General features: G+C 72.8%; 88 protein-coding genes (1 of these 88 cut by a window edge). 63 read left to right on the top strand and 25 right to left on the bottom strand.

All coding sequences use genetic code 11. The features are described 5' to 3' along the window. Positions 1 to 703: 703 nt before the first annotated feature. The 5 genes from ACIPM1_RS20525 to ACIPM1_RS20505 all read left to right on the top strand — a co-directional run bounded on the left by ACIPM1_RS20525 (position 704) and on the right by ACIPM1_RS20505 (position 4,673). Positions 704 to 2,011: an alpha/beta fold hydrolase gene (locus ACIPM1_RS20525; RefSeq protein ID WP_402436657.1), complete on the top strand. Its 1,308-nt coding sequence runs from the start codon at positions 704 to 706 to the stop codon at positions 2,009 to 2,011. A 140-nt stretch (positions 2,012 to 2,151) separates the two neighbouring features. Then, positions 2,152 to 2,787 carry an MBL fold metallo-hydrolase gene (locus ACIPM1_RS20520; RefSeq protein WP_402436655.1) on the top strand — a complete coding sequence of 212 codons (636 nt, stop codon included), beginning with the start codon at positions 2,152 to 2,154 and terminating at the stop codon, positions 2,785 to 2,787. Positions 2,788 to 2,872: 85 nt separating this feature from the next. Further along, positions 2,873 to 3,652 (top strand): exodeoxyribonuclease III, encoded by a 780-nt coding sequence (locus ACIPM1_RS20515; RefSeq protein WP_356183914.1) that lies wholly within the window; start codon positions 2,873 to 2,875, stop codon positions 3,650 to 3,652. 23 nt (positions 3,653 to 3,675) lie between these two features. Beyond that, complete coding sequence (locus ACIPM1_RS20510; RefSeq protein WP_402436651.1) at positions 3,676 to 4,152, top strand: GtrA family protein; 477 nt, start codon at positions 3,676 to 3,678, stop codon at positions 4,150 to 4,152. Positions 4,153 to 4,211: 59 nt separating this feature from the next. Next, on the top strand, positions 4,212 to 4,673 hold the full coding sequence (locus ACIPM1_RS20505; protein ID WP_402436648.1) for a DUF6278 family protein: 462 nt from the start codon (positions 4,212 to 4,214) through the stop codon (positions 4,671 to 4,673). Between the two features lie 488 nt (positions 4,674 to 5,161). Here ACIPM1_RS20505 and ACIPM1_RS20500 read toward each other — a convergent pair whose 3' ends face one another. Then, positions 5,162 to 6,730: a CocE/NonD family hydrolase gene (locus ACIPM1_RS20500; protein WP_402436645.1), complete on the bottom strand. Its 1,569-nt coding sequence runs from the start codon at positions 6,728 to 6,730 to the stop codon at positions 5,162 to 5,164. A 140-nt stretch (positions 6,731 to 6,870) separates the two neighbouring features. Then, on the bottom strand, positions 6,871 to 7,632 hold the full coding sequence (locus tag ACIPM1_RS20495; protein WP_402436642.1) for a hypothetical protein: 762 nt from the start codon (positions 7,630 to 7,632) through the stop codon (positions 6,871 to 6,873). 104 nt (positions 7,633 to 7,736) lie between these two features. Between ACIPM1_RS20495 and ggt the strand changes: the two genes are divergently transcribed. Further along, positions 7,737 to 9,536, top strand: a complete 1,800-nt coding sequence (gene ggt / locus ACIPM1_RS20490; protein WP_402436639.1) for a gamma-glutamyltransferase — start codon at positions 7,737 to 7,739, stop codon at positions 9,534 to 9,536. Between the two features lie 97 nt (positions 9,537 to 9,633). Here ggt and ACIPM1_RS20485 read toward each other — a convergent pair whose 3' ends face one another. After that, on the bottom strand, positions 9,634 to 12,192 hold the full coding sequence (locus tag ACIPM1_RS20485; RefSeq protein ID WP_402436636.1) for an ATP-dependent Clp protease ATP-binding subunit: 2,559 nt from the start codon (positions 12,190 to 12,192) through the stop codon (positions 9,634 to 9,636). A 332-nt stretch (positions 12,193 to 12,524) separates the two neighbouring features. Between ACIPM1_RS20485 and ACIPM1_RS20480 the strand changes: the two genes are divergently transcribed. From ACIPM1_RS20480 to ACIPM1_RS20445, 8 genes are all read left to right on the top strand, one after another. Beyond that, on the top strand, positions 12,525 to 14,294 hold the full coding sequence (locus ACIPM1_RS20480) for a hypothetical protein (RefSeq protein WP_402436633.1): 1,770 nt from the start codon (positions 12,525 to 12,527) through the stop codon (positions 14,292 to 14,294). A 223-nt stretch (positions 14,295 to 14,517) separates the two neighbouring features. Continuing rightward, the gene (locus ACIPM1_RS20475; protein WP_356183890.1) at positions 14,518 to 15,360 is read left to right on the top strand and encodes a nitrilase-related carbon-nitrogen hydrolase; all 843 of its coding nucleotides are present in this window, start codon (positions 14,518 to 14,520) and stop codon (positions 15,358 to 15,360) included. Further along, a complete protein-coding gene (locus ACIPM1_RS20470; RefSeq protein ID WP_402436630.1) occupies positions 15,357 to 16,640 on the top strand; it encodes an aspartate aminotransferase family protein in 1,284 nt (427 codons plus the stop codon). The genes ACIPM1_RS20475 and ACIPM1_RS20470 overlap by 4 nt, the downstream gene beginning before the upstream one ends. A gap of 59 nt (positions 16,641 to 16,699) precedes the next feature. Beyond that, the gene (locus ACIPM1_RS20465; RefSeq protein ID WP_402436627.1) at positions 16,700 to 18,343 is read left to right on the top strand and encodes a PucR family transcriptional regulator; all 1,644 of its coding nucleotides are present in this window, start codon (positions 16,700 to 16,702) and stop codon (positions 18,341 to 18,343) included. A 177-nt stretch (positions 18,344 to 18,520) separates the two neighbouring features. Then, on the top strand, positions 18,521 to 19,363 hold the full coding sequence (locus ACIPM1_RS20460) for a nitrilase-related carbon-nitrogen hydrolase (protein WP_402436624.1): 843 nt from the start codon (positions 18,521 to 18,523) through the stop codon (positions 19,361 to 19,363). Positions 19,364 to 19,505: 142 nt separating this feature from the next. Then, positions 19,506 to 20,909 (top strand): dihydropyrimidinase, encoded by a 1,404-nt coding sequence (gene hydA, locus ACIPM1_RS20455; protein WP_402436621.1) that lies wholly within the window; start codon positions 19,506 to 19,508, stop codon positions 20,907 to 20,909. An 11-nt stretch (positions 20,910 to 20,920) separates the two neighbouring features. Next, positions 20,921 to 21,943 (top strand): TIGR03842 family LLM class F420-dependent oxidoreductase, encoded by a 1,023-nt coding sequence (locus ACIPM1_RS20450; RefSeq protein WP_402436618.1) that lies wholly within the window; start codon positions 20,921 to 20,923, stop codon positions 21,941 to 21,943. A gap of 28 nt (positions 21,944 to 21,971) precedes the next feature. Continuing rightward, on the top strand, positions 21,972 to 23,498 hold the full coding sequence (locus ACIPM1_RS20445; protein WP_356183871.1) for an NCS1 family nucleobase:cation symporter-1: 1,527 nt from the start codon (positions 21,972 to 21,974) through the stop codon (positions 23,496 to 23,498). Positions 23,499 to 23,525: 27 nt separating this feature from the next. Here the strand turns inward: ACIPM1_RS20445 and ACIPM1_RS20440 are convergent, their stop codons facing one another. Then, positions 23,526 to 24,206: a hypothetical protein gene (locus tag ACIPM1_RS20440; protein WP_402436615.1), complete on the bottom strand. Its 681-nt coding sequence runs from the start codon at positions 24,204 to 24,206 to the stop codon at positions 23,526 to 23,528. A 422-nt stretch (positions 24,207 to 24,628) separates the two neighbouring features. Here ACIPM1_RS20440 and ACIPM1_RS20435 point away from each other — a divergent pair, with 422 nt between their 5' ends. Then, the gene (locus ACIPM1_RS20435; protein WP_356183866.1) at positions 24,629 to 24,892 is read left to right on the top strand and encodes a hypothetical protein; all 264 of its coding nucleotides are present in this window, start codon (positions 24,629 to 24,631) and stop codon (positions 24,890 to 24,892) included. A gap of 106 nt (positions 24,893 to 24,998) precedes the next feature. On the opposite strand, the gene ACIPM1_RS20430 is transcribed toward ACIPM1_RS20435, so the two are convergent. Beyond that, entirely contained in the window at positions 24,999 to 25,430 is a 432-nt protein-coding gene (locus ACIPM1_RS20430; protein ID WP_402436611.1) for a hypothetical protein, read from the bottom strand. A gap of 1,054 nt (positions 25,431 to 26,484) precedes the next feature. Between ACIPM1_RS20430 and ACIPM1_RS20425 the strand changes: the two genes are divergently transcribed. The 6 genes from ACIPM1_RS20425 to ACIPM1_RS20400 all read left to right on the top strand — a co-directional run bounded on the left by ACIPM1_RS20425 (position 26,485) and on the right by ACIPM1_RS20400 (position 30,972). After that, entirely contained in the window at positions 26,485 to 26,697 is a 213-nt protein-coding gene (locus ACIPM1_RS20425) for a hypothetical protein (RefSeq protein ID WP_356183860.1), read from the top strand. A 334-nt stretch (positions 26,698 to 27,031) separates the two neighbouring features. Beyond that, positions 27,032 to 28,795 carry a hypothetical protein gene (locus tag ACIPM1_RS20420; RefSeq protein ID WP_402436608.1) on the top strand — a complete coding sequence of 588 codons (1,764 nt, stop codon included), beginning with the start codon at positions 27,032 to 27,034 and terminating at the stop codon, positions 28,793 to 28,795. A gap of 28 nt (positions 28,796 to 28,823) precedes the next feature. Continuing rightward, positions 28,824 to 29,498 (top strand): hypothetical protein, encoded by a 675-nt coding sequence (locus ACIPM1_RS20415; protein WP_356183854.1) that lies wholly within the window; start codon positions 28,824 to 28,826, stop codon positions 29,496 to 29,498. Positions 29,499 to 29,708: 210 nt separating this feature from the next. After that, complete coding sequence (locus ACIPM1_RS20410) at positions 29,709 to 29,966, top strand: transposase (protein WP_402436604.1); 258 nt, start codon at positions 29,709 to 29,711, stop codon at positions 29,964 to 29,966. Then, positions 29,963 to 30,799, top strand: coding sequence for an IS3 family transposase (locus ACIPM1_RS20405; protein WP_402436601.1), 837 nt, complete (start codon positions 29,963 to 29,965; stop codon positions 30,797 to 30,799). The genes ACIPM1_RS20410 and ACIPM1_RS20405 overlap by 4 nt, the downstream gene beginning before the upstream one ends. Positions 30,800 to 30,819: 20 nt before the next feature. After that, on the top strand, positions 30,820 to 30,972 hold the full coding sequence (locus ACIPM1_RS20400) for a hypothetical protein (protein WP_402436598.1): 153 nt from the start codon (positions 30,820 to 30,822) through the stop codon (positions 30,970 to 30,972). Between the two features lie 80 nt (positions 30,973 to 31,052). Here ACIPM1_RS20400 and ACIPM1_RS20395 read toward each other — a convergent pair whose 3' ends face one another. After that, positions 31,053 to 31,436 carry a helix-turn-helix domain-containing protein gene (locus ACIPM1_RS20395; RefSeq protein ID WP_402436595.1) on the bottom strand — a complete coding sequence of 128 codons (384 nt, stop codon included), beginning with the start codon at positions 31,434 to 31,436 and terminating at the stop codon, positions 31,053 to 31,055. Between the two features lie 250 nt (positions 31,437 to 31,686). Between ACIPM1_RS20395 and ACIPM1_RS20390 the strand changes: the two genes are divergently transcribed. The 5 genes from ACIPM1_RS20390 (at position 31,687) to ACIPM1_RS20370 (ending at position 36,714) form a co-directional block, all read left to right on the top strand. Beyond that, positions 31,687 to 32,526, top strand: coding sequence for an inositol monophosphatase family protein (locus ACIPM1_RS20390; protein WP_402436592.1), 840 nt, complete (start codon positions 31,687 to 31,689; stop codon positions 32,524 to 32,526). 143 nt (positions 32,527 to 32,669) lie between these two features. Beyond that, positions 32,670 to 34,079 (top strand): phytoene desaturase family protein, encoded by a 1,410-nt coding sequence (locus tag ACIPM1_RS20385; protein ID WP_402436589.1) that lies wholly within the window; start codon positions 32,670 to 32,672, stop codon positions 34,077 to 34,079. Continuing rightward, complete coding sequence (locus tag ACIPM1_RS20380) at positions 34,076 to 34,600, top strand: O-acetyl-ADP-ribose deacetylase (protein WP_356183832.1); 525 nt, start codon at positions 34,076 to 34,078, stop codon at positions 34,598 to 34,600. The genes ACIPM1_RS20385 and ACIPM1_RS20380 overlap by 4 nt, the downstream gene beginning before the upstream one ends. 80 nt (positions 34,601 to 34,680) lie before the next feature. Beyond that, the gene (locus ACIPM1_RS20375) at positions 34,681 to 36,219 is read left to right on the top strand and encodes an AlkA N-terminal domain-containing protein (protein WP_402436584.1); all 1,539 of its coding nucleotides are present in this window, start codon (positions 34,681 to 34,683) and stop codon (positions 36,217 to 36,219) included. A 9-nt stretch (positions 36,220 to 36,228) separates the two neighbouring features. Next, positions 36,229 to 36,714, top strand: coding sequence for a methylated-DNA--[protein]-cysteine S-methyltransferase (locus ACIPM1_RS20370; protein WP_402436580.1), 486 nt, complete (start codon positions 36,229 to 36,231; stop codon positions 36,712 to 36,714). A gap of 106 nt (positions 36,715 to 36,820) precedes the next feature. Here ACIPM1_RS20370 and ACIPM1_RS20365 read toward each other — a convergent pair whose 3' ends face one another. Both ACIPM1_RS20365 and ACIPM1_RS20360 read right to left on the bottom strand, forming a co-directional pair. Beyond that, positions 36,821 to 37,312 (bottom strand): NUDIX domain-containing protein, encoded by a 492-nt coding sequence (locus ACIPM1_RS20365; protein ID WP_402436577.1) that lies wholly within the window; start codon positions 37,310 to 37,312, stop codon positions 36,821 to 36,823. Beyond that, positions 37,309 to 38,475 carry an ADP-ribosylglycohydrolase family protein gene (locus ACIPM1_RS20360; RefSeq protein WP_402436574.1) on the bottom strand — a complete coding sequence of 389 codons (1,167 nt, stop codon included), beginning with the start codon at positions 38,473 to 38,475 and terminating at the stop codon, positions 37,309 to 37,311. Before ACIPM1_RS20360 ends, ACIPM1_RS20365 begins: the two co-directional genes overlap by 4 nt. 228 nt (positions 38,476 to 38,703) lie before the next feature. Here ACIPM1_RS20360 and ACIPM1_RS20355 point away from each other — a divergent pair, with 228 nt between their 5' ends. After that, positions 38,704 to 39,822 (top strand): glycerate kinase, encoded by a 1,119-nt coding sequence (locus ACIPM1_RS20355; protein WP_402436693.1) that lies wholly within the window; start codon positions 38,704 to 38,706, stop codon positions 39,820 to 39,822. 137 nt (positions 39,823 to 39,959) lie between these two features. Here ACIPM1_RS20355 and pssA read toward each other — a convergent pair whose 3' ends face one another. The 9 genes from pssA to ACIPM1_RS20310 all read right to left on the bottom strand — a co-directional run bounded on the left by pssA (position 39,960) and on the right by ACIPM1_RS20310 (position 50,880). Then, the gene (gene pssA / locus ACIPM1_RS20350) at positions 39,960 to 40,778 is read right to left on the bottom strand and encodes a CDP-diacylglycerol--serine O-phosphatidyltransferase (protein WP_356184103.1); all 819 of its coding nucleotides are present in this window, start codon (positions 40,776 to 40,778) and stop codon (positions 39,960 to 39,962) included. Positions 40,779 to 40,800: 22 nt separating this feature from the next. Continuing rightward, positions 40,801 to 41,457: a phosphatidylserine decarboxylase gene (locus ACIPM1_RS20345; protein ID WP_356183816.1), complete on the bottom strand. Its 657-nt coding sequence runs from the start codon at positions 41,455 to 41,457 to the stop codon at positions 40,801 to 40,803. Positions 41,458 to 41,627: 170 nt separating this feature from the next. Next, positions 41,628 to 42,833: an acyl-CoA dehydrogenase family protein gene (locus ACIPM1_RS20340; RefSeq protein WP_402436571.1), complete on the bottom strand. Its 1,206-nt coding sequence runs from the start codon at positions 42,831 to 42,833 to the stop codon at positions 41,628 to 41,630. A gap of 1 nt (position 42,834) precedes the next feature. Next, complete coding sequence (locus ACIPM1_RS20335; protein ID WP_402436568.1) at positions 42,835 to 43,347, bottom strand: MaoC family dehydratase; 513 nt, start codon at positions 43,345 to 43,347, stop codon at positions 42,835 to 42,837. A gap of 5 nt (positions 43,348 to 43,352) precedes the next feature. Then, the gene (locus ACIPM1_RS20330) at positions 43,353 to 44,318 is read right to left on the bottom strand and encodes an HpcH/HpaI aldolase/citrate lyase family protein (protein ID WP_402436565.1); all 966 of its coding nucleotides are present in this window, start codon (positions 44,316 to 44,318) and stop codon (positions 43,353 to 43,355) included. Then, positions 44,315 to 46,342, bottom strand: a complete 2,028-nt coding sequence (locus ACIPM1_RS20325; protein WP_356183804.1) for a protein meaA — start codon at positions 46,340 to 46,342, stop codon at positions 44,315 to 44,317. Before ACIPM1_RS20325 ends, ACIPM1_RS20330 begins: the two co-directional genes overlap by 4 nt. Positions 46,343 to 46,359: 17 nt before the next feature. Next, positions 46,360 to 47,697 (bottom strand): crotonyl-CoA carboxylase/reductase, encoded by a 1,338-nt coding sequence (ccrA, locus tag ACIPM1_RS20320; RefSeq protein WP_402436688.1) that lies wholly within the window; start codon positions 47,695 to 47,697, stop codon positions 46,360 to 46,362. Positions 47,698 to 48,125: 428 nt separating this feature from the next. Next, positions 48,126 to 48,944, bottom strand: a complete 819-nt coding sequence (locus ACIPM1_RS20315) for a TetR family transcriptional regulator (RefSeq protein ID WP_402436560.1) — start codon at positions 48,942 to 48,944, stop codon at positions 48,126 to 48,128. A gap of 130 nt (positions 48,945 to 49,074) precedes the next feature. Then, positions 49,075 to 50,880, bottom strand: coding sequence for a 3-hydroxyacyl-CoA dehydrogenase family protein (locus ACIPM1_RS20310; protein ID WP_402436557.1), 1,806 nt, complete (start codon positions 50,878 to 50,880; stop codon positions 49,075 to 49,077). 368 nt (positions 50,881 to 51,248) lie between these two features. On the opposite strand from ACIPM1_RS20310, the gene ACIPM1_RS20305 reads away from it, so the two are divergent. After that, positions 51,249 to 51,824 (top strand): adenylosuccinate lyase, encoded by a 576-nt coding sequence (locus ACIPM1_RS20305; protein WP_402436554.1) that lies wholly within the window; start codon positions 51,249 to 51,251, stop codon positions 51,822 to 51,824. Between the two features lie 83 nt (positions 51,825 to 51,907). On the opposite strand, the gene ACIPM1_RS20300 is transcribed toward ACIPM1_RS20305, so the two are convergent. From ACIPM1_RS20300 to ACIPM1_RS20290, 3 genes are all read right to left on the bottom strand, one after another. After that, positions 51,908 to 52,447: a GNAT family N-acetyltransferase gene (locus ACIPM1_RS20300; RefSeq protein ID WP_402436685.1), complete on the bottom strand. Its 540-nt coding sequence runs from the start codon at positions 52,445 to 52,447 to the stop codon at positions 51,908 to 51,910. A gap of 221 nt (positions 52,448 to 52,668) precedes the next feature. After that, the gene (locus tag ACIPM1_RS20295; RefSeq protein WP_402436551.1) at positions 52,669 to 54,282 is read right to left on the bottom strand and encodes an alpha/beta hydrolase; all 1,614 of its coding nucleotides are present in this window, start codon (positions 54,280 to 54,282) and stop codon (positions 52,669 to 52,671) included. A 135-nt stretch (positions 54,283 to 54,417) separates the two neighbouring features. Continuing rightward, on the bottom strand, positions 54,418 to 55,491 hold the full coding sequence (locus tag ACIPM1_RS20290) for an Rv2578c family radical SAM protein (protein ID WP_402436548.1): 1,074 nt from the start codon (positions 55,489 to 55,491) through the stop codon (positions 54,418 to 54,420). 181 nt (positions 55,492 to 55,672) lie between these two features. On the opposite strand from ACIPM1_RS20290, the gene ACIPM1_RS20285 reads away from it, so the two are divergent. The 30 genes from ACIPM1_RS20285 (at position 55,673) to ACIPM1_RS20140 (ending at position 90,893) form a co-directional block, all read left to right on the top strand. Next, a complete protein-coding gene (locus ACIPM1_RS20285) occupies positions 55,673 to 56,116 on the top strand; it encodes an SRPBCC family protein (RefSeq protein ID WP_356184093.1) in 444 nt (147 codons plus the stop codon). Positions 56,117 to 56,327: 211 nt separating this feature from the next. Then, positions 56,328 to 58,730: an MFS transporter gene (locus ACIPM1_RS20280; RefSeq protein WP_402436544.1), complete on the top strand. Its 2,403-nt coding sequence runs from the start codon at positions 56,328 to 56,330 to the stop codon at positions 58,728 to 58,730. Positions 58,731 to 58,879: 149 nt separating this feature from the next. Then, on the top strand, positions 58,880 to 61,429 hold the full coding sequence (locus tag ACIPM1_RS20275) for a SpoIIE family protein phosphatase (protein WP_402436541.1): 2,550 nt from the start codon (positions 58,880 to 58,882) through the stop codon (positions 61,427 to 61,429). 210 nt (positions 61,430 to 61,639) lie between these two features. After that, complete coding sequence (locus ACIPM1_RS20270; RefSeq protein ID WP_402436538.1) at positions 61,640 to 62,365, top strand: class I SAM-dependent methyltransferase; 726 nt, start codon at positions 61,640 to 61,642, stop codon at positions 62,363 to 62,365. Between the two features lie 610 nt (positions 62,366 to 62,975). Continuing rightward, entirely contained in the window at positions 62,976 to 64,880 is a 1,905-nt protein-coding gene (locus ACIPM1_RS20265; RefSeq protein ID WP_402436535.1) for a putative Ig domain-containing protein, read from the top strand. 367 nt (positions 64,881 to 65,247) lie between these two features. Continuing rightward, positions 65,248 to 65,523, top strand: a complete 276-nt coding sequence (locus tag ACIPM1_RS20260) for a hypothetical protein (protein WP_402436532.1) — start codon at positions 65,248 to 65,250, stop codon at positions 65,521 to 65,523. A 242-nt stretch (positions 65,524 to 65,765) separates the two neighbouring features. Beyond that, positions 65,766 to 68,642, top strand: a complete 2,877-nt coding sequence (locus ACIPM1_RS20255) for a CDP-glycerol glycerophosphotransferase family protein (RefSeq protein WP_402436529.1) — start codon at positions 65,766 to 65,768, stop codon at positions 68,640 to 68,642. After that, positions 68,639 to 69,772, top strand: coding sequence for a glycosyltransferase (locus ACIPM1_RS20250; protein ID WP_402436526.1), 1,134 nt, complete (start codon positions 68,639 to 68,641; stop codon positions 69,770 to 69,772). Before ACIPM1_RS20255 ends, ACIPM1_RS20250 begins: the two co-directional genes overlap by 4 nt. Before the next feature lie 117 nt (positions 69,773 to 69,889). Beyond that, positions 69,890 to 70,723 carry a M55 family metallopeptidase gene (locus ACIPM1_RS20245; RefSeq protein WP_356183768.1) on the top strand — a complete coding sequence of 278 codons (834 nt, stop codon included), beginning with the start codon at positions 69,890 to 69,892 and terminating at the stop codon, positions 70,721 to 70,723. After that, on the top strand, positions 70,716 to 72,020 hold the full coding sequence (locus ACIPM1_RS20240; RefSeq protein ID WP_402436523.1) for a M20/M25/M40 family metallo-hydrolase: 1,305 nt from the start codon (positions 70,716 to 70,718) through the stop codon (positions 72,018 to 72,020). Before ACIPM1_RS20245 ends, ACIPM1_RS20240 begins: the two co-directional genes overlap by 8 nt. 18 nt (positions 72,021 to 72,038) lie before the next feature. After that, positions 72,039 to 74,081, top strand: coding sequence for an LpqB family beta-propeller domain-containing protein (locus ACIPM1_RS20235; RefSeq protein WP_402436520.1), 2,043 nt, complete (start codon positions 72,039 to 72,041; stop codon positions 74,079 to 74,081). A 224-nt stretch (positions 74,082 to 74,305) separates the two neighbouring features. Further along, positions 74,306 to 75,229, top strand: coding sequence for an LD-carboxypeptidase (locus ACIPM1_RS20230; RefSeq protein WP_356183760.1), 924 nt, complete (start codon positions 74,306 to 74,308; stop codon positions 75,227 to 75,229). A gap of 163 nt (positions 75,230 to 75,392) precedes the next feature. After that, the gene (locus ACIPM1_RS20225) at positions 75,393 to 77,174 is read left to right on the top strand and encodes a CocE/NonD family hydrolase (RefSeq protein ID WP_402436515.1); all 1,782 of its coding nucleotides are present in this window, start codon (positions 75,393 to 75,395) and stop codon (positions 77,172 to 77,174) included. A 46-nt stretch (positions 77,175 to 77,220) separates the two neighbouring features. Next, complete coding sequence (locus tag ACIPM1_RS20220; protein ID WP_356183756.1) at positions 77,221 to 77,766, top strand: GNAT family protein; 546 nt, start codon at positions 77,221 to 77,223, stop codon at positions 77,764 to 77,766. Positions 77,767 to 77,835: 69 nt separating this feature from the next. Further along, positions 77,836 to 79,812 carry a DUF5107 domain-containing protein gene (locus tag ACIPM1_RS20215; RefSeq protein WP_402436510.1) on the top strand — a complete coding sequence of 659 codons (1,977 nt, stop codon included), beginning with the start codon at positions 77,836 to 77,838 and terminating at the stop codon, positions 79,810 to 79,812. A 140-nt stretch (positions 79,813 to 79,952) separates the two neighbouring features. Continuing rightward, a complete protein-coding gene (locus tag ACIPM1_RS20210; RefSeq protein WP_356183751.1) occupies positions 79,953 to 80,300 on the top strand; it encodes a VOC family protein in 348 nt (115 codons plus the stop codon). Between the two features lie 64 nt (positions 80,301 to 80,364). After that, entirely contained in the window at positions 80,365 to 80,889 is a 525-nt protein-coding gene (locus ACIPM1_RS20205) for a phage holin family protein (protein ID WP_402436507.1), read from the top strand. A 361-nt stretch (positions 80,890 to 81,250) separates the two neighbouring features. After that, the gene (locus ACIPM1_RS20200) at positions 81,251 to 82,651 is read left to right on the top strand and encodes an NAD(P)/FAD-dependent oxidoreductase (RefSeq protein WP_402436504.1); all 1,401 of its coding nucleotides are present in this window, start codon (positions 81,251 to 81,253) and stop codon (positions 82,649 to 82,651) included. Beyond that, positions 82,648 to 84,495 carry a transketolase gene (locus tag ACIPM1_RS20195; protein WP_402436501.1) on the top strand — a complete coding sequence of 616 codons (1,848 nt, stop codon included), beginning with the start codon at positions 82,648 to 82,650 and terminating at the stop codon, positions 84,493 to 84,495. The genes ACIPM1_RS20200 and ACIPM1_RS20195 overlap by 4 nt, the downstream gene beginning before the upstream one ends. After that, positions 84,492 to 85,475 (top strand): non-homologous end-joining DNA ligase, encoded by a 984-nt coding sequence (ligD, locus tag ACIPM1_RS20190; RefSeq protein WP_402436498.1) that lies wholly within the window; start codon positions 84,492 to 84,494, stop codon positions 85,473 to 85,475. The genes ACIPM1_RS20195 and ligD overlap by 4 nt, the downstream gene beginning before the upstream one ends. Positions 85,476 to 85,578: 103 nt before the next feature. Continuing rightward, positions 85,579 to 85,938 (top strand): gas vesicle protein, encoded by a 360-nt coding sequence (locus tag ACIPM1_RS20185; protein WP_402436495.1) that lies wholly within the window; start codon positions 85,579 to 85,581, stop codon positions 85,936 to 85,938. Positions 85,939 to 86,004: 66 nt separating this feature from the next. Continuing rightward, complete coding sequence (locus tag ACIPM1_RS20180) at positions 86,005 to 86,430, top strand: gas vesicle structural protein GvpA (protein WP_402436492.1); 426 nt, start codon at positions 86,005 to 86,007, stop codon at positions 86,428 to 86,430. After that, positions 86,427 to 87,203 (top strand): GvpL/GvpF family gas vesicle protein, encoded by a 777-nt coding sequence (locus ACIPM1_RS20175; protein WP_402436489.1) that lies wholly within the window; start codon positions 86,427 to 86,429, stop codon positions 87,201 to 87,203. The genes ACIPM1_RS20180 and ACIPM1_RS20175 overlap by 4 nt, the downstream gene beginning before the upstream one ends. 4 nt (positions 87,204 to 87,207) lie before the next feature. After that, on the top strand, positions 87,208 to 87,471 hold the full coding sequence (locus tag ACIPM1_RS20170) for a gas vesicle protein GvpG (protein ID WP_402436486.1): 264 nt from the start codon (positions 87,208 to 87,210) through the stop codon (positions 87,469 to 87,471). Then, positions 87,468 to 88,094, top strand: coding sequence for a DNA primase (locus ACIPM1_RS20165; RefSeq protein WP_402436483.1), 627 nt, complete (start codon positions 87,468 to 87,470; stop codon positions 88,092 to 88,094). The genes ACIPM1_RS20170 and ACIPM1_RS20165 overlap by 4 nt, the downstream gene beginning before the upstream one ends. Next, on the top strand, positions 88,091 to 89,281 hold the full coding sequence (locus ACIPM1_RS20160; protein ID WP_402436480.1) for an SRPBCC family protein: 1,191 nt from the start codon (positions 88,091 to 88,093) through the stop codon (positions 89,279 to 89,281). Before ACIPM1_RS20165 ends, ACIPM1_RS20160 begins: the two co-directional genes overlap by 4 nt. Then, positions 89,278 to 89,622: a gas vesicle protein gene (locus ACIPM1_RS20155; protein WP_356183722.1), complete on the top strand. Its 345-nt coding sequence runs from the start codon at positions 89,278 to 89,280 to the stop codon at positions 89,620 to 89,622. Before ACIPM1_RS20160 ends, ACIPM1_RS20155 begins: the two co-directional genes overlap by 4 nt. Then, positions 89,619 to 90,422 carry a GvpL/GvpF family gas vesicle protein gene (locus tag ACIPM1_RS20150; RefSeq protein ID WP_402436477.1) on the top strand — a complete coding sequence of 268 codons (804 nt, stop codon included), beginning with the start codon at positions 89,619 to 89,621 and terminating at the stop codon, positions 90,420 to 90,422. The genes ACIPM1_RS20155 and ACIPM1_RS20150 overlap by 4 nt, the downstream gene beginning before the upstream one ends. Further along, positions 90,419 to 90,601, top strand: coding sequence for a gas vesicle protein (locus ACIPM1_RS20145; RefSeq protein ID WP_356183716.1), 183 nt, complete (start codon positions 90,419 to 90,421; stop codon positions 90,599 to 90,601). Before ACIPM1_RS20150 ends, ACIPM1_RS20145 begins: the two co-directional genes overlap by 4 nt. Before the next feature lies 1 nt (position 90,602). Next, positions 90,603 to 90,893 (top strand): gas vesicle protein K, encoded by a 291-nt coding sequence (locus ACIPM1_RS20140; protein ID WP_356183713.1) that lies wholly within the window; start codon positions 90,603 to 90,605, stop codon positions 90,891 to 90,893. A gap of 120 nt (positions 90,894 to 91,013) precedes the next feature. Here ACIPM1_RS20140 and ACIPM1_RS20135 read toward each other — a convergent pair whose 3' ends face one another. Beyond that, positions 91,014 to 91,853, bottom strand: a complete 840-nt coding sequence (locus ACIPM1_RS20135; protein ID WP_402436472.1) for a class I SAM-dependent methyltransferase — start codon at positions 91,851 to 91,853, stop codon at positions 91,014 to 91,016. Positions 91,854 to 92,001: 148 nt separating this feature from the next. Further along, positions 92,002 to 93,492, bottom strand: a complete 1,491-nt coding sequence (locus tag ACIPM1_RS20130) for a bifunctional phosphatase PAP2/diacylglycerol kinase family protein (protein WP_402436469.1) — start codon at positions 93,490 to 93,492, stop codon at positions 92,002 to 92,004. 104 nt (positions 93,493 to 93,596) lie between these two features. Here ACIPM1_RS20130 and ACIPM1_RS20125 point away from each other — a divergent pair, with 104 nt between their 5' ends. Next, complete coding sequence (locus tag ACIPM1_RS20125) at positions 93,597 to 95,216, top strand: ABC-F family ATP-binding cassette domain-containing protein (protein WP_402436466.1); 1,620 nt, start codon at positions 93,597 to 93,599, stop codon at positions 95,214 to 95,216. A gap of 209 nt (positions 95,217 to 95,425) precedes the next feature. Here the strand turns inward: ACIPM1_RS20125 and ACIPM1_RS20120 are convergent, their stop codons facing one another. After that, the gene (locus ACIPM1_RS20120; RefSeq protein WP_402436463.1) at positions 95,426 to 96,544 is read right to left on the bottom strand and encodes a Vms1/Ankzf1 family peptidyl-tRNA hydrolase; all 1,119 of its coding nucleotides are present in this window, start codon (positions 96,542 to 96,544) and stop codon (positions 95,426 to 95,428) included. 54 nt (positions 96,545 to 96,598) lie between these two features. On the opposite strand from ACIPM1_RS20120, the gene ACIPM1_RS20115 reads away from it, so the two are divergent. Continuing rightward, positions 96,599 to 96,877, top strand: coding sequence for a DUF6158 family protein (locus ACIPM1_RS20115; RefSeq protein ID WP_356183698.1), 279 nt, complete (start codon positions 96,599 to 96,601; stop codon positions 96,875 to 96,877). Positions 96,878 to 96,979: 102 nt separating this feature from the next. Here the strand turns inward: ACIPM1_RS20115 and ACIPM1_RS20110 are convergent, their stop codons facing one another. Beyond that, positions 96,980 to 97,531, bottom strand: coding sequence for a type 1 glutamine amidotransferase domain-containing protein (locus tag ACIPM1_RS20110; protein ID WP_402436460.1), 552 nt, complete (start codon positions 97,529 to 97,531; stop codon positions 96,980 to 96,982). Between the two features lie 147 nt (positions 97,532 to 97,678). Next, positions 97,679 to 98,095, bottom strand: coding sequence for a DUF2795 domain-containing protein (locus ACIPM1_RS20105; RefSeq protein WP_402436457.1), 417 nt, complete (start codon positions 98,093 to 98,095; stop codon positions 97,679 to 97,681). Between the two features lie 336 nt (positions 98,096 to 98,431). Here ACIPM1_RS20105 and ACIPM1_RS20100 point away from each other — a divergent pair, with 336 nt between their 5' ends. The 3 genes from ACIPM1_RS20100 to ACIPM1_RS20090 form a co-directional block, all read left to right on the top strand. Continuing rightward, positions 98,432 to 99,226, top strand: coding sequence for an RNA polymerase sigma factor SigF (locus ACIPM1_RS20100; RefSeq protein WP_356183690.1), 795 nt, complete (start codon positions 98,432 to 98,434; stop codon positions 99,224 to 99,226). Between the two features lie 167 nt (positions 99,227 to 99,393). Then, complete coding sequence (locus ACIPM1_RS20095; RefSeq protein WP_402436453.1) at positions 99,394 to 100,341, top strand: hypothetical protein; 948 nt, start codon at positions 99,394 to 99,396, stop codon at positions 100,339 to 100,341. Between the two features lie 308 nt (positions 100,342 to 100,649). Further along, on the top strand, positions 100,650 to 101,013 hold the beginning of the coding sequence (locus tag ACIPM1_RS20090; RefSeq protein WP_402436451.1) for an aminotransferase class I/II-fold pyridoxal phosphate-dependent enzyme. It continues 884 nt past the right edge of the window; only the first 364 of its 1,248 coding nucleotides appear in the window; its start codon is at positions 100,650 to 100,652; the stop codon falls past the right edge of the window.

The raw sequence follows: 101,013 nt of genomic DNA, 5'->3' as shown, positions 1-101,013 counted from the left end.
AGGACCCTCGACAAGTCCCATCGTTGCAGGTCAGCAGCACTCTCCACTTATTTGATCAAGACCCGGACAGGGCCGCTCGCGAAAGCGCGAGGTTAGCAGAGTGACGCTCGGCCAGGGAGAGCGAGGCAAGGTCCGGGGACTTCGCCGGCCTGAAGGGAAGCGAAGTCGGCGCGGCCTGCTCGGGGGGTCGCTCGCACGGGAGTGCGGCGGAGAGGCAAGGGCGATTCTGGCGGTCTTCCAGGTGAGCGGCCTGCCAAGCTGTATGGTCCGCAAAATCGAGGTGGACCCGGAGTTCGACTGCTGACGGTGGACCAATCGGGAGGGCTCGTCCAGCTACCGCGCCGTCGCCTACCAGGGGAAGACGGAACTCGTTCACCGTGTGGTGTTTGAGTGGATGGTTGGGGAGATCCTGGAAGGCTTTCAGGTGGGTCACGCCCAGTCACGGGGATTCCACCACGCTCGATGCTGCAACTCGCATCACCGGAAGCCGTGACGCGTGAGGAAGCCTTTCGGCGCCGGGACTGGGGGATTTCACGCTCCCGGAGGACCCCGCTGTCGACACGGTCACGAGTACACGCCGGAGAACACATCCCTGGACCTCGAGGGTTCCGGCAGTGCCGGGCCTGTCGGAGTGAGAGGGGGAGGAGCCCTTAGGTTGGGACCGGCCATGTGAGATCTCGTGAGAGATGAGAGGGTCTGACGGGTGAGCGAGACACCACCGAACACCCTGCAATACCGCTTTGACGGGCCAGAAGACGCACCTGTCCTGATCTTGGGGCCCTCCCTGGGCACCACATGGCACATGTGGGACCGGCAGGTCCCGGAGCTGGCGAAGCAGTGGCGGGTCGTCCGGTTCGACCTGCCGGGACACGGCGGCGCCCCCGCGTACCCGGCCGGCTCCGTGTCCGACCTGGCCGCCCGGCTGCTCGCCACCCTGGACGCACTCGGTGCGCAGCGCGTCGGCTACGCGGGCTGCGCGCTCGGCGGCGCGATCGGCATCGAACTGGCCCTGCGCCACCCCGAGCGCCTCGCCTCGCTCGCCCTGATCGCCGCCTCGCCCCGGTTCGGCACGGCCGACGAGTTCCGGCAGCGCGGGGTGATCGTCCGTACCAACGGTCTCGACCCCATCGCCCGTACGTCCCCCGACCGCTGGTTCACCACCGGCTTCGCCGGCGCCCAGCCCGCGATCACCGACTGGGCCGTGCAGATGGTGCGCACCACCGACCCCGGCTGCTACATAGCCGCCTGCGAGGCGCTCGCCTCCTTCGACGCCCGGGCCGAACTCGCCCGCGTCGGCGTGCCGACCCTGGTCCTGGTCGGCTCGGACGACCAGGTCACCGGCCCCGCCGAGGCGCGCACCCTGGTCGCCGGCATCCCGGACGCCCGCCTCGCGGTCGTCCCCGGCGCCTCCCACCTGGTCCCGGTCGAGCAGCCCGCCGCCGTCACCGACCTGCTGGTCAGACACTTCTCCACCGCCTGGCAGCCCGCCTTCGAGCACACCGCGGGCCAGACCACGGGCCAGACGGCGGCCGTGGCGCCGGCGGCCAGGTCCGGCCTGCCCGTGCCCCGGCCGTCCGGCCCCGTCGCCGAGATCGCCCCGGCGGCCGTCCCGCCCCGGTCCACGGACCGGTCGGACGCCTACGACACCGGCCTGAAGCTGCGCCGCGAGGTGCTCGGCGACGCGCACGTCGACCGGGAACTGGCCGAGGCCGACGACTTCTCCGGCGACTTCCAGCAGCTCCTGACCCGCTACACCTGGGGCGAGATCTGGGACCGCCCCGGTCTCGACCGGCGCACCCGCAGCTGCGTCGCCCTCGGCGCCCTGGTCGCGGGCGGCCACCTCGACGAGCTCGCCTCCCACACCCGGGCCGCCCTGCGCAACGGTCTCACCCCGGACGAGATCGGGGAGGTGCTGCTCCAGACGGCGGTCTACTGCGGCATGCCCGCCGCGAACAGCGCCTTCCGGGTGGCCCAGCGGGTGATCCGAGAGGAGACGACCCCCACGGAGTGACGACGCCGACGCGGGCCGCTCCCCGCGGCCCGCACCCCGGGCCGCCCTCGGCCGCCGCGGCGGCCCGCCCCGCCCGCCCGGGTAGCAGGAGTACCGGTCTGCCCCGCACACGCGGCCGCCCCGCGCGGCAGGATGGGACCATGAAGCTCACGAAGAAGGCGCACGCCTGTATCCGCCTCGAGAAGGACGGGCGGACGCTCGTCGTCGACCCCGGAGGGTTCAGCGAGGAGGACGCGGCGGCCGGCGCGGACGTCGTCCTCGTCACCCACGAGCACCCCGACCACTTCGACGAAGGCAGGCTGCGCGCCGCCCTGGAGGCGAACCCGGGCGCCGAGATCTGGACCCTGAGGTCCGTCGCGGACCAGATCTCCGCCGCCTTCCCCGGCCGCGTGCACACCGTCGGCCACGGCGACGCCTTCACCGCCGCGGGCTTCGACGTCCAGGTCCACGGCGAGCTGCACGCGGTGATCCACCCGGACATCCCGCGCGTCACCAACGTCGGCTACCTGATCGACGGCGGCCGCGTCTTCCACCCCGGCGACGCGCTCACCGTCCCCGGCGGGCCGGTCGAGACGCTGATGCTGCCGGTGATGGCCCCCTGGAACAAGATCGCCGAAGTGATCGACTACGTCCGCGAGGTCAAGCCGCAGCGTGCCTACGACGTCCACGACGCCCTGCTCACCGACCTCGCCCGGCCGATCTACGACCGCCAGATCGGCGCCCTGGGCGGCGCTGAGCACCTGCGGCTGACGCCGGGGTCGTCCGCCGAGGTCTGACGGCCGGGGGACGAACGTCCTGGTCACAGCGGCGGGGGAGGCCGGGCGGGACGCGTTGTCGGTCCCGCCCGGTAGGTTGTGGGACATGCGCATCGCGACCTGGAACGTCAACTCGATCACCGCCCGCCTGCCCCGGCTGCTGGACTGGCTGGAGAGCAGCGGCACCGATGTGCTGTGCCTCCAGGAAGCCAAGATCGCCGAGGACCAGTTCCCCTTCGACCGGCTCCGCGAGGCGGGGTACGAGGCCGCGGTCCACGCCACCGGCAGGTGGAACGGCGTGGCGGTGCTCTCCCGGGTGGGTCTGGAGGACGTCGTCAAGGGTCTGCCCGGCGACCCCGGTTACGACGGCGTCCAGGAGCCCCGCGCCATCTCCGCCACCTGCGGCCCGGTCCGCGTCTGGTCGGTGTACGTGCCCAACGGGCGCGAGGTGGACCACCCGCACTACGCGTACAAGCTCCAGTGGTTCGAGGCCCTGAAGGCGGCCGTCGCGGGCGACGCGGCCGGCAGCCGCCCCTTCGCGGTCCTCGGCGACTACAACGTGGCGCCGACGGACGACGACGTCTTCGACATCGCCGCGTTCGAGGGCAGCACCCATGTCACGCCCGCCGAGCGCGCCGCCCTGGCCGCCCTGCGCGAGGCCGGCCTCGCCGACGTCGTCCCGCGCCCCCTGAAGTACGCGCACCCCTACACGTACTGGGACTACCGCCAGCTCTGCTTCCCCAAGAACCGCGGGATGCGCATCGACCTCGTCTACGCCAACGAGCCCTTCGCGAAGGCGGTCACCGACGCGTACGTCGACCGCGAGGAGCGCAAGGGCAAGGGCGCCTCGGACCACGCCCCGGTGGTCGTGGACCTCGACGTCTGAGCGGGCGGCGGTTCACGGTCCCGATGGACAGCGCGCTCGGGCGCCGGACCCCTGCCCAGGTCCTGGCCTTCGCCCTCGTCGGTGTCGTCAACACCGCCGTCTACTACGGGTTCTACCTGCTGTTGCTGACGTGGTCGCCGTATCTCGTCGCGCACACCGCCGCGTTCGCGCTGAGCATGAACGGATCGTTCTTCCTGCACGCCCGGTTCACCTACCGCACACGGCCGACCTGGCGGAAGTTCCTGCTCTTCCCGCTCACCAACGCGACCGGTTTCCTGATCACGACGACCGGCGTCTACGTGCTCGTCGGCGTCCTGCACGCCGGAAGCCGGTTCGCCCCCCTGCTCGCCTCCGCGGCGGCCGTTCCCGCGACCTTCGTCCTGTCCCGCACCATCATGCTCCCCCGGGCCGAACGGGCTCCCGTACGGCGGTCACCGCACCCGGTGCCGCCCCTGGACCGCGTCCCGCGCCGTCCCCTGGAACCGGTCCGGCCCGACTGACCCGTTCCGGCCCGCGCGCCTGTGGTGCGCACAGCGGTGCGACTGTCACGCTGGGGTCCATGGACATCCCCTTTCTGGGCAGGTGGCGCAAGAGGCACGGATCCGCCTTCGGTGTCGCGGTGTTCCCCGAGGGCGGCGAGGAGCGGGAGGATCCGGCCGAGAGACGCGAGGGTCTGGCCGATCTGCTGGCCGAGTGCGAACTGCTGCGCTCCCAGGCGGCCGAGGCGGGCGTCCGGCTCGACGACTCCGCCGCCTCGCTGGAGGCACTCGACCAACTGCCGCCGCGCTGGCGAGAAGACGCGGAGACGCTGCCCCGGCTCGGCAACGACGCCGGGCTCTACCTGGGCACGGTCGTCGTGCGCACCGTCCCCGGCGCCGACTGGCGGATCCTGCCCACCGGAGCGCCGGTCGTCCGGCTGGCCTCGGGCCGTGAGATCGACGTGGTGACCGCCGGTCAGGAATGGGCGGTGAGCGGTGTGCCCGAGCTGTCGCAGGTCTACGCGGAGGCCGCGGAGCCGTGAGAGGCCCCGGCGCGCAACCCGCCGTGACGCGGGGAACGCCGGGGCCCGGACACGGCCGAGTAGGGCCCTGACCAGCGACGCGACGTAAATACGGTTTATGCCGCACGGGTGCGTGTCGGGTGCGGAGTCCGCTCCGGGCCGGATAGTTTGCGGCAGCCAGGACACAGCCGAGAGCGAGTAGGGCGGGGTATGGCCGTCGATCCGTCGATCGAACCGCGTGACGACATCTCATCAACCTGCTGGTGGTGCCCCTGAAGGGCCCGCCCCGCACCGTCTTTCGACCACCGCCCGCGGGGAGTTCCTCCGCACCGGCCGGGCCATCGCGTCGGACCCTCGACTAGGATGTGCCGTTCATCCCTGTGGTGACGGAGATCCAGCCGGTTTCCATCGGGGGCGGGACGCTGCTGCCGGGTGGGGGACCCCCCACGGCCCTCGACCGTAGGGGGCAGCAGTTCACAGAGCCATACCCGGCCGGCGGCAGCCGGAGATCACTGCTCGCGCAGTGGGACGGACACGTACGACGGATCGTCCGCAGGCGAGGAGAAGGTCAGCTGCGCGCCGGACGGGTTGTGCTCGATGTAGAGCGGGTCGACCGTGTCGACGACCATCGCGAGCCGGTGTCCGGCCGGGACGTCGTAGGCGGTGGAGTACAGCGGCAGATCCACCCCGAACGCCTCTCCGGGCGTGCGCCCGTGCCAGGTGTACGGCGCGTGGGTGACCAGCTTGCCGAAGCCGAGCGGGCCCACGTCGTACAGGTAGGCCACGAACGTGCCGCTCTCCGCGGCCGGAGTCAGGGTCGTGTGCAACGTCGCGGTGCCGCGCACCCGTTGCGTGGTGGCGTGGCGCTCCGACTGCCAGACCGCGGCCCAGCGGCGGGGGAGCAGCGGGATCGACGCGATCGGGGGAGTCCGGGCCACCTGGTCGAGGATGCCGGAGAGGAAGACGACCCCGCCGTCCGCTCCCGAGTCGACGTTGGCGTGGATGGTGGTCGTGCCCGCGAGGTCGAACTTCCGCCGCGCGGCGCCCACCGACTTCCAGTCCGGGTAGCCCTCGTAGCCGTCCGTGGAGCGGGACTTCAGCTGCACCGGCTGCTCGCGGTCGATGCCGTTGTCCGCGCCCTTGAGGTAGCGGTCCAGCCAGCGCCGGGTGTCGGTCCACACGTCGTTGGGCAGCCCGAACAGTCCGGTCAGTTCGGCGGTGGCGTGGTCGCCGGGGCGCAGTTCCAGTCTCTTCGGGCCGGTGAGCCGCTCGTAGAAGTCGGCGTACTGGTTGGGCGAGAAGACGCTGTCGCCCCAGCCGTTGGCGAGCAGGACCGCCGTGCCGTTCTTGTTCAGGCGGTCGGCGTAGGTCGCGGCAGAACGTTTCTTCCCCCAGTTCACGAGGTCCTGTTCCTTGCTCAGGTCGGACGCGTAGAAGTCGTCGAAGACCTGCCGGAGTTCCGGGCTCTCGCGGCCGGTGAGGGTGGCCGTGCCGTCGAGCAGCGCCGCCGCCTGGACGTGCTGGGTGCGGCCGGAGTAGATCGAGCCGATCAGGTCCGCCCAGCCGCTGAGCGCGGCCACCGCCTTGACGCGCGGGTCGTGCTCGGCGGCGAGCAGGCTGATGCCGGCGCCGTAGGAGACGCCCGCCATGCCGATGTGCCCGGGGTCGGCCGGGGTGTGGGCGAGGGCCCAGTCGATCACCTTGGACGCGTCGGCCCAGTCGGGCGGGCCGGCCACTTCTATCCGGCCGCCGGACTGCCAGAAGCCGCGGACGTTGTAGGTGACGACCACGTAGCCGGAGTCGGCGAGCTTCTGCGCCTGGGCGAGGTACTCGATCTGGGGCAGGCTCCAGCTCGTGGGCAGCACGACGAGCGGGTAGCGGCGGGAGCCGTCGGCGGCGGCCGGGGTGACGACGTTGGCCTTCAGGACGGTGCCGCCGTCGCCGGTGATGTCGACGAAGCGGACGCCGCCCGCGGCCGCGGCCGCGGCGGGGGCGAGCCCGAGGGCGCTGCCGGCGATCAGAGCCGCCGAGACGGCGCCTACGGCGGTCGTGCGCAGGGCCTTGCGGTCGGTTCCCACGGATCACTCCTCACTCGTGTCAGTGCAAAGTGACCCGACGGTAACCTCGGAGTCTTACCGGAAGTAACCTGTCGGTAAGTTACGTACGGGTAAAGCTTGTTGAAGTGCGGATCGGGTGTCCGCGGGGGTTCCCGGCGGGCTCAGTTCGCCGCCCGGTGCGAGGTCCGGGTCTGCGCCGGGACCGGCAGCGGCGCCTGCGCCGGGCGGGTCACGTCCGCGACGAGCTCGACCACGTCCGGGCCGTACGCCTGCGAGTTGACCACCTTCAGCAGCAGCACGAAGGTGTTCGTGCCGTACTTGCGGGCCAGGCGCTCGTGGTTGCGGGCGAGATAGCGGGTCGCGGCCTGGTTGGTGATCGCGCGCTGGCCGCAGAAGAGGAACACCGGCCGCGCCTCACGGCGCTCCCCGGCGGTGAGCCGGGCCAGCAGCACGTACTCGCTGCGGCCCGGCTCCAGCCGGTAGCGCTCCCCGCCGATCTGGAAGGCCCCGCGCTCGGGTCCCGGCTCGGCCTCGGTATTCACCCGAATGCCGGGCAGGAGGGAGGCGAGATGTGCCGCCATCCGGCGGTTGGAGGCCGGCCCGCCCACGCAGAACTCGGTGCGCTCGCCGAAGCCCTGCTGGGCGGCGTCGTGCGCGACGACCTGGGCGTTCGCGTGACAGTCCTTGATGAGGGCGGAGAGTTCGAGGAGGGCGAACACGTCGCGCCGCGTCACCGTCAGGTCGGGGCCGCCCGCGTCGCGGTTGACCACCAGGAGGGACTCGGCATTGTCGGGCAGTCCGAAGAAGGCCTGCTTGCGGCGCAGCTTGCGCCGCCACAGGTAGGTGCGGGCCAGCCAGCCGACCGCTGCGGAGATGCCGGCGGCTATCACACCGAGGACGATGTTGCGCACGTCGTCGTTCATGGCCGCGCATGGTAGCGGTTCGGGCGCGACCCCGTTCCCGGCCCTCCTGACGAGGGCATGGCAATGGTTTAGGCTGCCCGGACGGTCTCTGACTGGAGGTGCGGATGCGTCGCCCTGTCGCACGGAAGCTCGCGGTCCTGGCGGTCTCTGCCGCCGTGCTGTCGGTGGGGGCCACGGCGCCTCCCGCCGGGCGGACGAGACCGGCGCAGAAGGTCCCGGTCGCCGTCGGCTACGGCGGCGCCGTCGCGAGCGTCGACGCGGACGCCTCCGCAGCCGGCATCGAGGTGCTGCGCAAGGGCGGCAACGCCGTCGACGCGGCCGTCGCCACCGCCGCCGCCCTCGGCGTCACGGAGCCGTACTCCTCCGGTATCGGCGGAGGCGGCTACTTCGTCTACTACGACGCCCGCACCCGCACGGTGCACACCGTCGACGGCCGCGAGACGGCCCCGCTGAGCGCCGGCTCCGACCTCTTCCTGGAGAACGGCAAGCCGCTCGCCTTCGCCGACGCCGTCAGCAGCGGCCTGAGCGTCGGCGCACCGGGCACGCCCGCCACCTGGCAGGCGGCCCTGGACGCGTGGGGCACCCGGCGGCTCGGCACCGTCCTGAAGCCCGCCGAGCGGATAGCCCGCGAGGGCTTCACCGTCGACGACACCTTCCGCTCCCAGACCGCGTCCAACGAGACCCGGTTCCGCTACTTCCCCGACACCGCCCGGCTGTTCCTGCCGGACGGGCGGCTCCCGGTCGTCGGCTCCACCTTCAAGAACCCCGACCTGGCCCGTACTTACGAGGAGCTGGGCAGGAAGGGCGCCGGCGCGATCTACCACGGCGACCTCGGCGACGACATCGTCGACACGGCCGAGCACCCGCCCGTGGACCCGGCCTCCGGCTGGAACGCCCGCCCCGGAAAGCTGTCCGAGAAGGACCTCGCGGCCTACCGCGCCAAGTACCAGGCCCCCACCAGGACCTCCTACCGCGGCCTGGGCGTCTACTCCATCGCGCCCTCCTCCTCCGGCGGCACCACCGTCGGCGAGGCGCTCAACATCCTGGAGCGGACGGACCTTTCGAAGGCGAGCGCGGCCCAGTACCTGCACCGCTACATCGAGGCGAGCCGCATCGCCTTCGCCGACCGGGGCCGCTGGGTAGGCGACCCCGCCTTCGAGGACGTACCGACCAAGGAGCTGCTGTCGCAGCGGTACGCCGACTCGCGGGCCTGCCTGATCAAGGACGACGCGGTCCTCACCAGCCCCGTCGCCCCGGGCGACCCGCGCCACCCGGCGGACTGCGCCACGGGCGGGAAGACGGCCCCGACGACCTACGAGGGCGAGAACACCACGCACCTGACGGTCGCCGACCGGTGGGGCAACGTCGTCTCCTACACCCTCACCATCGAGCAGACCGGCGGCAGCGGCATCACCGTGCCCGGCCGCGGCTTCCTGCTCAACAACGAGCTGACGGACTTCTCCTTCGCCCCGGCCAACCCCGCGGTGCACGACCCGAACCTGCCCGGACCGGGCAAGCGGCCGCGCTCGTCGATCTCGCCGACGATCGTGCTGGACAAGGCCCGCCGGCCGGTGGTGGCGCTCGGTTCGCCGGGCGGCGCCAGCATCATCACCACCGTGCTCCAGACCCTGACCGGCTTCCTCGACCGCGGGCTGCCGCTAGCCGACGCGATCGCCGCACCCCGCGCCAGCCAGCGCAACGCGGACCGGACCGAACTCGAACCGGGGCTCTACGACAGCCCCTTGCGCACCCAGTTGGAGGCGATCGGGCACTCCTTCAAGCTCAACCCCGAGATCGGCGCCGCCACGGGCGTGCAGCGGCTGCCGAACGGCGAGTGGCTGGCCGCGGCCGAGAAGGTGCGCCGGGGCGGCGGCTCGGCGATGGTGGTGCGGCCGGCGCCGTGACCGCGTGACGGCGTCCGCCCCCGCCGTCGTCGGGCGGGGGCGGACGTCGTCGATTGCGGACGTCGGCGGGGCCGGACGTCGCCGGGCGCCGAGCCCCTCAAGGCGTCTCGGCGGGCGCCGTGTCCTGTCCCTCCTGCCCCTGAGCCCCGTCGGTGCGGAACGTGAGCCGTCCGTCCTCCACCTCCACGGTGACCCTGCTTCCCTCGGCGACCCGGCCGTCCAGCAGCAGCCGCGACAACCGGTTGTCCACCTCGCGCTGGATCGTCCGGCGCAGCGGACGGGCGCCGTACTCGGGCTGGTAACCGCGCTGGGCGAGCCAGTCGACGGCCGGGTCGGAGAACTCGACGGCGACCCCCTGCGCGTGCAGCATCCGCCGGGTCCGCTCCAGCAGCAGATCGGTGATCTGCCGCAACTGCTCGGGACTGAGCTGGCGGAAGACGACGATCTCGTCGATGCGGTTCAGGAACTCCGGCCGGAAGTGCTCGCGCAGCGGGCGCAGGATCTGCTCGCGCCGGGCCTCCTCGTCCGCCTCGGCGCCGCCCGCACCGAAGCCGATCCCGGCACCGCGCCGGGTGATGGCCTCGGAACCGAGGTTGCTGGTCATCACGATCACGGTGTTGGTGAAGTCCACCGTCCGGCCCTGCGCGTCGGTCAGCCGGCCGTCGTCCAGGACCTGCAGCAGGATGTTGAAGACGTCCGGGTGCGCCTTCTCCACCTCGTCCAGGAGAAGCAGCGAGTACGGATGCCGGCGCACCACCTCGGTGAGCTGCCCGGCCTCCTCGTGCCCGACGTATCCGGGCGGCGCGCCCACCAGCCGGCTGACCGTGTGCCGCTCCTGGTACTCGCTCATGTCCAGCCGCACCATGCGGTCCTCGCTGCCGAACAGCGCCTCGGCGAGCGCCCGGGCCAGCTCCGTCTTGCCGACGCCGGTCGGGCCGAGGAACAGGAAGCTGCCGATCGGCCGGTCCGGGCTGGCCAGCCCGGCGCGCGAGCGCAGCACGGCCTCGGCGACCACACCGACCGCCTCGTCCTGCCCGACGACCCGCCGGTGCAGGTGCTGCTCCAGGCCGAGCAGGCGCTCCTTCTCCTCCTGGGTGAGGCTGCTCACCGGGATGCCGGTCAGCCGGGAGACCACCTCGGCGATGGCCTCGGCGGTGACCTCCAGGTTCTGCCCCTCGTCGGCCTCCTCGTCCCCGCTGGCCTGGGCGATCTGCCGCTTCAGGTCGGTGATGCGGTCACGCAACTGCGTGGCCCGTTCGTACTGTTCGTCCGCGACCGCCTGGTCCTTGTCCAGGAAGAGCCGCTCGACCTCGCGCTCCATGGCCCGTACGTCGGTGCCCTTGGTCCGGGCGCGCAGCCGCACCCGGGCGCCGGCCTGGTCGATCAGGTCGATCGCCTTGTCCGGCAGCCGGCGGTCGGACAGATAGCGGTCGGACAGCTCCACCGCGGCCGTCAGCGCCTCGTCGGTGTAGCGGACCTGGTGGTGGGCCTCGTAGCGGTCGCGCAGTCCGCGCAGGATCTCCAGGGCGTCCGCGACGGACGGCTCGGGCACCAGGATCGGCTGGAAGCGGCGGGCCAGCGCCGCGTCCTTCTCGATCCGCCGGTACTCCTCCAGCGTGGTCGCGCCCACGATGTGCAGTTCGCCGCGGGCCAGCGCGGGCTTGAGGATGTTGCCCGCGTCCATCGCCCCGCCCTCGCCGCCCGCGCCCGCGCCGACGACGGTGTGCAGCTCGTCGATGAAGACGATCAGCCGCCCGGAGTTGTCGCGGATCTCGCCGACGATGTTGTTGAGGCGCTCCTCGAAGTCGCCCCGGTAGCGGGTGCCCGCGACGACGCCCGTCAGGTCCAGGGCCACCACCCGGCGGCCGGTCAGGACGTCGGGGACGTCGCCGTCGGCGATGCGCTGCGCGAGGCCCTCCACGATGGCGGTCTTGCCGACGCCCGCGTCACCGATGAGCACCGGGTTGTTCTTGCCCCGGCGGGAGAGCACCTCGATGGTCTGCTCGATCTCCAGGTCCCGCCCGATCACGGGGTCGATGCGCCCCTGCCGGGCCAGGTCGGTCAGATCGCGCCCGTACTTGTCGAGGGTGGGCGTCGAGGTGGTGCGCTGCCGCTCGGCACGCTGCTGCGCGGCCTCCGGCGCCTCCGGCGCGCCGCCGGAGGAGAACCGGGCCGCGTTCAGGATGTGCCCGGCCGCGGAGTCGGGGTTCGCGGCCAGCGCGCTCAGTACGTGTTCGGGGCCGATGTATCCCGCCCCGCTCGCGCGGGCCATGTCGTGCGCGTCGAGAAGGGCGCGCTTGACGGCCGGGGTGAGCGAGAGGGAGGTGGGCGGAGGTGTCTCGCCCTGCGGGACCTGGGCCGGGCCGGACCGCTCGTCGATCTCCATGGCGAGCGAGTCGGGGTCCGCGCCGGACCGGCTGAGCAGACTCCGGGTGGGCTCGGTGGCGAGCGCGGCCCGCAGCAGATGCTGGGTGTCCAGGTCTCGGCTGCCGTGCTCGGCGGCGTACTGGGCCGCGCCGCGCACCAGCTCCCGGGCGGGCTGACTGAGCAGCCTGCCGATGTCTATCTGCCGGGGACCGGGGCGCGGTCCGCCGAAGAAGCGGGCGAGGAATTCGCCGAAGGGGTCGCCCTCCGGGCCGATGAAGCCGCTGGTCATCGTTTCCCTTCCTGCGCTGACGACGTGCCGGGGCCGGGTAACCCGGCTGGGGGTCGCTCATGCCACGATGACACGGGTTCCTGAGGAAGGCATGTGCAGACACCCTCGGCACGCGCCCGGCCCCTTCCCACCGGCGGCTCCCGCCCGCACCCGGCGGCGGGCGACGTCCGGCCGGCGCCGAGGTGGTGACATCCCCGGCGGTGTGATGTCACGGTCGCGTTCCGTGCCCGCGGAGCTCCCCGCACGCCCGCCGAAAACTGTACGTAGCGGCCCCGTAACACGACTGGTGTTCCCTACGGACCGGAGTGCTCCGGCCCGGCGGGAGTTGAGCGATGACTGTGGACCGACTCCCAGGGCGTGTGCGGGAGTTCGTGAACTACCTGAACGGCCTGCTGGCGCGCCTGGATCAGGGCGGCGGCTGGTGCGGTGTGTTCTGGCAACGCGACCCCGAGGGGATGCGGGCCTGCCTCGACGGCCGTGAGGTGCCGCCGTGGGACGTGCTGGAGGCGCTGCTGCAGGACCTCGCCGCGCACCAGGGCCCGGCCGAGGCCGCGGCCGAGCGGGAACGGGCCCGCGCGGCGCACGCCGCCGCGCTCGCCGCGTACGACGCCCGGCCCGGCGGACGTGAGGCGCTGGCCGGCCGTCTCGCCGCGATGCTCCGCGAGCAGCGGCACGCGGCCGAACGCCAGGCGCTGCTGAGCCGCCGCCTCGCCGACGCGGCCACCCGGGGCGAACTCGACGCCCTGCGCACCGACCTCGCCTGGGCCCACGACGACCACGTCCGCGCGACAGCCCGTTGCACCGAAATCCGGGCCCGGCTGACCACGCTGTCCCGGCACACGACGCCGGCGGCCGGGACCAGGGCTCCCGGCCCCGACGCCCCGGGCTTCGCCGCGGACGCCTCGGGTCCCGTCGCGGAGGCCTCGGGCCCCGTCCCGTCTGCTGCGGGTCGTATCTCCGGCGCTACGGCCTCCGGTCAGGGCGCGGTGGGGGGTGTCCCCGGTGTCGCGGCCCCGGTCGCGGGCGGCACGCATCCCGCGGCGGGCGCCTCGGGTCGTGTCCGCGGTGCCATGGACACGGGCGCGGACGCCGGCGCGGGTGCATCCGGTGCCGTGGCTCCCGCCCATGACGCCGTGGGCTTCGTCGCGGACGCCTCGGGGCGTTTCCCCGGTGCCATGGACACGGGCGCGGACGCCTCGGGGCGTGCCCCCGGTGCCGTCGCTCCGGACATGGGCACCGCGGTGCGTGCCCCCGATGCCACCGCCCCCGCCCCGGACTCAGCGGGCCGCACGGCTCACGCCGGCGTCCACCCGGCTGCCTCGGCCGGCCCCGGAGGCGGCCGGGCGGAGACGGCCGGTGGCGGGCGGCGGAAGCGGCGTCGGGGGAGTGCGCGGTTCGCCGGGATGGCCGAGGAAGAGGCCGTCGCCGGGGGCGTACCGCCGGGAGCCGTGGTGGTGCCCGCGGCCGCCCCGTCCGCCGCGGCCCGCCGCACCCCGCGCGGTGCGCGGTTCGCCGGGGCCGCCGGCTCCGAGGCGGCGGAGGCCGCGCGGCCGCGGACCGAACCGGTGGACGCCGGAGCCGGGCAGGCCGTCGCCGGGGCCGTCGCGGCGCTGGCGCGGCTGCGCGGCGAGGGACGTACCGGCGAGGCGCACGCCCTGCTGATCGAGGCCGCCCACTGGCCCGCCGCCCGCCTCCCGCTGCTCGCCGCCGAGCTGGAGCGCGCCGGGCTCGGCGCCGACTGGGCGACGCTGCTCTGGGAGGCCGCCTCGCTGCCCGCCGACCGGGTCGTCGCCGCCGCCGACGCGCTGGTCGCGGCCGGGCGCGCCGTGGACGGCCGGCAGATCGTGCGGCAGGGGGTCGCGCGGCCCGCCGCCGAGATCGGCGAGGCCGTGCTCGGCCTGGTCGGCGGGGGGCGCCGGCGCGAGGCGCGCGCCCTGCTCGACGCCTACGTGCGCGTGCGTGCCCCCGAGGAGGCGGCCCGCAGCGTCGAGGACGATCCGCAGCGGCTCGTCCCGCTGCTGCTGGAGGCCGCCCGGGGCGTCTCCGAGGAGCGGCACTGGGATCTGGTGCACGCCCTGCGGGTCGCGGGCTTCGCCCCGTGACGGGCCGCCGCGATGCCCCACCCGGGCGCACCACCCGCCGCAACTAGCGCCCCACCAGCCCCGTCACTCACTCCCTCACTCACCCACAGGAGTGTGAAACGTGATCGACTCAGCGGGTTGACGACGATGGTCTTGGCAAGGCCCTCCCAGGGGCTTACGTTCGTCCCTCTACGGCCTCCTCTACGGGCGTAGAGGCTCTGACGTACCGTCGAAGGAGCAGCTCATGGCCAACGTCGTCCGCGCGGCCCTGGTCCAGGCCACCTGGACCGGCGACACCGCGTCCATGGTCGCGAAACACGAGGAGCACGCCCGAGCGGCGGCCCGTCAGGGCGCCAGGATCATCGGGTTCCAGGAAGTCTTCAACTCGCCCTACTTCTGCCAGGTCCAGGAGCCGGAGCACTACCGCTGGGCCGAGCCCGTCCCGGACGGGCCGACCGTGCGGCGCATGTGTGACCTCGCCCGTGAGACCGGCATGGTGATCGTCGTCCCGGTCTTCGAGGTCGAGCAGTCGGGCTTCTACTACAACACCGCCGCCGTGATCGACGCCGACGGCACCGTCCTCGGCAAGTACCGCAAACACCACATCCCGCAGGTGAAGGGCTTCTGGGAGAAGTACTACTTCAAACCCGGCAACCTCGGCTGGCCCGTCTTCGACACCGCCGTCGGCCGGATCGGCGTGTACATCTGCTACGACCGCCACTTCCCCGAGGGCTGGCGGCAACTCGGCCTGAACGGCGCCCAGCTCGTCTACAACCCCTCCGCCACCCACCGCGGCCTGTCCGCCCACCTCTGGCAGCTGGAGCAGCCGGCCGCCGCCGTCGCCAACGAGTACTTCGTCGCCGCGATCAACCGCGTCGGCCGGGAGGAGTACGGCGACAACGACTTCTACGGGACGTCGTACTTCGTCGATCCGCGCGGGCAGTTCGTCGGGGACGTCGCCGGTGACTCCAAGGAGGAACTCCTCGTCCGCGACCTCGACTTCGACCTGATCGACGAGGTGCGGCAGCAGTGGGCCTTCTACCGCGACCGCCGTCCCGACGCCTACGAAGGGCTGGTACGGCCGTGAGCGACCTGTACGCCCGCCACCGGGCCGTCCTGCCCGACTGGCTCGCCCTCTACTACGAGGACCCGATCGAGATCACGCACGGCGAGGGCCGCCACGTCTGGGACGCGGACGGCAGGCGCTACCTCGACTTCTTCGGCGGCATCCTCACCACGATGACCGCGCACGCGCTGCCCGAGGTGACCAAGGCGGTGAGCGAGCAGGCCGGGCGGATCCTGCACTCCTCCACGCTCTACCTCAACCGGCCGATGGTCGAACTGGCCGAGCGCATCGCCCAGTTGAGCGGCATCCCGGACGCCCGCGTCTTCTTCACCACCTCCGGCACCGAGGCCAACGACACCGCGCTGCTGCTCGCCACGACGTACCGGCGCAGCAACACGATCCTGGCCATGCGCAACAGCTACCACGGCCGCTCCTTCAGCGCCGTCGGCATCACCGGCAACCGCGGCTGGTCCCCGACCTCCCTGTCCCCGCTGCAGACGCTGTACGTGCACGGCGGGGTCCGCACCCGCGGCCCGTTCGCCGCGCTCGACGACGACGCCTTCATCGCGGCCTGCGTGGACGACCTCGAGGACCTCCTCGGCCACACCCGCGCGCCCGCGGCCCTGATCGCCGAGCCCGTCCAGGGCGTCGGCGGATTCACCTCTCCGCCCGACGGCCTGTACGCGGCCTTCCGGGACGTGCTGCGCGAGCACGGCATCCTCTGGATCGCCGACGAGGTGCAGACCGGGTGGGGCCGCACCGGCGACCACTTCTGGGGCTGGCAGGCGCACGGGCGAAGCGGCCCGCCGGACATGCTCACCTTCGCCAAGGGCATCGGCAACGGCATGTCCATCGGCGGGGTCGTCGCCCGCGGCGACATCATGAACTGCCTGGACGCCAACAGCATCTCCACCTTCGGCGGCACCCAGGTCACCATGGCGGCGGGGCTCGCCAACCTCACGTACCTCCTCGACCACGACCTCCAGGGCAACGCCCGGCGGGTCGGCGGGCTGCTCATCGAACGGCTGCGGTCCGCGGCCGCCCGGATGCCCGGTGTGCGGGAGGTCCGCGGGCGCGGGCTGATGATCGGCGTCGAACTGGTGAGACCGGGCACCGACCAGGCCGACCCGCAGGCGGCCGCGGCCGTCCTGGAGTCGGCCCGCGCGGACGGACTGCTCATCGGCAAGGGCGGCGGCCACAACACCAGCGCGCTGCGCATCGCCCCACCCCTGTCCCTGACGGTCGCGGAGGCCGAGGAGGGCGCCGCGATCCTCGAAGGCGCGCTGCGGAGCGCGCAGTAGCACGGGCGGCCGGTCCGGTGACCGGCCGCGAGCACAGCTCCGAGCAAGGGAACACCGCCATGACCACCGCCTCGGACCCCCTGAGGCCGCCGGAGCCCGGCCGCCCCGGGGCGGCGCGGCCCCTGGCCTTCGTGCCGGCCCCGAAGTCCCCGGACCCACCGGAGCCCGTCCTGTCGGTCCGCCGGGTCCTCGGCCTGGAACGGGTGCTCGCCGGGGAGCCCGAGGTGGTGGCCGGCGCCGGTCAGCTCGACCGGCCGGTCCGCTGGGTGCACGTCGCCGAGGCCCCCGACGTCGGGGTGATGCTCAGCGGCGGCGAGATGGTCCTCACCACCGGCGTGCTGCTCGCCGGCGACGAGGACAAGCAGGCCGAGTACATCCGGTCCCTGCACCGCGCGGAGGCCGCCGCCGTGGTGCTCGGCCTCGGGCGGGCCTTCCCCGCCCCGCCGGACGTGATGCGCCGGGCCGCCGAGAGCTGCGGCCTGCCCATGGTGGTGCTGCACCGGCCCTTCCCGTTCGCCGAGCTGACCGAGGAGGTCCAGTCCCGGCTGGTGCGCCGCAAGTTCGCGGCCGTCAGCCTGTCGGAGACCGTACGCACCGCGCTCACCGCGCTCATCACCGCGGGCGCCCCGCTGCAGCGGCTGCTCGACGAGGTCGCCGCGCACAGCGCGTGCCCGGTCGTCGTCACCAACCTCGCCCACCGCGTCCTCGCCACGGCGGGGGAGCGGCCGGCGGTGGACGACGTGCTGCGCGACTGGGAGCGCATCGCCCGGCAGGCGGGCGGCAGCGAGGGGGACGGCTGGATCCGCGCCGAACTGGGCGGCCGCGGGGAGCGCTGGGGCCGGATCCTGCTGTGCGGCTACCGCGGCGACACCGCCACCGGCCGGCTGCTCGCCGACCGCGCCGCCGAGGCCCTCGTGCTGCACCGGATGCTCGGCGGTGGCGCGTCCCGCTCCTGGGAGGAGCAGTCGGCGCGGAGCCTGCTGACCGATCTGGTGAGCGGTGTCGTACCGGCCCGGCAACTGCTGCCGCGGGCGCGGGCCGCCGGGCTGCCGGTCAACCGCCGGACCTTCGTCCCGCTGGTCGTGCGGGACGCGGAGCCGGCCGAACTCGACCGGCTGCTGCGCCTCCTCGGCCTGTCCGGGCTCGCCGCCGGGCTGGCGGAGGGGACCGCGGCCGTCCTGCTCAGCCTGGCCCGCGACCAGGACGCCGACGCGCTCACGGCGCTGTTCGCGGCCCGGCTGCGCGGCCGCCCGGAGACGGCCCGCGCCGTCGTCGCCGCCGCGGACGCCCGGACCGCCTGGGACGAGGTGCCCGCCGGGCTGCGCGAGGCCCGGCACGTCGCACGGGCCGTGGCCGACTCCACCGCCGCCCTCGACCTGCCGGCCGTCGTCCGGCTGAAGGACGTCCACCTGCGCGGCCTGATCCGGCTGCTGCGGGACGACCCGCACGTGCAGTCCTTCGCCGAGCGGGAGCTGGACGGTCTGCTGCGCGTGGCCGACGACGACCTGCTGCCCGTGCTGCGGACCTATCTCGCCACCGGCCGCAACAAGTCCCGCACCGCCCAGCTCCACCACGTCTCCCGGCCCGCCCTCTACCGCCGCCTGGAGGCCATACAGGCGCGGCTCGGGGTGGACCTCGACGACTTCGAACAGGCCGCCTCGGTGCACATAGCGCTCCTCGCGCACGACGCGCAACAGGAGTGACCCGGCGCCGCGCGACCGCGGAAAACGCTGTACCACCTGGGGAAACGGCGGTGAAACATGTACCGGGCCAGAGTGACACCGTGGCACGCCGCACCCGCGCGGACGTGACACGGTGCACCTCGAACCGGGCCCGCCGACTTCCTACGCTCGCCGCACACCGAACGAGTGGAGGTCCCGATGAGCAGAGTGATCCGAGCCGCCCTCTTCCAGACCGCCTGGACCGGCGACAAGGAGTCGATGATCCAGGCGCATGAGCAGGCGGCCCGCGACGCGGCCGCGCAGGGCGCCCAGGTCCTGTGCTTCCAGGAGCTGTTCTACGGCCCGTACTTCTGCCAGGTGCAGGACCCCGAGTTCTACGCCTACGCCGAACAGATCCCCGAGGGGCCCGTCGTGCGGCGCTTCCAGGCCCTGGCCCGGGAACTGGGCCTCGTCCTCGTGCTGCCGATGTACGAGGAGGAGCAGCCGGGCGTGCTCTACAACACGGCCGCCGTGATCGACGCGGACGGCTCCTACCTCGGCAAGTACCGCAAGACGCACATCCCCCAGGTCAAGGGCTTCTGGGAGAAGTTCTACTTCCGGCCCGGCAACAGCGGCTGGCCCGTCTTCGACACCGCGGTCGGCCGGATCGGCGTGTACATCTGCTACGACCGGCACTTCCCGGAGGGCTGGCGGGCCCTCGGGCTCGCGGGCGCCGAGATCGTCTTCAACCCGTCGGCCACCTCCCGCGGCCTGTCCGGCTACCTGTGGCAGCTGGAGCAGCCGGCCGCCGCGGTCGCCAACGAGTACTTCGTCGGCGCGATCAACCGGGTGGGCGTCGAGGAGCTGGGTGACAACGACTTCTACGGGACGTCGTACTTCGTCGACCCGGAGGCGCAGTTCGTCGGCGAGGTGGCGAGCGACAAGGAGACCGAACTGGTCGTGCGCGACCTGGACCTGGCCAAGCTGCGTGAGGTCCGCGACCGCTGGCAGTTCTACCGGGACCGCGCGCCGGGCGCGTACACGCCGCTGACCGCTCCGTGACGGGCCCGGTTCCCGCGCCCCGCGAGGGGCGCGGGGCCGCGCCCCGTCCCGCGGTCCGGCCGTACGGGGGCGGCCGGCCCCGCACGCACCGCACTGTCCCGTCCGCACGACGCCGGAGCGTCCACGCAGGAGAAGGAGCACCATGAGCAGCCGTACCGTCATCCGTGGCGGCCTCGTCATCACCGCCTCCGACGAGATCCACGCCGACGTCCTGATCGAGGACGGCCGCATCGCCGCCCTCGCCGCCTCCGGCACCCCGGCCGCCGAGGCCTTCACGGCCGAGCGGACCATCGACGCGACCGGGAAGTACGTGATCCCGGGCGGAGTGGACGCCCACACCCACATGGAACTGCCGTTCGGCGGCACCTTCGCCTCCGACACCTTCGAGACCGGCACCCGGGCCGCCGCCTGGGGCGGCACCACCACCATCGTCGACTTCGCGGTGCAGAGCGTCGGCCACTCCCTGCGCGAGGGCCTGGACGCCTGGCACGCCAAGGCCGAGGGCAACTGCGCGATCGACTACGGCTTCCACATGATCGTCTCCGACGTGAACCAGGAGACGCTCAAGGAGATGGACCTCCTCGTCGAGGAGGGCGTCACCTCCTTCAAGCAGTTCATGGCCTACCCGGGTGTCTTCTACAGCGACGACGGCCAGATCCTGCGCGCCATGCAGCGCTCCGCCGAGAACGGCGGCCTGATCATGATGCACGCGGAGAACGGCATCGCCATCGACGTCCTCGTCGAACAGGCCCTGGCCCGCGGCGAGACCGACCCGCGTTTCCACGGGGAGGTGCGCAAGGCGCTCCTGGAGGCCGAGGCCACCCACCGCGCCATCAGGCTCGCCCAGGTCGCCGGCGCCCCGCTGTACGTCGTCCACGTCTCGGCGACGGAGGCGGTGGCCGAACTGGCCCGGGCCCGCGACGAGGGGCTGAACGTCTTCGGCGAGACCTGCCCGCAGTACCTGTTCCTGTCCACCGACAACCTCGCCGAGCCGGACTTCGAGGGCGCCAAGTACGTGTGCAGCACCCCGCTGCGGCCGCGCGAGCACCAGGCCAAGCTGTGGCAGGGCCTGCGCACCAACGACCTCCAGGTGGTCTCCACCGACCACTGCCCGTTCTGCTTCACGGGCCAGAAGGAGCTCGGCCGCGGCGACTTCTCCAAGATTCCCAACGGTCTGCCCGGCGTCGAGAACCGCATGGACCTGCTCCACCAGGCCGTCGTCGACGGGCACATCTCGCGCCGCCGCTGGATCGAGATCGCCTGCGCCACCCCGGCGCGCATGTTCGGCCTGTACCCGAAGAAGGGCACCATCGCCCCGGGCGCCGACGCCGACGTCGTCGTCTACGACCCGCACGCCGAGCAGGTGCTGTCCGCCGAGACCCACCACATGAACGTCGACTACTCGGCCTACGAGGGCCGGCGGGTCACCGGCCGGGTCGAGACCGTCCTCTCGCGCGGCGAGCCCGTCGTCACCGAGCGCGAGTACACCGGACACGCCGGACACGGCGTCTACACCCCGCGTTCGACCTGTCAGTATCTCAACTAGGAGTGGCGCACATGGACTTCGGACTCGTCCTGCAGACCGACCCGCCGGCCTCCCGCGTCGTCAGCCTCATGAAGCGCGCCGAGGGCAACGGCTTCACCCACGGCTGGACCTTCGACTCGGCCGTGCTGTGGCAGGAGCCGTTCGTCATCTACAGCCAGATCCTCGCCAACACGAGCAAACTGACGGTGGGTCCGATGGTGACCAACCCGGGCACCCGCACCTGGGAGGTCACCGCCTCCACCTTCGCCACCCTCAACGACATGTTCGGCAACCGCACGGTGTGCGGCATCGGCCGCGGCGACTCCGCGATGCGCGTGGCGGGACGCAAGCCCAACACCCTCGCCCGGATCAGCGAGGCCATGAAGGTCATCCGCGCCCTCGGCAGCGGCCGGGAGGCCGACCTCGGCGGCGGCACGGTCGTCAGGTTCCCGTGGATCAAGCCGGACGCCCGCCTCCCCGTCTGGATGGCCGCCTACGGCCCCAAGGCGCTGAAGATGACCGGGGAGGAGGCCGACGGGTTCATCCTCCAGCTCGCCGACCTGTACCTGACCGAGTACATGGTGAAGGCGGTGAAGGACGCGGCCGCCGCGGCCGGACGCGACCCGTCCGAGGTGAGGATCTGCGTCGCGGCGCCCGCCTACGTCACCGCCGACGACTCGCCCGAGGCGCTCGCCCACGCGCGCGAGCAGTGCCGCTGGTTCGGCGGCATGGTCGGCAACCACGTCGCCGACCTCGTCGCCAAGTACGGCGAGCACTCCGCCGCCGTCCCCGACGAACTCACCGACTACATCAAGGCCCGGCAGGGCTACGACTACTCCCACCACGGGCGCAGCGGAAACCCGGACACCGAGTTCGTGCCCGACGAGATCGTCGACCGGTTCTGCGTCATCGGCCCGGCCGAGGCGCACATCGAGAAACTGAACGCCCTGCGCGCCCTCGGCGTCGACCAGTTCGCCGTGTACGACATGCACGACGCGCAGGAGGCCGTCATCGACGCGTACGGCGAGAAGGTCATCCCCGCCGTCAACTCCTGATCCTCCGGACCCCTTGATTGGGCTGCCCATGACCGACACCGCTCCCACGGCCATACCGTCGTCCGCCCAGCACACCCTCTCCGACGGGCGCGTGGAGATCGCCCCCGGCACTCCGCCGCCCAGCGGTCCCTACGCCAACGCGGACCTGCTGCCCGTCCCGGTCGCCCGGCGCACCTGGACCACGTACAACTTCTCCGCGCTGTGGGTCGGCATGGCCCACAACACGGCCTCCTGGACCCTCGCCTCCGGTCTGATCGCCGTCGGCATGGACTGGAAGCAGGCGGTGTTCACCATCGCCCTGGCCAATGTGATCGTGCTGGTCCCGATGCTGCTCACCGGCCACGCCGGACCCAAGTACGGCATCCCCTTCCCGGTCTTCGCCCGCGCCTCCTTCGGGGTGCGCGGGGCCAACCTGCCCGCCGTCGTACGGGCGTTGGTGGCCTGCGGCTGGTTCGGCATCCAGACCTGGATCGGCGGCGAGGCGATCTTCTTCCTCGCCGGGAAGCTCATCGGGAACAGCTGGTCCGACGCCGCCCGGGTCGGCGGTCACCCCTGGACGATGTGGCTGTCGTTCGCGCTCTTCTGGGCGATCCAGGTGGCCGTCATCTACCGGGGCATGGAGACCATCCGCCGGTTCGAGAACTGGGCGGCGCCCTTCGTCCTCGTCGGCGCGTTCGTGATGCTCGGCTGGATGAGCAGCAAGGCCGGCGGCTTCGGCCCGCTGTTCGGCCAGCCGTCCCGGCTCGGCTGGGGACCGGACTTCTGGACGCTGTTCGCGCCCTCCCTGATGGGCATGATCGGCTTCTGGTCCACGCTGTCGCTGAACATCCCGGACTTCACCCGGTACGGGAAGAGCCAGAAGGCCCAGACCTGGGGCCAGGCGCTCGGACTGCCGACCACCATGACGCTGTTCGCGTTCCTGTCCGTGCTGGTCACCTCGGGTTCACAGGCGGTGTACGGCAAGCCGGTCTGGGACCCGGTGCAGCTGGCGGCGAAGACGGACAACGTGGTCGGTCTGCTCTACGCGCTGGTCACCGTGCTGGTGGCGACGCTGTCGGTGAACATCGCGGCCAACCTGGTCTCACCCGCCTTCGACTTCTCCAACATCGCGCCTCGGCACGTCGGTTTCCGGGCCGGCGCCCTCGCCACCTGCGTCCTGGGTGTGCTGATCTTCCCGTGGAAGCTCTACGCCGACCCGCAGGGCTACATCTTCACCTGGCTCGGCCTGGTCGGCGGCCTGCTCGGCACGGTCGCCGGCATCCTCATCGCCGACTACTGGATCCTGCGCCGCTCCAGACTCGACCTGGCCGACCTGTACCGCGCGGGCGGGCGCTACTGGTACGCGGGCGGCTGGAACTGGCGGGCCGTGGTGGCCTTCGTGGCGGGCGGCGTCCTCGCCGTCGGCGGCGCGGACTTCCACCCGCTGGTCGACGGCCGTCCGATCCCGGCGCTGAAGCCGCTCGCGGACTACGGCTGGGCCGTGGGCCTGGGCACCGCCATGGTGCTGTACCTGCTGCTGATGCTGACGCGGGGCCGGGAACGGGCCACCGCCTGAGCGGCGGCGGGCCGCGCCGCGGGCGGGTCAGCCCTGCTGACTTCTCTGCAGCGCGGCCACCGCCTCCTTGGCGGCCTTGATCGCCCCGGTGTTGATCTCGTCCGTGGCGGGCGCCTTCCTCGTCTCGAAGTCGCTGCCGTTGTAGGTGACCACCACGAGGGCGTTGGAGACGCGGGCCAGCACCGTGCCCTCGCGGGTCTGCTGCTTGTCCTCGGTGGTGAGGTTCACCACCGAGTAGCCCGCGTCGCCGAGTCCGGGGACCGCGCCTCCGCCGCTCTTCTCCGAGGTCCGCTCCTGGTAGGTCTTCTGCGCCGCCGCGTCCGACCGCATGAGCTCGAAGGACACGTCGAGCCAGCGGTAGTCGTATCCCTCCAGCGCGTTCCAGGAGCAGGTGCGGCGCGTCTTCGCGTTGGTGGAGGGGATCTCCTTGCCGGTCGTCTTGGCGCCCGGCACAAGGGACTTGACGGTCTTCGCGGCGATGCTCGCGCACGGTGCGGGGGCGGAGGCGTACGTCTTGGACACCGCCGTCGACGAGGGCGCCGAGGGCGCGGCGGTGTTGCTCGCGGACTGCTGCTGCGGGGCGGCCTTGTGGTCGGCGGCCGGTGCCGCGGCGAGCGGACCGGACGTGAGCGCCCAGCCCGCGCAGGCGAGCACGACGATCGGGCTCAGCCGCGCGGTGAGCGCGAGCGGCAGGGGAAAATCACGCACGGCGCACTTCTCGTGGGGGACGGACGGTGCGGAGGGGGCCCGCACTGCGGACGGAACGCCAGTCTCACACGGCCGGGAGTGCGGTGGAAGGGTGGACCTCGCTCCGTAGCCCCGCGATCACGGCGACACGCGCAGGATGTCGTGTTCCTTCCGTATATCCGTGCCCCCGCGAGGCCGGGAGACGCCCGCATCCGGCCATCGCGGAGAGGTCCGGCGGTGGGGAGGCACGGCGAGGCGACGTGCCTCGGCCCGAGTGGGCGCTCCGGATGGAGGGGTGCCGCCGAGGAGGTCCGCGCCCGGCTCGACCATGTGTTCGCTCCACGCTGTTCTGCGGAATGCGCCGAAAAAGAGCGATGCTTCCCGATATCATCGTGCGATTCCAGAGCGGGTCGTGAATTACGCCCTGGCGAGAGGAGTTGCACGTGCTCTTCGTGCAGGGAGCGTCGGTGACCGCTGTCGTGCGCGGCAGTCTCGGAGAACCGGTGATCTTGCTCGCCGGTGAATCTTGTCCGGGAATGCTGGATACGCGCTGGATTGACGTGGTCCGGGCGGCGGCAGTCGTGCTGGATGCGACCGAGCTGCAATGTCTGTGGGCCGCGATGTGCACGTTGAGCATGCGGACGCCGGATTCCTATGTCGCGGCCGACGAGAATGTGCTCGCCCTTTACAAGGTGCCGTCGGGCTGATTTCAGTGGCCGGCCGTGCTGCGGGCCGCGCCTCCGGGCCGGCCCGAAGCACCGACGCCCGTGGTCAGGGAATCCTGACCACGGGCGTCGAGGAGGGCTGGGCCGACTAGCGGCGCCAGTAGGGGACGCACACCCACCTGTAGTGGTGGCGGTCCCACTGGTAGCGGTAGGTCATGCGGTGGTGGTCGCCGTACCGCCACCAGCAGGACCAGCCCCGGTGCTCACCCCGATCGTGGCCGTACCGCCAGTCGTTGTCGTACCGCCAGTCGTTGTCGTAGCGACGGTTGTGGCCGTACCGCCAGTCGTCGTCGTACCGCCGGTCGTCGTCACGGTCCGTGTGGCGCAGCCCCCCGAGGCCGCGGTCGAAGCGCTGGTCGCCGTCGTGGTCCCGATCGGGGTACGGGTCGCGGTGCGAAGCCGCCGGCGTCGCGGTGACGGCACCGTTCAGCGGGGCGGCGGAGGCCTGTGCGGCCATCGGTGCCACCACGGCACCCACGGCCAGGAGTGCGCCTGCCACGCCCTTGGCAATATTCTTCACTGCTTCTCCTTTCGGGCCGGGATGGAGCGGCCTTTCTGCTCCACCGGCCGGGCTGACGCTACCTCAGATTCCACTGCTGTCACGGGAGGCCGAATTCGTGCACCGTGCGGACGGTATGGCGCGCAGCCGGGGGAAAGTGCAGGTCAAAGCCTTGTCTTGGGGATCTTCCGGGCTCTCGGCTGCCAATTCTCCGGGCAACTCCAACAGGTGAATCCACCCGCGGCTCCGGTATTGATAAAAAAGTCGGACGGATTTGCATTGCGCCCTCTTGGCGACCCTCATTGCGCGGAGTGCGAAATGGTAAAGGCCGGGATCGGATGGCCGAGGCCGTGGCAATGCCCACAAGTGACCGCCCCCTGTTCCGCCGAGGGCGCCCACCGGGGAGAGCGGTGAGGGGTGTGGTCCAGAGGGCGCATCGCTCGGCGGGTCGGGCGTCCGGCGGCGGCGCGTCGGGCCGGCCGGATCCGGTGGCCCGCCGGATCCGCCTCATTGCGCGCCGGGGCCCGTCCAGGGGCTGCTCGACCTGTGGGACGGCAACTGCGACGGACTCGTGGTCGCGGCTTTGGGATGAATTCCCCTCAGATATGCCTCTTCAGCGCCTCGTTGGGCGTCGCCGGACGGCGCCCTGTGCCCGGCTTTCGGTGCGGGGAGCGGGTCCGAGCTGCCTCATTCGGCGTCCCCACCTGGGGCTTTGCGGTGCTGTAGGCCTCAACTATTGAACGAGCGAGCGATTTTGAACACATGTCGGACATAGCGGGTTTGCATCGGAGCTCCGCTTTCGACTACCGTCCGGGATCTCCGAACGAAACGTCCGGAGATTCTGGACAGCGGGGTTGACGCATGGCTACGTATTCCTTCTCGTAGTGCCGCTGTTCAGACCGTTGCGGCCGGGCGCCCCACGCCCGGCCGCAACGGAACGGAGGACTCGCCGGACCGGCTCCGTCGCTCGTCGCGATTTCCGCACGAGCCGTCGGCCGGCCGCGGCGGGTGTCTCCCGATCGTCGTGCGACCACTTCCATGTCGCACTTCCTTACCCGAGTGAAAGGCAACTCCTATGGACATCAAGCAGCTTGAGGCCGAGACCGCGGAACTGCTGCCGGGCCGTGAGGCGCTGGGCCGGTTCTCCTTCAACCTCACCAAGACGACCAACATCTCGAAGAAGCTCCTGAACCTCGACGCTCACAACGAGTCGGCTGCCGTGAACCAGTTCTCGCCGCTGGCCGTCGCGCAGTCCGCGGCGTCGCAGGCCATCAGCGTCCACCAGTAACACGCTGACGCCGAGGGGCAGGCGGAATCTGCCCCACGGCGTCCGCCGGGCACCGTCCCACCCCGGGGGTCGACCCCCGGGGTGGGACGGTGCTCCCGGCTCCCTCAGGCGGTCCTTCGCAGGCGCCGCAAGGAGTCCGAGCGAAACCCGCGCCGTGGAGAAGACTATGACGCTGCCCGCAGAACACAGCACGTCCCACGCCCGGAACGAACCCACTGTCCCCACGGCCGGCTCTCCGCCACCCGGTGACGGACGTCCCGCGAAGCCGCCGGAGCCGTCCACCGCGACCACACGGGTCCTGGAACCCGAAAGCGCGCCGGCCGCCGGGCGGCCCGTGCCCCATCTCACCGACGGCCTGAGCACCCTCGGCCAGTACCAGGGCTCCGGTTTCACCGACCGCAGGTACGTCGTCCGCCGCGGCGACGGTCAGGTCCTGATGCTCTCCCGTCTGCTCTACCTCGTTGTCAGCTCGATCGACGGCGTGCGCGACACGGAGACCATCTCCCACCGCGTCAGCGGCCGGTACGGGCAGGAGGTCACCGAGGACAACGTCGTCTACCTCATCGAGAACCGGCTGACCCCGCTCGGGGTCACGGTCCCGCTGGGAGAACTCCCGCGAAAGTGTGCCGAGGCCCCCACCTCCGACCTCCTGCTGGCCCTGCGCGGCCACCGGGTGATCCTCAACGAGGCACGGGTCGCCCGCGTCGCCGCCGCCCTGAGCTGGCTGCACCGCCCGCCGATGGTGGCGCTGGTGCTGACCGCCACCGCGGCCGTGGACGTGTGGCTGTTCGCGATCCACGGCGCCATGACACCGCTGCTGCGCGTGCTGGAACAGCCGATCTGGATGCTCGCGGTGTTCCTGCTCACCGTCCTCTCCCTCCTCTTCCACGAGTTCGGCCACGCCTCGGCCTGCAGGTACAGCGGTGCGGTCCCGGGGAAGATCGGGTGCGGCATCTACCTGATCTGGCCCGCGCTCTACACCGACGTCACGGACGTGTACCGGATCGGCAGGCGGGGCCGGCTGCGCACCGGCTTCGGCGGCGTCTACTTCAACGCCGTCTTCATCCTGGCGCTCACCCTCGGCTACCTGCTGACCGGGCAGCCGTTCTTCCTGGCCGCCGTCTACCTCGCGCACTTCGAGGTCCTGGAACAGCTGATGCCCGCACTGCGGCTCGACGGCTACTACATCCTCGGCGACCTGGCCGGCGTGCCCGACCTGTTCGGCAAGGTGAAGCCGATCCTGCTGAGCCTGCTGCCCGGACGCAGGCCCGCCGGAGCGGCCGACCTGAAGCGCTCCGCGCGCGTCATCGTCGCCACCTGGGTCCTGACGATGATCCCCCTGCTCCTCGCGGAGGTCTGCTACGCCCTGTGGAACCTCCCCCGGCTGCTCACGACCGCGTTCCGGAGCCTCGCCGAGCAAGTGACCGGAACCTTCGAGGCCTTCGGAGCGGGCCACCTGGCGGCGGGCGGCGTCGGCGTCATCGGCGCCCTCATGCTCGCGTGCCCGATGGTCGGTGGGGCCTACCTCGCGGGACGGGTGCTCGCGCGGCTGATGCGTGCCGCCGTACGGTCCACACGGGGCAGACCCGCCCTGCGTCTGGCCGTAGCTGCCGCGGTCGGCGTCTCCGCCTGCGTCCTGGGCGCCGCCTGGTGGCAGGGCATGACACCCGCGCCGCTTCCGCCCGCGCCACCCGTGACCCCGCTTCTGCAGCCCGGCGTTCCCCGCGTCCGCGTCGCGGAGAGCCCGCCGGCCGACCGGCCCCGGATCCAGCCGGTCACACGGCCGTCCCCCGGTTCGTATCCGACCGGCCGCGCCACGAGGCCCGGCACGGGAGGAACCGGACCCACGGTGGCCGCCTCCCCGTCAGGGAGCCCCACCGCGCAGCCCACACCCACACAGGCGTCGGCCTCCCCCCGTACGGGCAACACGCCCACCGGGTCGCCCACCGCCAGGCAGTCGGCGACGGCCACCACGCCCCCGCCCAGCACGCGGCCCGGCGGAACGCCCCCTGTTTCGCCGTCCCCCTCCGCGACCGACCCGGCGACCGTGTCCCCCTCCGCCTCGGCGACCTCGTCCCCGAGCCCCAGCACGACCTGACCCCCCCTCACCACTTCAGGAGACAGATATGAAGCACCGCAAGCCCAGCACGAGCACCGTGGCCAGGGCCGCCGTGAGCATCGGCGTGGCCGCCGGCGCCGGCCTGGCCATGACCACCACCATGGCCTCGGCCACCACCGGCATCCCCGGCGGTGCCGCCATCGCCGTGGACATGGCGCACAGCCGCGCCAACCGGGCCCACGTGAGCGACTTCGACGAAACGTTCAGGGTCCACGAGTACGGCCCGTCCGTCGCCGTGACGGCGAACAACCGCGCCATGGCCGAGTCGGTCGGATGCTCTCCGATGTCGCCGTGCCGGTCCGTCGCCCTCTCGTTCCAGATCGTCACCACCTCCGGCCGCAACGCACGGCTGATCCACGCCACCAACCTCGGCCGCGCGGCGAACGAGCACTGCACCTCCTGCCAGACCTTCGCCGGCGCCTACCAGTTCGTCGTGGCCACACCGCGGGCCTTCACCCTCAGCGCGAGCGCCCGGAGCGAGCTCGCGGGGCTGGCCCGCCGTGCGGCGGAGCTGCGCTCCTCGACGCTTCCGATCTATCGGATCCGGGAGCGTGCCGACGCGATCTCCCGTGAGATCAAGACCGTTCTCGACCGGGAGGCCGCCCGGGCTCCCCGGGCCGACGGAAGCGACCCCGAGGCCAATTTCAACCCCTTCGTCACGGTGCGCCGCCACGTCGTCTAGGGCCCCGAGCAGGTGAAGCCCGGTGCCGGGCCGGAGTCCGGCTCTCCGATCCGGCACCGGGAGGCCGCGTTCGGCCATGGCGGTCACCCCCCTTCCGGATGCCCCCGCCGGCCCGGGGCATCCGGACCGCCGACTCCCCTCGGTGCGCCTCCCGCACCACCGCCGGCCCCGGAGCCCTACGACATCGCCCGACCCGGAAGGTCCGAGACCGTGACCAGCGCGCACCCCGCAGCATCACGCACCCGTGTGCTCCAACTCCTCGCCGAAGGGCACTCGGCGGGAGAAGTCGCACGGAGGCTGGGAATCCCGCCCAGCACCGTCTACCGCTGGCGGCGCTCCCTCGGCGCCCCGGCCGTCCCGGCCCCGGCCCGCAGCCGCATCCAGGAACTCGAGGCCGAACTCCTCCTGTGCCGCCGGACGATCGACGCCCTGAACGACGTGATGCCCCCAAAAGGCGTTACGAAGTGATCACGCGCGTGGTGGAGCAGGGATTTCCCGCGCGCAGGGTCGCCGCCCTTCTCAACGTCTCCGAGTCCGGCTACTACGCGTGGCGTGAACGCCCCGCATCGGACAGGGACATACGGCACGCGTGGCTGACCCGGCTGATCACCGACCTCCACCGGCAGTCGGGCTCCTCCTGGGGCTACCGGCGTATCCGCCAGGAACTCGACCGCCGTTTCGGGATCAGGGTCAGCCACGGGACGGTCGAGCGGCTCATGCGGCGAGCGGGGCTCCGCGGGATGCCGGGACGTCTGCCGGCGGCCTTCGACCCCGAGCAGTGCGTCGCGCCCGGCACCCGGTGGATCCTGGACACGTTCGTCTGCCGGACGCGGGAGGGCGACCTCTGCCTGGCGGTCGTCCTGGACAGCGTCGGACGGCGTCTGCTGAGCTGGAGCAGCGCCGCCGCCGCTGACCCCGCCCTCCTCGCGCGGACTCTTCAGGCGGCCTTGGCCCGGCACGGGAGCGCGCCCGCCCCGGCGGCCCCGGGCTTCAGCTGCGTGTTCACCGAGCGGGCGCTGGGGTCCGGCTGCGCGCCGCCCGACGCGGCCAAGGGCGACTGGTACGACCACGCGGTGGTCGAGACCTTCTGGGAGCACGTGCACCGCGCACTCGCGGCGCTGTGGGCCTCCGCCGGCCTCGCCCCGCTGCGCCCGGAACTGTCGAGGGTCCTGAACCGCCTGGCCCAGCAGGGGCTCGCGGTGCGTGGACCGAAACTCCCTCTCCAGAAGGCGGACACATGGACCTCACACCACCTCTGCCCCGATCCGGTGGCACCCGGTCGTGCGCGCCCCGGGGCCTGACCGCCCCGCAAGCACACCGCATGCTGCTGTACTGCGCCCTCGAAGCGGCGGGCGTCCCGCTGGAGGTGGGCGACGTCCAGGCCGTCTTCGCCGTGGCCGAGCTGGACTACGTCACCGTCCAGGCCGTCATCACCTGGATCGCCACGGCGGAGGCCCCCGGATTCGTCCGGTGACGAACCGGACCGGGCGGCCCGCGGGACGACGGCCGCCGGGCGGCCGGTACCGGGAAGGAGGACCGCCTCCCGGGAGCGGGTCAGCTCAGGTCGGCCTCGTGCCCGCCCGCCTCGAGCAGCGACTCCACCAGGACCGCCACGTGCCGCCGGTCCTTCGGGCTCAGCCTCTGCACGCTCGCGATGAGGATCTCCACCTCGGGATCGGTGATCTCGGGGGAGTCCTCGAAGTAGAGGTTGACTCCCGCCGCCTCCGCGGCCGCCCGCTGCACCGGAGCCACCGGTATGCCGAGCCCCTTGGCCAGGCCTTCCAGCGTGCTCTTCTGCGGCACCTGGGCCAGCCGCCTCGACGTGGCCAGATGGTGCACCGTCGAACGTGAGATGCCGCCCCGGCGCGCCACGTCGTTGTAGGACCAGCCGTTCTGGTCCAGCCGGCGCTTGATCATTTGCTGCAGTGTGTTGAGCACCACCGCTTCTTCCTGTCGGGGGAGAGGCAGCCCTGTCAATGAGTCTAACGGCCCGATCCGCAGGCCGTTCCGCATGTTTCTTCTTTCGCCTGCATCCGCCACCCTGCCCCGGGCCGAAGTAGGTGCCCCCGACGCGGGATGCGCCGCGACGTGGTTGACGCCGGCCGCCGACGACCGGAGTTCATCCCGATTCCACCCGGAGTGCACCGCGACGGTGGGGGCTGTCAGCGGTTCGTGCTCTCATGGAGGCATGATCGAAGAGACGGAAACCATCGAAGAGTTTCTCGCACGTCACTCGGCCGACGTGGAGGAGGCGGTCCGCAAGGCGGCCGCGGCCGAGATCCTGCCCCGCTTCCGCCGCCTCGCCGAGCACGAGGTCGAGCGGAAGTCCGGCCCGCACGACCTGGTCACGGACGCCGACCGGCTGGCCGAGCTTTACCTCACGGGCGTGCTCGGCGACCTGCTGCCCGGCTCCGTCGTGGTCGGCGAGGAGGCGGTGCACGCCGACCCGGACTCCTATGAGGCGCTTCAGGGCGACCGCCCGGTCTGGATCGTCGACCCCGTCGACGGCACCCGGCAGTTCGTGCACGGCGACCCCGGCTTCTGCACCCTGGTCGCCCTCGCCCGGCGCGGAGTCGTGCTCGCGTCCTGGACGTACGCCCCCGTCCCCGACCAACTCGCCACGGCCGTAAGGGGGCAGGGCGCCTTCCTGGACGGCGAGCGGCTGCGCGCGGGCGCACCGGAAGCCGGCCGCGACCTCCGAGTGGCCACCTCCCACCCGGACTTCACGACGGACGCGCAGAAGCGGGCCCTGCTCGGGCTGTGGGCGGACGGTGTCGCGGCGCGCCCCTGCGGTTCGGCCGGACTGGAGTATCTCGCCGTAGCGCGCGGTGAGTTGGACGCCACCGCGTTCTCGTGGGAAGCGGCCTGGGACCACGCGGCGGGCCTGCTCCTGGTCGAGGAGGCCGGCGGCGCCCACGTCACCCTGAGCGGCGACCCCTTCCGCGTCACCGGCGGCAACACCCTGCCGTTCACCGCGGCACGGGACGCCGCGACGGCCCACCGGGTGCGGAACCTGCTCTCGGCCTGACCGGACCGGCTCCGCCGGGGGCCGCACCGGCCACCGGCCCCCGGCGCGGGCCACCCGGACCACCGGGCACCGGCCGCCGGACCGGCGGCATATCCTGATCCCGAGTGGCCATCGGCTGACGAAGGGGTCCGAAGGTGCCGTCGATGCTCGATGCGGTCGTGGTGGGTGCGGGGCCGAACGGGCTGACCGCTGCCGTGGAGCTCGCCCGGCGCGGGTTCTCCGTGGCGGTGTTCGAGGCGCGGGACACCGTGGGGGGCGGCGCCCGCACCGAGGAACTCACCCTGCCCGGCTTCCGGCACGACCCGTGCTCCGCCGCTCACCCGCTCGGCATCAACTCGCCCGCGTTCCGCGCCCTGCCCCTGCGGCGCTACGGCCTCGAGTGGCTGCACGCCGAGCTGCCCATGGCGCACCCCTTCACGGACGGCACCGCCGCGGTCCTGGCCCGCTCGGTCGCCGCGACGGCCGCCTCCTTCGGCCCGCGCGACGCGGGCGCGTACCGCAGGCTGGTCGAGCCGTTCCTGCCGCACTGGGACACCCTGGCCCGCGACTTCATGTCGCTGCCCCTGACCGCGCTGCCGCGGGACCCGGTCATGCTCGCCCGCTTCGGCCTGCGGGGCCTGCCCCCGTCCACCTGGCTGATGCGCCGCTTCCGCGACGAGCGGGCGAAGACCCTCTTCGCCGGCCTCGTCGCCCATGTGATCGCCCCGCTCGACGGCTTCGCCACCGGCGCCATCGGCCTCGTCTTCGCCCTGGCCGCGCACGCCCGCGGCTGGCCGGTGGCCCGCGGCGGCTCCCAGGCGATCTCCGACGCCCTCGCCGCGTACCTGAAGGACCTCGGCGGGGCCCTGCACACCGACTACGAGGTCAAACGCCTCGACGACCTCCCGCCCGCGCGGGCGTACGTCTTCGACACCTCGCCCACCGCCCTGGCCCGCATCGCCGGCCTCGGCCGGTACTACGAGGGCTACCGGTACGGCCCCGGAGTCTTCAAGATCGACTACGCCCTGGACGGTCCGGTGCCCTGGACCGCGACGGAGCCCCGCGTCGCCGGCACCGTGCAGATCGGGGCGGACACCGCCGAGATCGGCACCGCGCTGCGCGCCGTGTCCCGCGAGGGCCGCGCCCCCGACGCGCCGTTCCTCATCACCGTCCAGCCCAGCGTCGTCGACCCCACCCGAGCCCCGGCCGGCAAGCAGGTCTTCTGGGCGTACGGCCATGTGCCCAACGGCTGGACCGGCGACCTCACCGACGCCGTGGAACGCCAACTGGAGCGCTTCGCCCCGGGCTTCCGCGACCGCGTCCTCGCCCGTGCCACGGCAGGCCCGCCCGAACTCGCCGCCCGCAACGCCAACTACGTCGGCGGCGACATCGCCTCCGGCGCCGCCTCCGGCCTCCAGCTCCTGCTGCGCCCCAAGCCGTCCCTCTTCCCGTACCACACCCCGCACCCGGCGGTGTTCATCTGCTCGTCGGCCACCCCGCCCGGGCCCGGCGTGCACGGCATGTCCGGGCACAACGCGGCGAAGGCCGTATGGCGCAGGCTGCGGCAGACATGACCACCATCACGCTCGTCCGGGGCGACATCACCCGGCAGACCGTCGACGCGATCGTCAACGCGGCCAACTCCTCCCTGCTCGGCGGCGGAGGCGTCGACGGCGCGATCCACCGCCGGGGCGGCCCCGCCATCCTCGAGGAGTGCCGCGGCCTGCGGGCCTCGCGGTACGGCAAGGGACTGCCCACCGGCCAGGCCGTCGCCACCACGGCGGGCGCACTGGACGCCCGCTGGGTGATCCACACCGTCGGCCCGGTGCACAGCCGCACCGAGGACCGCTCGGACCTGCTGGCCTCCTGCTACCGCACGGCGCTGCGCGTCGCCGACGAGCTGGGCGCCCGCAGCGTGGCCTTCCCCGCGATCTCCACCGGCATCTACGGCTGGCCGTTGGACGACGGCGCCCGGATCGCCGTCGACACCGTGCGGGAGGCGCGGACCGCGGTGGCGGAGGTCCGCTTCGTCCTCTTCGACGAGCGGGCCTACGAGGCGTTCGCCGCCCGGGTGGGGCCCACCGGGGCCCGCTGATCCGGGCAGGTGCGGCTCAGGGGACGTCGATGTCGGATTCCCGCCAGCCCAGCGCCCCGCCGGTGGCCGATGCTGGACCCATGCAGAACGGGATGCACACCGACCGGGAGCGCTGTGTACGCGCCGTCCAGTCCAAGGACGCACGGTTCGACGGATGGTTCTTCACCGCCGTCCTGACCACCCGCATCTACTGCCGGCCCAGCTGCCCCGCGGTGCCGCCGAAGCCCGAGAACATGACCTTCCACCCGAGCGCGGCCTCCTGCCAGCAGAGCGGGTTCCGGGCCTGCAAGCGCTGCCGCCCCGACACCAGCCCCGGCTCACCCGAGTGGAACCGGCGCGCCGACCTCGTGGCCCGCGCCATGCGGCTGATCGCGGACGGGGTCGTGGACCGCGACGGCGTGCCCGGCCTGGCCGCCCGCCTCGGCTACAGCACCCGCCAGATCGAGCGCCAGCTGCTCGCCGAGGTCGGCGCCGGGCCGCTCGCGCTCGCCCGGGCCCAGCGCGCCCAGACCGCGAGGCTGCTGATCGAGACCACCGCCCTGCCGATGGCGGAGATCGCCTTCGCCGCGGGCTTCTCCTCGATCCGCACCTTCAACGACACCGTGCGCGAGGTCTTCGCCCTGTCACCCAGCGAACTGCGCTCCCGTGTCCCGCGGCGGCGCGCCGTCACGCCACCCGGGACGCCCGCGCCGGGCACTTTCGGCGCCCTCTCCCTGCGCCTGCCGTTCCGCGCCCCGCTCAACCCGGACAACCTCTTCGGCCACCTCGCGGCCACGGCCGTACCGGGCGTGGAGGAGTGGCTCCCCCGCAGCCCCGACGACGTGGGCGGTACCCCCGTCGGCGCCTACCGGCGGACCCTGCGCCTGCCCTACGGGCACGGGATCGCGGCGCTGACACCGGCGACGGACCACATCGCCTGCCGCCTCACCTTGAGCGACCTGCGGGACCTGCCGGTCGCCATCAGCCGCTGCCGCCGGATGCTCGACCTGGACGCCGACCCCGTCGCGATCGACGACCAGCTGCGCACGGACCCGGTCCTCGCGCCCCTGGTCGACAAGGCCCCGGGCCGCCGGGTGCCGCGCACCGTCGACGAGGCCGAGTTCGCCGTACGGGCCGTGCTCGGCCAGCAGGTGTCCACGGCAGCGGCCCGCACCCACGCGGCGCGCCTGGTCGCCGCGCACGGCGAGCCGGTGGACGACCCGGAGGGCGGCCTCACCCATCTGTTCCCGGCCCCCGAGGCACTGGCCGCCCTCGACCCCGAGACGCTGGCGATGCCCCGCGCCCGGCGCACCACGCTCACCACACTCGTGGGCCAACTCGCCGACGGTGAGATCCACTTGGGGGTGGAGAGCGACTGGCGGGAGACCCGCGCCCGGCTGCTGGAGCTGCCCGGCTTCGGCCCCTGGACGGTGGACGCCATCGCCATGCGCGCGCTCGGCGACCCCGACGCCTTCCTCCCCACCGACCTCGGCGTCCGGCGCGCCGCCGAGGAGCTGGGCCTGCCGTCGACCCCGGCGGCGCTGACCGCCCGGGCGGCCGCCTGGCGGCCCTGGCGCGCCTACGCCGTCCAGTACCTCTGGGCGACCGGCGACCACCCGGTCAACTTCCTTCCCGTCTGAGGACGTTCCATGAAGCAGCACACCGTGATCGACAGCCCCTACGGCCCCCTCACCCTCGTCGCCGACGACGGCGTCCTCTGCGGCCTGTACATGGCCGGCCAGCGGCACCGCCCGTCCGAGGAGGCCTTCGGCGAACGCGCCCGGCCCGCCGCCTTCGACGCGGCCGAGGAGCAGCTGGAGGCCTACTTCGCGGGCCGGTTGACCGAGTTCACCCTCGAACTCCGGCTGAACGGAACCCCGTTCCAGCGCCGCGTGTGGGAGCAGCTGCGCTCCATCCCCTACGGCCGGACGCGCACCTACGGCGATCTGGCCGAGGCCCTCGGCAACCCCGGCGCCTCCCGCGCGGTCGGTCTCGCCAACGGCAGGAACCCGATCGGCGTCATCGTCCCCTGCCACCGCGTCGTCGGCGCCGACGGCAGCCTCACCGGCTACGGCGGCGGCCTCGACCGCAAGCGCCGCCTGCTGGACTTCGAGCGGGGAGCGGCCATCTTCTGACGGCCCGCGTCCCGGCGGCGCGTCTTCGAAGGGCCTGTCTTCGGAGGGCCCGTCTTCGGAGGGCCCGTCTTGCGACGGCCGGCCCGGAGCACCGGGGCCGGCCGGATCAGGCGACGCGGTGGCCGTTCTCCAGTTCCGCCGTGCCCGAGTCCGCGGAGAGCACGTCGAGGGCGGCCAGCACCCGGCGGCCCAGCGCGCCCGGGAGGTGGGAGGCGAGTTCGTCGCGCGGGACCAGCCGCCAGGACAGCAGCTCCTCCTCCTGCAGGCGGATCGCCTTGAACTCCTCCTCGCCGAGGATCCCGCCGTCGTAGAGGTACGCCACCAGCGGCGGGCGGCCCGTCCCGTGCACCCAGTCCACCGCGAGCAGCCGCCCGAGCTCGCGGTCCAGGCCGATCTCCTCCAGCGTCTCGCGGCGCGCGCCCTGGCGCGGGGTCTCACCGTCGTCGGACTCGATCGTGCCGCCCGGCAGCGCCCATCCGTCGCGGTAGTTGGGCTCGACGAGCAGCACCCGCCCGTCCGCGTCGCGGAAGAGGGCGGCGGCTCCGGCGAGGACGCGGGGGAGACCCGCGATGTACGTGGCGAAGTCGGCAGTGGTCATTCGAAAAGGGTATCCAGCCGCGCCGACCCCACCGCCGGCTCTCGCCGCACGCCCCGGAGCCCCGGCCCCTCCCCGGCCCCGGACGCGGCGCCGGCCTCCACCAGGCGCAGGGTCCGGTCCGCGAGGTCGCTGACGCGGACGCGGTCGAAGCCGAAGACCGCGCTGCGGACCGTGTCCTCCAGCGGGTCCTTCCACTGCGCGGGGATCGCCTCCGCCCCGTTCAGGACGCCCGCCACGGAACCGGCCGTCGCGCCGTTGGAGTCGGTGTCCAGGCCGCCGCGCACGGTGAGCGCGAGGGTGCGGGTGAAGTCGCCGTCGCCGTACAGCAGACCGGCGGTGAGGACGGCGGCGTTCGGGACCGTGTGGATCCAGCCGAGGCCCGCCGTCTCCTCCGCGAGGGTGGCGAGCGTGTCCTCCCACGGCAGGCGCGTCTCGTGCAGGGAGGCGACCCGGCGTACGGTGCGGGCCAGGCGGCTGCTCGCCGGGACCACCGTGAGCGCGGTGTCGACGGCGTCGCGGACGGCCGGCGCGGTGAACGCCGCCGCGATCAGCGCCGCCGCCCACATCGCGCCGTACACGCCGTTGCCGGTGTGCGACAGCACCGCGTCCCGGCGGGCGAGCAGGGCGGCGCGGCGCGGGTCGCCGGGGCTGGTCCAGCCGTAGATGTCGGCGCGGATCAGGGCGCCGATCCACTCCTGGTACGGATTGTCGTAGGTGGCCGTCAGCGGCGGCTTCAGCCCGTTGGCCAGATTGCGGTACGCGGCCCGTTCGGCGGTGAACGTCTGCAGGTACGGCAGCCGCAGCAGCCACAGCTCCCCGACCTGCTCGGTGCTGAACGCGAAGCCGTGGGTCTCCAGCAGGTCCAGGCCGAGGATCGCGTAGTCGACGTCGTCGTCGCGGCAGCTCCCGTGGACACGGCCGCGGACGCAGCCGCGCCACTCCGGGCGCAGCGCGGGGCCGTCGGCGCCGTCCGCCGGTTCCGGGAGGTAGTCGGTGAGCGGCAGCGCGCCGGCCTGCCGCAGATAGCGGTCGATGCGCTCGCGCGTCCACACCTCGCCCTGCTCGACCGGCTTGCCGAGCATGTTGCCCGCGATCCGGCCCAGCCAGCCTCCGAGGACGCGGTCGGCGAGCGTGGGCTCCGGCTCGGTGCGCACAGGGGTCATGGGGGAGGAGTACCCGTTTCCGGTGGGGGGCGTGCGGGGAGGCTGCCGGGCCGGATGCGGCCGCCCGCGCGCACCGCCTGCCCACCGATCGGGCGGGGCATGACGGCGGAGCCGGTCTGCGGCTATGGTCGCAGCGGCGCGACTGGCCCCGACGTGCGCGGGGCCCGGAGAGCAAGGGGATGCAAGGTGGCGGACGCTGCGGTGCGCGGACCGGAGACGGGACGGCGGGTGCTGGTTGCCGCGGACAAGTTCAAGGGGTCGCTGACCGCCGTGCAGGTCGCACGGGCGGTGACGGCCGGACTGCGCCGGGTCGTACCGGACGTCGAGGTGGAGGCGCTGCCGGTCGCCGACGGCGGCGACGGGACCGTCGACGCGGCGGTCGCGGCCGGGTTCGAGCGGCGGGAGGTACGGGTCGCCGGGCCCCTCGGGCACGAGGTGACGGCCGCGTTCGCGCTGCACGGCGACACGGCGGTGGTGGAGATGGCGGAGGCCAGCGGGCTGCAGCGGCTGCCGGCGGGCGTCCTCGCGCCGCTCACGGCCTCCACGTACGGATCCGGAGAGCTGCTGCGGGCCGCGCTGGACGCGGGCGCCCGCATCCTCGTGTTCGGCGTCGGCGGGAGCGCGACGACGGACGGGGGCGCGGGGATGCTCCGCGCGCTCGGGGCGCGCTTCCTGGACGCCGAGGGGGAGCCGGTGGCGCCCGGGGGCGGAGGGCTCGCGGCGCTCGCCCGGGCGGATCTGTCCGGTCTGGACCCGCGGCTCGCCTCGGTCGAGCTGGTGCTCGCCAGCGACGTCGACAACCCGCTGACCGGCCCGAAGGGGGCACCGGCGGTGTACGGGCCGCAGAAGGGGGCCTCCCCGGACGACGTGGCGGCGCTCGACGCGGCGCTCGCGCACTACGCGAAGGTGCTGGAGGAGGCGGTCGGGGACCGGGCGGCGCGGTACGCCGTCGCGCCGGGCGCGGGAGCCGCCGGCGGCATCGGGTACGGCGCGCTGCTCCTCGGGGCCCGCTTCCGGCCCGGCATCGAGGTCATGCTGGAGGTGCTCGGCTTCGCGCCCGCCCTGGAGCGGGCGACCCTGGTGATCACAGGGGAGGGGTCGCTGGACGAGCAGACCCTGCACGGGAAGGCGCCCGCCGGGGTCGCCGCGGCCGCGCGGGCGGCGGGGAAGGAGGTCGTCGCGGTGTGCGGGCGGCTGACCCTGACACCGGAGGCACTCGCCCGCGCCGGGATCGGCCGCGCGTACCCCCTGACGGAGACCGAGCCGGACGTCTCACGCTGCATCGCGGAGGCGGGCCCGATCCTGGAACGCGTCGCGGAACGCATCGCCCACGACCACCTGCGCTGAGCGCCCCCGCCGTCATGTCCGCGGGCAGCGGCGCGTGAGCGGCGACGCGCATGGACGAGGGGCCCCGAACCGAACGGACGCCATCGGTGTCCGAACGGTTCGGGGCCCCTCGTTCGTCTGTCGACGGAGGCGACCGTCTACGGCAGCTGCGCCGCCCGCGCCTCACGCCGGTTGTCGCGGAAGTGGTGCACCCGGCGCGCCGTGGCGAACAGCGGGATCACCGCGCCCATCACCAGCTGGAGCGCGCAGCCCGTCTGCAGCAGCAGCTGGCCGCTCGGGGCGTCGAAGGCCCAGGCCGCCAGCAGGCCCATGGACAGTACGATCCACGACAGCATCGCGACCGCCAGGCGGCCGCGCGGCTTCGGGTACTCCACACGGCTCACCATCAGCCACGCGATGCCCAGGATGGCCAGCAGCGTCGCCACGAAGGGCAGCTCCAGCAGCACGATGGAGACCACCGTCAGCGCGCCGAACGGCGAGGGCATGCCCTGGAAGATGCCGTCCTTCATCGTCACGCAACTGAAGCGCGCGAGCCGGAGCACCACGGCCAGCAGCACCACGATCGCGCCGAGGGCGGCCACCCGCTGGTGGGCGTCGTCGGCGACCATGCCGTAGACCAGCACGAAGTACGCCGGCGCCAGGCCGAAGCTGATGAGGTCGGAGAGGTTGTCCAGCTCCGCGCCCATCGGCGACGAGCGCAGCTTGCGGGCGACGAGGCCGTCGAAGAGGTCGAAGACCGCCGCGCACAGCATCAGGATGACCGCCGTGGCGGCGCTGTGCCGGGCCATGCCCGACTCCTGGCTGCCCGTGAGGTGCGGGATCAGGATCCCGGTGGTGGTGAAGTACACCGCCATGAAGCCGCACGTGGCGTTGCCGAGGGTGAGGGTGTCCGCTATCGACAGGCGCAGCGAGAGGGGCATCTCCTCCTCGTCGTCCGCGGCGTCGGCCTCGGGCACCCAGCCGGTCTGGGTGTCTGGATCAATCACGGTCAATGCGAGTCACCCCAGCCACCGTCTTCTGGCCGACCTCCACCGCGACCTCGACACCCTCCGGCAGGTAGAGGTCGACGCGCGAGCCGAAGCGGATCAGACCGATCCGGTCGCCCTGCTCGACCTTGGTGCCCCGCGGGATGTACGGAACGATGCGCCGGGCCACCGCGCCGGCGATCTGGATCATCTCGATGTCACCGAGCTCGGTGTCGAAGTGCCAGACGACCCGCTCGTTGTTCTCGCTCTCCTTGTTGAACGCCGGCACGAACCCACCGGGGACGTGCTCGACCGACGTCACCGTGCCGGCCAGCGGGGCGCGGTTGACGTGGACGTTCAGCGGGCTCATGAAGATCGCGACGCGGGTGCGGCCGTCCTTCCACGGCATGATGCTCTGCACCACACCGTCGGCGGGGGAGATGACCCTCCCCTGGGCGATCTCGCGCTCGGGGTCGCGGAAGAACCACAGCATCCCCGCGGCGAGCGCGGTGGCGGGGACGGCGACGGCCTTGGCGGCACCCGAGCGGCGGGAGCGTGCCAGGCTGAGGGCTGCGGTGGCGACGGTCGGGAGAAGCCACGGCGATGCTCCGCGCGCGAGGCGTACGCCGGCTCGGCTGTCGCGTGGTGCAGAGGTTTGGCTGTGGGGCATGGATGACCTTCGTAGCGGATGATGCCGCGCTCTGACGGGGGACGGCGGCTTTCCGGCGATCGTAGCGGTTCAGGGCCACAACTGGGTAAGTCGAGCAGCCGAGTCGGCGGCCGAAGGCCGCTGACGGGGTGTGATCTTCTTCTCGAAGAAAACACCCCGAAGCGGGACATTCAGCCCTGGAACCGGTACTCCTCGAGCAGCCTGCGGCCGATGATCATTTTCTGGATCTCGGCGGTACCCTCACCGATGAGCAGCATCGGAGCCTCGCGGTAGAGGCGCTCGATCTCGTACTCCTTGGAGAAGCCGTAGCCGCCGTGGATCCGGAAGGCGTCCTCCACGACCTCCTTGCAGTACTCGGAGGCGAGGTACTTCGCCATCCCTGCCTCGAGGTCGTTTCGCTCACCGGAGTCCTTTTTGCGCGCTGCGTTCACCATCATCGCATGCGCGGCCTCGACCTTGGTGGCCATTTCGGCGAGTTTGAACTGGATCGCCTGGTGCTGCGCGATCGGCTTGCCGAAGGTGTGGCGCTGCTGGGCGTACTGGACGCCGAGTTCGAACGCACGCTGCGCGACGCCGCAGCCACGGGCCGCCACATTCACGCGGCCGACCTCGACTCCGTCCATCATTTGGTAAAAACCCCGGCCGGTGACGCCGCCGAGCACCCGATCGGCCGGAATGCGCAGGCCGTCCATGATCAACTCGGTGGTGTCGACGCCCTTGTAGCCCATCTTGTCGATCTTGCCCGGGATGGTGAGGCCGGGGCGGACCTCTCCGAAGCCGGGCTCCTTCTCGACCAGGAAGGTGGTCATGGACTTGTGGGGCGCGGTGCCCTCGGGGTGTCCTTCGTCACTTCGCACCAGCACGGCGACGAGCGAGGACGTACCGCCGTTCGTCAGCCACATCTTCTGACCGTTCAGGACGTACTCGTCGCCGTCCTTCACCGCCTTCGACGAGATCGCCGACACGTCGGAGCCGAGGGCCGGCTCCGACATCGAGAAGGCGCCGCGGATGTCGCCGGCCGCCATCCTCGGCAGGAAGTGGTCCTTCTGCTCCTGCGTGCCGTGCTGCTTGAGCATGTACGCCACGATGAAGTGCGTGTTGATGATGCCGGACACCGACATCCAGCCGCGGGCGATCTCCTCCACGCACAGGGCGTACGTCAGGAGGGACTCGCCCAGACCTCCGTACTCCTCGGGGATCATCAGTCCGAACAGGCCGAGTTCCTTCAGGCCGTCGACGATCGCTTGCGGGTACTCGTCGCGGTGCTCCAGCCCGGTCGCGACCGGGATGATCTCCTTGTCCACGAAGTCCCGGACGGTGGAGACGATCTCCCGCTGGACGTCCGTGAGGCCGTGGGTCTGGGCGAGACGGCTCATCTCACTTCTCCTGCTGCTTCAGGTCCGGGCGGCCGGGCTGCTCGCCGCCGCGCTCCTTGATGTACGTCTCGGTCGGCACCATCACCTTGCGGCGGAACACGCAGACCAGGGTGCCGTCCTGCTTGTAGCCCCTGGTCTCGACGTGGACGATGCCGCGGTCGTTCTTCGACTTCGACGGCCACTTGTCGAGCACGGTCGTCTCGCCGTAGATCGTGTCGCCGTGGAAGGTGGGCGCCACGTGCTTGAGCGACTCGATCTCCAGGTTGGCGATCGCCTTGCCGGAGACGTCCGGCACGGACATGCCGAGCAGGAGCGAGTAGATGTAGTTGCCCACCACGACGTTCTTGCCGAAGTCCGTCGTCTTCTCGGCGTAGTTGACGTCCATGTGGAGCGGGTGGTGGTTCATGGTGAGAAGACAGAACAGGTGGTCGTCGTACTCCGTGACCGTCTTGCCCGGCCAGTGCTTGTACGTCGCCCCGACCTCGAACTCCTCGTAGGTGCGTCCGAACTGCATCGCGCTCAGGCCTCCGGGATCTCGAACTTCGACGTGCGCTGCATGCCGGCGGCCCGGCCCTTGCCGGAGACGACCAGGGCCATCTTGCGGCTGGCCTCGTCGATCATCTCGTCGCCGAGCATCGCGGAGCCCTTCTTGCCGCCCGCCTCGGACGTGTAGTAGTCGTACGCGTCCAGGATCAGCTCGGCGTGGTCGTAGTCCTCCTGGGACGGCGAGAAGATCTCGTTGGACGCCTCGACCTGGCCCGGGTGCAGCACCCACTTGCCGTCGAAGCCGAGGGCCGCGGCACGCTGGGCCACCTCGCGGTAGCCGTCGACGTTGCGGATCTGGAGGTAGGGGCCGTCGATCGCCTGGAGGTTGTTGGCGCGGGCGGCCATCAGGATCTTCATCAGGATGTAGTGGTAGGCGTCCGCCGGGTAGCCGGGCGGCTGCTCGCCCACGACCAGCGACTTCATGTTGATGGAGGCCATGAAGTCGGCCGGGCCGAAGATGATCGTCTCCACGCGCGGGGAGGCCTGCGCGATCTCGTTGACGTTGTTGAGGCCCTGGGCGTTCTCGATCTGCGCCTCGATGCCGATCCGGCCGACCTCGAAGCCCATGGTCTTCTCGATCTGCGTCAGCAGCAGGTCCAGGGCGACGACCTGCTGGGCGTCCTGCACCTTCGGCAGCATGATGCAGTCGAGGTTCTGCCCCGCGCCCTCGACGACCGTCACGACGTCGCGGTACGTCCACTCGGTCGTCCAGTCGTTGACGCGCACCACCCTGGTCTTGCCCGTCCAGTCGCCCTCGTTGAGGAACTTGACGATGGTGTGCCGGGCCTCGGGCTTGGCGAGCGGCGCGCACGCGTCCTCCAGGTCCAGGAAGACCTGGTCGGCGGGGAGGCCCTGTGCCTTCTCCAGGAAGCGGGGGTTGCTTCCCGGCACGGCGAGGCAGGAGCGCCGCGGGCGAAGGCGGTTGATGGGGGTGGTCATGCGGGGACCTCCAGGGGGTCGAGCTTGTTCGCTTTCCGGATCTCGTCGACGATGCGGCCGATGATCCCGGTGATGTCGAAGTCCTTCGGGGTGAAGACGGCGGCCACGCCGGCGGACCTGAGCTGCTCGGCGTCACCATTCGGGATGATGCCACCGGCGATCACCGGTATATCTGTGGCACCGGCCACACGCAGCCGCTCCAGCACGTCCGGCACCAGCTGGGCGTGCGAGCCGGAGAGGATGGACAGGCCCACCGCGTGCACGTCCTCGGCGAGGGCCGCGTCCACGATCTGCTCCGGGGTGAGCCGGATGCCCTGGTAGACGACCTCGAACCCGGCGTCGCGGGCTCGCACGGCGATCTGCTCGGCGCCGTTGGAGTGCCCGTCCAGGCCCGGCTTGCCGACCAGGAAGCGCAGCTTGCCGACCCCGAGGTCGCGCGCCGTCAGGTCCACCTTCCGGCGCACCCGGGCCAGGCCGGTGCCCTCCTCGGCGGCGACGGCCACCGGGGCGGACGACACGCCGGTCGGCGCCCGGAACTCGCCGAACACCTCGCGCAGGGCCCCGGCCCACTCGCCGGTCGTGACGCCGGCGCGGGCGCACTCCAGGGTGGCCTCCATGAGGTTGCCGGTGCCCTTGGCCGCCTCCTTCAGCCGCTCCAGCGCCTTGCAGGGGCGCGGGTGGTTGAAGGGCGGCTGGTAGCGGGTGTCGCGCCAGTGCTGGAGGGACTCGATGACCCGGGCCTCGACCGCCGGGTCCACCGTCTGGATCGCGGTGTCCAGGTCGGCGGTGAGCGGGTTGGGCTCGGTGCCCTCGAAGGCGTTCACGCCGACGATCTTCTCCTGGCCCGACTCGATCCGGGCACGGCGCTCGGCGTGCGAGGCGACCAGCTGCGACTTCAGGTAGCCGGACTCGACGGCGGCCATCGCGCCGCCCATCTCCTGGATGCGCTCGATCTCGGCGAGGGACTGGGCGACCAGCTCGTCCACCTTCGCCTCGATCACCTTCGAGCCCTCGAAGATGTCCTCGTACTCCAGCAGGTCGCTCTCGTAGGCGAGCACCTGCTGGATGCGCAGCGACCACTGCTGGTCCCAGGGGCGGGGCAGGCCCAGGGCCTCGTTCCAGGCGGGCAGCTGCACGGCCCGCGCGCGGGCGTCCTTGGAGAGGGTCACCGCGAGCATCTCCAGCACGATCCGCTGGACGTTGTTCTCCGGCTGCGCCTCGGTCAGCCCGAGGGAGTTGACCTGGACGCCGTAGCGGAAGCGGCGGTGCTTGGGGTTCTCGATGCCGTACCGCTCGTGCGTGATCCTGTCCCAGATGCGGCCGAACGCCCGCATCTTGCACATCTCCTCGACGAAGCGGACGCCCGCGTTGACGAAGAAGGAGATGCGGCCGACCACGTCGCCCATGCGCTCCTGCGGCACCTGGCCGCTGTCGCGCACGGCGTCGAGCACGGCGATCGCGGTGGACATCGCGTACGCGATCTCCTGCACCGGCGTGGCCCCGGCCTCCTGCAGGTGGTAGCTGCAGATGTTGATCGGGTTCCACTTCGGCATGTGGGAGACCGTGTACGCGATCATGTCCGTCGTCAGGCGCAGGCTCGGTCCCGGCGGGAACACGTGCGTGCCGCGGGAGAGGTACTCCTTGACGATGTCGTTCTGGGTCGTGCCCTGGAGCTTGGTGATGTCCGCGCCCTGCTCCTCGGCGACGACCTGGTAGAGCGCCAGCAGCCACATGGCGGTGGCGTTGATCGTCATCGAGGTGTTCATCTGCTCCAGGGGGATGTCCTGGAACAGCCGGCGCATGTCACCGAGGTGCGCGACCGGCACGCCGACCCGGCCGACCTCGCCGCGGGCGAGGACGTGGTCGGAGTCGTAGCCGGTCTGTGTCGGCAGGTCGAACGCCACCGACAGACCCGTCTGCCCCTTCGCGAGGTTGCGCCGGTACAGCTCGTTGGACGCCTCGGCCGTGGAGTGACCGGCGTACGTGCGCATGAGCCACGGCCGGTCCTTCTGACGCTCAGTCATCTGTGACCTCCGGTGGCTCAGACGTTCCGGAAGCGGTTGATGGCGTCGATGTGCTGGGCGCGCATCTCCTGGTCGCGCACGCCCAGGCCCTCCTCGGGGGCCAGGCACAGCACGCCGACCTTGCCCTGGTGGACGTTGCGGTGCACGTCGTGGGCGGCCTGGCCGGTGTCCTCCAGCGAGTACACCTTGGACAGCGTCGGGTGGATCTTGCCCTTGGCGATGAGGCGGTTGGCCTCCCAGGCCTCGCGGTAGTTGGCGAAGTGGGAGCCGATGATGCGCTTCAGGGACATCCACAGGTAGCGGTTGTCGTACTCGTGCATGTAGCCCGAGGTGGAGGCGCAGGTGGTGATGGTGCCGCCCTTGCGGGTGACGTAGACGCTCGCGCCGAAGGTCTCGCGGCCCGGGTGCTCGAAGACGATGTCGATGTCCTCGCCGCCGGTGAGCTCGCGGATGCGCTTGCCGAAGCGCTTCCACTCCTTCGGGTCCTGGGTGTTCTCGTCCTTCCAGAACTTGTAGCCCTCGGCGTTGCGGTCGATGATCGCCTCGGCGCCCATGGACCGGCAGATGTCCGCCTTCTGGTCGCTGGAGACGACACAGATCGGGTTGGCGCCGCCGGCCAGCGCGAACTGGGTGGCGTAGGAGCCGAGGCCGCCGCTGGCGCCCCAGATGAGCACGTTGTCGCCCTGCTTCATGCCGGCGCCGTTGCGGGAGACCAGCTGCCGGTACGCGGTCGAGTTGACCAGGCCCGGGGCGGCGGCCTCCTCCCAGCTGAGGTGGTCCGGCTTCGGCATCAGCTGGTTCGACTTGACCAGGGCGATCTCGGCGAGGCCGCCGAAGTTGGTCTCGAAGCCCCAGATGCGCTGCTCGGGGTCGAGCATCGTGTCGTTGTGGCCGTCGCTCGACTCCAGCTCGACGGACAGGCAGTGCGCGACGACCTCGTCACCGGGCCGCCAGGCGTTGACGCCGGGGCCGGTGCGCAGGACGACGCCCGCGAGGTCGGAGCCGATGATGTGGTACGGCAGGTCGTGGCGCTTGGCCAGCTCGTTGGTGCGCCCGTAGCGCTCCAGGAACCCGAAGGTGGACAGCGGCTCGAAGATCGAGGTCCACACCGAGTTGTAGTTGACCGAGGAGGCCATGACGGCCACCAGGGCCTCGCCCGGGCCCAGTTCGGGCAGCGGCACCTCGTCCAGGTGCAGCGACTTGCGCGGGTCCTTGTCGCGGGTCTGCATGCCCGCGAACATCTCCGTCTCGTCCTTGTGGACGGTGATCGCGCGGTACGACTCGGGGAGCGGCAGAGCGGCGAAGTCGGCGGACGTGGAGTCCGACGACTGGATCGCGTCCAGGATGTCCTTCACGGTCACGGTGTTGCCTCCGGCGAAGAGCGCCCTGAGGGAGGGGCGCTGAGGGTTACGTCGGTGCTGCTGAGGTTGGGTGAGGGTGTGCCGTCGGTTCGGCGGATGGTGCTTCGGCAGCGCTTTGTGGCGCGGGAGGTGCCTGTGACGCAGGCGTCCGGGCGGGCAGGCCGTTGGCTTGCTGGGACAGCCGACGTGCGTACGGTCTCTGCACGCCGGCCGCCCGGACTCCTTCAACGTATGACACCGCGTGTCACCTCGCAAGGCACTGAGTGCCAGAACTTTCGCTCAGGCGAAATCTTTACGTAACAAATGAGCGATGATCGATCGAATCGGCTCGCGAAGCTCCCAGAAAAGGGCCCCTGACATGCCAAAACGGCCACCCCGAAGGGTGGCCGTCATCACAGCGCCCGCCGTACGGCGGAGGGGTCTCAGCGCTCCTTCAGCGCCTCCTCGATGGTCCGCATCACCTCGGCCAGCGGCGCGTCGGTGCGGGCCAGTGCCACCAGCACCTCGCCCTGCTGGGAGACCGCGGCGGGGGGCGCCTCGGCCGGCGCGGGGGCCGTGGTGCGGCCGGCGCCGATCCCGGTGCCGAACGTCTTGCGGACGATGGCGAAGGCGTGGTCGAGCTGCGCCTCGACGTCCCCCTGGCCGCCCGCCCGCAGCCAGCGGCGCAGCACGTGGTTGTGCGCGGTGACCACGGCGGAGGCGGCCACCTCGGCGAGCAGCGGGTCGTCGTTGGCGTCGTCGGCGTGCGCCCGCTCGTCGAAGTGGCCGAGCAGGTACCGCGTGAAGAGGCGCTCGTAGCGGGCCACGGAGGCGATCTCCGCCTCGCGCAGCGTGGGCACCTCGCGGGTCAGCTTGTAGCGGGCGACCGAGATCTCCGGCCGGGCCGCGTACATCCGCATGACCTCCTTGATGCCGCGGCACACGGTGTCGAGCGGGTGCTCGTGCGCCGGGGCGGCGTTGAGGACGGCCTCGGCGCGGATCAGGGTGTCGTCGTGGTCCGGGAAGATCGCCTCTTCCTTGGAGCGGAAGTGGCGGAAGAAGGTGCGGCGGGCGACTCCGGCCGCCGCCGCGATCTCGTCGACGGTGGTCGCCTCGTAGCCCTTCGTCGCGAAGAGTTCCATCGCGGCGGCCGCCAGTTCCCGGCGCATCTTGAGCCGTTGGGCGGCGGCGCGAGAGCCTGCGGCACTTTCCGGCGCGTCGGGCGTAGCTGGTGTACGGGAGGACCTGGCGGGCTGGGACATGACCCGAACGTACTGCATCCGCGCAGCGTGGTGCGCATGTCCCCGGCTTCCGCCGTCCTCGGCGGGCGGGGGAGCGGCTGCCGGGTCCAGCAGCCCGCCCCACTCCCGCCCGTCCCGCCCGCCGCCCCGGTCAGCGCCGGGCATATTCGCGGAAGCCGCGGCCCGTCTTGCGGCCGAGGCAGCCCGCGGCCACCAGGTGCTCCAGGAGCGGCGCCGGGGCCAGGCCCGGGTCGCGGAACTCGCGGTGGAGGACCTTCTCGATGGCCAGCGAGACGTCCAGGCCGACGACGTCCAGCAGCTCGAAGGGGCCCATCGGGTAGCCGCCGCCGAGCTTCATCGCGGCGTCGATGTCGTCGAGGGAGGCGTAGTGCTCCTCCACCATCTTGATCGCGTTGTTGAGGTACGGGAACAGCAGCGCGTTCACGATGAACCCGGCCCGGTCGCCGCAGTCGACGGCGTGCTTCCTGATCCGCCCGCAGACCTCGCGGACCGTGGCGTGGACTTCGTCCGCCGTCAGGACCGTGCGCACCACCTCGACCAGCTTCATCGCCGGCGCAGGGTTGAAGAAGTGCATGCCGATCACGTCCTGCGGGCGCGAGGTGGCGCGGGCGCAGGCGACCACGGGCAGCGAGGAGGTGGTGGTGGCCAGGACCGCGCCCGGCTTGCAGACCTTGTCCAGCGTGGCGAACAGCTGCTGCTTGACCTGCAGGTCCTCGGCCACGGCCTCCACGGCCAGGTCGACGTCGGCGAAGTCGTCGTAGCTGCCGGTGGCGGTGATCCGGTCCAGGGTCTGCGCGGCGGCCTCCGCCGTCATGCGGCCCTTGTCGACCGAGCGGGCCAGGGACTTGCCGATCCGGGCCTTGGCGGCCTGCGCCTTCTCCGCGCTGCGGGCGGCCAGGACCACCTCGTACCCGCCCTTGGCGAAGACCTCGGCGATGCCGGAGGCCATGGTGCCGGAGCCGGCGACGCCCACCGAGCGGACCGCACGGCCCGGGGCGAGGCTGTCGCCGTCGAGCGGGGTGAGGGCGTCCCGCACGACGCTGCCGCCGCCCGGCGCCTCGTAGGTGTAGAAGCCGCGGCCCGACTTGCGGCCGGTCAGGCCCGCCTCGCTGAGCTGCTTGAGGATCGGCGCCGGGGCGTGCAGACGGTCGCGCGACTCGGCGTACATGGCCTCCAGGACCGTGCGCGCGGTGTCGATGCCGATCAGGTCCAGCAGCGCCAGCGGGCCCATCGGCAGGCCGCAGCCCAGCCGCATCGCGGCGTCGATGTCCTCGCGCGAGGCGTACTTCGCCTCGTACATCGCGGCCGCCTGGTTGAGGTAGCCGAACAGCAGGCCGTCGGCGACGAAGCCGGGCCGGTCGCCGACCGCGACGGGCTCCTTGCCCAGTTCCAGGGCGAGGTCGGTGACCGCCTGGACGGCCTGCGGGGCGGTCAGCACCGAGGAGACGACCTCCACCAGCTTCATCGCCGGCGCCGGGTTGAAGAAGTGCAGGCCCAGCACCCGCTCCGGACGCGCCGAGTCGGCGGCCAGCCGGGTCACCGACAGCGCGTTGGTGCCGGTGGCCAGGATCGTCTCGGGCCGCACGATGCCGTCCAGTTCCCGGAAGATCTGGTGCTTGATCTCGTACGACTCCGGCACCACCTCGATGACCAGGTCGGCGGCGGCCGCCGACCCGAGGTCGGTGGAGGTGCGGACCCGGGCGAGGACGTCCGCGCGCTCCGCCTCGGTCAGGCGGCCGCGCTCGACGGCGCGGGCGGTGGAGGACTCCAGGGCGGCGACGGCGGCGGTTGCCGCGGCCTCGCTGATGTCGATGCCGACGACCTCGCGGCCGGCGCGGGCGAGGACTTCGGTGATGCCGGTGCCCATGGTGCCGAGGCCGACGACGGCGACGGTCTTCAGCGGGGACAGGGAGGTGTCGGAGAGGGGAGAGGCCATCGCGGGACTCCAGAAATGAGGGTGACGACTGGGAGCGCGACCCGGTGCGCCGTCGGGCGCACCGGGTGCGGAAAGGAGTGCGGGTGTTGCCGGGCTGCGAGCGCACACGCCCGGTGCCGTCGCCGCGGACGCGCACACGTCCGGGGATCCGGCGGATCCGACCGGCTCTGTCCCGGAGCCGGGTCGTACTGCGGTACCTGAGGCACCGAACCGACAACACTCGCAGTGGCTGCGTCACCAGGCCACTGCGAGAAAGTGCGAGGGGGTAACTCGCTCGTCTGAGCTTAACCCGCGGGTAACGAGCGCGCCAGCCCCCGGGTTTGTGATGTAGGTCCCGCACACCGCCCGCCGGCCCTAGGGTGAGTGTCGTGGACGAGGAGTTGCGATCACTCACGGAGCGCTTACGGCAGGAGTCCGGCGACTCGGCGGCCTACGGGCATCTGGTGGCGACCGGCGACCCGGACGAACTGGCCGAGGTCCTCACCGCCCCCGGGCAGCCGCTGTGGGCCAGGGAACTGGCCGCGTTCCGGCTGGGGCTGACGGGGGACCGGCGCGCCTTCGAGTCCCTCGTGCTGTTCCTCAACCACCGCGACCCGCAGCGCTGCGCCGGTGCCGCCTACGCCCTGGCGCGCCTCGGCGACCCCCGCACCGCCCGCGCCGCGGCCGCCCTCGCCACCAACGAGCTGCGCGTGGCGTACGCGCTGCACCCGGTGCGCCTGCTGACCGAGCTGCGCGCCCCCGAGGCCGTGCCCGCGCTGATCACCACCCTGGAGCGCCGGCTGCGCCCGCACGACCCGTACCGGCGGGTGGCCCTGGCCTGCGTGGAGGGCCTCGGCTCGCTGGGCGACGCCCGCGCCCGGCCCGTCCTGACCGAGGCCCTCGCCCACCCGGCCCTCGCCGAAGCCGCGACCCGCGCCCTGTCCCGCATCCCGCGTCAGCGCTGACCGGGCCCTGTCCCGCATCCCGCGCCGGCGCTGACCGCGCCTCGCGACCGGTCGGCGCGGACTCCGGGCCGGCGCCGGCCGGCTCAGCCGACGGTCGTCAGCGAACGCGCGTACCGCACCTCGGGCACGGCGACACCGTCCACCTCGAAGGGCTCCTCGGCGCCGTCGGGACGGAAGCCGGCCCGCTCGTAGAACCGGCGGGCCCGGGCGTTGTCCTTGAGCACCCACAGGAGCATCCTCGGGTGTCCGGCGGCCGCGCAGCGCCGCGTCGACTCCCGCAACAGAGCCCGCCCGACACCCGCCGACCAGTGGCCCGGGGCCACGTAGACGGCGTACAACTCGGCGTCCTCCGTGTGGACTTCGCCTTCGCGGTAGGGGCCGTGGCAGGCCCAGCCGACGATCTCGCCGTGTTTCCCCCAGTGCCTGGACGGCCTGGGAGGTGCCCCCACGGCGACCAGGTTCACCGCGCGGCCCGCGTCCCGGGTGAGGAGGGTGCGGCGCACTTCGGCGTCCCGCTCCACGCTGAGGGCGTCGAGGTGCGACTGCGGAACGAGACCCCGATAGGCGGTCTGCCAGCCGCGCACCCGGATCTCCGCCACCGGGCCGCAGTCGGCGAGCGTCATCTCCCGCACGCGCGGAGGCCGGGGTTGCGGCTGGGGCTGGGGCGGAGGCGGGGGCGTCATGGGCCCACCGCCAGGGGGCTCCCGGCCCGAAGGGCGGTGTGACGGAACCGCCAGGCATGGGCGAGCCCTTCGGGGGCGGGGTTTCCGGTCGGACGACTCATGGGTCCATGGTGGACCATGGGTCCGATCATCCCCGCCCCCGAAGGGCTCTCAGGCGTACGTCAGTTGCGGAAGCCGAGCAGCCCGTGCAGCGTCGCACCGCGCGGGGCGTCCGACGCCGGCGCGACCGCCTCCGACGTGGAGGCCGCCTTCGTCTTCGCGGCCGCCGGCTTGGGGTCGGGCAGCTTCTGGCAGACCGCGTCGGCGTCGCCGTGGTGGCCGCGCGGCACCGTGCCGTTGCTCAGGTACGCGGACAGGTACTTGTCCAGGCAGGAGTTCCCGCTCAGCGTGATGCCGTGGTTGCCGCCGCCCTGTTCGACCACCAGGCTCGAGCGCGCCAGCAGGTGGTGCACCGTGACACCGCCCTCGTACGGGGTGGCCGCGTCGTCGGTCGCCTGGAACAGCAGCACCGGCGGCAGCTTGCCGTTGGCGATGTTCACCGGGCGCAGCGTCCTGGTCGGCCAGAACGCGCACGGTGCGTTGTACCAGGCGTTGTTCCAGGCCATGAACGGCGCCTTCGCGTACACCGACCAGTTGTCCTTGCGCCACTGGTGCCAGTCGCGGGGCCAGGCGGCGTCGCGGCACTGCACGGCGGTGTAGACGCTGTAGCCGTTGTCGCCCGAGGCGTCGACGGCGGCCATGCTGCCGTAGGCCTTCACCAGCGGGCCGGTCTTCTTGCCGTTGACGTACGCCGCGAACGCCTGGGCGAGGGTGGGCCAGTAGCCGTTGTAGTAGCCGCCCGGGATGAAGGTGTCCTCCAGTTCCGAGGCGCCGACCTTCCCGCCCGCGGGCTTCTTCGCGAGCGCCGCGCGCATCGCGTACCACTTGGCCTCGACCACGGCGGGGTCGGTGCCCAGCTTGTAGGTCGCGTCGTACTTGGCGACCCAGGCCATGAAGGCGCGGTGGCGGGCGTCGAAGGCGTAGTCCTGCCGGATGTTGTCGTCGTACCAGACGCCGGTCGGGTCGACGATGGAGTCCAGCACCAGCCGGCGCACCCGCTGCGGGAACAGCTTGGCGTACACCGAGCCGAGGTAGGTGCCGTAGGAGTAACCGAAGTAGTTGATCTTCTTGGCGCCGAGGGACCTGCGGATCGAGTCCATGTCCGTGGCGGCGCTGACCGTGTCGATGTACGGCAGCACGCTCGCGTACTTCTTGCCGCAGGCCGCGGCGAAGGACCTGGCGCGGGTGAGGTTGGCCCTCTCGACGGCCGGCGTGCTCGGCACCGAGTCCGGGCGGACCGGCTTGAAGTAGCCCGGCTTGCAGTCGAGGGCCGGCTTGCTCGCGCCCACTCCGCGCGGATCGAAGCCGATCACGTCGTACTGGGCCGCGACCGCCTTGGGCAGCGAGGAGGCGACGAACCCGGCCAGCGACAGACCGCTGCCGCCGGGCCCGCCGGGGTTCACCAGCAGCGGCCCCTGGTACGTCTTGGCGGTGTGCGGGACGCGGGACAGCGCCAGTGTGATCTTCTGTCCGGACGGATGCCGGTAGTCCAGCGGCACCCGCAGGGTCCCGCACTGGAGCGTCGGGTGTTCGGTGGTGCCGCACTTCTTCCAGCTCACCTTGGCGGGCTGAGCGGTGACCGCGGAGTGCGTGGTGCTCGCGTCGGCGGGGACGGCGGTGAACGATCCGGCCACGACGACGGCGGCGCCGCACAGTACGGCAGCGCGTTTTCTCATGCGTGCTCCCAGAACGGAAAGGCTGCGGACCGCAGGTCTGGCGGCCCTCGCCGCATCGTCCCGGATGACACCGCCGGAAGAGCGTGTTCCGGCAATTCTTGACCCGATTGGATCGTGCTAAGCCCTCGAATGACCTCAAATGAGCGTGAGTTGAGTCGGTTCGGTCGTGGAGGGCGGCGTCGACCCGGGTGTCCGGCCGGTCCCCGGCTCGGGCGCCGGCCCGGACGGGCGGACGCGGCGCGGCATCCCCGCGCGCGTGGGTCCGATGCCGTACTCCTGGGCCAGCTCGTGGACCTGACGGGTGATCCGGCGCTGGTACCACTTGGGGGCGTAGGCACCGTCGGCGTAGAGCCGTTCGTAGCGGCGCACCAGATGGGGGTGGTGCTCTCCGAGCCAGGCCGTGAACCACTCGCGGGCGCCGGGCCGCAGATGCAGCGCCAGCGGCGTGACGGAGGTGGCCCCCGCCTCCGCGATCGCCCTTACCGTGGCGCGCAGTTGGGCCGGGTGGTCGCTCAGGAAGGGAATCACCGGCGCCATCAGCACACCGCAGCCGATGCCGTGCTCGCCGAGGACGCGCACGACGTCCAGCCGGCGATGGGGCGCGGGCGTGCCCGGCTCCACGGTGCGCCACAGTTCGGGGTCGGTGAAGCCCACGGAGACCGAGACGCCGACCTCGGTCACCTCGGCGGCCTGCCTCAGCAGGTCGAGATCGCGCAGGATCAGCGTGCCCTTGGTGAGGATCGAGAAGGGGTTGGCGTGGTCGCGCAGGGCGGTCAGGATGCCCGGCATCAGGCGGTAGCGGCCCTCGGCGCGCTGGTAGCAGTCCACGTTGGTGCCCATCGCGATGTGCTCGCCCCGCCAGCGGCGCGAGGCCAGCTGGCGGCGCAGCAGCTCCGGTGCGTTCACCTTGACCACGATCTGGGTGTCGAAGCCGATGCCGGTGTCCAGGTCCAGATAGCTGTGCGTCTTGCGGGCGAAGCAGTACACGCAGGCGTGCGAGCAGCCGCGGTAGGGGTTGACCGTCCACTCGAAGGGCATGCGCGAGGCGCCCGGGACCCGGTTGATGATCGAGCGGGCCCGGATCTCGTGGAAGGTGATGCCGCGGAACTCGGGCGTGTCGACGGTGCGGGTGACCACGGCGTCCGCGCCGAACAGCGCGGCGTCGGCCCGGCTGCGGTCCGGGTCCACGGTGAGGTTCTCCCAGCGCATGACGCCTCCTCGATAGCACTGCCGCACATAATAGAACATTCGTTCGCATGATCGTGCGAGGGTCGTATCCGATCGCCGAACGCACCTGGATCGATCACTTGCCGACCCCGATTTGGGTGGCCGGGGAGCGGGGTGGTTGGCTTTGTCCCGACCTTGAGAACGGATGCCCTGGAGGAACCTGATGGCGCAGGTCGAGGCCACTACGGAGCGGGTCGTCGCGGCGGACGCGGAGAAGGTGTTCGACGCCCTCGCCGACTACAGCGGCACCCGCGAGAGGCTGCTGCCCGAGCACTTCAGCGAGTACGAGGTGCGCGAGGGCGGCGACGGCGAGGGCACCCTCGTCCACTGGAAGCTCCAGGCCACCAGCAAGCGGATCCGCGACTGCCTGCTGGAGGTGACCGAGCCCACCGACGGCGAGCTCGTGGAGAAGGACCGCAACTCCTCGATGGTCACCACCTGGCGGGTCACCCCGGCCGGTGAGGGCAGCTCGCGGGTCGTCGTCACGACCACCTGGAACGGCGCCGGCGGCATCGGCGGCTTCTTCGAGCGCACCTTCGCGCCCAAGGGCCTCGCCCGGATCTACGACGCCGTGCTCGCCAACCTCGCCGCCGAGACCGAGAAGTAGCCGGGAGGGCGGGGAGCGGGCCGGCGGATCCCCCGGTCCGCGCTCCCCGTCGCCCTGCGGGCCCAACGGGTTTGCCGCCAGGGCCCGTTGGCGCCTCACCGGTTCGAGTGGATCTCCCCGGCGCCCGGCTCGGTGGCGTAACTCGTCGCGCTTGCTCACAGTTGTCGCTTTACGCGGAAATGTGCGGCAGGCGCGACGAGGGAGCGGCGACGTGGGCGGGATCACTCTGGTGCAGGACGAACCGGCCGTCGCGCCGCCGGAGGTCCCCCTCGCGCCACCGGCCCCGGCCGCCCACCTCGACCCCCGCCGGGTGCGGCTGGTCTTCGTCGGGCTGATGCTCGCCCTGCTCCTCGCGGCGCTGGAGCAGATGATCGTCGCCACCGCGCTCCCGAAGATCGTCGGTGAGCTGCACGGACTGGACCGGATGTCCTGGGCGATCACCGCCTACCTGCTCACCGCCACCATCGGTCTGCCGGTCTACGGCAAGCTCGGCGATCTCCTCGGCCGCAAGGGCGTCTTCCAGTTCGCCATCGTCGTCTTCGTCGTCGGCTCGGGGCTCGCCGGCCGGGCGCGGACCATGGACCAGCTGATCGCCTTCCGCGCCGTCCAGGGCGTCGGCGCGGGAGGGCTGATGATCGGCGTGCAGGCCATCATCGCGGACATCGTGCCGCCCCGGCGGCGCGGGCGGTTCATGGGGCTCATCGGTGCCGCCTTCGGCCTCGCCTCCATCGCGGGGCCGCTGCTCGGCGGCTACTTCACCGACCACCTCTCGTGGCGCTGGTGCTTCTACATCAACGTCCCCTTCGGCCTGGTGACCCTCGCGGTGGTCACCGCGGTGCTCAAGCTGCCGAGGCCGGTGGCGCGGGGCCGCCTCGACGTGCCGGGCACCCTGCTGCTCGCCGGGGCCTCGACCTGCCTGGTGCTGCTGACCAGTTGGGGCGGCACCGAATACGCCTGGGACTCGCGCGTCGTTCTCGGCCTCGCCGCGGGCGCCGCCCTGTGCGCCGCCCTCTTCCTCGCCGCCGAGCGGTTCGCCGCCGAACCCCTCATCCCGCCGCGGCTGTTCCGGGACTCCGTCTTCAACGTCACCGCCCTGGTCGGACTCGTGGTCGGGGTCGCGCTGTTCGGCGCCGCCAGCTATCTGCCCACCTTCCTCCAGATGGTCGACGGCGCCTCGGCCACCGAGTCGGGCCTGCTGATGCTGCCCATGATGGGCGGCATCGTGGTGGCGTCCGTCGCCTCGGGGCAGCTCATCAGCCGTACCGGCCGCTACCGGGCCCAACCCCTCCTCGGCTGCGCCCTGTCCGCCGTCGGCATGTGGCTGCTCTCCCACCTCCGGACCGACACCCCGCGGCTGCACTACAGCGTGTGGATGGCCGTCCTCGGGGCCGGGATCGGCCTGGTGATGCCGGTCCTGGTCCTGGCCGTGCAGAACTCCGTGCGCCCCGCGGACCTGGGCACCGCCACCAGCGCCAACAACTACTTCCGGCAGATCGGCGGCAGCGTCGGCGCCGCGGTCTTCGGCACCCTCTTCGCCGGGCGGCTCACCGACGCCCTGGCCGCACGCGTCCCCGCGCGCGCCGGAGCCGTGCTCCCCGACCCCGAGTCGATCACCCCGCAGCGGGTGCGCGCCCTGCCGCCGGCCCTGCGCGACGCCTACGTCCAGGCGTACGCCGACGCCATGCCGCGGATCTTCCTCTACCTGGTGCCGGTGCTCGTCCTCGGTCTGCTGATCGCCTTCTTCCTCAAGGAGAAACCCCTGGTGTCCCACCACACCCCCGCTCCCGAGACGGAGACCACCCAGGACGGCGCCGTCGTCCCGCAGGCCCGTTCGGCGTACGCCGCCGGTGTCCCCGCGGGCGTCCCCGTGTGCGGCACGGTGCGGCACACCGACGGCACGGCCGTCCCCCGCGCGGCGCTCACCCTCATCGACGTGACCGGGCAGCAGATCGGGCGGGGCGCGAGCGGCGAGGACGGACGCTACGCGCTGTCCACCCCGGGCACCGGCGCCTACGTCCTGATCGCGGCGGCCGGCGGGCACCAGCCGCAGGCGGTGAGCGTGACCGTCGGCGAGCGGTCCGTCGACCTCGACGTGGTGCTCGGCGGCGCCGGACGCCTCGCGGGCTTTGTGCGCACCGCGGACGGCACCCCCGTGCGGGACGCCACCGTGACGCTGACCAACGTGCACGGGGAGGTTGTCGCCGGCACCCGCAGCGGGCGCGACGGCGGCTACGTCCTCACCGAACTCGTCGCCGGGGAGTACACCCTCGCCGCCAGCGCGCACGCCTTCCGCCCCGCCGCGCTCCCCGTCGGCGTGCAGGCCGCGCGGGAGACCCGGCAGGACGTCGAACTCGCGGGCGGCGCCGTGCTCCGCGGGACGGTTCGCGCCCCCGGCGGCCGGCCCGTCGAGGACGCGCGCGTCACCCTGCTGGACGCCGCGGGCAACGTGGTCGACACGCTCACCACCGGCCCCGACGGAACGTTCCGGTTCGTCGACCTGGCCTCCGGCGAGTACACCGTGATCGCGGCGGGCTATCCGCCGGTGGCCACCGTGCTCCAGGTGGCGGGCGGCGGACGGACGGAACGGGATCTCCAGCTCGGCCACGAGGACTGACCCGGCCCGCCGGGGGGGCGCACGCCGGTGCGCCGGTGTGACCGGCCGGTACGAATTCCGCTGTTGCCGCACATCGTGACGGACCGCCGCCGTACCGTGGTCGGCGGGGGAACAGATCTTGCGGAGCCGTGCGGAGAGAGGGCCGGGCCATGGACCGTGGCACCGACAGGGACGCACCTCCCAGCCGCGGAGCGGGGAGCGGCGCGGCGGTGGGGGCAGTGGCGGGGGACGCCGCGGCGGGCCGCGTCCCGCTGGCCGTGGTCGTGGTCGACCGCGACGGGCTGGTCTCCCACTGGAGCAGGGGTGCGCGGCGGTTGTTCGGCACCGCCAAGGAGGAGGCGATCGGCCGCCCTGCGGCCGACCTGCTGCCCGTCTCCGGCGCGCTGCCGGAGGAGACCGACGAGGTCACCCACCGGTCGTACACCGCCTGCGACGGGCTCGGGCCGGGCCTGGAGTCCTCCCTCGACGGACGGTTGTCCTACCCGGCCGCGGGCCGCGCCCGCCTCACTGTGCCCGTGCCCGAGCCAGATCACGCGCACGGGCACGAGCGGGACGACGCCGGAGCACGCCCGTCCGGGGAGCCGGGCCGGGCCGACGTGCTGTGGTGGGCGTACCCGCTGGTGGGGCCGGGACCGGAGCGGCTGCTGGTGCTCGCCGCGGACGCGGGCGGGCTGCGCCCCGACGACCCCGGGGAGGCCGGCGCAAGAGAGGTGCCCGAGCGGATCGCGCCCGCCTTCGCCCTGCACACCGACTTCCCCGGCGCCGAGGACCTCGCCCGGCGGCTGCCCGAGATCCTGCCCAGCATGAGCGTCGGGGAGAGCGCCCGGATCGTCGCCCAGGTGCTCGAACTCGGCTACCCGGTACTGGAGTTCAGCCAGAACGACCGAGTGCCCGTCACGCCCGACTGGGGCGTGCCCCGGCGCGCCGGGCGCAGGGCGCGCCGCGAACGGGCCGCGCGGGCCGCGGCCCAGGGACTGCCCGCGCCCGAGGAGGACGCCGGCGACCCGGGCGAGGACCTGGAGCACGCGGCCGTCCGCGAGCGCCTGGAGTTCCTCAACGAGGTGAGCGGCCGGATCGGCACCTCGCTGGACCTGGCCCGGACCGTCGTCGAGGTCAGCAAGGCCGTCGTGCCCCGCTTCACCGATGTCGCCGGGACCTATCTGCGCGAACAGGTCGTCGCCGGAGAGGGGTTTCCCGACGGGGTGCCGGACACCACCACCCTGTGGCACCGGGTGGCCGTGGAGCACACCGACGAACCCGGCCGCTGGGACGACGTCGTGCCCGTCGGCGAGGCCATGCCGTTCCCGGCGCACACCCCGTTCTTCCAGTGCATGACCACCGGTGAGCCCGTGCTGGTGCCGCGCATCAGCGAGCCGATGGGGCACGCCATCGCCTCGCAGTTCGAGAAGCGCGACATCCGGCCCCTGATCACCCACCGCTCCATGCTCGTGGTCCCGCTCAAGGCCCGCAATGTCGTCCTCGGCTTCATGGTCCTGCTGCGCCACCCCGAGCGCGCCGAGTTCAACGACATGGACCGGGTCACCGGCGCCGAACTCGCCGCCCGCGCGGGCCTCGTGCTCGACAACGCCCGCATGTACACCCACCAGGAGAGCGTCGCCGAGACCCTCCAGGACAGCATGCTGCCGCGCATCCCGGCGCGCCGGGCGGGCTGCGACATCGCCACCCGCTACCTCCCCGGCACGTTGCTCGGCCGGGTCGGCGGGGACTGGTTCGACTCGGTGAAGCTGCCCGGCGCGCGCACCGCCCTCGTCGTCGGCGACGTCATGGGCCACGGCCTGAACTCCGCCGCGATGATGGGCCAGTTGCGCACCGCCGTGCAGACCATGGCCGCGCTCGACCTGCCGCCCGCCCAACTGCTGCGCCACCTCGACGACCTCGCCCAGCGGCTCGGCGACACCTACCTCGCGACCTGTCTGTACGCCGTGTACGACCCCATCGCGAGCGAGCTGCTCCTGGCCAACGCGGGCCACGTCCCGCCGGTCCTGGTCCGTGCCGGGGACGGCCGGAGCGAGCTGCTCGACCTGCCCACCGGCGCACCCGTCGGCGTCGGCGGAGTGCCCTTCGAGACCGTACGCGTGCGGGTGCGGCCCGGCGACCGCCTGGTGATGTGCACCGACGGGCTGGTCGAGATGCGCGGCGAGGACATCGGTGTCGGCCTCGCCACGCTGTGCGCGTCCGCCGCGCACCCGGCGGCGGCCATGGACGAGGCCTGCGACACGATCATCCGCGCCCTGAACACGCGCGACGGCCGCAAGGACGACGTGGCGCTGCTGATGGCCCGCCTCAACGGCATCGCGCCGGACGACGTCGCCGAGTGGCGGCTCGCCCGCGAGCCCGGCCAGGCCGCCCGCGCCCGTGCCGTGGTCCGGGAGCAGCTCCACGTGTGGGGTCTGGCCCGGCTCGCCGATCCGGCCGAGCTGCTGGTCAGCGAGCTGGTCACCAACGCCGTACGGCACTCCCGCGGCGGTGCGGTCGCGCTGCGGCTCGTCCGCGGCGACACGCTGCTGTGCGAGGTGGACGACGACGACCACGAGCTGCCCACGCTGACGAGCGCCGGTCCCGGCGACGAGTCCGGGCGCGGGCTGCGCGTGGTCAGCGCCCTCGCCCGGGAGTGGGGCACCAGCCGGACCGGCACCGGCAAGACGGTCTGGTTCGAGCTGACGCTGCCGCGTCGCTGAGACCGGGGGCGTCCGTCGCCCGTGCTCGGGCGCCGCCCGGTCCGGCCCGCACCCGGGCGCCGACGCGGCCGGGTGTGCTGTCCCGGGACGTCGGCGACACGCGTGGTGAAGGAACGCGCCCGGCGCTTGTGAGGGCGACCGGCGCGCGGTAGACCGGCCGTACGCGCCCGTCACGAGGACGGATCGCCTGTGGATTCCGGGGAGTTGGGCATGAGCGTGACGAGTCGGTACCGCCTGGCCTGGGAGGGTTTCTGGCGCGAGGCGCCCGAGGAGACGGGCGCGGTGTTCTGGGACGCCGAGCCCGCGCTGACCGCCGCTCTCCATCTGCCGCTGTTCCACCCGCATCTCACCGATCCCGGGCTGCCGCTGGTCGATCTCGGCTGCGGCAACGGCACCCAGACCCGCTTCCTCGCCGACCGCTTCCCGCGCGTCCTCGGCGTCGACCTGTCGGCCTCGGCCGTCGACCGCGCCCGGCGCTCCGACCCGGCCGGGCAGGCCGCGTACCGCGTGCTCGACGCCACCGACAAGCGCGAGGCGGAGACGCTGCACGCGGAGCTGGGCGACGCGAACGTCTACATGCGGGGCGTGCTGCACCAGTGCGAGCCGGACGACCGGCAGCCGCTCGTGGACGCGCTCGCCGCCCTGGCCGGGCAGCGCGGGCGGGTCTTCCTGGTCGAGCCCTCCGAGGCCGCCCGCGCTCTCCTGGCCGGTCTGGCGCGCAGTCCCGCCGGCCCGCCGCCCAAGCTGGCGCCCGTCCTCCGGCACGGCATCGTGCCCGGAGACGTCGCGGACGACGCCGTGCCGGAATACCTGCGCGCGGCCGGCCTGGCCGTCCTGGCGCACGGTGAACTTCCGCTGACGACCGTCGAGTCCCGGCCCGACGGGAGCAGGATCGAGCTGCCCTCACGGTGGTGCGTGGCCGGGCGTACCTGCTGAAAGACCAGGACGTGGCGATGACGGTCCCCGCGAGGGGAGCAGAAACCCACGGGAGAACAACGGGGTTCTGAAAAGCGACTCTTGACGAAATGCATTCCTCCCTTTTCCCCGTGGCCGGGTTTGGGGGCGCCGAATGGACACCGACGGCGGCGAGCGGCACGCGGCGGGCGTTCGGGTGATCGCGCCGCCCCCGCCCTTGCCGTCACTGCGCCGACCTGCGGAAAACGGCGGTTCGCCGAGGGCCGGACAAGCGTGCCTGGAAGGCCGCGAACGCCCTCTGTAAGAAAAAAGTAAGGCCGCATTCCAGTCGATTGACCGGAACACGTCACCCTGCTTTGCTTCGGACGTCTGACAAGGCATCACTCAGCAAGCGTCTTTCGGTCAAGGATCGCGCTCTCCCAGCGAATTGCGACACCTCGTGGATTCCCGGCCGCCCGGAACCCGCGTGGTCGAGTGGTGCCACTGGGGCCTGCTGTCCTGTCCGGCGGTGCAAGGACGTCGTCCCCGGCGCCCGGAGCCGGTGCGCCTGGTGAGCTGCCGCGTCGGCGTCCCCGCAGCTCACCTCCGCCGCCCCACGGCGGAGGCCTGTCGCAGAAAGGTCCCACCCCCCATGGGTAATCCCCACGCCCGCGGCGCGCTCCGAGCGACCCTGACCGGTCTCGCGTCGCTGTCCCTGCTCACCGGTGCGGCACTCGCCTCCATACCCCAGGCGGCAGCCGCCACCCAGGCCGCAGGCCCGTCCGTGAGATCCAACCCCTACAGCCCGGCCTACCAGCACCCCTACCGTCACGGCGCCCTGCCGACCATCCAGCGCCACGCCCAGATGAAGGCCTGGGCGGCCCAGCACCCGGCGACGACCGCGACCACGGCGGCGACCGGACCGCAGACGCTGTCCTACGGCGGCGGCGTCGACGGCATCGGCGTACAGAGCGGCCACTCCAAGGTCTACCTGGTCTTCTACGGCTCCCAGTGGGGCACGCAGGGCACCAACTCCAGCGGCGACGCCACCTTCTCCGGCGACCCGGACGGCGCGGCCCCGGTGGCCCAGGAGATGTTCAAGGACATCGGCACCGGAAGCGAGCGGTGGTCCGCCGACCTCACCCAGTGGTGCGACGGCCCGAACGTGGCGAGCGGCGCGACCAGTTGCCCGTCCAACGCCAACTTCATCCCGTACCAGAGCGGCGGCGTCCTCTCCGGCGTCTGGTACGACAACTCGACCACCTCGCCGAGCGCGGCGACCGGGCACCAGCTCGGCGCGGAGGCGGTGAAGGCGGCCGGCCACTTCGGCAACACCACCGCCGCGTCCAACCGCGACGCGTACTACGTCGTCCTCTCCCCGCACGGCACCAACCCGGACAACTACCAGGGCAGCTACTGCGCCTGGCACGACTGGAACGGCGACACCACGCTGACCGGCGGCGCCGTGACCTCCTCCTACGGCGACATCGCGTTCAGCAACCAGCCGTACAACATGGACTCCGGCTCGGGCTGCGGCGTGGGCTTCGTCAACTCGCCCGGCACGCTGGACGGGTGGACGATGACCCTCGGCCACGAGTGGCAGGAGATGATGTCGGACCAGAACCCGGCGGGCGGCTGGACCAACCACACGGGCAGCTCCTACGACGGCCAGGAGAACTCCGACGAATGCGCCTGGATCGCCCCGGGCAGCACGGGCGGCGCGGCCAACGTCACCATGGGGACCGGCACCTTCGCGGAGCAGGCGAGCTGGTCCAACGACACCAACGACTGCGCCATCACGCACGCGATCGTCGGCGGCAGCACCGGCAACACGGTCACCGTGAACAACCCCGGCAACCAGAGCAGCACGGTGGGCACCGCCGTGTCCCTGCAGATGACGGGTTCGGACTCCGACTCCACGCAGTCCCTCACCTACACCGCGACCGGGCTGCCGGCCGGGCTCAGCATCTCCTCCACGGGCAAGATCACCGGCACCGCGACCACGGCCGGCACCTCCTCCGTGACGGTGACCGCCAAGGACGGCACGGGAGCCTCCGGCAGCACCTCGTTCAGCTGGACCGTCAGCAGCACCAGCGGCTGCGCCAGCCCGGGTCAGAAGCTCGGCAACCCCGGCTTCGAGACGGGCACCGCTTCGCCCTGGACGGCCAGCACCGGCGTGGTCGACAACTCCACCGGTGAGCCCGCCCACTCCGGCAGCTGGAAGGCCTGGATGGACGGCTACGGCAGCTCCCACACCGACACCCTGTCCCAGTCGGTGACCATCCCGGCCGGGTGCAGCGCCACCTTCTCCTTCTACCTGCACATCGACACCGCCGAGACCACCACGAGCAGCGCCTACGACAAGCTGACCGTCCAGGTCGGCTCCACCACCCTGGCCACCTACTCCAACCTGAACGCGGCGAGCGGCTACGCGCTCAAGTCGTTCAATCTGTCCAGCTACGCCGGTCAGACGGTGACCCTGAAGTTCACCGGCACCGAGGACTCCAGCCTCCAGACCAGCTTCGTGGTCGATGACACCGCCCTCAACGCCTCCTGACCCCACCGGGTCACCCGGCACAGCACGACGTGTTCCGCCCCGGCAGGGAACCACTGCCGGGGCGGAACCGTCTCATCGGCACAAACCGTCCGGAAAGGGGAGGGGCCCGTCCATGACGCTCCCGCGCACCCGCTTGGCGCCCCGCTTCGCCGCATGTCTGGCGTTCGCCGCCCTCACGGCCCTCCTGGGCGGCTGCTCGTCCGGGTCCCCGGGCCCGCCGCCCCCGCCGCCGTCGGGCTCGTCCGCGGCGTCTGCGTCCTCCGTGTCCTCCACCTCACCCGCGCCGTCCGCGTCACCCTCGGCGTCCGCCGCGCCGTCCTCCGGTCGGGTCGTCCTCGACGAGCGGGCACGGGGAACCACCGTCCGTGTGATCACCGGCACACTCGTCGAGGTGCGCCTGCACGGCGGCTACTGGTCGGCCCCGGCCGGCTCGGACCCCCGGGTGCTCGCCCCCTCCGGCGGCGGAGCCGCCCCCACCCGGACCTGCCCGCCCGGGCGGAGCTGCGGCGCCTCCTCCGCGCGGTTCACCGCCGCCGGGCCCGGTACCGTGCGGGTCACCGCCCGGCGCACCTCGTGCGGTGAGGCGATGCGCTGCCCGCCGGGCCAGGACCGCTTCGAGGTCACCGTGGTGGTCACCCCCTAGTGTGGACGGAGAGCCCGGTGCGCCGTCGGTCCAACCGCCGCTCCGGGCACCCGAGTTCGCCTGGCGTGCCGGGTCCGCGGGCGTCACCCCGAGTGTCCGGCCGTCTGGTTCTGTGTGTCAGGACGACGGCGTATTGTCGCATTGACGTAGTTTGGAGGGGGTGCGGGCGAGCGTGATCCCTACACCCTGTAGGGTTGCGTCCACCCTGCCGCACACGAACGGAACAGAGACGAGAGGTGGCCGTGTCGACCATCGCGCCCGATCCGGACGTCAGTGTTGTCGTCATCGTCTACAACGACGAAGAGCGACTTCCGACGGCCGTAGGTTCCGTCCTTGAGCAAACACTGCGCAATGTCGAGGTGATCATCGCCGACGACTGCTCGACGGACGGCTCCCACGAGGTCGCGCAGGCGCTCGCCGCGGCCCACCCCGACCGGGTCCGCGCGATCCGGCTCCCGGAGAACAGCGGGGGCTGCGGGGAGCCGCGCAACCAGGGCGTCAAGGTCGCCCGTGGCCGCTACGTCATGTTCCTGGACAGCGACGACACGCTGGAACCGAACGCGTGCCGCAACATGGTCGAGGCGGGCGACCGCACCGGCGCCGAGCTGATCTCCGGCCTGTGTGTCCGGGTTCACACCGACAGCCGCCACGACAAGCGCGTCGCCTGGTACCCCTGGCTGTACCGCGCCACCCGTACCGTCGACTCGGTCAGCGAGCTGCCGGACCTGTTCGTCTTCGACACCCTGTCGACCAACAAGTGCTACCGGCGCGACTTCCTCCTCGACAACGACCTCGCCTTCCCGCGCGGCATCCACTACGAGGACCTGCTCTTCTCGGCCCAGGCCTACCTCGCCGCCCGGCGGATCACCCTGATCCCCAACACGGTCTACTACTGGAACGTCGTCGAGAAGACGGCCGTGAAGTCGATCAGCAACCGACGCCGTGAGATCAACAACTTCGCGGACCGGGTGGAGATCCACCGCCGGATCGACGCGATCCTTGAGCGCAAGGGCCTCGACGGGCTCAAGCTGTGGAAGGACATCAAGTTCCTCAAGCACGACCTCGTGCTCTACCTGCGGGAACTTCCCTTCCTCGACGACGGGTACCGCCACCGCTTCGCCGAGCTGGCCCGCGGCTACGTCCAGGACTTCCCGGAGGCGGCGTACGACGAGCTCGACCGGGTCCACGCGATCTGCGCCCAGCTGCTGCTGCGCGAGGACTGGACCGACCTCATGCCGGCCATCGACACACTGATCAACCGGCACAAGATCTCCGCGCCGCTCACCGAGCGGGACGGCCGCGTCTACTGGACCGACCGCTATCTCGACGACCCGGAGATGCGCGCCGTCCTCGACGTCACCACCCTCGGCTACCACGCCAAGCGGCTGGACCAGATGGCCCTGCGCAACCGGCTCACCGAGTACACGGCGAGCGGCGACACCGTCGTCCTCGCCGGGGAGATCGTCAACCCGCTGCACACCGTCGCCGCGGACGCCGAGCTCTCGGCCGAGCTGGAGTTCCGCGCCCGCCGCCGCAGTCTGCAGACCTTCCGCTTCCCGGTGCCGGCGCCGCGCCACCAGGGCGACACGATCGCCTGGCGGGCCGAGGTGCCGCTGGCCCGGCGGCTCAGGCCGCTGGGCATCGTCGACGACGTCTGGGACGTCCGGCTGCACCTCACGGCGGACGGCCGGCGCACCACGAGCCGGCTCACCGTGGGCACCGTCGACCTGGAGCACGCTCAGGCGGTGCCCGTGCGCCCGCGGCTCACCCGGCTGATGGCCGACCGGCTCGAGGCCCAGGTGTCGGCCAAGGGGCACCTGGCCTTCCGGCTCACCCAGCACGGCCAGGTCGCCCGCGTCGGGCGCGCCGCCGTGGAGCGCAACCTGCACGGCCGCCCCGCGCGCGCCGCCAAGGGGGCCTACCGCAAGCTGCGCGCCGTCCGCAAGGACCTCAACTCCGGCGACCGCAAGCTCCAGGTCTACGAGCGCATGCTGCGCAGACTGCCGGTCCGCAAGGGCACGGTCGTCTTCGAGAGCCACCTCGGCAAGCAGTACAGCGACAGCCCCCGCGCCGTCTACGAGGAGCTGCGGCGCCGCGGCGTGCCGATCACCCCGATCTGGTCCTACGCGGGCGAGCGTCCCGAGGGCTTCCCCGAGGACGCCGAGCTGGTGCGCCGGTGGTCGTGGCGCTACCTCCGGGCGCTCGCCCAGGCCGAGTTCTGGATCGACAACCAGGGCTTCCCGCTGCGGCTGACCAAGCGCCCGGAGACCACCTACATCCAGACCTGGCACGGCTCGGCCCTGAAGCGGATGGGCTTCCACGAGCCCACCCACCGGATGATGTCCGAGCCGGAGCAGCGCGCCTACCAGCAGGCGCTGGACCGCTTCGACCACTTCGTGGTCCGCAGCGAGCACGACGTGCGCACCCTCGCCCGCGCCTACCGCATCCCCGAGGAGAAGCTGCTGCGCACCGGCTACCCGCGCAACGACGCCCTGGTGCGGGCCCGCGAGGGCGCCGCGCCCGGCCCCGAGGCGCAGCGCCTCGCCGAACGCCTCGGCCTGGACCCCGACCGCCGGGTGCTGCTGTACGCGCCCACGTTCCGCGCGAACTCCGACGGCCGGGTACGCGGCTTCGAGTTCGGCTTCGACGTCGAGCGCTTCGCCGCCCGCTTCGGCGACGAGTACACCCTCCTCGTACGGGCGCACTACCTGAACCGGCTCACCCTGCCGCCGTCGGTGGCGGGCCGCGTCGTCGACGTGAGCACCGAACCGGACATCACCCCGCTGCTGCTGCTCGCCGACGGCCTCATCACGGACTACTCCTCGGTGATGTTCGACTACGCGCTGCTGCAACGCCCGCTGGTGTTCTACGCGTACGACTGGGAGGAGTACGCCGAGGACACCCGCGGCACGTACTTCGACCTGCTGGCCGAGGCGCCCGGCCCGGTGCCGCGCACCGAGGACGAGCTCTTCGCCGCCATCGGCGACCTGAGTGCCGTACAGGCCAAGTACGAGGCGCGGCTGAAGGAGTTCGTGGACAAGTACGGCGAGTACGACCGCGGCGACGCGGCGGCTCGGATCGTGGACCGTTTCTTCGGACCCGCGGGAGAGGCCCGATGACCGAGCGCGACATCTTCTTCGTGGCCAACGAGGTCAACGAACTCGGCGGCGTGGGCCGCTGGCAGGCGCAGATGGCCAAGCTGCTGGCCGGACGCGGCCACCGGGTCACGATCGCCGGCATCGCCCCGGCCAACCACCCGATGGACCTCGGCGAGGACCCGCCGTTCCGCACGGTGACCCTGTACGCCCGGCGCCCGCCCGGCCGCCCCCGGCCGCGCCGGCTGCTCGGCGCCGCCGACCCGGCCGTGCGCCGTCACGACGCGCACATGCGGTCCGCCGCCGACCGGCTCACGGCGCTGTTCCGCGCCGCCCGTCCCGGCGCGATGATCGTCGTCACCCAGGTGTGGGCGATGGAGTGGGTGGCGCTCGCGGACACCACCGGGCACCGGATCATCGGCATGACCCACGAGTCCTTCGAGACGGCCCGCAAGTCGTCCCGCTTCGCGCGGGTGAAGAAGTACTACAAGGACGCCGACCGGCTGCTCGCCCTCACCCAGGAGGACGCCGACCGCTGGGTGGGCGAGGGCATGAACAACGTCGGCTTCATGCCGAACCCGCTGCCGATCGTGCCCGACGCGCCGTCGCCGCGCACCGAGAAGGTGGTGGCGAGCATCGGCCGGCTGTCCCACGAGAAGGGCGTCGACCTGCTCCTCGACGCGTGGGCCGAGGCCGCCCCCAAGCAACCCGGCTGGACCCTGCGCCTGTACGGCAGGGGAGAGGCCGAGGCGGAGCTGCGCCGGCAGTGCGCCCAGCTCGGCCTCGACGACTCGGTGGACTTCGCCGGGCAGACCGACGACGTGCCCGGCGCGTTGCGCGCCTCCTCCGTGTTCGTGCAGTCCTCCCGGGGCGAGGGCTTCCCGCTGGTCCTGCTGGAGGCGATGGCCTGCGGCGTGCCGTGCGTGGCGTTCGACTGCGCGCCCGGCGTGCGCGAGATCGTCGGCCACGAACGGGACGGCCTGCTGGCCCGCCCCGGCAACACCACCGAACTCGCCCGCCACCTGGTGCGGTTGATGTCCGACGAGGCCCTGCGCGACACCATGGGCGACGAGGCCCTGCGCAGCGTCCAGCGCTTCGACCCGGAGGCCATCACCCGCCGCTGGGAGGAGCTCTTCGACTTCCTGGACCGCTGACCTCGCACGGCTCGCGCCCCGGCACCGCGGTGCCGGGGCGCCGCTGTTGGTCTGGACCGGTGAGAGTTTTCCACAGGTCCGGGCGGGACTCCGGCGCACCGCGTAGCGTGAGGCGTCATGAAGATCCTGATCAGTGCCGACATGGAGGGCGCGACCGGGGTGACCTGGCCGGCCGACGTGCTGCCGGGGACGCCCGAGTGGGAGCGGTGCCGGGCGATGTTCACCTCGGACGTCGACGCCGCCGTGCTGGGCTTCCTCGACGGCGGCGCCGACGAGGTGCTGATCAACGAGGCCCACTCGACGATGCGCAACCTGCTCCTGGAGCGGCTGGACGAACGGGCGCGGATGCTCACCGGGCGGCACAAGACGCTGTCCATGGTGGAGGGCGTGCAGCACGGCGACGTGGACGGCATCGCGTTCGTCGGCTACCACGCGGGCGCCGGCATGGAGGGCGTGCTCGCCCACACGTACCTCGCCAACTCCATCACCGGTGTGTGGCTGAACGACGTACGGGCCAGCGAGGGCCTGCTGAACGCACGGGTGGTCGCCGAGTACGGCGTCCCCGTCGTCCTCGTCACCGGCGACGACGTGGCCTGCGAGGACGCGCTCGGCTACGCGCCCGAGGCGCTGAAGGTGGCCGTCAAGGACCATGTGTCGCGGTACGCGGCCGTGTGCCGCACACCGGCCCGCACCGCCGCCGACATCCGCGCGGCGGCCAAGGAGGCGGCGGCGCTGGCGGTCCGGCACGAGCCGGTCGTCGGCGGCCCGCACACCGTCGCGCTGGAGTTCGACGCCGAGCACCTGGCGATGGCCGCCACGGTCGTCCCCGGAGTGGACCGGATCGGGGAGCGCAAGGTGGCGTACACCAGCGCCACCATGTACGAGGCGATCCGCGCCTTCAAGGCGGTCACCACGATCGTCTCGGCCGCGGTGGAGGAGCAGTATGGCTGACGAGCAGGCACTGGACGAGGTCGTGCGGTTCACCTCGGACCTGATCCGCATCGACACCACCAACCGCGGCGGGGGGGACTGCCGGGAGCGCCCGGCCGCCGAGTACGCCGCCGAGCGGCTGGCCGGGGCTGGCCTCGACCCCGCGCTCCTGGAGCGCACCCCGGGCCGGACCAACGTGGTCGCCCGCGTGGCGGGCACCGACCCGTCGGCGGACGCGCTGCTCGTCCACGGTCACCTGGACGTGGTGCCCGCGCAGGCCGGGGACTGGAGCGTGCACCCGTTCTCCGGAGAGGTCCGCGACGGCGTCGTGTGGGGCCGGGGCGCGGTCGACATGAAGAACATGGACGCGATGATCCTCGCCGTGGTCCGCTCCTGGGCCCGGCTCGGCGTCCGCCCCCGGCGCGACGTGGTGATCGCCTTCACCGCCGACGAGGAGGCCAGCGCCGAGGACGGCGCGGGGTTCCTGGCCGACCGGCACGCGGAGTTGTTCGACGGCTGCACCGAGGGCATCGGCGAGTCGGGCGCGTTCACCTTCCACGACGGCGCCGGCCGGCAGCTCTACCCGATCGCGGCCGGCGAGCGCGGCACGGCGTGGCTGCGGCTCACCGCGCGCGGCCGGGCCGGCCACGGCTCCCGCGTCAACCGGGAGAACGCGGTGACGCGGCTCGCCGCCGCGGTCGCCCGGATCGGCGCCCACGAGTGGCCGCTGCGGCTGACCCCCACGGTCCGCGCGGCCCTCACCGAACTCGCCGCCCTGTACGGCGTCGAGACCGACCTGCGGGACGTCGACCTGCTGCTGGAGAAGCTGGGCCCGGCCGCCGACCTGGTCGCGGCCACCGTCCGCAACAGCGCCAACCCCACCATGTTCGAGGCGGGTTACAAGGTCAACGTCATCCCGGGCGAGGCCGTGGCCCACGTCGACGGACGGTATCTGCCCGGCGGCGAGGAGGAGTTCCGCGCCACCCTCGACCGGCTGACCGGCCCGGACGTGGCCTGGGAGTTCGAGCACCGCGAGGTGGCCCTCCAGGCGCCGGTGGACTCGCCGACGTTCGCGGCCATGAGCGCCGCCGTGCGGGCGTTCGCACCCGAGGGGCATGTGGTGCCGTACTGCATGGCGGGCGGCACGGACGCCAAGCAGTTCTCCCGCCTCGGCATCACCGGGTACGGATTCGCGCCGCTGAAGCTGCCCGAGGGCTTCGACCACCACAACCTGTTCCACGGGGTCGACGAACGGGTACCCGTGGAGGCGCTCCACTTCGGCGTCCGCGTCCTCGACCGCTTCCTGCGGACCGTCTGAATCCGCGAGGAGGAGAACGTGCAGACCGTGCCGTACGGTTCCTGGCCCTCGCCCGTCGAGGCGGCCCTCACCGCCGCGCACGACGGCCGGCCCGAGTGGGTGGGCCTCGTCGGCGACGAGGTGTGGTGGACCGAGCCGCGGCCCACCGAGGGCGGCCGCCGCACCCTGGTCCGCCGGCACACCGGAGGCGCCGAGGAGTCCGTGCTGCCCCCGCCGTGGAACGTGCGCAGCCGGGTCGTCGAGTACGGCGGCCGGCCGTGGGCCGGGCAGGTGCGGGACGGCGCGCCGCTGGTGGTGTTCGTGAACTTCGCCGACCAGCGGCTGTACCGCTGGCGGCCCGGCACCGCACCGCGTCCGCTCACCCCGCTCTCCCCGGTGGGCGGCGGACTGCGCTGGGCGGAACCGCGGTTCCGCCCGGAGCACGACGAGGTCTGGTGCGTGCTGGAGGAGTTCACCGGCGACCGGCCCACGGACGTACGGCGGGTCCTGGCCGCGGTACCGATGGACGGGTCGGCCGCCGAGGACCGGGCCGCGGTGCGCGAACTCACCGACGACCGGCACCGCTTCGTGACCGGAGCCCGGCTCTCGCCCGACGGGCGGCGGGCGGTGTGGCTGGCCTGGGACCACCCGAGGATGCCGTGGGACGGCACCGAACTGGTCATGGCCGACGTGGGCGGCGGGGGCACGCTGGACCGGCCGCGCACCGTCGCCGGCGGCCCCGACGAATCCGTCTGCCAGGCCGAATGGGCTCCGGACGGGGCGCTGTTGTACTCCAGCGACCGCGGTGGCTGGTGGAACCTCTACCGCGACGGCGAGCCGCTGTGCCCCCGCGAGGAGGAGTTCGGCGGCCCGCTGTGGAATCTCGGCCGGCGCTGGTTCGCCCCGCTGGACAACGGGCTGATCGCGGTGGTGCACGGCCGCGGCGCCGGCGCGCTCGGCACGCTCGACCCGGAGACCGGGGAGATCGTCGACGCGGATGGGCCCTGGACCGAGTTCGAGCCGACGCTCGCGACCCGGGGCGGACGGGTGTTCGCGGTGGGCGCCAGCCCCCGCAGCGCCTACGAGGTCGTCGAGCTGGACACCTCCCCGCGGGCCGCTCCGGACGGGCCCGGCGGCATCCCGGCCGGGGCGGCCCGGGTGATCGGCGCCGCTCACGACGACCCCGTCGACCCCACGTACTACCCCGAGCCGCAGATCCGCACCTTCACCGGGCCGGACGGGCGCGACATCCACGCCCACATCTATCCGCCGCACCATCCGGCGTGCGTGGCACCCGGCGGCGAGCTGCCGCCCTACGTCGTGTGGGCGCACGGCGGCCCCACCGGCAGGGCGCCACTCGTGCTCGACCTGGAGATCGCCTACTTCACCTCCCGGGGCATCGGCGTCGCCGAGGTCGACTACGGCGGCTCGACCGGGTACGGCCGGGAGTACCGCAACCGGCTGCGTGAGCAGTGGGGTGTCGTCGACGTGGAGGACTGCGCCGCCGTCGCGCTCGCCCTCGCCGAGGAGGGCACCGCCGACCGGGCCCGGCTGGCGATCCGGGGCGGCAGCGCGGGCGGCTGGACCACGGCCGCCTCGCTCACCGGCACCGACGTCTACGCCTGCGGCACGATCATCTACCCGGTCCTGGACCTCGCGAACTGGGGCGCGGAGGCGACCCACGACTTCGAGTCGCGGTATCTGGAGACCCTGGTCGGGCCCTACGCCGAGGTGCCCGGCCGGTACGCCGAGCGCTCGCCCGTCGAGCACGCCGACCGCGTCACCGTGCCCTTCCTGCTGCTCCAGGGCCTGGACGACGTGATCTGCCCGCCGGCCCAGTGCGAGCGCTTCCTGGAACGGGTGGCGGCGGGCGGACAGGTGCCGCACGCGTACATCGCCTTCGAGGGCGAGGGGCACGGTTTCCGCCGGGCCGAGACGATGGTGCGCGCACTGGAGGCCGAACTGTCCCTCTACGCCCAGGTGTTCCGGCTGCGCCCACCCGGGGTCCCCACGCTGGAGCTGACCCCGGGCCACCGCGGGGGGAGGGCGGCCGCGGGCACAGCCGATACTGGAGGTCCCTGACGCCGCCGGCGGTCCGCGCGACGACGGACCCGTCCGTGGTACGACCGGTCCGCCCCTGCCACGACGGACCCGTCCGTGGTACGACCGGTCCGCCCCTGCCACGACGGACCCGTCCGTGGTACGACCGGTCCGCCCGTGCGACGACGGATCCGTCCGTGGAACGGCCGCTCGTGCGGCGGCCGGCCCCGCAGGCCGCCCGAGAGAACGACCCTGGAGCCCGCCCCGTGAAGCCGCTCGTCCGCCCGTCCCGACTCGCCCCCGGCGCCCGTGTCGCCGTCGTCGCGCCCAGCGGCCCCGTCCCCGAGGAGCGGCTGCAGGCCGGGCTCGACGTGCTGCGCGGCTGGGACCTGGACCCGGTGGTGGCACCCCACGTACTGGACCGCGACGGCACCTTCGCCTATCTGGCGGGCACGGACGCCGATCGCGCCGCAGACCTGCAGAGCGCGTGGTGCGACCCGTCCGTGGACGCGGTGCTGTGCGCCCGCGGCGGATACGGGGCGCAGCGGACCGTCGACCTGCTCGACTGGGAGGCGATGCGCGCGGCGGGGCCGAAGGTGTTCGTCGGCTTCAGCGACATCACCGCGCTGCACGAGGCCTTCGCCACCCGCCTCGGGCTCGTCACGCTGCACGGGCCGATGGCGGCGGGCATCGACTTCATCAAGAACGCGCGGGCCCAGGAGCACCTGCGGGCGACCCTGTTCGCGCCGGAGTCGGTCCGCACCCTCCTCTCCGACGGCGCGGCCCTGGTTCCCGGGCGGGCCCGCGGCGTCACCCTCGGCGGCTGCCTGAGCCTGCTCGCCGCCGAGCTCGGCACCCCGCACGCCCGGCCCTCGGCGGACGGTGGTCTGCTGTGCCTGGAGGACGTGGGCGAGGAGACGTACCGCCTCGATCGCTACCTCACCCAACTCCTGCGCGCGGGCTGGCTGGACGGGGTGCGCGGGGTCCTGCTCGGGTCGTGGACGGGGTGCGAGGACGCCGGCCGGGTGCGCGCGCTGCTCGCCGACCGGCTCGGCGGTCTCGGCGTCCCCGTCGCCGAGGAGTTCGGTTTCGGCCACTGCGACGGAGCGTGGACCGTCCCCTTCGGAGTCGCCGCCGAACTCGACGCGGACCGGGGCACCCTGACGCTCGACGAGCCCGCGCTGCGCTGACGCCGCGGGTCCGGCGGCCGCGGTCCGGCGGAGCGGTCTTCACCGAATATCCGTCAAGAAACCCCAGGCGCCCCGATTGACCCCGTCCGACACCTGCCACAGCATGGCAACCGGCCGGTACTTACCGGTCGGTAAGTAGCGTTGTCCTCAGCGTGGAGGTCTCGTGTCCCGTCGTGTGCCCAGAAGCCGTGCCCCGCTCGCCCTCGCCCTCGGCGCCGCGCTCACCGCACCCCTCGCGCTCACCGCGCCGGCGGCCGCCGCCGCCCCGTACACCGTGACCCCGCTGAAGTTCACCGTCCGCGCCGGAGACCGCAGTTGCGTCGTGGACGCGGACCTCTACCGGCCCGCGGGCGTGGACCGCGCCCACCCCGCTCCGGCGGTGCTGGCCACCAACGGCTTCGGCGGCAGCAAGAGCGACGGCACGACGGACGCCATCGGCAAGGCCCTCGCCGGGCGTGGCTACGTCTCCCTGATCTACTCCGGACTCGGCTTCGGCAGGTCCGGCTGCCTCATCTCGCTCGACGAACCCGGCATCGACGGGAAGGCGGCCTCGAAGCTGATCGACTTCCTGGGCGGCGGGCGGGCCGCCGACGACGGGACCCGCGCCGATTTCGTCACCCTGGACGGCGCGGGCGACCCCCGCGTCGGCATGATCGGCGGTTCCTACGGAGGTGCCATCCAGATGGCGACGGCCGCGGTCGACCACCGGGTCGACGCGCTCGTACCACTGATCACCTGGAACGACCTGGCGTACTCGCTCGACCCGGACAACGCCGTCGGCAGCGGCGACGTGCCCGGCGTCTTCAAGTGGCAGTGGACCAACGGCTTCTACCTGATCGGCGAGGGCCAGCCGCTGCTCGAGCCGAACACCGACCCGTCCCGCGTCAACTCCGTGGCCTGCCTGCACTTCGTGAGCAAGGCCTGCGAGACCGTCCGCACCCTGAACTCCGGCAGCTACCCGGCCGACCGCACCGCCGACATGCTCGCGTACGCGCGCAGCGTCTCGCCGGTGTCCTACCTCGGCGGTGTCAAGGCGCCCACCCTGCTCGTCCAGGGCCAGGCCGACAGCCTGTTCAACCTCAACGAGGCCACGGCGACGTACCGGGCGCTCCGGGCGCGGGGCACCACGGCCAAGATGATCTGGCAGTCCTGGGGGCACAGCGGCGGCATGACCGACCCGGCCCCCGGCGAGCTGAACCTGAGCCAGGGCAACCTCGAGACGAGTTACGTCGGCAAGCGCGTCCTCGCCTGGTTCGACCGCTACCTGCGCAAGCGGGCGAACACCGACACCGGGCCGCGGTTCGCCTACTACCGCGACTGGATCACCGACCCGGGGAACACCTACGCCACCGCGGACCGGCTGCCCGGGCTCAGCCGGAAGCTGTACCTCTCCGGGGACGGCAAGCTCGTCGACCACCGCGCCGAGGTGGCCCGCGGCAGCCGGACGTACGCCAACCAACTGGTCCCCACCAGCCACTCGGAGAGCTCGCTCGCCGGAATCGTCGGTGCGCCCGACCCCGCGCCCCACGACACGCCCGGCACCTACCTCGGCTGGACCAGCGCGCCGCTCGCGCACGCCACCGACGTCGTCGGCGCGCCCCGCGCCACCCTCAGGGTCCTCTCGCCGACGGCCGAGCGGACGCAGCGCTCCCAGAACGCCGCCGACAAGCTCGTCCTCTTCGCCAAGCTGTACGACGTCGCGCCCGACGGCACCCAGACGCTCGTGCACCGGCTGGTCGCGCCGGTCCGCGTGCCCGACGTCACACGCCGCTTCACGGTGACGCTGCCCGGGATCGTGCACCGCTGCGAGCGGGGCCACCGGCTGCGGTTCGTGATCGCGGCGAGCGACGACGCGTACTTCGGCAACCGCGGGATCAAGCGGGTCACGGTGGTCAGCGATCCCGGGGACACGGGGGTGCTGGAACTGCCGGTGGCCGGCCGCTGACCCGCCGGCCGGGAGCCCCGGCCCCCGCCCGGCATAGGGTGGCGGTATGCCGCACACCGCTTCCCGCCACCTTGCCGAGGGGCCCCGCGTGGGCATACGGCCGTTCACCCCTGAGGACGGCACCGAGTTCGTCGCGCGCGTCCGGGAGAGCAAGGACCTGCACCGTCCTTGGCTGTTCCCGCCCGACACCGCGCGGGCCTACGCGGCGTACGCGGGGCGGCTGATCGAGGACCCGGCGAGGGCCGGGTTCCTCGTCTGCGAGAAGGACGGCGGCGGCATCGCCGGGTTCGTCAACATCAACAACATCGTCGAGGGCGCCTTCCAGTCCGGCGCCCTCGGATACGGGGCCTTCGCGCACGCCGCGGGGCGCGGACTGATGCGCGAGGGGCTCGACCTGGTCGTCGGACACGCCTTCGGCCCGATGGGGCTGCACCGCCTGGAGATCAACGTCCAGCCGCGCAACACCGCCTCGATCGCCCTGGCCCGGGCGTGCGGCTTCCGCCTGGAGGGCTTCTCGCCCGACATGCTGTACATCGACGGCGCCTGGCGGGACCACGAGCGGTGGGCGATCACCGCCGAGATGCGGAGGTGAGCCCCGCGCGGGCCTTTGCGCAATCCTGACCGGCAGCGCCCCTGGCGAGCTCACCGGCGACCGGGTTCCATGGTCATCGTGACGACGATCCGACGTGAGGTACTGACGCTGCCCGCCGCCGAGTTGGGTCCGGACAATCCGCTGCCCCCGCTCAGGCCGCTCGACGAGGTGCACCACATCGAGGACCGGGACCGGCAGGACCTGCCCCGCGACATGGCCCGGCAGGTCGGGTACGCCCCCCTGCACAGCCTGCTCCCGGTGCGGATCCGCGACGGTTACGGCAGAACACGCCGACCCCGCCCGATCGACGCCCTGGTCCTGGAGAACGACCGGTTGCGCGCCACCGTCCTGCCGGGCCTGGGCGGCCGGGTCGCCTCCCTCGTCCACCGGCCCACCGGCCGCGAACTCCTCTACCGCAACCCGGTGTTGCAGCCGGCCAACTTCGCCCTCAACGGCGCCTGGTTCTCCGGCGGCATCGAGTGGAACATCGGCGCGACCGGTCACACCCCCCTCTCCTGCGCGCCCCTGCACGCGGCCCGCGTCCCCGCGCCCGGCGGCGGGGACATGCTGCGCCTGTGGGAGTGGGACCGGCTGCGCGACCTGCCCTTCCAGGTCGACCTGTGGCTGCCGGAGGGTTCGGACTTCCTCCTCGTCGGCGTCCGCGTCCGCAACCCGCACGAGCACCTGGTGCCCACCTACTGGTGGTCCAACATCGCCGTCCCCGAGGAGCGCCGGGTGCTCGCCCCCGCCACCGAGGCCTGGCACTTCGGCTACGAACGCAGTCTGCGCCGGGTGCCGGTCCCCGCCCACGACGGCGTCGACCGCACGTACCCGCCGAACAGCACCTACGCCGCCGACTACTTCTACGAGGTGCCCGACGGGCGCCGCCGCTGGATCGCCGCGCTCGACGAACGGGGTGAGGGGCTGGTGCAGACGTCGACCGACGTGCTGCGCGGCCGCAAGCTGTTCGTCTGGGGCAGCGGCCCCGGCGGGCGGAGCTGGCAGCGGTGGCTCACCGAGCCCGGCACCGGCGGCTACTGCGAGATCCAGGCCGGACTCGCCCGCACCCAGCTGGAACACGTCCGGCTGGAGGCGGAGAGCGAGGTGGCCTGGCTGGAGGCGTACGGGCCGCTCGCCGGGCCGCCGCCGGCCGGGGAGTGGGACACCGTCGTACGGCGGACCGAGGCGCGCCTCGAAGCCGCCCTGTCGCGCGCCGACGTCGAGGCCGCCCACGAGGCGTGGCGGGAGCACGCCGACGCCGAACCCGGCGAGATCCTCGCCACCGGCTCCGGCTGGGGCGCGCTCGAAGTGCTGCACGGGGACCTGAAGCTGCCCGGCACCCCCTTCCCCGCCTCCACCCTCGGCGAGGCCCAGGCGCCCTGGCGGGAACTGCTGCGCACCGGTACCTTCCCGGAACCGCGCCGGGCCGCTCCGCCCGGACAGACGCTCGTCGCCCCGCACTGGCGGGACATGCTGGAGACGGCGCCCGCCACCCCGCTCACCGAGTACCACCTCGGAGTGGCCCAGTGGCACGCGGGCGACCGGGCGCAGGCGGTGCGCAGCTGGGAGCGCGCCCTCGAACTCGCGCCGTCCCTCTGGCCGTTGCTGCGCTGCCTCGCCGTCGCCGACCAGGAGGCCGACCACCACGAGCGCGCCGCGGAACGCTACGTCGAGGCCTTCGACGACCTGTGCGCCGAACGGCGCGACGACGGCGAACGGTGGACGGCGGCCACCGCCGCGCTCGGCCGGGAGGCCATCGAGGCGCTGCTGCGGGTCCGGCGTCCCGCGGACGCGCGCGCCGTCTGGGAGCGGCTGCACCCCGCGACCCGGGCGCGCGGCCGGTTCCGGCTGATCGAGGCCGAGCTGCTGCTGGCCGAGGGCCGGCCCGAGCAGGCGCGGGCCGTCTTCGACGAGGGCTTCGAGGTTGCCGACCTGCGGGAGGGGGACGAGCGGATCGGCCGGGTGTGGGAGCGGGCCGGCGGCGGGGACCTGCCGGAGCGCTACGACTTCCGGATGCGCCCCTCCCTCCCGGGGGACGGGCGCTGAGGGGGGCCGAGGGGGAGTGGACGGAGGGAGTGACAGGGAAGGACGGGGGGAGCGGACGCCGGGCAGGGGCGCCTTCGCCCGGCCCGGCCGATCGCCCGAAACGATCTCCTCCCGCGCCGCCCGCAACTAGTCTCGTCCGCATGGAGATTCTCGGAGCCACGCTGCGCGTCTGCGTCGACGATCTGGAGACCGCGGTCCCCTTCTACGAACGTCTCGCGGGCGGCAGGGCGCTCCGCTTCGAGCGCGGCGGCGTGCAGGTGGCCGCGGTCGGCTGCTTCCTGCTGATGAGCGGCCCCGAGGCCGAGCTGGAGGTGCTCCGCAAGGTGGCCGCGACGATCGCCGTGGAGGACGTCGACGAGGCCCACCGCGTGCTGACCGAGCTGGGCGCCCGTGTCGTCGCGGGCCCGGTCCCGACGCCCGTGGGCCGCAACCTGATCGCCATGCATCCGGACGGCGCGGTGTACGAGTACGTGGACCGCCGCGCCTGACGCGACGGCCCCGCCCGGACGCCCGACGGCGTTACTCGCACGTCTGTACGGGTATGCGAAGGGTATGGAGCGCTCGGATCATCTGCAGCATCTCGACAAGCACCTGGTCGACCAGCTGGCGCAGGTGGCACGCGAGGCCGTGCGCGACGAGCTGAGCCGGCAGGCCCGTGAGAGGCGCCGCTCGGCCACGCTGTACGCCGCGTCCGGCGCCGCCGCCCTCTACGCGGGCGCGGCCCTCGCACTGACCGTCGGACTGGTCCTGGCCCTCGGCCTGCCCGGCTGGGTGGCCGCCCTGATCACCGCGGCGATCCTGGCCGGCGTCGCCTACGCGCTGCGCAACGCCGCCCGGCCCTCCGCCGCCGGATACGCGTCCTCGGCGCCGACGGGGCCCACCGCCGAAACGGCGGCCGGGACGGCCGCCGGGCCGGGCCGTGCCGGCGGCGCCGGCGCCACGGCACCGGCCGGACCGCACGGCGCGGCGGGCAGCGCGCCCGTCCCGCCGAAGCCGCCCGTCGCCCCCGGCGAGGCCGCCGTACGGCCGCCGCGCCCGGACGTCGTCGACCCGGAGACACCGCACCACCGCGCGTGACGCCCGGCGCGTGAGCGCGTGACGCCCGGCGCGTGACGGCGGGACGCGACGCGATGCGAGGCGCGCGCGACACGCCGGAGCACAACGCCGCCGCGAAAGGCACGACCGTCGCGCCCGCCGCACCGCCGCGACCGGCGAAGAAGTCGTCACGCCTGCCGCACCGCCGCGTCCGCGTACCGGCGAAGGACCGGCGCACCCGCCGCACGGTCCCGCCCGCGCTCGGCGAGGGAGCCGTGACACCCCCAACCGGTGTCACGGCTCCTTTTCGCGGCCGCCTCCCCGCCGCCCGGTGTTTGCGCCCCCGGCCCCTGGGGACGCGGAAAGCTCCGACCAGGTACGCGACAGCGTGGGGAGGCGAACCGTGAGTCCACCCCGCATCGTGATCGTCGGTGCCGGTTTCGCCGGGTACCGGACGGCCCGCACCCTGTCCCGGATGGCCCGGGGCAAGGCCGAGATCACCCTGCTCAACCCGACCGACTACTTCCTGTACCTCCCCCTGCTTCCCCAGGTCGCCGTGGGCGTTCTGGAGCCGCGCCGGGTCACCGTCTCCCTCTCCGGCACCCTGCGCCGCGTACGCCTTGTCCTCGGTGAGGCCGACGCCATCGACCTCGACGCGCGCACCGTGCGCTACACCGACCCCGAGGGCACCGCCGGCACCCTGACGTACGACCGGCTGGTGCTCGCCGCGGGCAGCGTGAACAAGCTGCTGCCGATCCCCGGGGTCGCCGAGCACGCCCACGGCTTCCGGGGCCTGCCCGAGGCCCTCTACCTGCGCGACCACATCACCCGCCAGGTGGAGCTCGCCGCCTCGGCGGACGACGCCGGGACCTGCGCCGCGCGGTGCACCTTCGTGGTGGTCGGCGCCGGGTACACGGGGACCGAAGTCGCCGCGCAGGGCCGGTTGTTCACCGACGAGCTGGTGCGCGGCCACCCGCTGCGGACCGGTCTGCGGCCCCGGTGGCTGCTGCTGGACATCGCCGGGCGCGTCCTGCCCGAACTGGACGAACGGCTCTCGCGCACCGCCGCCGGCGTGCTGCGCCGCCGGGGCGTCGACGTGCGGACCGGCACCTCCGTGAAGGAGGCCACCTCCCGGGGGGTGCTGCTGACGGACGGCGAGTTCGTCGAGACCCGGACCCTGGTGTGGTGCGTGGGCGTACGGCCCGACCCGCTCGCCGACTCCCTCGGACTGCCGATGGAGCGCGGCCGGCTGCTCGTGGAACCGACGCTGCAGGTGCCGGGACGTCCCGAGGTGTTCGCCTGCGGTGACGCCGCGGCCGTGCCGGACCTGGAGAGGCCCGGCGAGTACACCCCGATGACGGCCCAGCACGCGTGGCGGCAGGGGAGGACGGCCGCGCGCAACGTCGCCGCCTCGCTCGGCGTCGGCGAGCCGCGGCCGTACCGCCATCGGGACCTCGGCTTCGTCGTGGACCTCGGCGGGGCGCAGGCCGCCGCCGACCCGCTCGGCGTGGCGCTGTCCGGCCCCCTGGCGGGCGCGGTCACCCGCGGGTACCACCTCGCGGCCATGCCGGGCAACCGCGTCCGGGTGGCCGCGGACTGGCTGCTCGACGCCGTACTTCCGCGCCAGGCCGTCCAGTTGGGGCTCGTACGGTCCTGGTCGGTGCCGCTGGACACGGCCTCCCCGGAGCTGGCCCGCCTGCCGGGCCGGCACCCGCCGGGCCGACCGGACCGCACGCGCGAGTCCGGCCCCGAACCCTCCGCCTCACCCCGACCCCGACCCCGAACCGCCGAAGGAGACTCATGAACACCGCCGAACTCGTCGACCTCGGGCAGCAACTGCGCGTGGACAGCGTGCGGGCCGCCGCCGCGGCGGGCTCCGGGCACCCGACGTCCTCCATGTCCGCCGCGGACCTGGTGGCCGTCCTGCTGGCCAACCACCTCCGCTACGACTTCGGCCGCCCCGACCACCCGGGCAACGACCGTTTCGTCCTGTCCAAGGGACACGCCTCACCTCTGCTCTACTCCGCCTACAAGGCGGCCGGCGCCGTCGACGACGAGGAACTGCTGACCTTCCGCAAGCTGGGCAGCCGCCTCGAAGGCCACCCCACGCCCCAGCGGCTCCCGTGGGTGGAGACGGCGACCGGCTCCCTCGGGCAGGGCCTGCCGATCGGCGTCGGCATCGCGCTGGCCGGCAAGCGGCTGGAGCACGCCGACTACCGGGTGTGGGTGCTGTGCGGCGACAGTGAGATGGCCGAGGGCTCGATCTGGGAGGCCGCCGAGCACGCCGGCCACGAGCGGCTGGACAACCTGACGGTGATCGTCGACGTCAACCGGCTCGGCCAGCGCGGCCCCACCCGGCACGGCCACGACCTCGACGCCTACGCCCGCCGCTTCCGCGCCTTCGACTGGCACACGATCGAGATCGACGGGCACGACGTGGACGCCGTCGACCGCGCCTACGGCGAGGCGATCTCCACCACCGGTCAGCCCACCGCGATCCTCGCCCGCACCCTCAAGGGCAGGGGCGTCGCGGCCACCGAGGACCTCGAGGGACTGCACGGCAAGCCGCTGAAGGACCCCGACGAGGCGATCGAGGAGCTCGGCGGCGAGCGCGACCTGCGCGTCACGGTGCACGAGCCGCCGTCGGTGCGGTCGCTGCACGCGGCCGGCGACGGCAACCTGGAGCTGCCCCGCTGGGAGAAGGGCGAGGAGGTCGCCACCCGCGACGCCTACGGCCAGGCGCTCGCCGCGCTCGGCGACGCGCGCGGCGACGTCGTCGCGCTCGACGGCGAGGTCGGCGACTCCACCCGCACGGAGTTCTTCGAGAAGGAACACCCCCAGCGCTACTTCGAGTGCTACATCGCCGAGCAGCAGATGGTCGCGGCGGCCGTGGGAATGGCGGCGCGCGGCTGGGTGCCGTACGCCTCCACGTTCGCGGCCTTCCTCACCCGCGCCCACGACTTCGTGCGCATGGCCTCCGTCAGCGGCTCCGGCGTCAACCTGAACGGCTCCCACGCGGGCGTCGCCATCGGGCAGGACGGGCCCAGCCAGATGGGCCTGGAGGACCTGGCGATGATGCGCGCGATCCACGGCTCGACCGTGCTGTACCCGTGCGACGCCAACCAGACCGCGCGGCTGGTCGCCGCCATGGCCGACCTGGACGGCATCCGCTACCTGCGCACCTCGCGCGGCGAGAGCACGGTGCTCTACGGCCCGGACGAGGAGTTCCCCGTCGGCGGCAGCAAGGTGCTGCGCTCCTCCGACCGGGACCGGCTGACGATCGTCGCCGCCGGCGTGACCGTCTTCGAGGCGCTCGCGGCAGCGGACGCCCTCGCCCGGGAGGACATCCCGGTCCGGGTGATCGACCTGTACTCGGTCAAGCCGGTCGACCGCGCCACGCTCCGGCGGGCCGCGGAGGAGACCGGCGCTCTGCTCACCGTCGAGGACCACCGCGAGGAGGGCGGCCTCGGCGACGCGGTGCTCGACGCCTTCCTGGACGGGCGCCCGGTGCCGCGTCTGGTGCGGCTCGCGGTCCGTACGATGCCGGGCTCGGCCACGCCCGCCGAGCAGTTGCACGCCGCGGGCATCGACGCCGAGTCGATCGCCGCTTCCGTACGGCTGCTGGTGGAGCAGGCGATGGTGCCGTGAGCGGCGACGAGCGGACCGTCCGGGCCGGCAGCCGCACGGTGACCGTGCACCGGCCGGACAAGGTGCTCTTCCCCGGTGGCGGGGACGTCGGAAGGAGCGGCAGCGGGGGCGGGGGCGGTGAGCGCGGCGGCCGTACCGGCGAGGCCCGGGAGTACACCAAGGCCGACCTGGTCGACTACTACCGGTCCGTCGCGCCGTTCCTGCTGCCGCACCTGCGCGGCCGCCCCCTCATGCTGGAGCGGCATCCGGACGGCCTCGGCGGCCCGACGTTCATGCAGAAGAACACCCCGGAGCACTACCCGGACTGGATCTCCCGCGCCGAGGTCGCCAAGGAGGGCGGCACGGTCGTGCACACCGTCTGCGACGACACGGCCACCCTCGTGTACCTCGCCGACCAGGCGTGTCTCACCCTTCACCGCTGGCTGTCCCGGTCCGGCCGCGCCGAACGGCCGGACCGGATGGTCCTCGACCTCGACCCGGCCGACGACGACTTCGCACCGGTGCGTGAGGCGGCCCGGCAGGCGACCGGGCTGCTCGACCGGCTGGGACTCCCGTCGGCGCTGATGACGACGGGCTCGCGCGGGCTGCACGTGGTCGTGCCGCTCGGCGGGCGCGACGACTTCGACGCGGTGCGCGACTTCGCCCGGGACGTCGCCGAGGTGCTCGCCGCGGACTCTCCCGACCGGTTCACCACCGCCGTCCGCAAGCAGGAGCGCGGCGGCCGCCTCTACCTCGACGTGCAGCGCAACGCGTACGCGCAGACCGCCGTCGCCCCCTTCACGGTCCGCGCGCTGCCGGGCGCGCCGGTCGCGGTGCCGATCTCCCGGGACCAGCTCGACGACCCGGACCTCGGCCCGCGCCGCTGGACCGTCGAGAACGCAGTCGACCAGGCCCGGACCCGCCCCTGGGCCGGCCTCATGAGCCGGGGGCGTGCCCTGGGCCCGGCGCGGCGCCGGCTCGACGCGCTGCGCGACCGGTGATCGGGCGCCCGGGACCGAGGCGCCGGCGACCGGCCTGAAAGACGCCTGCACCCATGGATGTTTGGCCAACGAACCTGCGGCCACACGGAAGGGAGAGGTGGTCATGTCGAACACAAACAACACGGAAGAATCGCAAGATTCGCCGAAGGAACAGAAGCCCCAGGGTTCCCGCACACGAACCCGCAAGTCCGCGGCCCCCCGTCCGCCGCGGCCCATGGAGGTGCTGCGCGAGGCACGTGCCCAGCTCGCCGAGCTGACCGGCATGACCGCCGAGTCCGTCTCGTCGTTCGAGCGGACGGAGGACGGCTGGTCGCTCGAGGTCGAGGTCCTGGAACTCGAGCGCGTGCCCGACACGATGAGCCTGATGGCGAGCTACCAGGTCGAACTCGACTCCGAGGGGATGCTCACCGGCTACCGGCGGGTCCGCAGATACGAGCGAGGGCGTGCCGACACACGCCGATAGCCGACTGGCACCCGCGCGGTCCCAGGCACAGGAAATTCCGTACACAGACAAGGAGGCACGGTCGGCATGACCGTTGTTCCGGCACAGACGTCCGGCGGTGGAGGCGGCAGCAGCGGCCTCTACGACGTACTTGAGCTCGTCCTCGACAGGGGGCTCGTGATCGACGCGTTCGTCAGGGTTTCCCTGGTCGGTATCGAGATTCTGAAGATCGACGTGCGGGTGGTCGTCGCCAGCGTGGACACGTATCTGCGCTTCGCCGAGGCCTGCAACCGACTGGACCTGGAGTCCGGCCCGAACAAGAGCCCCGGCCTGCCCGAGATCGTCGGCGAGGTCACCGAGTCCGGCGCCCGCGGCAAGTCCAAGGGAGCGCTGTCCGGCGCCGCCGAGACGATCTCCGACGCCTTCAGCCAGGGACGTGAGGAGAAGTCGGGCGAGTCCCGGCCGCGCGCCCGCAAGAGCACGTCGTCCCGGCGGAAGGAGGAGCAGGAGTGAGCACCTACGTCTACGGGATCACCGCGGCATCGCATCCCTCCCTGCCCGAGGACATGGGGGGAGTCGGTGACCCGCCGCGTCCGGTCCGTGTCCTGAAGGCGGGCGGGCTGGCGGCGATCGTCAGCGACGCTCCGGAGGGGCTGCGCCCCAAGCGCAGGGATCTCCTCGCCCACCAGACCGTGCTCACCGAGGCGGAGGGCGCCGGCTGCGTGCTGCCGATGCGGTTCGGCAGCGTCGCCCCGGACGACGACACGGTCACCGGGGTGCTCGGCGAGCGCGCCGAGCACTACCAGGAGCGCCTGCGGGCGCTCGACGGCAAGGTCGAGTACAACGTCAAGGGCAGCCACCTGGAAGACGCGGTGCTGCATCGCGTGATGGCCGAGAACCCGGAGCTGCGCGCCCAGGTCGAGGCCAACCGGCAGTCGGGAGGCGGCGGTTACGACGACAAGATCCGGCTCGGCGAACTGGTCGCCAACGCGGTGAAGGCCCGGGAGGCCGCGGACGCCACCGAGGTGCTCCGTGTCCTGGAGCCGGCCGCGGCCGCCCGCAGCGAGGGGCCGGAGTCCACGGGCTGGCTGGTCAACGCCTCGTTCCTGGTGGACCGGGCCACGGCGGAGGAGTTCCTGGCCGCCGTGGAGCAGGCCCGCAAGGAACTCCCGCACGTCGAACTGCGCGTCAACGGGCCGCTGCCGCCCTACAGCTTCGTCGAGCCCGGTCCCGCCCAGCCCGCGGGCACCACGGTCGGCGCGGACGCGGACGCCGGAGCGGAGTAAGGCCATGGGGCTCATCTCGGAGGTGCTGCTGCTGCCGTTCGCTCCGGCGCGCGGCAGCGCCTGGGTGATCGGAAAGGTAGTCGAGGAGGCCGAGCGCCTCTACTACGACCCCGCCGCGGTCCGGGCCGAACTCGCCCGGCTGGAAGAGCAGTTGGATGCGGGGGAGATCACCGAGGAGGAGTTCGACCGCCGGGAGGACGAGCTGCTGGACCGGCTGGAGATCGGCATGCGCGGCGGCGCGGGAACAGGTGAGGGGACGGCACGATGAATCGAATGGGAATCGGCCTCGCGGTAGGGGCCGGATATCTCCTGGGACGCACGAAGAAACTGAAACTCGCCTTCGCCGTGGGTTCCCTGGTGGCCGGCAAGAAGCTGAACCTCAGTCCGAGGATGGTGGGGGAGCTGCTGAACCAGCAGCTCAAGAACAACCCCCAGTTCAAGGAGATCGGGGACCAGCTGCGGCAGGACCTGCGGGGCGTCGGCAAGGCGGCGTCGGGCGCGATGGTCGAGCGGCAGATGAACGCGCTGGCCGACCGGCTGCACGGCCGGACGTCCAAGGTCCGCGACCAGCTCTCGGGCGTCGCGCCGGAGACCGGCGGCGAGCGGGAGTCCGAGGGCGAGCCCGAGGAGGAGTACGAGGAGGAGTACGAGGACCGGGAGGGCCGCGAGGCCGCTGAGGAGCCCGAGGAGGAGCCGGAGGAGGCTCCCGCGAAGAAGGCTGCGGCGAAGAAGACCACGGCGAAGAAGGCCGCCAAGAAGGCACCGGCGCGCAAGGCTCCCGCGAAGAAGGCGGCGGCCAAGAAGGCCCCGGCCAAGAAGACGGCTGCGAAGAAGACGGCCGCGGCCGGGAGCGCCGCCTCCCGGCGGCAGAAGGGTGGCGGTGACCGATGACCGAGACCCTCGGATCCGCGACGTCCGCCGCCGGCAAGGCCGCGGGCAAGGCGAACCCCCTGAGCGATCTGGCCCACAGTGAGGCCGCCGACCGGCTGAAGGCCGAGGCGCAGGAGTACCTGGCCGCCCAGGCCACCCGGCTGCTGACCGGCGTCGGCCGCAAACTCGGCGAGACCACGGGCAAGCTGACCGACATCGCCGAGGGCAACAGCCCCGGTTTCGCCAAGCTGGCCCTGGAGGGCGGCCGCAAGATCGCCGAAGGCAAGGGCCCGCTGCGCTCCGCCCTGGAGGTCGGGGCCTCCCGCGCCAAGGAGAACGTCATGGGTGCGCTGAAGAACCTGGGGGGCGGCGGCAAGGGCAAGCGCAAGGGCCGCGGGGGCAACAAGCCCACCGTCATCATGGAGTCCATCGACGTCGGCGTGCCGCTGCGCACGGCGTACGACCAGTGGACCCAGTACCAGGACTTCAGCACCTTCGCCAAGGGTGTCAAGAGCGCGAGCCGCGCCGACGACACGACCTCCGACTGGCAGCTGAAGGTCTTCTGGTCCAATCGCAGCTGGAAGGCCAAGACCACCGAGCAGATACCCGACTACCGCATCCAGTGGCAGTCGGAGGGGGCCAAGGGCACCACGAAGGGTGTCGTTTCGTTCCACCCACTCGGCGACAACCTGACCCGCGTCCTGCTGGTCATGGAGTACTACCCGAGCGGCCTGTTCGAGAAGACCGGCAACATCTGGCGCGCCCAGGGCCGCCGGGCCCGGCTCGACCTCAAGCACTTCTCCCGCTTCATCACCATGAAGGGCGAGGCGGAGGACAGTTGGCGCGGAGAGATCCGCGACGGCGAGGTCGTGCGCACCCACGAGGACGCGGTGGAAGAGGAGGAGCGCGAGCAGGAGGAGGGCGCCTCGGCCGAGGAGGAGCAGGAGGAGCCCGAGGGCGAGTACGAGGAGGAAGAGGAGCCCGAAGGGGAGGAAGAGGAGCCCGAGGGCGAGTACGAGGAGGAAGAGGAGCCCGAGGAGGAGGAAGAGGGCGCCTACGAGGACGAGGAGTCCGAGCCCGAGGGCGAGTACGAGGACGAGGAGAACGCGGAGTACGAGGAGGAGCCCGAGGAGGAGAACGGCGAGCCCGAGGCCGAGTACGAAGAAGAGGATGAGGGCGAGTACGCCGGGCACGGGAGCCGTCGATGACGACACCCGGTCGGCTGCCCGACCCGTACGGGTCGGGCGGCGGCGCCAATCTCGCCGACATCCTCGAACGCGTCCTCGACAAGGGCGTCGTCATCGCGGGTGACATCCGCATCAACCTGCTCGACATCGAACTGCTCACGATCAAGCTCCGGCTGATCGTCGCCTCCGTCGACAAGGCGAAGGAGATGGGCATCGACTGGTGGGAGAGCGATCCCGCGCTCTCCTCGCAGGCCCGGCGGGACGAACTCTCCCGGGAGAACGCGGAGTTGCGTGAACGTCTGGCGCGGCTGGAGGAACTGGGCCTGGAACAGGGCCGCGCCCGTGAGGAGGAGGCACCATGACCGGACTGCGGTACGTCTACGCCGTCTGCCGCCCCCTCGGCGCGCCCCTCCAGGCGCAGTTGACGGGGGTGGCCGGCGCGCCGGCCAAGCTGCTCCACCACCACGGACTGGTCGCCGTCCTCAGCGAGGTGCCGGAGCGGGACTTCGCCGAGGAGCCGCTGCGGGTCCATCTGGAGGACCTGGACTGGCTCGCCGCCACCGCGCGGGCCCACCAGGGGGTGATCGACGCGCTCACCGCCGTCGTCACCCCGCTGCCGCTGCGGCTCGCCACGGTCTTCCACGACGACAGCGGCGTCCGCAGCATGATCGAGGCTCGCGAGGAGCACTTCCTGCGCACCCTGGAGCGGTTGGAGGGGCGCGTGGAGTGGGGGGTCAAGGTCTTCCTGGAGGAGGAGGCGCAGGAGAGCCCGCAGCCCGCGCCGAAGGCCACGTCGGGCCGGGACTACCTGCGGCAGCGGCGGCAGCAGACCCGGGCGCACGACAGCCTGTGGCAGAAGGCCGAGCGGTTCGCCACGCACCTGCACGAGACGCTCTCCGCGTTCGCCGAGGACTCCCGGCTGCACGCGCCGCAGAACACGGCCCTGTCCGGCGCCTCGGGGAGGAACGTGCTGAACGCCGCCTATCTGGTCCCGCGTACCCACTCCGAGGAGTTCGTCGAACTCGTCGACCGCACGAAGGACGATGTACCGGGGCTGCGCGTCGAACTCACCGGCCCCTGGGCCGCCTACTCCTTCGCCCAGGACACCGACCGGGAGGAGACCCCTCCGTCCGTCGGGGCGTCCGTGAAGGAGGGGGAGTGACCGTCGTCGAACGGCGTGAGATCGCCCTGGTGGACCTGCTCGACCGGCTGCTGGCCGGGGGAGTGGTGATCAAGGGGGACATCACGCTGCGCATCGCGGACGTCGACCTCGTCCGCATCGACCTCAACGCGTTGATCAGCTCGGTCAACGAGCAAGTTCCTTCTCCCTGGGGTGATTGACGTGGCGTCACCGGCCCGGCACAACCGGCTGGACCTCGAACCCGACACGGTCGAACGCGACCTGGTGAAGCTCGTGCTGACCGTGGTGGAACTGCTGCGCCAGCTCATGGAACGGCAGGCGGTGCGCCGCTTCGACACCGGGGACCTGACCGAGGAGCAGGAGGAGCGGATCGGGCTCACGCTCATGCTGCTGGAGGACCGCATGGCCGAACTGCGCGACCGCTACGGTCTGCGGCCCGAGGACCTGAACCTCGACCTGGGACCGCTGGGCCCCCTGCTTCCCCGCGACTGAGACCCGCCTCCCCACCCGGGCATGACCCGGGGGAGGCGGGTCCGGCACGCCGTGCGTATGTGTGTGAGCCGCGGGTGGTCCCGATGCCGTACGCGAGCTGCGTGCCCGCGGTGGTGTGTCTCAGCCGCCGGACGCAGCGGCCTCCTCCTTGCGGCACAGGATCTCGCCGTGCAGGACGGCGAACCAGCCGTCCTCCCGCCGCCCCCACTCCCGCCAGGCCTCCGACACCGCCCGCAGCTCCCGCTCGGTCGCGTGGCCGCCCTCGACGGCGCGCTCCGCGTAGGCCGGCGCCAGGGTGCGTTCGGCCCACAGTCCGCTCCACCACTCCCGCTCCGGCGGGGTGGAGAAGGTCCAGGTGCCGGACGTGGCCGTCACGTCCGTCAGACCGGCGCTCAGCGCCCAGGACTTCAGCCGGCGCCCGGCGTCCGGCTCGCCGCCGTTGGCGCGGGCCACCCGCCGGTACAGGTCCAGCCAGGTGTCCATCCCCGGCACCTCGGGATACCAGGTCATCGCCGCGTAGTCCCCGTCGCGCGCGGCGACGAGGCCGCCCGGCCTCGTCACCCGTTTCATCTCGCGCAGCGCCTGCACGGGGTCGCCCACGTGCTGCAGCACCTGGTGGGCGTGGACGACGCAGAACGTGTCGTCCGGGTAGTCCAGGGCGTGGACGTCCGCGACCGCGAAGTCGACGTTGGCCAGCCCCCGTTCGGATGCCGTGGCCCGGGCCCGCTCCAGGATGCCGGGTGCCCGGTCGACACCCGTGACGTGCCCCTCGGGGACCAGTTCCGCCAGATCGGCGGTGATGGTGCCCGGGCCGCAGCCGATGTCCAGGATCCGCATGTGGGGCTCGAGCGAACCGAGCAGGTAGGCCGCCGAGTTGGCGGCGGTGCGCCAGGTGTGGGAACGCAGCACGGACGCGTGGTGCCCGTGCGTGTAGACGGCGGTCTCCTTCGGCTTCGGCATGGCTGTGCCCCTTCTGTCGTACCGGTCGCCTCGTACCGGCACCCGGGAGCCGGAGGGTCCCGGGACGGTGAGGATCACGGTACGCGGATCAGCCGAATACTGAGACCCGCGTTTTGTCATGTGGACTGACGCAGCGTCAGAAACAATGTCAGGTGAGCGGGCGGTAGACCTCCAGCGCCTCGGGCAGCTTCTCCAGCAACACCTCGTCCTCCACCTCCATGACCTCCCCGTCGTAGGCCAGGAGCGTGCCCGGCGCGACGCCGGTCAGATGGAGCCGGCCCACATGGACGGCCGCGTGCGCGGGGGAACGGGTGAGCGGGCCCGCGAAGGCCGCGGCGAGCAGCCGCAGGGCCGGCCTGCGGCCGCCGTGCACCACCCGCACGTCGAGCTTCCCGTCCGCCAGGTCCTTGCGCCGGGCCGGAGCCAGACCCATGCGGTGGTACGTGCCGTTGCCGGCGAACAGCAGCCACAGCGGCCTGCGCCGCCCCTCGAACTCGGCCTCCAGCGGATGCCGGTCCGCGCGCAGCACCCGCATCGCCGCCAGCACCCCGGCCGGCCACCCGCCGATGCGGTCCGACCAGCGCTCCCGCTCGCGCACCAGCTCCGGATAGACGCCCAGGCTGAACGTGTTCACGAAGACCCCGCGCTTGTGCCCGGAGGTGAAGCGGCCGATGTCCACGCGGACCCCGTCGCCCTGCTCCAGGGCCCGGCACAGGTCCCGTACGTCCTCCACGCCCAGGTCGTACGCGAAGTGGTTCAGCGTGCCGCCGGGCAGTACGGCGAGCGGCAGGCGGTGGCGCAGCGCGACCGCGGCGGCCGTGTTCACGGTGCCGTCGCCGCCGCACACCCCGAGCACCCGGGCACGGGCCGCCGCCTTCTCCATCTCGGCCGTGATGTCCTCGGGCGCGCACTCGACGACCTCCGCCTTCGGCAGCGCGTCGCGCAGCGCGCGGGCCCGGTCCGCGGTGCCCGAGGCGGTGTTCGCCACCACCACCAGGCCCTCGCCCTCGGGCAGCGCCGGCAGGTCGGCGCGGGGCCGGGGCGGCGAGGCGACCTGGGCACGCGTGGGCACCATGCCCCGTACGGCGAACGCGGCGCCCGCGCCGAGGGCGGCGCCCGCCAGGACGTCGCTCGGGAAGTGGGCGCCGGTGTAGACGCGGGAGGCCGCCACCGAGAAGGCGATCGGCGCGACCACCGCGCCCCAGGCCGGGGACTCCAGGGCGACGCCGGTGGCGAAGGCGGCGGCGGAGGCCGCGTGACCGGACGGGAACGAGGTGGTGATCGGCTGCCGCTTCAGCCGGCGCATCAGCGGGACCGGGTCCAGCTCGGGCCGCGGACGGCGCACCGAACGCTTGCCGAGCGTGTTGACGGTCAGGGAGGCCAGGCTCAGGGAGGCGAGGCCCCGGGCGGCGGCGCGCCGGGCCCGTGGCGTGCGGCTGGCCGCGATGGCGGCCGCCGCCGCGAACCACAGCACCCCGTGGTTGGCGCTCCGGCTCAGCCGCGGCAGGACGGGCGCGGCGGCGGGCCAGTGCCGCTCGGCGGCGAACTCGAACAGCCGGCTGTCCAGGTCCAGCACCCGCTTGAAGGTGGCGTGGGCACCGTTCATCGGGGCGGTCAGGTCGATGTCTGGGCTCCTCATACAGGGACCGTTACCCGGAACTCGCCGTTCCTTGTGCGCCTTCCCCGCCCCGGGCGGGATATGGGTTTGCCCCGGGTGCGGTGGCCCACGCAGAATCTCGCCCCATGGGACATCTCGAAGCCGCGCATCTGGAGTACTTCCTCCCCGACGGGAGAGCGCTGCTCGGCGATGTCTCCTTCCGGGTGGGGGAAGGGGCCGTCGTGGCCCTCGTCGGGCCCAACGGGGCCGGCAAGACGACCCTGCTCCGGCTGATCTCCGGCGAGCTGAAGCCGCACGGCGGCATGGTCACCGTAGGGGGCGGCCTCGGTGTGATGCGGCAGTTCGTGGGGTCGGTGCGCGACGAGACGACCGTACGGGACCTGCTCGTCTCGGTCGCGCCGCCGCGCATCCGGGAGGCGGCGCGGGCCGTCGACGCCGCCGAGCACGCCCTCATGACCGTCGACGACGAGGCCGCCCAGCTCGGCTACGCGCAGGCGCTCGCCGACTGGGCGGAGGCACGCGGCTACGAGGCCGAGACCCTGTGGGACATCTGCACCACGGCCGCGCTCGGCGTGCCCTACGAGAAGGCGCAGTGGCGGCAGGTGCGGACCCTGTCCGGCGGTGAGCAGAAGCGGCTGGTCCTGGAGGCGCTGCTGCGCGGCACGGACGAGGTGCTGCTGCTCGACGAGCCGGACAACTATCTCGACGTGCCCGGCAAGCGCTGGCTGGAGGAGCGTCTGAAGGAGACCCGCAAGACCGTTCTCTTCGTCTCCCACGACCGCGAACTCCTCTCCCGAGCCGCCGAGAAGATCGTGTCGGTCGAACCCGGTCCGGCCGGCGCGGACGCCTGGGTGCACGGCGGCGGGTTCGCGACCTACCACGAGGCGCGGCGCGAGCGCTTCGCGCGCTTCGAGGAACTGCGCAGGCGCTGGGACGAGAAGCACGCCCAGCTGAAGAAGCTGGTGCTCAGCCTGCGCCAGGCCGCCAGCGTCAGCCACGAGATGGCGTCCCGCTACCAGGCCGCCCAGACCCGGCTGCGCAAGTTCGAGGAGGCCGGCCCGCCGCCGGAGCCGCCGCGCGAGCAGGAGATCACCATGCGGCTCAAGGGCGGCCGCACCGGCGTCCGGGCCGTCACCTGCGCGGGGCTGGAACTCACCGGTCTCATGCGCCCGTTCGACCTGGAGGTCTTCTACGGCGAGCGCGTCGCCGTCCTCGGCTCCAACGGCTCCGGCAAGTCGCACTTCCTGCGCCTGCTCGCCGGTGATGACGTCGCGCACACCGGCACGTGGAAGCTCGGGGCGCGCGTCGTGCCCGGACACTTCGCCCAGACCCACGCCCACCCCGAGCTCCAGGGCCGCACCCTGCTCGACATCCTGTGGCAGGAGCACGCCCAGGACCGCGGCGCCGCCATGTCCCGGCTGCGCCGCTACGAGCTGACCGGGCAGGCCGAGCAGTGCTTCGACCGCCTCTCCGGCGGGCAGCAGGCCCGCTTCCAGATCCTGCTCCTCGAACTGGCGGGCGCCACCGCCCTGCTGCTGGACGAGCCGACCGACAACCTGGACCTGGAGTCCGCCGAGGCCCTCCAGGAGGGGCTGGAGGCCTTCGACGGCACGGTCCTCGCGGTCACCCACGACCGCTGGTTCGCCCGCGCCTTCGACCGCTTCCTGGTCTTCGGCAGCGACGGCCACGTCCGCGAGACCCCCGACCCGGTCTGGGACGAGCGACGCGTGGAGCGGGCCCGCTAGAGAGCCGGACGGCGCGTGGCGCGGGCCCGGTGGGGCGGGCGCGGGCACCGCGCGGGGCGGGTTCGCCGGGGCGTCGGCGCCCACCGGACTACCCGGGAGTGCCAGGGCGTCGGCGTCCCGCCGGACACCCGGGCTCGTCGCACGGGCGTAGGCGTCCCGCCGGCCACCCGGGCTCGTCGCGTGGGCGTCGGCGTCCGGCCGGACACCCGTCACCTCCAGCGGAGGACGGCGCCCAGTCCGCCGGCCGGCACGTCCTCCTCCGTCGCGGCCGTCACCGGGGCCGTGGACAGCGCCGTGGCGTCCGCGGCGGCCGCGGACCGGATCAGCGCGTCGTCGGCGCGGGCCGCCCAGGAGTGCTGCTCGCCGAGGATCCGCAGCTCCGTACGGCGCACCGCCAGCTGGTCCGGATCCTCGCCGATCCACACCTCGCGGTGCAGGTCGGGGCCTTCCGGGCGGACCAGCAGCTCCTCGATCCGGTGCTCACGGGCCGCCGCCACCAGCGCGGGCAGGCCCTCGGCCGCCCCGGTCCGCCCCTCGGCGTCCGGCGCGCGGGCCGCCCGGAACCGGTCCAGCCCGGCCTCGACCCGGCGGCGGACGTGCGCGGCGCGGATCCGCTCCACGTCCTCGTCCAGCAGCCGGCTCCCGGCCCCGTGAGCGGCCTCCGCCACACGGTCCTGCAACCGCTTCGGCAGCCGCCCGCGCACCTCGCGCCGCTCCCGCTCGTCCCCGACGAGGACGAGCAGGTCGGCCGCGGCCTCGTCCTGGCTCACACTGAGCGCGTCGGCGATCTCGGCCGCGTTGTGCTCCCAGGCGTTCTCCACCTTGAGCTGGAAGTGCCGCTCCGACCAGTCGAGGCTGCTCGTGCGGCGGAGGGGCCACTGCTGCCGCACGACCGCGCCGGCCCGCTGACGGGCCGGCGCGCGGCGCAGTTCGAAGTCGGCGCCCCTGCGGTCGACGTACGCCACGATCGCGACCGGGTCCTCGCCCGCCAGGTCCAGCAGCGGCGCCATGCGCGGCAGCGGAGCCCACACGGCCCGGCTGCCTCCCGGCGGACGCCGGGCCAGACACGGGTCGAGGACCACCTTCCCCGCCCGCGCGAACAGGGCCCGTCCGTGCGGATCGGGGGAGTGGCGCAGATCCTCGATCGCACTCTCCACGGCCCGGCTGGTGGCCTCGTCCGCACCCTGCCCCGACAGCTCACGGGCCATCGCCTGGGCCGTCAGACGCAGCTCGTGGGGCGTGTCCTCGGCGTGCCGCGACGTGTCGACGTACACGGAGGCCCAGGGGCCGGGGTGTTCGTACAGTGGATGCAGAAAGGCGAGATCCATGGCTCCCTCCCGGGTGCCGTCGGAGAAGTGCTTCCGGGCGGGTACCCGTACCGCATGGACGAACACGACGAGCGGGGCACCACGATGACCGGAGTCGACCCGGGCCGGCTGGACGATCAGCAGCTCATGAAGGAGCTGGAGACCATCCACCGCACCCGTCACGACACGCTGCTCTACGGCTCGAACGACGCGCTGCGGGCCCACAACGACCGCATGGCCCAGCTCGAGGGCGAATGGCTGCGCCGCAATCCGCGACGCGCCGTCGCCTCGGGCCGCACCCGCGAAGGGGCCCGGGAACGCAGGTGCGGGGAGTCGGCGACTCCCCGCACCTGACACCTCTGCCGGACGCACCGGCCGCCCGGTCCGCCCGCGGGCGGCGCCCGCCCGTACCGCCGGCCGGGCGCACCGGCCGGTCCGGCCGACCGATGCGCTCGCTCAGCCGGCCTTCGCGCCCTTCTCGGCGAACACCTCGAGGAAGGCCTCGCAGAACGCCTTCAGGTCGTCCGGCTTGCGGCTGGTGACCAGCTTGTTCGGGCCGTGGTCGCAGATCTTCACCTGCTCGTCCACCCAGGTCCCGCCCGCGTTGCGGATGTCCGTGCGCAGGCTCGGCCAGGAGGTGAGCACCCGGCCGCGTACGACGTCGGCCTCCACCAGCGTCCACGGCGCGTGGCAGATCGCGGCCACCGGACGGCCCTGCTCGAAGAAGTCCCGTACGAACGCCACGGCCTTCTCGTCCATCCGCAGGAAGTCCGGATTGGCCACCCCGCCCGGCAGGACGAGCCCGTCGAAGGAGTCGGCGGCGACGTCCGCGACGACCGCGTCGACGGGGAACGTGTCCGCCTTGTCCAGGTGGTGGAAGCCCTGGACCTTCCCGGACTTCGTCGACACCAGCACGGGCTCGTGCCCGGCGTCGGTGGCCGCCTTCCAGGGCTCGGTCAGCTCGACCTGCTCGACACCCTCGGGTGCGGTCAGAAATGCGATGCGCATGATGATCCAGCGTCCTTTCTCTCTCGGGCCTTTTCCGGGCGGTCCCGCCGCGGTGCGGCCGCGCGGTGCGGAGCCGTGGGTGCGGCGGTGCGGCGGTGCGGCGGGCGGCGCCCGGCGTTCCCCCTGCCCTTCGTCCCCCGGCGGGGACTAGGTCCGGCCCTCTCGCGCGGGCCAGTCGAGCCGCTCGGGCGCGCCGCGCGTCAGTTCCCGGGCCAGCTCCTGGACGTTGGCCCAGCGCGCCTTGCGCGGCAGCCGCTCCACGGCCTCGACCAGGGTGTCCGGCGCGTTCTTCCGACGCAGCGCGGGGACCAGGTCGCCCGGACCCGCCGGGAAGGAGCTGCGGCCCAGGAACCGGACCAGCTCCAGCCGGATGGTCTCCAGGGACGCGCGGGTACCGCCCGGGGCCACCGGCCCGCCCCAGAACTCCGGGTCGTCGTCGGCGGTCGGTTCCGGGTCGTGCCACTCCTCGCTCCGGGTGGGATGGCCGGACCTGAGCAGGCCCTGGAGTTCGTGCTTCATCTCGTCGTCACGGTGGACGCTCAGCCGGTCACTGCCTCGCTGCATGGTGCTCCCTCCAGATCTCAAGGGTGGCCACCGCGTACCCGTGCAGGGGGAGCCGACACGGCCTTTCGGGGGAGTGGGTCCTCCTTGGGGTCTTCCCGGGGCCTTACGTGGGTCTTACCGGGATCTTCGCCGGGGGCGGATGCCTCGTGTCCTTCCCGGAGATGACGGGGTGTTTGGGCCCGCGGGCCCGGGGCAGGCGCACACTCAGTGCTTCGGACCGGAGGCACGCCCGTGGGAGCGGCACCGAGAGCCGCCACCTCTGCGTCCGGCCTGATCGCGTCGATCTCCCGCGGTGACCGTCCACCACCGAGCACTCCGAGGGAGCTGCGACGCACCATGCGAACTCAAGCGAGCGCGAAGCACCACCCGCACGACGACGCCCCCGACACCGCGGAGGACTTCCGCAGGCTCGCCGCACTGCCGGCGGGCCCCGAGCGCGACGCACTGCGCGAGGAGATCACCGAGGCCTGGCTGCCCATGGCAGAACGGATCGCGGGCCGCTTCCGCAGCCGCGGCGAGAGCTACGACGACCTGCGTCAGGTCGCGGCTCTCGGCCTGGTCAAGGCGGTGGACCGCTACGACCCCGAACGCGGCCACGCCTTCGAGAGCTACGCCGTCCCCACCGTCACCGGTGAGATCAAGCGGCACTTCCGCGACCACATGTGGACCCTGCACGTGCCGCGCCGGGTGCAGGACCTGCGCAACCGCGTCCGGTTCGCCCGCCAGGAACTCTCGCAGACGATCCCGGGCCGGCAGCCGACGGTCGCCGAGATCGCCCGGCACGCCGAGCTGAGCGAGGAGGATGTCCGGGCCGGCCTGGAGGCGCTGGAGAGCTTCACGGCTCTCTCGCTCGACGCCGAACTGCCCGGCAGCGACGACGGCTACTCGCTGAGCGACGCCCTCGGCTCGCCCGACCCGGCCCTGGACACCGTGGTGGACCGCGAGGCCGTCAAGCCCCGGCTCGCGGCCCTGCCGGAGCGGGAGCGGGCCATTCTCTACATGCGCTTCTTCGACGACATGACGCAGAGCCGGATCGCCGAGCAGATGGGCATCTCGCAGATGCACGTCTCCCGGCTGATCTCCCGATGCTGCGACCGGCTGCGCGACCAGGTGATGCGGGACGGGGCGTAGCCGCCCGGGCCGGGGTGGGGCGACGACCCCCGGGGTCACCCGACAGGCCGTTCGTGTCCCGCTAATGGGGCCCGGCGGCGCGCGGCCCGCGGCCCGAGCGGATGTGATGGCTGTGCACGGCGCGTACGCCGTGCCGCCAGCCGCCGTCGGTCCAAGGAGCCCCGCTCATGCGCCTCACCCCTCGTGCCCTGCCCGCCGTCGTCCTGGCGGGCGTCATAGCGGGCGCAGCAGCCCCGGCCGTGGCGGCCCCGTCCCCGGAGCCGGCGGCCGGCGCCACCACCGTACGACCGGACACTCCCCGGGAGCCTGCGCCCACATCGGAGCCGGCCTCGCGGGCGACGCGGGCAGCGCAGCCGACGCGAGGCTCGCAGAGCCTGCGGTCCACGCACGGCTCGACGGGCTCGACCGGGCAGCCCCCCGCCCCCCAGGGCTCGACCGGCTCCCGGGCCACGCAGGGCTCGACGGGCTCGCAGGGCCGGGCAGCGCACCAGCCGGCCGCACCGGGCCCGGCCACGCCCGACGCGCAGGCCGCGCCGGACACCCTGGGCCTGCGGGCCACGCAGAACACGCAGAACTCGGCGCCCTCGCAGGACGTGCGGGGCTCGGCGGACCCACAGGGCTCGACCGGGCAGGACTCCTCGGCGCAGGACGGAGACCAGCCGGACTCCACGGCGCAGGACACGGCGCCGCAGAACGCGGTGCCGAAGGACGAGGGGGCGGACGGTCTCGCCCGTCCGCAGCAGTCGCAGGGCACCGCCACCGCCCCGTCCCGCGACGAGGCCACCGGCGAGCCGTCCCGCCCGCCGGCCTCGTCGTCCTCGCAGGACTCCGCCCCCGACGCCTCCGACCAGGACGGCGGCAAGGAGGGCTCCTACGACGTGTCCCACGGTCAGGTGCCGGGCGGCGACGCCTCCAAGGGCACGGGCGGCCACGACTCCGGCCGGGACCAGGGCTCCGGCGACGGCGGCATGATGGACCACGGCGTGCAGGCCGGGGAGGGCGGCACCTTCGCCCCGTCGCTGCCGGCCCTGGTCACCGGCGGGGTACTGATCGCGGCGGCGTTCGGCGCCGCGGGCCACCGGCTGTGGCGGCGCGGACGAACGGACGTCCGATGAGCGGGCGGCGTACGCACGTACGGCTCACGTACGTGCGGCCCACGGGCCGACCGCCCACGGGCGGAGGGCCCGGCGAACGGCGGGCCGAAGCCGACCTCCACGGCCGGGAGCGGGCTCCCGTGTGACTGGCGCGACCCGGGACGCGGTCATGGGGCGGCGCCCCCCTGGGTACTCAGTGCCCGAGGGCTCGGCCCCGCGCCGCGCGGAGCGCACTCCAGCCCCTCACGGACCGCCCGACCCGACGGCGACGGCACACGGCGGCGCACGGCACGCACGGCACGGCACCAGTGGACTGCGCGGAGGTACCCATGCGGCGGACGGCCCCGGAAGGACACGGCCCCGTCCGCTACGGGCCGGGCCTCCCCGGTGACGGCCTCCCCGTGCTCCCCGAACTGTCCGAGGCGGTCGCCGCCGCCGCGGGCCACACCACGGAGCGCCCGATCGGTGGCGGGGGGTCCCTCCTCGCCGCCGCCTGCGGCTACTGGACCCGGCGCGGGCTGCCCACCGGACCCGAGCGGGTCGCGGCCGCGCCCGGCGCGCCCTCCCTGCTGCTCGCGCTGACCGCCGCGCTCGGCGGCGACGTCCTGGTGCCGCGCCCCTGTGCCGCCTGGTGGGCGCCGTACGCGCGCCTGCTGGGACGGCCCGCCTTCCATGTGGCGACGCCGGCCGAGT

This window comes from Streptomyces sp. NPDC086766, assembly GCF_044746005.1.
In the GTDB taxonomy this organism is placed as follows: domain Bacteria; phylum Actinomycetota; class Actinomycetes; order Streptomycetales; family Streptomycetaceae; genus Streptomyces.
This window is presented reverse-complemented; position numbering and strand designations above follow the sequence as displayed.

Coding starts and splice junctions, on each gene's coding strand:
- ACIPM1_RS20510 (WP_402436651.1), top strand. CDS start 3,676: ATGGACAGCGCGCTCGGGCGCCGGACCCCTGCCCAGGTCCTGGCCTTC.
- ACIPM1_RS20115 (WP_356183698.1), top strand. CDS start 96,599: ATGGACGAACACGACGAGCGGGGCACCACGATGACCGGAGTCGACCCG.
- ACIPM1_RS20515 (WP_356183914.1), top strand. CDS start 2,873: ATGCGCATCGCGACCTGGAACGTCAACTCGATCACCGCCCGCCTGCCC.
- ACIPM1_RS20210 (WP_356183751.1), top strand. CDS start 79,953: ATGGAGATTCTCGGAGCCACGCTGCGCGTCTGCGTCGACGATCTGGAG.
- ACIPM1_RS20315 (WP_402436560.1), bottom strand. CDS start 48,944: ATGTCCCAGCCCGCCAGGTCCTCCCGTACACCAGCTACGCCCGACGCG.
- ACIPM1_RS20250 (WP_402436526.1), top strand. CDS start 68,639: ATGACCGAGCGCGACATCTTCTTCGTGGCCAACGAGGTCAACGAACTC.
- ACIPM1_RS20300 (WP_402436685.1), bottom strand. CDS start 52,447: ATGACGCTCGCCGACTGCGGCCCGGTGGCGGAGATCCGGGTGCGCGGC.
- ACIPM1_RS20375 (WP_402436584.1), top strand. CDS start 34,681: ATGCAGAACGGGATGCACACCGACCGGGAGCGCTGTGTACGCGCCGTC.
- ACIPM1_RS20310 (WP_402436557.1), bottom strand. CDS start 50,880: ATGGCCTCTCCCCTCTCCGACACCTCCCTGTCCCCGCTGAAGACCGTC.
- ACIPM1_RS20450 (WP_402436618.1), top strand. CDS start 20,921: ATGGACTTCGGACTCGTCCTGCAGACCGACCCGCCGGCCTCCCGCGTC.
- ACIPM1_RS20130 (WP_402436469.1), bottom strand. CDS start 93,492: ATGAGGAGCCCAGACATCGACCTGACCGCCCCGATGAACGGTGCCCAC.
- ACIPM1_RS20285 (WP_356184093.1), top strand. CDS start 55,673: ATGGCGCAGGTCGAGGCCACTACGGAGCGGGTCGTCGCGGCGGACGCG.
- ACIPM1_RS20380 (WP_356183832.1), top strand. CDS start 34,076: ATGACCACCATCACGCTCGTCCGGGGCGACATCACCCGGCAGACCGTC.
- ACIPM1_RS20105 (WP_402436457.1), bottom strand. CDS start 98,095: ATGCAGCGAGGCAGTGACCGGCTGAGCGTCCACCGTGACGACGAGATG.
- ACIPM1_RS20290 (WP_402436548.1), bottom strand. CDS start 55,491: ATGCGCTGGGAGAACCTCACCGTGGACCCGGACCGCAGCCGGGCCGAC.
- ACIPM1_RS20120 (WP_402436463.1), bottom strand. CDS start 96,544: ATGGATCTCGCCTTTCTGCATCCACTGTACGAACACCCCGGCCCCTGG.
- ACIPM1_RS20205 (WP_402436507.1), top strand. CDS start 80,365: ATGGAGCGCTCGGATCATCTGCAGCATCTCGACAAGCACCTGGTCGAC.
- ACIPM1_RS20480 (WP_402436633.1), top strand. CDS start 12,525: ATGACTGTGGACCGACTCCCAGGGCGTGTGCGGGAGTTCGTGAACTAC.
- ACIPM1_RS20240 (WP_402436523.1), top strand. CDS start 70,716: ATGGCTGACGAGCAGGCACTGGACGAGGTCGTGCGGTTCACCTCGGAC.
- ACIPM1_RS20110 (WP_402436460.1), bottom strand. CDS start 97,531: ATGCGCATCGCATTTCTGACCGCACCCGAGGGTGTCGAGCAGGTCGAG.
- ACIPM1_RS20330 (WP_402436565.1), bottom strand. CDS start 44,318: ATGACCACCCCCATCAACCGCCTTCGCCCGCGGCGCTCCTGCCTCGCC.
- ACIPM1_RS20345 (WP_356183816.1), bottom strand. CDS start 41,457: ATGCCCCACAGCCAAACCTCTGCACCACGCGACAGCCGAGCCGGCGTA.
- ACIPM1_RS20340 (WP_402436571.1), bottom strand. CDS start 42,833: ATGAGCCGTCTCGCCCAGACCCACGGCCTCACGGACGTCCAGCGGGAG.
- ACIPM1_RS20215 (WP_402436510.1), top strand. CDS start 77,836: ATGGTCATCGTGACGACGATCCGACGTGAGGTACTGACGCTGCCCGCC.
- ACIPM1_RS20275 (WP_402436541.1), top strand. CDS start 58,880: ATGGACCGTGGCACCGACAGGGACGCACCTCCCAGCCGCGGAGCGGGG.
- ACIPM1_RS20390 (WP_402436592.1), top strand. CDS start 31,687: ATGATCGAAGAGACGGAAACCATCGAAGAGTTTCTCGCACGTCACTCG.
- ACIPM1_RS20485 (WP_402436636.1), bottom strand. CDS start 12,192: ATGACCAGCGGCTTCATCGGCCCGGAGGGCGACCCCTTCGGCGAATTC.
- ACIPM1_RS20415 (WP_356183854.1), top strand. CDS start 28,824: ATGAAGCACCGCAAGCCCAGCACGAGCACCGTGGCCAGGGCCGCCGTG.
- ACIPM1_RS20270 (WP_402436538.1), top strand. CDS start 61,640: ATGAGCGTGACGAGTCGGTACCGCCTGGCCTGGGAGGGTTTCTGGCGC.
- hydA (WP_402436621.1), top strand. CDS start 19,506: ATGAGCAGCCGTACCGTCATCCGTGGCGGCCTCGTCATCACCGCCTCC.
- ACIPM1_RS20165 (WP_402436483.1), top strand. CDS start 87,468: ATGAATCGAATGGGAATCGGCCTCGCGGTAGGGGCCGGATATCTCCTG.
- ACIPM1_RS20135 (WP_402436472.1), bottom strand. CDS start 91,853: ATGCCGAAGCCGAAGGAGACCGCCGTCTACACGCACGGGCACCACGCG.
- ACIPM1_RS20125 (WP_402436466.1), top strand. CDS start 93,597: ATGGGACATCTCGAAGCCGCGCATCTGGAGTACTTCCTCCCCGACGGG.
- ACIPM1_RS20335 (WP_402436568.1), bottom strand. CDS start 43,347: ATGCAGTTCGGACGCACCTACGAGGAGTTCGAGGTCGGGGCGACGTAC.
- ACIPM1_RS20180 (WP_402436492.1), top strand. CDS start 86,005: ATGACCGTTGTTCCGGCACAGACGTCCGGCGGTGGAGGCGGCAGCAGC.
- ACIPM1_RS20365 (WP_402436577.1), bottom strand. CDS start 37,312: ATGACCACTGCCGACTTCGCCACGTACATCGCGGGTCTCCCCCGCGTC.
- ACIPM1_RS20155 (WP_356183722.1), top strand. CDS start 89,278: ATGACGACACCCGGTCGGCTGCCCGACCCGTACGGGTCGGGCGGCGGC.
- ACIPM1_RS20160 (WP_402436480.1), top strand. CDS start 88,091: ATGACCGAGACCCTCGGATCCGCGACGTCCGCCGCCGGCAAGGCCGCG.
- ACIPM1_RS20360 (WP_402436574.1), bottom strand. CDS start 38,475: ATGACCCCTGTGCGCACCGAGCCGGAGCCCACGCTCGCCGACCGCGTC.
- ACIPM1_RS20265 (WP_402436535.1), top strand. CDS start 62,976: ATGGGTAATCCCCACGCCCGCGGCGCGCTCCGAGCGACCCTGACCGGT.
- ACIPM1_RS20245 (WP_356183768.1), top strand. CDS start 69,890: ATGAAGATCCTGATCAGTGCCGACATGGAGGGCGCGACCGGGGTGACC.
- ACIPM1_RS20385 (WP_402436589.1), top strand. CDS start 32,670: ATGCTCGATGCGGTCGTGGTGGGTGCGGGGCCGAACGGGCTGACCGCT.
- ACIPM1_RS20185 (WP_402436495.1), top strand. CDS start 85,579: ATGTCGAACACAAACAACACGGAAGAATCGCAAGATTCGCCGAAGGAA.
- ACIPM1_RS20520 (WP_402436655.1), top strand. CDS start 2,152: ATGAAGCTCACGAAGAAGGCGCACGCCTGTATCCGCCTCGAGAAGGAC.
- ACIPM1_RS20325 (WP_356183804.1), bottom strand. CDS start 46,342: ATGACTGAGCGTCAGAAGGACCGGCCGTGGCTCATGCGCACGTACGCC.
- ACIPM1_RS20445 (WP_356183871.1), top strand. CDS start 21,972: ATGACCGACACCGCTCCCACGGCCATACCGTCGTCCGCCCAGCACACC.
- ACIPM1_RS20095 (WP_402436453.1), top strand. CDS start 99,394: ATGCGCCTCACCCCTCGTGCCCTGCCCGCCGTCGTCCTGGCGGGCGTC.
- ACIPM1_RS20425 (WP_356183860.1), top strand. CDS start 26,485: ATGGACATCAAGCAGCTTGAGGCCGAGACCGCGGAACTGCTGCCGGGC.
- ACIPM1_RS20295 (WP_402436551.1), bottom strand. CDS start 54,282: ATGAGAAAACGCGCTGCCGTACTGTGCGGCGCCGCCGTCGTCGTGGCC.
- ACIPM1_RS20495 (WP_402436642.1), bottom strand. CDS start 7,632: ATGAACGACGACGTGCGCAACATCGTCCTCGGTGTGATAGCCGCCGGC.
- ACIPM1_RS20220 (WP_356183756.1), top strand. CDS start 77,221: ATGCCGCACACCGCTTCCCGCCACCTTGCCGAGGGGCCCCGCGTGGGC.
- ACIPM1_RS20505 (WP_402436648.1), top strand. CDS start 4,212: ATGGACATCCCCTTTCTGGGCAGGTGGCGCAAGAGGCACGGATCCGCC.
- ggt (WP_402436639.1), top strand. CDS start 7,737: ATGCGTCGCCCTGTCGCACGGAAGCTCGCGGTCCTGGCGGTCTCTGCC.
- ACIPM1_RS20400 (WP_402436598.1), top strand. CDS start 30,820: ATGCTGCTGTACTGCGCCCTCGAAGCGGCGGGCGTCCCGCTGGAGGTG.
- ACIPM1_RS20460 (WP_402436624.1), top strand. CDS start 18,521: ATGAGCAGAGTGATCCGAGCCGCCCTCTTCCAGACCGCCTGGACCGGC.
- ACIPM1_RS20465 (WP_402436627.1), top strand. CDS start 16,700: ATGACCACCGCCTCGGACCCCCTGAGGCCGCCGGAGCCCGGCCGCCCC.
- ACIPM1_RS20100 (WP_356183690.1), top strand. CDS start 98,432: ATGCGAACTCAAGCGAGCGCGAAGCACCACCCGCACGACGACGCCCCC.
- ACIPM1_RS20195 (WP_402436501.1), top strand. CDS start 82,648: ATGAACACCGCCGAACTCGTCGACCTCGGGCAGCAACTGCGCGTGGAC.
- ACIPM1_RS20475 (WP_356183890.1), top strand. CDS start 14,518: ATGGCCAACGTCGTCCGCGCGGCCCTGGTCCAGGCCACCTGGACCGGC.
- ACIPM1_RS20150 (WP_402436477.1), top strand. CDS start 89,619: ATGACCGGACTGCGGTACGTCTACGCCGTCTGCCGCCCCCTCGGCGCG.
- ACIPM1_RS20370 (WP_402436580.1), top strand. CDS start 36,229: ATGAAGCAGCACACCGTGATCGACAGCCCCTACGGCCCCCTCACCCTC.
- ACIPM1_RS20170 (WP_402436486.1), top strand. CDS start 87,208: ATGGGGCTCATCTCGGAGGTGCTGCTGCTGCCGTTCGCTCCGGCGCGC.